The sequence below is a fragment of the Streptomyces sp. NPDC001604 genome (assembly GCF_042893475.1).
Taxonomy (GTDB): Bacteria; Actinomycetota; Actinomycetes; order Streptomycetales; family Streptomycetaceae; genus Streptomyces.
Genome location: NZ_JBIAUY010000004.1, coordinates 482,915 through 595,718, shown reverse-complemented (window position 1 = coordinate 595,718; position 112,804 = coordinate 482,915). Strand labels below are relative to the sequence as shown.

Genomic DNA, 112,804 nt, shown 5'->3' with positions numbered 1-112,804 from the left:
GGGCGTGGCGCCCCGGCCGACGCACTTCCTGATCAAGAAGGAGGCGTTCGTCGGCCCACTGGACCCCTTCCTGCTGGGCATCGGGCAGGTCAAGGTCGACCGGTCGGGTGCCGACCGCACGGCGATCACGCAGGCGCTGGACGTGCTGTCCGCCGGCGGGGTCCTCGGCATCTTCCCGGAGGGCACCCGCGGTGAGGGCGACTTCGCCGCGCTGCGCGCCGGGCTCGCCTACTTCGCCGTACGCAGTGGAGCACCGGTCGTCCCGGTCGCCGTACTGGGAAGTTCCGAGCGGCGGGGACGGTTGATAAAGGGGCTGCCTCCGCTGCGCAGCCGTATCGACGTCGTCTTCGGCGACCCCTTCGAGGCGGGCGACGGCAGCGGACGGCGCACGCGCAAGGCGCTCGACGAGGCGACCGAACGCATCCAGAAGCAGCTCACCGCTCACCTGGAAAACGCCAGGCGCCTGACCGGGCGCTGAGCGACACTTCAGTAGTGGATCAGCCGGAGAAACCGGACGGTCCACCGATCACCACGATGAACGACGAGGTACGGACTTCATGAGCGACCACATCCACTCCGACGGCTCGGGCGAGGAGCACGACCACGGAGCACTTGGCGACGCCGAGTACGCGGACTTCATGGAGCTCGCCGCGGAAGAGGGCTTCGACCTCGAGGACGTCGAGGGCGCCATCGAGGAGGCCGGTCACGGCCCGCTGCCCGTCCTCGCCGTCGTCGGCCGCCCGAATGTCGGCAAGTCGACCCTGGTGAACCGCATCATCGGACGGCGCGAGGCAGTCGTCGAGGACAAGCCCGGCGTCACCCGCGACCGCGTCACCTACGAGGCCGAGTGGTCGGGCCGCCGCTTCAAGGTCGTCGACACCGGCGGCTGGGAGCAGGACGTCCTCGGCATCGACGCCTCCGTGGCCGCGCAGGCCGAGTACGCGATCGAGGCCGCCGACGCCGTGGTGTTCGTCGTCGACGCCAAGGTCGGCGCCACCGACACCGACGAGGCGGTCGTACGGCTGCTGCGCAAGGCCGGCAAGCCGGTGGTGCTGGCGGCCAACAAGGTCGACGGCCAGAGCGGTGAGGCGGACGCGGCCTACCTGTGGTCGCTGGGCCTCGGTGAGCCGCACCCCGTCTCCGCGCTGCACGGCCGCGGCACCGGCGACATGCTGGACGCCGTCCTCGAGGTCCTGCCGGACGCACCCGAGCAGACCTTCGGCACCGCGGTCGGCGGCCCGCGCCGCATCGCCCTGATCGGCCGCCCGAACGTCGGCAAGTCCTCCCTCCTCAACAAGGTGGCGGGCGAGGAGCGCGTCGTCGTCAACGAGCTGGCGGGCACCACCCGCGACCCGGTCGACGAACTCATCGAACTCGGCGGGGTCACCTGGAAGTTCGTCGACACCGCCGGTATCCGCAAGCGCGTCCACCTCCAGCAGGGCGCCGACTACTACGCCTCCCTGCGCACCGCCGCCGCCGTCGAGAAGGCCGAGGTCGCGGTCATCCTGATCGACGGCTCCGAGTCCATCTCGGTACAGGACCAGCGGATCGTCACCATGGCCGTCGAGGCGGGCCGGGCGATCGTCATGGCCTACAACAAGTGGGACACCCTCGACGAGGAGCGCCGCTACTACCTGGAGCGGGAGATCGAGACCGAGCTCGGCCAGGTCGCGTGGGCGCCCCGGGTGAACGTCTCCGCCCGCACCGGCCGTCACATGGAGAAGCTGGTCCCGGCGATCGAGACCGCGCTGGCCGGCTGGGAGACGCGTGTCCCCACCGGCCGTCTCAACGCCTTCCTCGGCGAGCTGGTCGCCGCCCACCCGCACCCGATCCGCGGCGGCAAGCAGCCCCGCATCCTCTTCGGCACCCAGGCCGGCACCAAGCCCCCGCGGTTCGTGCTGTTCGCCTCCGGCTTCATCGAGGCGGGCTACCGGCGCTTCATCGAGCGCCGGCTGCGCGAGGAGTTCGGCTTCGAGGGGACGCCGATCCATATCTCGGTGCGGGTGCGCGAGAAGCGCGGCAGCAAGAAGAAGTAGGCCACACAAGGGGGTGGGCGGTCCCGATCGGGACCGCCCACCCCCTTGTGTCAGCGAACGCCGCGCGGTCCTGGTGGCAGTGCGGCCGGCAAGCGCTGCCACTGCGTCTGCTGCCGGGCGCTGTAGGCCCCGGCGCTGTAGGCGCTGTACGAGCTGCTGAACGATCCCGGCCGATGACCTCCGTGCTGCTCCGAGCTGGTCGGAATGTTGCCGAAGGCGACGAACCCCAGGTTCTCCTCGCCGCTGCGGTCACCCGGCAGCGTGCGGAAGGACTTGACGTACTCGGACCAGAGTGCGTCGTAGATGGGCGTGGCCGAGTGGCTGCCCGAAATGTCCTGGGCCGAGCGGGCGGAGGGAATCGGCTGGAAGGACTGGCGGCGGGGGATGTCGTATGCGTGCACGTATGTCCAAACGACCCCGAACTTCAAGGGATGCGGTTGATATCCGCCTCTTTGGGTGATCTCATGTGCCCGCGAGCGGCATGGCGACGCCGACCAGCTTCCCGTTGGCCGCCGCCTTGTCGAGCGCGTCCCGCAGCAGGTCCTCCCGGGGCTGACGCCCGATGGACCCCACCGGCGCGGCGAACATGAGCACCTGCTGGTGCTTGTTGGCGGCGGCCCGCCAGCCGTCGGTCACCTGCAGCGGCTGATGCGCCTGCCACCATGCCACCGGCTGCCCGCCGTTCGTGCCGGGCTGCAGCACGGCGTGCAGCTGGCCCATGGCGAGCAGCACCGACCAGCCGTGCAGCACCGGTGGCACCTCGGACAGCTCCATGAGCGGCATGAACCCCTGCTCGATCAGCAGCGGCAGGAAGTCGTCACCGAGGCCGGTCGTGCCCGGCCGCACGATGGGTCCGGTCGGCTCGACGACCAGCGCCGGGTGCAACTCACCGGCGATCAGGACCAGTCCGCTGGTCACTCCGAGCACGGCCTGCTCGGGGACGACCTGGGCGGGGTCCAGGTCCACGGTGTCCCCGGAGATGGAGCGCACGGCCCCCTGGAGCTGCTCCTCGGTGACCTGGACGACCTGCGAGGGCAGGCAGGTGGCGTGGGCGAAGGCGAGGACGGCGGTCTCCTCGCCGACGAACAGGACGGTGCTGGTGCGCTCCTGTTCGGAGTCGCCCGGGGTGCGGCAGGAGGTGCAGTCGTAACTGCCGGGGGCGTTCTCTCCGGCGAGCAGCCGGTCGGCTTCTTCGTCGCCGATCTCGGCTCGTACCTCGTCGCTGACGTCGAGCATGCGCGGCACGGGTGGCTCCCCTCGGGAAGTGTGAACCGGGCGGGTCCCGGGCTCATGAAGAAGACAACGGGCGATCTGTGGCGGGAGTCACGCTTCAGGGCGAACGGAGTCGAACCATCCACCGCGCAGGGTCACCGCAGGTGCGGAATCGGACACTCATTGTCAATTCCTTGGAAATCCAAGGAAGTTGGTTGCGTGAAGTGGGTCACAGATCGTCACGACCCATGGTCGACAAATCAGGAAATCCGCGAATTAAGTGGGTGGCCGAAAATTGCCGATACCGGCGGTAACGGCGAACTGGCCTGGAATGACAAGCAGTTGGTTGCTGACGCCTCGACAGGCTCCTTAGATTCCTCCGCCGTGTGCAACGAGCACCGCTCGGGAACGTCCGCCGACCGCACCAGCCAGCAGTACCAGCAGAACGCGATCACCGGCGGACGGGGCGGAGCGCGGCGACCGGCCCATGTGCCGTGAGCGCGCCCCGCCTTGGGGGAGCCCGGGTGTTTCGAGAGGGAATTACATGTCCGAGTGTGCCGATACCAGCCGTGACAACGTCCGCAGGAACCGTACGACGGCGCTCCTCGCCGGGGCGGCACTGCTCGCCCCGCTCGGGCTGCTGGCCGCGACCGGCAACGCCGCGGCGGCGGACGGCGGGGTGTGGGACCGCATCGCCCAGTGCGAGAGCGGCGGCAACTGGCACATCAACACCGGCAACGGCTACTACGGCGGGCTGCAGTTCTCCGCCGGCACCTGGCGCGCGTACGGTGGCGCGGCCTATGCGCCGACGGCCGCCGGGGCCTCCAGGGAACAGCAGATCGCAGTGGCCACCAAGGTCCAGCACGCCCAGGGTTGGGGTGCCTGGCCGGTCTGTTCGGCACGGGCCGGAGCGTACGGCAGCGCACCCGCGGCCTCCTCCGGCTCCGTCACCACCAAGTCCTCATCGGTCACCAAGCCGAAACCGGTCACCAAGTCGAAGCCGTCGAAGACATCGGCACGTTCGACGGGCCACACGGCGCGCAGTGCCTCCCGCGGCGACTACACCGTCCGCGAGGGCGACACCCTGAGCAAGATCGCCGCCCGGCACGGGACCACCTGGCAGCGGCTGTACGCCGCCAACAAGGCCGTCATCGGCTCCGACCCCGATCTGATCGTGCCCGGGCAGCAGCTCGACCTCTGAGCCGCTCCCCTCGCCGAAGGGCTCCGTCCGGTCGTCCGACCGGGTGGGGCCCTTCGGCCCATCGGACGCGCCGGAGCGGTCGCGGGCCGCCCACTGCTTACCGTGGCCCGATGTTCCGCATGCACCGTAAGCAGTTCGCACTCGCGCTGGCCGCCGCCCTGTTCGGCGCCCTCGTCCCCGTCACGGCGCAGGCGGCACCACCGCCACCGCTGCCGGGAACGCTTCCGGTGCGCTTGTCCTACGCCTGCGCCAAGGACCACTGGCCCTGGGGATGCATCGCGGACTGCGAGAGCGGCGGACAGTGGGACATCAACACCGGGAACGGCTTCTACGGCGGGCTGCAGTTCCGGCAGTCCACCTGGAAGTACTTCGGCGGGCTGAAGTACGCCCCGCGCGCGGATCTCGCCAGCCGCGAGGAGCAGATCGCCGTGGCCGAGAAGGTGCTGGCCGCCCAGGGATGGGAGACCTGGCCGGCCTGCTCCCAGCGCTACCGCCTCCAGGGGCGCGTGCACGCCGTCCACGCCGGCGAGACGCTGGTGTCGATCGCGGACAGGTACCGCGTCGACGGCGGCTGGCTGTCGCTGTACCGGGCCAACAGGGACATGGTCGGCGAGCATCCGACCCGGCTGAACGTCGGTACGCAGCTGCTCATCCCGCGGGGCTCGGCCCGCGCCCAGGAGCCGTACCGGGACTTCGAGGCGGCCGGCCCGCCCCTGACCCAGGACGAGACTCCCGTTCGCCCGCCTCTCCGCTGAACACGACGGTGCCGCGGCGCAGTTCGTACACGATGACCCCCGTCCGGTCCTGCAGCCCGGGCGGCAGCCGCTGCTCGGCGATGACGACGCAGGCGTCGAGGGCGCCCAGCAGCTCGTAGGTGCGGGCCGCGACCGCGGGCGACATGCCCTGCGCGGGCTCGTCGACGAGCACCACGCGTGCGCGTGCCAGCAGGGCGCGGGAGAGCGCGAGCATGCGCTGCTCGCCGCCGGAGAGGGTGCCGGCGCGGCGCGCGAGCAGCGGCTCAAGCTGCGGATAGGCCTCCAGGGCGAAGCCATGGTCCCCGGACGCCAGTTCGAGGTTCTCGCGCACGGTGAGGGAGCCGAACACGGCCTGCCGCTCGGGAACCAGACACAGCCCCCGCCGAGCCCGCTCGTACGCCGGTGTCCGGCTCACGTCGACGCCGTCCCACACCACCGCGCCGCCGGACAGCGGTACGACACCGGCCAGCGCGCGCAGGGCGGTCGTACGGCCGGAGCCGTTGCGGCCGAGCAGGACGGTGAGGCCGGGGCCGGGGGCGGCGAGGGTGACGCCGTGCAGGGCCTCCAGGGGGCCGTAACGCACGCGCGCGTGGCGCAGGGAGATGGTCATGGGCCCGCCTCCCCGGTGCCGAGGGTGTCGAGTACGTGTCCGGGTGGGCCGGAGGCGACGATGCGGCCCGCCGTCATGACGTGCACGACGTCCGCGAGGTCGGCGACCAGGTCCAGGTCGTGCTCCACCACGAGGAGGGCGGTGCCGTCGGCTGCCAGGGCCTTCAGCACCCGTGCCAGGGCGGCGACCTCGGTGCTGTCGAGGCCGGCTGCGGGCTCGTCGAGCAGCAGCACGCGGGGGCTGCCTGCGAGGGCTCTGGCCAGTTCTACGCGGCGCAGTGTGCCGGTGGGGAGGTCGGCGGCGGGCAGGGTCCGTACGGGGCCGTCGAGGCCGAGCAGCCGCAATGCCCGGTCGACGGCTGCGGGGTCGGTCACCCGGCCCTGTTCGGCGCCCACGCGGACGTTCTCGGCCACCGTCAACGACGGGAAGACGGAGAGCTGTTGGAAGGTGCGGGCGATTCCCAGGCGGGTCCGGGTGTGGGCGGCGAGTCGCGTGATGTTCCTTGGGCCCAGGCGGACTTGACCTTGGGTGGGGTGCAGGGTTCCTGCCAGGCAGTGGAAGAGGGTGCTCTTGCCTGCCCCGTTGGGGCCGACGACGGCGGTGATCTGTCCCGGGGGGACGGTGAGGTCTACTCCGTCGAGCGCCTGGAAGCCGCCGTAGCGGGCGTGGAGGGTGTGGGCTGTGAGGGTTGGTGCGGGTGCGGGTGTGTGGGTGGGCGCCCGGCCTTCGGCCGGGTTGGAGGTCCCACCCGCACCACCCGTGGCGCTTTCGTTGTCGGGCGCGGGTGGCCCTTGTGGTGGCCGCGCGCCATCGGCGGCTGCGGCTCGATTCCGTGGGGAGCCGGCCGGTCGTTCCGCAGGCCGCAGCCTCGCCCGCACCCGTGCCCCCAAAGGCGTCAGCCTCGCCCCCCGCCGTAGCCGCAGCGCTCCCGCCGCCCTTCGCAGAGCCTCGTACGGGCCGCCCGGGAAGCGGCCCACGAGTACCGCCAGCACGCCGATCAGGGCCGCCGCCATGCCGCCGCGGGCGCCCGCGTCCAGGCCCACCAGGAGGGCGGCTGCGGCCAGGGCGCCCAGGGTGCTGTCGGCGCCCAGTACCACGACGGCGGCGAACCACAGCAGGCTGCGCACGGGGTCGTAGGTGCTCGGGTCGAAGGCCCGCAGGCCCATGCCGAGCATGCCGCCGCCGAGCGCGGCCAGCGCGGCGCCCGAGACGAAGGCCAGGAGCTTGAGCGAGGGGACCTGGACGCCGGCTGCGGAGGCGCCCGACTCGTGGTCGCGCATCGCGGCCAGGGCCCGGCCCGTGCGGCCCCTGCGCAGCGCCCGCGTGGCCAGCAACGCCGCTGCCAGCAGGGCCAGTTCGAGGACGTAGTAGGCGCGGTCGCCGTCGAAGCCCGCCGGGCGGTCCAGGGCGAGGCCGGAGGTGGCGTACGGCTGGGCGAAGACGAAGCGGCTCACGCCGACGCCCACCGCGAACGTCGCCAGTGCGAGGGCGAGCCCCTGGCGGCCGATCGCCGGCCAGCCCGTCAGAAGCCCAAGGGGAGCCACCAGGACGACCGCCACCGCCAGGGCGGCCAGCTCGGGCAGCCGCGGCAGCACCGGGAAACGGCCCGCCGCGAGGAGGGCCGTGAACAGGGCGCCCAGGCCCGCGTAAGCGGCCTGTCCCAGGGAGATCTGGCCGCCCCGGCCGGTGACCACCACCAGGGACAGCAGGACCACGCCCAGCGCCGGCACCTGGACCGAGGTGTGCAGGTCCGAACCCGCGAAACCCAGCGGGAGCAGGAACAGGACGACGGCCACTGTCCAGGCGCCCGGCGGTGTCGGCACGCGTGCGGTGGCCGTCCGGGGAAGTGCGTCGCGGGTGCCGATCCGCGGCAGAGCCAGGGCGGCGACCAGGAGGGCCACCACGAACAGGTTCGCGCCCACCGCCTGCAGCAGAGGTTCGCCCCAGCCGGCGGGATGCAGCCGCGTCAACTGGCTCTGCGCGATCCCGATGCCCAGCGCCACGACGACGGCCACCGGCAGGTTCCGCATCCGCGCCGCCACCGCGACCGCCACCACCTCCATGACGAGCAGCGGCAGGCCGTACGGGTCCAGGCGCACGTGCGGCGCCAGCAGCACCCCCGTCAGGCCCGCCGTGAACGCACCGAAGGCCCAGCCGGCCGCCGCCACCCGGTCCGCGTCGATCCCGCCGAGCACCGCGAGCTGCCGGTCGTCGACCACGGCCCGCAGCTCCCGCCCGAACCGCGTCCACCGGATCACCGCGCCGACACCCACGGCCAGCACGAGCACCACCGCCAGCTGGCCCCAGGGGTCCTCCGAGACCAGTTCCGGGGCGTCGTCCCGCGCCCCCTGCCCCCACACCAGCGCCGCCCCGCCGACCAGCAGCACGAAGACCCCGATGGACGCGACGAGCGTCTGCGCCGGGTCGCTGCCCAGGACGGCGAGGGGCCGGAAGACGAACCGTTCCAGAACCACGCCGATCGCCGGGGCCAGGACGACGAGCGTCACCGTCGCCCCGAGCCACAGCGGCCAGCCCCACTCGACCACGCACTGCCGCAGCACGTACGCGCACACCATCGCGATCGCACCGTGCGCGAAGTTGAGCACGCCGGTCGCGCGGTACGTCACGATCAGGCCGATCCCGGTGAGCGCGGCCGCGCTGCCGACGGAGAGGCCGGCGAGCGTGAGGTCGTACGTGAGGGAGGACATCGGGAGGCTTCAGTCGGTCTCGTCGGCGGGTTCGCAGATCGGACACGGGCCCAGCTCGCCGCTCTGCAGCAGTTTCGAGTCGACCGGTACGGCCTCCGCCTTCCCGGAGACCAGTGGGCAGTCCGCGCGGTGCCACAGCGTGCCGCCCGGCACCATCAGCAGGTCACCGCTGACCGCGAGGGGCAGGGCGGCCGCCTGCCGGGACTCGTCGGCGTCGGCGGACCCGGCGGCGACCAGGAGGCCGTAGAGCTCCTCCACACGTGCGGCGGCGAGCGCGTTGCGCCCATGGGTGAGCAGCACGGACCCGGCGATGATCAGTGCGGCGCCGGGGACCGTGCAGGAGGCGAGATAGGGCAGCTGACGCTCGGCGTAGCGCTCACCGGAGATGCCGTACCAGCCGATGACGCACAGCACCGCACCCGAGGCGAGCGCGGCCCAGCCGGCCCACAGGACGGGGTGCACGGTCCGCAGTCGGGCTGTCCGCATAACTGGCTCCCACACGTCGCGTTTCTGTGCATGTGCCTGTCCATGTCAGCCAATGGCTTGCACTATGCCTCCTGGAAGCTGACCCTGAAAGCACCGGGCGCACCTTGCCCGGACCGACACCCGGTGGTGAGCCAGATGGTTCTCGGGAGCGACCTCAGGCGGGGGAAGGTACGAAGGGGGCGCGGCCCAAGGGCGGCGGGACGGGGCACGGCGTTCGCGGCCGCCCTTGTTCTCATCTTCGCCCCGGTGCTCGCGGCCTGCAGCGACAACAGCGGCGGCGGGAGCGAGAGCACACCCCCCACGCCGTCCGTGGAGAAGACGACGAGCGCACCGGCCACCGCGCCCGCGGATCCGGCCGCCGCCACGAAGGAGATCAAGCAGAACTGGGCGAAGTTCTTCGACCCGAAGACGCCCGTCAAGGACAAGCTGGCCGTCCTGGAGAACGGTGACAGGATGGTGCTGGTCCTGAAGGCCTTCGGCGGTGACCAGCGCGGCGGACAGGTGCAGGCCCAGGTGACGAAGGTCGACTTCACCTCGCCCACCAAGGCGACCGTGACGTACAACCTGACCCTCAAGGGCGCCACCGCCCTGCCGAACGCCTCCGGGACGGCCGTCGAGCAGAACGGCACCTGGAAGGTCTCCGTGAACACCCTCTGTGCACTGGTCGGTATGAGCGGCAATGCCTCGGCGTCGGCTCTCCCCGGCTGCTGAGTGCGCTACCGCGGCGCTGCTGCTCCTGCTGGGCACGGCCTGCGGCAGCCGCCTGCCGGAGAGCGACTTCGAGCACGGCGGCCGCACGAACGCGCCCGCGCCCACCGGCGGGACCCCCGTCCGCGTCGGCATCATCACCAGCGCCACCAGCCCGGTCGGCGGCAACACCTTCACCGGTCCGCGCGACGGCGCCAAGGCCTTCTTCGACCGGCTCGACGCGCTCGGGGGCATCGACGGGCACCCGGTCGAGGTCCGGGAGTGCGACGACGGAGGCAGCGGCGTCGGCAACAACACCTGCGTGCACCGGCTGATCGAGGAGGACCAGGTCGTCGCCCTGGTCGCCACCACCGCCCTGGACTACGCGGGCGCCTCCCGGGTCTCCCACGCGCGCGTGCCCGACATCGGCGGCCAGCCCATCGGCGCCGCCTACGACACCTGGCCGCACCTGTACGGCATCTACGGCAGCCTCGCCCCGAGGAACGGCACCCCCGGCTGGAACGGAAAGCTCTACGGCGGCACGGAGGTCTACCGCTACTTCAAGCGCGAGAAGGGCGCCCGCACGGCCGCCGTCGTGTCCTACAACCAGGCCGCGTCCGCCGCCTACGCCCGTCTCGTCGAACAGGGGCTGAAGGCCGAGGGCTACAAGGTGGTCACCGAACAGGTCGACTTCGCGCTGCCCAACTTCCGTGCCGCCGCCGCCGATCTGAAGGAGCAGGGCGCCGACCTGGTCTTCGACGCGATCGACACCCACGGCAACGCCCAGCTGTGCAAGGCGATGGACGAGGTCGGCGCCGAGGTCCTCGCGAAGGTCACCAACGTGCAGAACTGGACGTCCACCGTCCCCGACGACTACAAGGACTCCCCGCGCTGCCGCAACGCCCTCTGGGCGACCGGCTCCAGCCGGAACTACGAGGACACCGGCAACGCGGCCGTACGGCAGTTCCGGGACGCCACCAAGGCCCTGAAGACGCACTCCCAGTGGCAGTTGGAGGGCTGGGCGGCCGCCATGTGGTTCACGGACGCGGCCAAGTCCTGTGCACGGACGGGCATCACGCGCGCGTGCGTCGACGCCTTCATGAACCGCAGTGAGAACTACACCGCGGGCGGGCTGCTGGTTCCCGTCGTCTTCGAGCGGCTGGCCGAGCCGCCGAAGGACCGCCGGACCTGTCTGTCGGTGGCCCGCTGGCAGGACGGCAGGGGCTGGGTGTCCCAGGGGGACATGAACAGCAACTGCTTCGACGTGCCGCAGCTCTCCTACCAGCCGTAGACCGGTATCGGCCGTAGTCCGAGGTAAAGGGCAACCAAAGTGCCTGTCCGACGGTCTAACCCAGGAACACCGGCCGAGAAGGGATCCGTACCGCATGACAACGTTGGCTCCGCAGTCCACACCGCTGCGCGCCGACTGCATCGCCGACTCCGCGGGCGGCCTGACCTTCGACGTCCGCGCGGTCGGGGAGACGGCCACGGCCCTGCTCGTGCTGCGCCGCCGCGACAGCCACGACGAGGTGTATCTGCCGCTGACCCCCGCCGGGGACGGCCGGCTGCGTGCCGCGCTGCCCAGCATCGTCGCCCTCCCCGAGGGCCGCTGGGACGCCTACGCGCGCGTGGACGCCGGCGAGCCGCGCCGTCTGGCGCCCGGGGTCACCGATCTGCGCTCGCTCGCCGCCCGCACCCCCAGCGGCTCCCACGGCCATGTCGCCGTCCGCATCCCGTACGCGACCCGGCAGGGCAACCTCACCGTCCGCAGCTGGGTGCGCGCCCCGCACGCCGAGGCGGGCGAGCTGCGCATCAGACAGGGTGTGTTGACGGTGCCGGGGCGGGTGTACGGCATCGGGCTCGGCCCGGACGCCCATGCCGAGCTCCGCGGCCGGCACGCGCCCGTTCCGGTGCGGCGTACCGAAGTCCTCGCCGACCGCACCGAGTTCCGCTTCAAGGTGGTCTACGGCGCTCTGGAGCCGGGCCTGTGGGACCTGTGGCTGCGGCCCGCGGGGGAGGCGGGACCGGCGGTGCGGATCGCGCGGCTGCTCGACGACGTGGCCGACAAGAAGCCCGTGTTCACCTATCCACGTGTGCGTGTGGAAGCGCCGTACGGCCCGGTGGAGGCCGGGCCCTACTACACACGGGACAACGACCTGTCCGTGTCCGTCACCGCCGTCAGCCCGTCGCTCCAGGATCCCCTTTAGGACAGCGGCGGTCCGCAACGGCTGGCAGACTCGGCCCCATGTTGGAGACCTCGGCACGACTGCTGCGTCTGCTCTCGCTCCTCCAGGCCCACCGCGAGTGGTCCGGCGCCGATCTCGCCGACCGTCTCGGTGTCACTGCGCGCACCGTGCGCCGGGACGTGGACCGCCTGCGCGAGCTGGGCTATCCCGTCAACGCCAGCCCCGGCACCGGCGGTGGCTACCAGCTGGGCGCGGGCGCCGAGCTGCCGCCGCTGCTCCTGGACGACGACGAGGCGGTCGCCGTCGCCGTCGGGCTGCGCACGGCCGCCGGGCAGGGCATCGAGGGCATCGGCGAGACCTCGGTCCGGGCCCTCGCCAAGCTGGAGCAGGTGCTGCCGAACCGGCTGCGCCGCCGGGTGGGCGCCCTGAACGCCTTTACCGTGCCGATGCTGCGCGGCCCGCAGCCCTCCGCCGTCGACCCGGCCGTCCTGACCGAACTGGCCAACCTCTGCCGGGACTGTGAGCGCCTGCGCTTCGAGTACAGCGACCACGGGGGTGCTTCGAGCCGCCGGACCGTCGAACCCCACCGTCTGGTGTGCTCGGAGCGCCGCTGGTACCTGGTCGCGTGGGACCTCGAGCGCGCGGACTGGCGTACGTTCCGCGTCGACCGCATCACGCCGAAGCCGCCGCACGGCCCGCGCTTCGCGCCGCGCACCCCGCCCGCCGACGACCTCGCCGCGTACGTCTCGAAGGGCGTCTCCACGCGCGCGTACGCCTCCCATGCCGTCGTCCGGCTGCTCGCGCCCCTGGAAGAGGCGGCGGAGCGCATCTCGCCCTCGGCGGGGCAGCTGGAGGCGGACGGCGCCGACGCCTGCATTCTGCGCACCGGGGCGGCGAGCCTCGACGTCATGGTGATCCACGTGATGATGACGGGCTTCGACTTCGAGGTTCTGGAGCCCACCGAGCTCATCGAGGCGATCAGGACGGCCCGGGACCGGCTTTCTCGCGCTCTTCTCCGAGAGGCTCCTCGGGCGTCGCCGCGAACTCGGGATGGTGCAGGTCGAACGCCGGGGACTCGGAGCGGATCTTCGGCAGGATCGTGAAGTTGTGCCGCGGCGGCGGGCACGAGGTCGCCCACTCCAGTGAGCGGCCGTAGCCCCAGGGGTCGTCACTCTCGACCTTCTCGCCGTACTTGGCGGTCTTCCAGACGTTGTACAGGAACGGCAGCGTCGACATGCCGAGCAGGAACGCGCCGATCGTCGAGATGGTGTTGAGGGCCGTGAAGCCGTCCGCCGCGAGATAGTCGGCGTACCGCCGCGGCATGCCCTCCGCGCCCAGCCAGTGCTGCACCAGGAACGTGGTGTGGAAGCCGACGAAGAGCGTCCAGAACTGGATCTTGCCCAGCCGCTCGTCGAGCATCTTGCCGGTGAACTTGGGCCACCAGAAGAAGAAGCCGCCGAAGATCGCGAAGACGACCGTGCCGAACACCACGTAGTGGAAGTGCGCCACGACGAAATAGGTGTCCGAGACATGGAAGTCCAGCGGCGGCGAGGCCAGGATCACCCCGGTCAGACCGCCGAACAGGAACGTCACCAGGAAGCCGCACGCCCACAGCATCGGCGTCTCGAAGGACAGCGAGCCCTTGATCATCGTGCCGATCCAGTTGAAGAACTTCACACCGGTGGGCACGGCGATGAGGAACGTCATGAACGAGAAGAACGGCAGCAGCACCGCGCCGGTGACGAACATGTGGTGCGCCCACACCACCACCGACAGCCCGGTGATCGACATCGTCGCGCCGACCAGCGTCAGATAGCCGAAGATCGGCTTGCGGCTGAAGACCGGGATGATCTCCGTGATGATGCCGAAGAACGGCAGCGCGATGATGTACACCTCGGGGTGGCCGAAGAACCAGAACAGGTGCTGCCACAGCAGCGCCCCGCCGTTGCCCGAGTCGAAGACCTGCGCGCCGAACCGCCGGTCCGCCTCCAGACACAGCAGCGCGGCCGCGAGCACCGGGAACGCCATCAGGATCAGGATCGACGTGAAGAGCGTGTTCCAGGTGAAGATCGGCATCCGGAACATCGTCATGCCGGGGCAGCGCATCCCGATGATGGTGGTGATGAAGTTGACCGCGCCGAGGATCGTGCCGAAGCCCGCCAGCGCCAGCCCCATGATCCACAGGTCGGGCCCGACGCCGGGGGAGCGCACCGCGCTGTTGAGCGGCGCATAGGCGAACCAGCCGAAGGCGGCGGGACCGCCGGGCACGAGCAGCGAGCCGAGCACGATCAGGCCGCCGAACAGGAAGAACCAGTACGACAGCATGTTCAGCCGCGGGAAGGCGACGTCGGGGGAGCCGATCTGCAGCGGCATCAGCTCGTTGGCGAAGCCCGCGAACATCGGGGTCGCGAAGAGCAGCAGCATGATCGTGCCGTGCATGGTGAACAGCTGGTTGAACTGGTTGTTGTCCATGATCTGCAGCCCCGGCCGGGCGAGTTCGGCGCGCATCAGCAGCGCCATCACCCCGCCGGTGAGGAAGAACAGGAACGAGGTGATCAGGTAGAGATGCCCGATCTTCTTGTGGTCGGTGGTCGTCAGCCAGTCGACGATCACCCGGCCCTGACTGGTCGGCACGGGTTGCGCCGCGGCCTGCACGGTCTGGGTCCCCATCGCTCGCTCGCCCCTTCGCTCGTCGCGCCCCGGGCCCGCTGAAGCCCGCGCCCACCCCCGCCCGCGAGCTCACGTCATGATGCGCGCGCCGTCGCGCGCTCCGACAGGGGGTGTGCGGGGGTTCTGTGCTGGAACCGTGTATTTTCTACGCGGTGTCAGCTCTCACGAACCCCGCCGGGAATCGGACCCGAAAGAAGTCCGGGATCAGTTCTCACGGCACTTTCCGACGGGCTATTCGGCGAGCGGCCGCGACACGCGGGAATTACGTTCGATTGCCTGCGGAAGGCCTACGGAACCGGTGCGGAACCGCTCGTACGTGTGACACCCGCAGCGCAGTAGTTGATGTCACATGAGCCGAAACACCTGTCGTGATCCTGTGACAGAAGCGTGACAGGAGGGGGATACGGGCCCCGTGGGACGGCCCCGCCTTCCCCGGCCGCGGGACAGGGCCTAGCGTGGCGGCATGGCACCGATTCCCACTCCGCAGGCGGAGCCCCAGGACAGCCCGGACGCGTATGTCGGCCTCGATGCGGCCGGCGCCGAGCGGCGCGCGCGGGAGCGCGGCTGGTCCACGGTGCGCTCGCTGCCGCCGGGGGCGATCATCACGATGGAGTACCGCACGGGCCGGCTGAACTTCGAGGTGGAGGACGGCCGGGTGGTGCGGGCCTGGAAGGGCTGACGGATGACGAAGGCCCCGGTTCCCGAACGGGAACCGGGGCCTTCGCCGTGCGGGGGTGGTTGTGCGTACCGGCCCCGCCGGTGTGCTCTCAGCCGCCCGCCAGGGGGCGGGCCGTGGAGGTCGTCGCGCCGCGCGGGATGCGGTCCGCGTGCGGTGGGCGGCGGCTGCCGGCCGGGGTGACCGGTGTGCGCTCCGAGCGGGCCGTGTGCGGGCCCGGGGCCAGGTAGACGGGCGCCCGGCCCGAACGGGCCCCGGAGCCGACCGTCTCGCGTGCGGCGGCCTCGTCCTGTGCGGCCGTACGCGGCTTGAGCCGCACCGGAGCGCCCACGGGGGCGGCCGGCGCGGTGGCACCCTTGCGGGCGCGCCAGCGGTCGCGCAGGTCGAAGAGGGCGACCTCGGCCTTGGCGATCCCCGGCTCGCACCACGGCAGGGCCAGCAGGATCAGCAGGCCGGCGGCCCAGCCGAGGAGCACGTCGCTCAGCCAGTGCGTACCGAGGTAGACGGTGGCCAGGCCCACGCCCAGGGCGGTCAGTGCGGAGAGGGCGGACAGCCAGCGGCGGGCTCTCGGCGTGGAGGCGAGGTAGGCCAGGATGCCCCAGGTCACCACGGCGTTGGCGGTGTGGCCGCTGGGGAATATATCGCCGCCCATGCCCATCTCGTTCGAGCCGATGGTGGTCGCGTAGTGCGGTCCGAGGCGGCCCATGCCGATCTTGGCGGCGCCCACGGTGATGTTCAGCAGCAGCAGTGAGGCGCCCAGGGTCAGCAGCGGGCGCAGGGTGTGCTGGCGCCAGGAGCGCCAGCCCAGCCAGGCCGCGACCATCACCGCGGTCGGGCCGCGCTGGCCGAGCACGACGTAGTAGTCGACGAACCAGTGGATGTTGTGCCACTGCTGGTACGGCCGGAAGAACATGACCTGCCAGTCGAAGCGGACCAGCCACGACGTGGTCACCACGAGATACACGATCGCCAGGTAGAAGGCCAGGGTCCCGGTCAGCAACGCGACCCGGTGCCGGCTCATCCTCGGCACATCGATGTGGGCCGGTCGTTCCGGCTCCCTGTCCAGTCTGGCGAACACCCGGTCCAGACGGGTGAGGTTTCGTTCGGTACGCACCCAATCGACGTTACAGCGAGTGAGGTAAGTTCTCCGTCTCTTCAGCTGCTTTGTGATGACGATGTGATGTGGGATTCCTCTCAGCAGCGGGTTTATTTCCAAGGAATCCGCAATGTCCGGCGGCCGCTCCCTTCAATTCCTTTGATCATTCCGCGAATCAGTTTTATGGGACTTCCGAATTCGTTCACCGAATGCTGGGGTTGATTTCCCCGGACGCTCACCGGCCCGGCGAGTCGATCATGGAGGACCGGAGCCGTTCAGCCAGAACGCTCCGTACACGGCCGATGCCACCGCGACACCACCCACCACCAGGGCCGACCTGGACGTACGCAGCCGGGACAGGGCCAGGGCGAGGGGCAGCAGCAGCGGGAAGGCGGGCAGCAGCAGGCGCGGTTTCGAGCCGAAGTAGCTCGACGCGCACAGGGCGAGCGCGGTGACCACGCCCGCGTGGACCAGCAGCGGGAGCGGCTGGCGCTGCCGTACGCAGACGACGTACAGCCACACCACAAGGCCGACCCCGAGGACGATCGCGGCGGCCGCGAGCGCCGACGGGAACGACGTGAACTTTCCGGCGACGAAGCGGGCGAAGGCCAGGCCGCCGTCGAAGCCGTTGCGCCAGCCCGCCTGGACGTCCAGATAGCCCAGCGGGCCCCCGCCGGTGCGGTGGCCGACCCACAGGACGTAGCCGGCGGCGCCCAGCGGGGCCAGGAGCATGGCCAGGGCGCGTCGTACGGCCGCGGGGGCGCGTGGTGCGTCCGGTGCGCCGCCGGATGGCCCGACGCGCCGCGTGGAGCCGTCCCCGGGCGGCGCGGGAGTGCACTCGCCCGCGCGCGCGTCCGCCGCGCTCCTCTCTCGCACGAACGAGACCGTCCCGGCCGCCCACACCGCCGCGACGACGGCGAGTCCGACCGGCCGGGTCAGCCCCGCCAGCGCGGCCAGCGCGCCCGCCGTGAGCCAGCGGCCGGTCAGCACCGCGTACAGCGACCAGGCGGCGAGCGCCGTGAACAGCGACTCGCTGTACGCCATCGACTGCACGATCCCGACGGGCAGCACCGCCCACAGCAGCACCGCGCACACCCCGGCCCTGCGGCCGTACACATGTTCTGCGACCGCGAAGATCCCCCAGGCCGCCGCGAGCGAGGCGAGCAGGCTCACGGCGAAACCGGCGTCGGCGTACGACAGCGGACTCACCGCCGCCAGGCCCCGCTCCAACCAGGGCAGCAGCGGGAAGAAGGCCAGGTTCGAGTGCACGTCGCCATTGGGCAGCCGCACCTCGTAGCCGTAACCGAGCTCGGCGACCCTCGTGTACCAGAGCGCGTCCCAGCGGGCCGTCAGCAGCGTGTACGCGCTCTTGCCGCGCGCGGCGCTCCACAGGGCCAGTACGAGCAGGCCCAGGGCGCGCACGGCCACGTACCCGAGGAGGGCCGGGGCCGCACGGCGCAGGGCCGTCTCGCGTGGCGGCGCAACGCGTGTCACAAGGTCGGTCACGGGCTCGATTATCGACGGCCGACGGAACCGGGAGGCCGGGCGGGGCGTGGCTCAGGAGGAGGGGGAGTGGCGTACGCCACACCGGTCTGTGCGAACTCTGAGAGGTCCACCACGTGACCTTTACACGAACTCGCGTACGCTGACGTGTCACTCGCCTTCGTTGCGCGGGCCGGAGACCACCGCTCCTCTCCGGCCGAGATCACGGGGAGTCCCCACCCCGTGTGCCCGCCGACCGCGAGGGAACATCTGGGAGGTACGTACATGTCCGGGACGACCACGGCCGCCGCTGCGCTGCGCCGTCGGGCGGCCGGGGCCGGTGCAAACCGCTGGGTCGTGCTCGTCGTCCTCTGCGTGAGCCTGCTGCTGGTCGCGGTCGACGCGACCGTGCTGCACGTGGCGGTCCCCGCCGTCACCGAGGACCTCAGGCCCGGCGCGATAGAACTGCTCTGGATCGTCGACGTCTACCCCCTCGTCTGCGCCTCGCTGCTGATCCTCTTCGGCACGCTCGGCGACCGGGTGGGCCGCAGAAGGATCCTGCTGCTCGGTTACGCCCTCTTCGGCCTCGCCTCCGGCCTCGCGGCCCTCGCCCACGACCCTCAGGTACTGATCCTCGCGCGGGCGCTGCTCGGCGTCGGCGGCGCGATGATCATGCCCGCGACGCTCTCGATCCTCCGCCAGGTCTTCCCCGACCGGCGGGAACGGGCCCTCGCGATCGGTGTCTGGAGCGCGGTCGCCGCGGTCGGCGCGGCGGTAGGGCCGCTGCTCGGCGGCTTCCTGCTGGAGCACTTCTGGTGGGGTTCGGTCTTCCTCGTCAACATCCCGCTGATGCTGGTCAGCCTGCCGGTGGGCCGGCTGCTGCTGCCCGAGTCGCGGGGCGCCGGCGACGGTCCCTGGGACGTGGTCGGCGCGCTGATGGCTGCCGCCGGGCTGTTCGGCGTGGTGCTGGGCGTCAAGCGGCTGGGCGGCGGCGAGCTGGACGTGTTCACCGTGGCGCCGCTCGTCGTGGGCGCCCTCCTGCTGCTGCTTTTCGTACGGCGGCAGCGGCGTCGTACGCATCCGCTGGTGGACCTCGGGATGTTCGCGCGGCCCGCCTTCAGTACCGCCGTGGGCTGCATCGTGCTGGCGATGCTCGCGCTGGTCGGTCTCGAGCTGATCGCGGCGCAGTACCTGCAGCTGGTGCTGGGGCTGTCGCCGCTGGAGACGGGGCTCCGGCTGCTGCCGCTGACGTTCGCGGCGATGGCGGCGGGGCTCGCGGGCGCACGGATGCTGCGCCGCTTCGGCCCGCGTCGGATGGTGTCCTTCGGGTTCTGCCTGACCGCCGGGGCCGTGGTGCTGCTGACCGTGATGGGCGGCTCCGACAACGCGGGGCTGATGGTGGCCGCGTTCATGCTGCTGGGCTTCGGCCTGGAGACCACGCTCTTCGGGGCGTACGAGTCGATGCTGAGCGAGGCTCCGCCGGAGCAGGCCGGTGGGGCTGCGGCGATCGGCGAGACCTCGTACCAGCTGGGGGCGGGGATCGGCATTGCGCTCCTCGGAAGCGTGATGAACGCCGCGTACACGCCCGGACTGGCGTCCGTGCCTGGAGTTCCTTCGTCGGCCTCGGCCTCCGCCTCGCATTCGCTGGGCGAGGCGTATCAGGTTGCCGCGCAGCTGGGCGGGCCCGTGGGGGTGGCTCTGCGGCGGGCCGCGCGGGACTCCTTTGTGCATGGGTTGCATGTGACCTTGCTGGTCAGTGCGGGGTTGTTGCTGCTGGGGGCGGTGATGGCGTTGCGGTTGCCGCGGATCATGCACTGTGGGGAGTCCGCGGTGCCTGTGGAGTTGCCGGCGCCTCGGGAAGTTGCCGACTCGCGGGTTTCGGCCTGACCGATTTTGCGGCTCCGCCGCGGGGTCGTTTTGTTGTCTGCGGCGCCGTTGTGGCTGGTCGCGCCCACGCGGCGGAGCCGCATATCGACACAGCCCCGCGTCCCCAGGGGGCGCGCTGCACTGGACGTAGACGAAACTGCACCGTAACGTCGGCTTCAAAGTTGTAACTAGCGGTGCTAGTTTTTCGCGTGCCGGAGGGTCCTCATGTCTGCGTCCTCGAAGTTGCCCCCCTTTGACCCGGCCGACCCGCTCGGCATCGACGACCTGCTCGAACCCGAGGACCTGGCCATCCGGGACACGGTTCGCGGTTGGGCTGCGGATCGCGTGCTGCCGTACGTCGCCGACTGGTACGAGAAGGGGGAGCTGCCGGAGATCCGGGAGCTGGCCCGCGAACTCGGTGGTATCGGGGCCCTCGGTATGTCGCTCAGCGGATACGGGTGTGCCGGGGCCAGTGCTGTGCAGTACGGGCTTGCCTGTCTGGAGCTGGAGGCCGCCGATTCCGGGATCCGGTCGCTGGTCTCCGTGCAGGGGTCCCTCGCGATGTACGCCATCCACCGGTTCGGCAGCGAGGAGCAGAAGCAGCAGTGGCTGCCGCGCATGGCCGCCGGTGAGGCCATCGGGTGCTTCGGGCTGACCGAGCCCGACCACGGGTCCGACCCGGCCTCGATGCGCACACAGGCCAAGCGGGACGGCGGCGACTGGGTCCTCAACGGGCGGAAGATGTGGATCACCAACGGATCCGTGGCGGCCGTCGCCGTGGTCTGGGCCCGGACGGAGGACGGGATCCGCGGCTTCGTCGTGCCCACCGACAGCCCCGGGTTCTCCGCACCGGAGATCAAGCACAAGTGGTCCCTGCGGGCCAGCGTCACCAGCGAACTCGTCCTCGACGACGTACGGCTGCCCGCCGATGCCGTACTGCCGGAGGTCGTCGGCCTCAAGGGACCGCTCAGCTGTCTCTCGCACGCCCGCTACGGGATCGTCTGGGGCGCCATGGGCGCGGCCCGCAGCTGTTTCGAGGCCGCCGTCGACTATGCGAAGTCACGGGAGCAGTTCGGGCGGCCCATCGGGGGATTCCAGCTCACCCAGGCCAAACTCGCCGACATGGCGGTCGAACTGCACAAGGGGATTCTGCTCGCCCACCATCTGGGGCGGCGCATGGACGCCGGCCGCCTGCGTCCCGAGCAGGTCAGCTTCGGCAAGCTCAACAACGTACGAGAGGCCATCGAGATCTGCCGTACGGCACGGACGATCCTCGGCGCCAACGGGATCTCGCTCGAATACCCCGTCATGCGGCACGCCACCAACCTCGAGTCGGTGCTGACCTACGAAGGCACCGTCGAGATGCACCAGCTCGTACTGGGCAAGGCGCTCACCGGACTCGACGCATTCCGGTGAACCCTGCGCGGGGGCAGGGCCGGTGAGCGGCCCTGCCTCAGCTCTGGTTGAAGAAACCGTCCGAACGGTGCGAGGCCGGCTCCCCGCTGATGATTTCCGTGTCGGCGGGGGTGAGCAGGAAAACGCGGTTGGAGACACGGTCGATCGAACCGCGCAGACCGAAGATGAGCCCCGCCGCGAAGTCGACGACGCGCTTGGCGTCGGACGCCTCCATGGCGGTGAGGTTCACGATCACCGGGACACCCTCACGGAACAGCTCGCCGATGGCGCGGGCGTCCCGGAAGCTGTCCGGGGTCACCGTGCCGATACGGCGGCCCTTTTCCTCGGCGGTGTCCGAGGCCACCTTGACCCGCGGGTCGGTGACCCAGGCATCCCCGGGCTGCTCGGTCCCTTCGGAGTAGTCGTCGTCGTAGTAACGCTCGTCATCGTTGTCGTCAACGAGGCCAAGCCAGGCACTCGCCTTGCGTACCGATCCCATGGACGCCTCCTCTCACAGCGGTCCTTCTTGCTTTCCGCATCCCTATGGTCATCCATGATGCGGTTGGCGCGCCAAGTGGATAGACGCCGCACGGGGGGTTTGTGACGGTACTGGTGCAGAGCGAATCCGTCGAGAGCCCGCGTTTCCCAAGGGTCGTGCTGTACGCAGATGCTGACTGTGAGTGAAATATGATTCTTCACGGCGTACGGGTGACGGGCACTGCGTACGGGTGAACGCAGTGGTCGGTACGATGCGGCAGCTCAACGCCGTATCAGAAGCAGCACCAGCACCGAAAGTCACACGAGCCACGGGGGGATCGTCGTGTTCGGAATCGTCAGGCCTTGTCGGCATCGGCTCGGTGAGAACCTCAAGTCCCAATGGGTTGCCCATTTGTGCGGTCTGTGTCTCGCACTGCGCAAGGACCACGGTCAGTTCGCACGGGTCGTGACCAACTACGACGGGCTGCTCATATCCGTTCTGACGGAGGCTCAGGCCGAGCAGGATGCCGGACGGCGTCGTACGGCAGGGCCTTGTCCGCTGCGCGGGATGCGTACCGCATCCGTCGCGCAGGGGGAAGGGGCGCGGCTCGCGGCCGCCGTGTCGCTGGTGCTCGCCTCGGCCAAGGTCCGGGACCACCTCGCCGACGGGGACGGGCTGCTGGCGCGGAAACCGGTGGCGCTCGCCGCTCGCCGGGTCGCCTCGAGCTGGGACACGGCGGGGGCCCGTACCGGATCCGCCGTCGGGTTCGACACCGCGGTGCTCGTGGACGCCGTGGACCGGCAGACCGGTATCGAGGCCCTTGCAGAGCCCGGGACGCCGGTTCTGACGGTCACCGAACCGACCGAGACGGCGACCGCGGCGGCCTTCGCGCACACCGCGGTCCTGGCCGGACGGCCGGGCAACGCCGAGCCGCTCGCCGAGGCCGGGCGGCTGTTCGGGAGGCTCGCGCATCTTCTGGACGCGGTCGAGGACAGGGAAACTGACGCCGCGTCGGGTGCCTGGAACCCGCTCACCGCCACCGGAACCCCGCTCGCCGAGGCCCGGCGGCTCGCCGACGACGCCGTGCACGGGATCAGGCTCGCGCTGCGTGAGGTGGACTTCGTCGACAGCGGACTCGCCCACCGCCTGCTCGTCCACGAACTGCGCACCTCCGTCGACCGCGCCTTCGGTACGGCCCTCTGCGCGCACGGGGCGCCGCCGCCCCCGCGGCGTGAACGGCGTGGGCTGCTCGCGGGCTGTGCGGTGTGGGCAGGGCTGGCCTGCACGTGCCAGCTGTGCTGCGGCGAGTACGAGGACCCGTGGAGCCGTGAGCGCAAGGACGGCCTCTGCAAGGGCACCGACTGCGGCGACTGCTCGATTGCTGTGACTGCGGCTGCGATTGCTGCGATTGCTGTGACGGGTGCGACTGCTGCGACTGCGGTTGTGACTGCTGATCCGGTACCGCAGGTGTCGTATACGGAATGCGCCACGCGGAGCGGCCACCTGGCGCTTCCCGAAGATCGTGTGTCCACAACGTAAAAGAAGAAGATGATCTGGTGACCGGTGCCCCGGTGAGGTCGTTGGGCGGAAGCAGAACCATTTCTGTCCCTGTCCCGACTCGCCACCCACATAAGGCACTTCAGTGGACGTCACAGCAAAAGCGACCACCACCATTCGCACCAGGCTGCTGCGGATCCTGATCCTCGCCCTCGCGGTCCTGCTGACGCTGCTCGGCGTCGCGGCTTCCGAGCAGATCTCCGCCTACCGCAACGCATCGGCCACCGACAAGAACGCACGGCTGGAGATCACCCTCCAGGGCCTGGTGCACGAGCTGCAGAAGGAGCGCGGACTCACCACCGGCTACGTGGGCGGAGTAGGGCAGTTCAAGGCCAAACTGCCTGCCCAGCGGCGGGCCACCGACACCGCCCGCGCAGCGCTCGACAAGGCGCTGAAGGGGCGCGAGGACGCGGCCGCCGACTCCGTGCGCGAGTCCCTCGGACGGCTCGACGGCCTGGCCGGCATCCGCAGGGACGCCGACGACGGGACCGGCGTCGTGAAGGACACCTTCAACTACTTCACCACCACGATCACCGTCCTCGACCGGCTCGACCTCGGCCTCGACGCGGTGCGCGACGGCACCCTGCGCGACGCCTACCAGGCGCTCCAGGTCCTCGGCAACGCCAAGGAGTTCACCGGAGAGGAGCGCGCCATCGTGCTCGGCTCGGTGCGCGCCTCCGGCGGCCGCTTCCGCGGCGACGACTACAGCCGCTTCATGCAGATCCGGGCGGGTCGCCAGGCCGCCCTCGCCGCCTTCCCCCGCTCGGCGACCGCCGACCAACAACGGCGCCTGAACGAGGCCCTGACCACTCCGGACGCGGAGCGCATGCTGGCCTACGAGAGCGTCGCCGTGCACGGCGGCTCCAAGCTGAGCTCCTCCAGCCTCCCGCCCATGGACTGGTGGAACACCACCACCTCGACCATCAACGGGCTGCGGGCGGTGCAGATCTCCCTCGGCGCCGACGTCGAGCACCGCGCCGCCGACCTGGAGAGCACCGCCCAGCGTGACCTGCTGCTGTTCGTGCTGCTCGCGCTCGGCACCGTCGCCGCGCTCGGCGCGCTCGCCCTCGACTGCGTACGATCCGTGTCCGCGCCGCTCGCCGAACTCGCCCAGCAAGCCCGGGAGGTGGCGGGCGAGCGACTGCCGCGCGCCGTCGCCGCCGTACAGGACGCGGACTCCGGGGAGAGCCCGGAGCCACCCGCCCCGCTCACGGTGGGCCGCAGGGCGGGCGCCGAGGTCCGGGAGGTCGCCGAAGCCTTCGACCGCGTCCAGCGCGCCGCCTTCGACCTCGCCACCGAACAGGCCGTGCTGCGCCGCAACGCCACCGACTCGCTGGTCAGCCTCGGCCGCCGCAACCAGAACCTGGTACGCCGCCAGATCAGCTTCATCAACAAGCTGGAGCACGAGGACGCCGACCCGGCCACCCTCGCCAACCTCTTCGAACTGGACCACCTGGCCACGCGTATGCGCCGCAACGCCGAAAGCCTCCTCGTGCTCGCCGGGGAGTCCAGCCCCCGCCCCTGGGCCACCCCGCTGGCCGTCACCGACGTGCTGCGCGCCTCGCTCGCCGAGGTCGAGGAGTACCGCCGGGTCACCCTGCGCCGGATCGAACCCGCGCACATCAGCGGCGCCGTCGTCGCCGAAGTCGCCCATCTGCTCGCCGAGTTGATCGAGAACGCGCTGAGCTACTCGCCGCCGGACTCCGCCGTGGAGATCGAGGGGCGGCGCACCAGCGCCGGTTATCTCGTCGCGATCGTCGACAACGGGCTCGGCATGGACACCCAGGCGCTCGCCGAGGCGAACGTACGGCTGTCCGGCACGGCCAGCTTCATGGCGGAACCCACCCGGTTCCTCGGCCACTTCGTGGTCGGCGCCCTCGCCCGCAAGTGCGGGATCGAGGTACGGCTCGGCGAGGCGCCGGCGGCCGGAGTGGTCGCCCGGGTGCTGATTCCGTTGCAGCTGCTCACGGACGCTCCGCAGAGCAAGGCCGCCGACAAGCCGGTGCTCCCCGCTCCCCGGAAGGAGAAGGACGTGGACGTTCCCCCCAGGGAGCTGGTGACGGCTCAGGCAGAGGCGAAACCCGCCGAGAACGCCGGCAACAAGGCCGCGGGCGGCAAGGGCACCTCCGCCGCGCGGACCCGCAACGGGCTCGTCAAGCGACCGCAGCGCAGCGCCATCTCCGACGCCGTCAGCGAGACCGACCGCCCCGAGCGCCCGGCGCCCGCCGGGCCCACGCCCGAGCGCAGCCCCGAGGAGATCTCCGGGATGCTCTCCACCCTGCGCAGCGCCCATATGCGGGGCGGGATCAGCGCGGAGAAGGAGAAGGCGAAGGAGGGCGACAAGGACGACCACAAGGGCGCCGCGCAGAAAGAGGGTGACGCCAAGTGACCGCCGTCGACGCCCACAAGGACTCGCAGACCTTCAACTGGCTGCTCGCCAATTTCGTCAAGAGCACCGACGGGGTGCGGGACGCGGTCGCCGTCTCCTCCGACGGGCTGCTGATCGCCGTGTCCGACGGGCTCGGGCGGACCGAGGCCGACCATCTCGCCGCGATCGTCTCGGGGCTCAGCAGTCTGGCGCGCAGCGCCTCCAAGCGGTACGGCTTCGACGGGGTCAAACTCATCATGATCGAGATGGGCCGGGGTTTCCTGCTCGTCTCCGCGATCCGCGACGGCAGCTGTCTGGGTGTGCTTGCCGACAGCAGCGGTGAACTGGGGCTCGTCGGCTACGAGATGGCGGTCCTCGCGGAACGTGCGGGCGATCTGCTCACGCCGGCCCTCATCGCCGATCTGCGGCAGGCGTTGCCGCGGTGAACGGTGAAGAGCCCATGGACGTAGAGCCTGTTGAGGACGCGACGTTCGTCCGGCCGTTCATCATCACCGGCGGCCGGGCCGAGCCGCTCCAGGCCGACCTGCGGCTGGAGACGCTGGTCGTCGCCGTGGGCGAGCCCGACGAGTCGCTGACGTTCGAAAGGCGGCACATCGTCGCGGTGTGCGAGCAGCCGATGACGGTGGCCGAGGTGGCGTCGCGGGTCGGCATCCCGCTGGGCGTCGCCAAGGTGCTCGTGTCCGACCTGGTCGTCGCCGGCCGGCTCGACTGCCGGGAACCCGAGGAGCTGCCGCTCCAGATGCTCGAAAGGATCAGGGACCATGTCCGGGCGCTCTGACAGGATCGTGCCGCTCGCCGTGAAGATCGTGGTGAGCGGTGGACTCGGCGTCGGCAAGACCACGTTCATCGGGGCGATTTCGGAGATCGAACCGCTGGACACGGAGGCCGCGATGACGCAGGTGTCCGTGGGGGTCGACTCGCTCGACGGGGTCGAGTCGAAGACGACCACGACCGTGGCGCTGGATTTCGGGCGGATCACCCTTGATCCGACGATCGCGCTCTATCTGTTCGGGACGCCCGGGCAGGACCGGTTCTCGTTCCTGTGGGACGACCTGGTGGAGGGGGCCCTGGGGACGGTCGTCCTGGCGGACACTCGGCGCATCGAGGAGTGTTTCCCGGCCGTCGACTACTTCGAGTCGCAGGGGGAGCCGTTCGTCCTTGCGGTGAATCGCTTCGACGGGGCGGAGCAGTTCGAACTGGAGGAGGTGCGGGAGGCGCTTGGCCTGGCGGCCGACGTTCCGGTGCTGGAGTGTGATGCGCGGGATCGTTCCTCGGTGCGGGATGTTCTGGGGGCGTTGATGGACCGGGTGATCGGGGTTCGGGCTGCGCCCAAGAGGCGGGTTGCGATGGTGCGTTAGCGGGTGCGGGTGGCTTGTGGTTGCTCGGGCCCACGCGGCGGAGCCGCAGATCGACACAGCCCCGCGCCCCTGTGGGCGCGGGGAACTCGCCGTCAGTTTTTCAGTTCCGGTGGGGAGATCCGGGACTTGGTGATCGCCGAGCCCGTTGTGCCCCACTTCTTGAGGATCTTCTCGTACGTGCCGTCTGCCATCAGCTTGTTCACCGCTGACTGGAAAGCGGGGGCCAGCTTGGTGCCCTTCTTGAAGGCGAAGCCGACGTCGAGGCGGTGGTACTCGTTGAGGAACTTCACGCCCTGCTGGTGGGCCACCGCGTAGCGGAGGCCGTTGATGGTGGACATCACCACGTCGCTGCGGCCCTGCTGGAGGGAGGACCAGATGGCGCCCGTGTCGTTGTAGGTCTGCACCTTGTAGGGCTTCTTGCCGGCGGTCGTGCAGAGCTTCTCGTTCTCCTCCAGTGTCGCCTCGAAGGTGGTGCCGGCGCCGGTCGCGACATTCAGGCCGCACAGCTGCTTCAGGTCCGTGACCTTGGAGAGCTTGCTGTCCTTGCGGGTGGCGAAGCCCTGGCCGTCGTTGATGTAGGTGACGAAGTCGATGGTCTTGCGGCGTTCGTCCGTGACGCCGAAGTTGCTCGCGCCGAAGTCGTACTTGCCGCTGTCGAGGGCCGGCAGGATCGCCTCGAAGCCGGCCTGTTCCGACTTGAGCCTGATGCCGAGCACCTTGGCGACCGCGTCGGCGAAGTCGACGTCCTGGCCGGTCAGGGTTTTGCCGTCGTCCAGGTAGGTGGTGCCGGGCGGGGTGCCGCCGACGCTGAACGCGACGGTGAGGCTTGTCGTGCCCGACGGCAGGAGCTTTGCCGACGCCTCGTCCTTGTGGACGGCGGAGACCACGTCCGTCGTGGGGACCTTGTCCGCCTTCGCCGAGGTGCCCGCGGCGTCGGTCGAGCCGTCCGAACCGGAGCCACAGGCGGTGAGCAGCACCGTGGCCGATGCAATCAGGGCGAAAGGAGCAAAGAGGGTTCTACGGGTACGCGTGAACGTGCGCATCGTGTGCGGTCTCCTGGAAGCAGGAAGGAGTGAAAGAGCGCGAGGGGAGGGGTGCGTGCGCGTGTGAAGGCGAAGCGGGAGAACGCTGAGAACGCCCGGTCAGGGCGCGCAGTGGGGTCGGCTCAACAGGAACAGGACCACACTCGACCGAAGTCGATGTGGGAGCGCGTGACCAGCCACTGCTGTGGATGCATGGGCCAAGTGGAACAGGCATCCGGTTCTGCGTCAACTGACTTGAGACGTGCTGCTCACATGCCGGACAGCCTTGACAGTGAGGGGAAACGGCCCCGTACAGTCGATGGACGGCCCTGCTGAGGGGCTCGGCCGTATCGCGCTGTCGCTGTGCCCAGCCCGGCGCGTCCGTGTGAAGGCATCCACCGTGTTCGACCTACGCGTCACGGAGCCTTCGTATGTCTTCCGACACTCTCGCCAAAGTCCCGGCGGCACCGGACATACCCGAGCGGGCCGATGCCCTGCGTATCGTTCCGCAGCGGCGGTTCGGGCAGTGGACCGCGGCCGTCCTCGTGCTTGCCCTGCTCGGTCTCGCCGTCGACTCCGTACTGCGCAACAGGGCGTTCCAGTGGGACGTCGTCGCCGAGTACTTCACCTCGGACTCGGTGCTGCGCGGGCTGTGGCTCACCCTGTGGCTGACCGCGGTCGTGATGGTGCTCGGCTTTGCGCTGGGCACGCTGCTCGCCGCCTTCCGGCTGTCCGCCAATCCCGTGCTGCGAACGGTGAGTTGGGGATATGTCTGGCTCTTCCGGTCGATTCCGATCCTGGTGCAGCTGTTGCTGTGGTTCAACATCGGGGCCTTGTATCCCGAGTTGTTCGGGGTCAAGACCGTCAATCTGCTCGGGCCCGTCGAGGTCGCCGTCGTCGGACTCACGCTGCACGAGGCCGCGTACGCCGCCGAGGTCGTACGCGGCGGCATCCTGTCCGTCGACCGGGGGCAGATCGAGGCCGCCCAGGCGCTCGGGCTGAGCCGGTGGCGGCGTTGGCGGCGGATCGTGCTGCCGCAGGCGATGCGCTCCATCGTGCCGCCCGCCGGGAACATGCTGATCGGCACCCTCAAGGGCACCTCCATCGTCAGCGTCATCGCGGTGAACGACCTGCTCTTCTCGGCGCAGCTGATCTACCACCGCACCTACCAGGTCATTCCGCTGCTGATGGTGGCCACCCTCTGGTACACCGTGGTCACCTCGGTGCTCGGTGTCGGGCAGTACTACGTGGAGAAGCACTACGCCCGCGGTTCGGAGCGCGCGCGATGAGGCCCTCCCTGGTGATCGTCGGGGCCGGGCCGCGGGGGACCGGTCTCATCGAGCGGATCGCCGCCAACGCGCCCGAGCTGTACGCCGGTTCGGGCCTCGACATCCATCTCGTCGACCCCCATCCGCCCGGCGCCGGACGCATCTGGCGCGCCGCGCAGTCGCCGCTGCTGTGGATGAACTCCCACGCCGAGGACGTCACCATGTTCACCGACGAGACGGTGGCCATGGAGGGCCCGGTACGGGAGGGGCCCACGCTGCACGAGTGGGCCGGCATCGACGGCCGTACCTTCGCGGACCGACAGCTCCAAGGGGCCTATCTGCGCTGGGTGCATGAACAGGCCGTGGCCGATCTGCCCCCGGGTGTCGTCGTCCACCACCACCCCCGGCGGGCCCTACGGGTCAGCGGCCCGCGCGAGGGCCGTCAGCAGGTGTGGCTGGAGGGCCGCCCGCGCCCGCTCCTGGCCGACCTCGTCGTGCTCACGCTCGGCCATCTCGACGCCGAACTCGACGACCAGCAGATCGAGTTGGCCGAGTATGCGCGTGCGCACGGGCTGGTCCACCTTCCGCCCGACTTCACCGCCGACAGCGACCTGTCCGCGCTGAAGGCCGGTGAGCCCGTTCTCGTGCGCGGGTTCGGGCTCGCCTTCGTCGACCTGATGGTCCTGCTGACCGAGGGGCGGGGCGGGCGGTACGACGGCGACACCTATGTGCCGTCGGGGCAGGAGCCGGTGCTGTACGTCGGTTCGCGGCGCGGAGTGCCGTACCACTCGAAGATCGGCTACGACTGGAGCGGTGAACGGCCGCCGCTGCCGAGGTTCTTCGGGCCGCCCGAGGTCGAGGCGCTGCTCGCGCGCCCGGGTGGGTTCGACTTCCGGCGGGATGTGTGGCCGCTGGTGGAGAAGGAGCTGGGGTTCGCCCACTACCACCGGCTGTTCACCGTGCATCCGGAGCGGACGGCCGTCGAATGGAGTGCCTTCGAGGAGAAGTACGCTGCCGCGTCCGACGTGGCCGAGCGGGAGGCGCTCGTGGCGTCCGCCGTGCCCGACCCCGCCGACCGGCTCGACCTGGACGCGCTCGACCACCCGCTGGACGGGGTGCGGTACGGCTCCTTCGACGATTTCCAGGACGGAATGCGCACGTATATCGAGCAGGACCTGAGCAGACGTCACGATCCGCGCCACAGCCCGGATCTGGCCGTGTTCCTCGGGCTGCTCTCCGTCTACGGTCAACTGGTCCGGCTCGGTGGCATCGGCCCCTGGTGGCACGGCTTCTTCAGCTATCTGGCCTCCGGGCCGCCCGGTCCGCGGCTGCGGCAGATGCTGGCCCTGTCCCGTGCCGGTGTCCTGAAGTTCCTCGGTGCCGACATGACCGTCAGCGCCGAGGGCGGGGTGTTCCGGGCGTCCAGTGCCACCGTTCCGGGTGCCTTCGTCGAGGCACGGGCGCTGGTCGAGGCACGGCTGCCCGAGCCCACCGTCGGACGGGCCCGCGACACCCTGCTGCGCGAACTGCACGCCGACGGCGCCGTCGAGACCCCCGACGGGCTGCTGCGGGTCGACCCCGCCGACGGGCGGCTCCTCGACGGCGCCGGGCGGCCGCATCCCCGGCGGTTCGCACTCGGGCCGTACACCGACGGACGCACGCCCGGTGCCTTCACCCGGCCGCGCACCGGCGGTCCGGCCTTCCGGCAGAACGACGCCACCGCACGGGCCGCGCTGCGGTTCCTGCGCGAGCTGGACGGCAGCGCGACCGCATGACCCGCCTCCCTCCCATTCCCAAGGAAGTGCCCCGATGAGCGTCATGGTCGACATCAGATCCGTCCACAAGAGCTTCGGCTCGCTCGAGGTCCTCAAGGGCATCGATCTGGAGGTGCGCACCGGCGAGGTCACCGTGGTCCTCGGCCCGTCCGGCTCCGGCAAGTCGACGCTGCTGCGCACCATCAACCACCTGGAGAAGGTGGACCACGGAGCGATCAGCGTGGACGGCACGCTGGTCGGCTACCGGCGCTCCGGCGACAAGCTGCACGAACTGCCCGAGCGTGAGGTGCTCAAGCAGCGCACCCGGATCGGGTTCGTCTTCCAGAACTTCCATCTGTTCCCGCACCTCACCGTGGTGGACAACATCATCGAGGCGCCCGTGTCCGCACTGAAACGGCCGCGCAAGGAGGCCCTCGAGAGTGCGCGCCGGCTGCTGGAGCGGGTGGGTCTCGCGGACAAGGCCGACGCCTACCCGCGACAGCTCTCCGGCGGACAGCAGCAGCGGGTCGCCATCGCACGGGCGCTGGCACTGGAGCCCAGGCTGCTGCTCTTCGACGAACCGACGTCCGCGCTCGACCCCGAGCTGGTCGGCGAAGTCCTCGACGTCATCAGGGACTTGGCCGATCAGGGCACCACGATGATCGTCGTCACGCACGAGATCGGCTTCGCCCGCGAGGTCGCCGACACGGTCGTGTTCATGGCCGACGGGAAGATCGTCGAGCAGGGCCCGCCCGCTGACGTGCTGGACGCCCCCCGCCACGAGCGGACCCGGGCGTTTCTCTCCAAGGTTCTCTGAAAGGTTCCCCCCACATGACCTCATCGCACGGCCGGGGGCTGTTGCACCTGGCCGCCGCCCTGGACCAGCCGGCGGTGTTCGACGCCGGCTCCCACATCGAACTGGCGCGGCTCGCCGAGCGCGGCGGCCTGGACTTCGTCACGCTGGACGACAGCTTCGCCCGTCCCGGGCCCGACGCGCTCGCCGTCCTGTCCCGGGTCGCCCCCGCCACCGCCCGCATCGGCCTGGTCCCCACCGTCACCACCACCCACACCGAGCCCTTCCATGTCCAGGCCGCCGTCGCCACCCTCGACTGGGTCAGCCGCGGGCGGGCCGGCTGGCGGATCGACGTGTCCACCACCGAGGGCGAGGCCCGCCTCTTCGGCCGCCGCCATGCCGTGACCGCCGACGAGCTGTGGCGCGAGGCCGGCGAAGTCGCCGAGGTGGCCGCCAGGCTGTGGGACAGCTGGGAGGACGACGCCGAGATACGGGACCTGGCGACCGGCCGCTTCATCGACCGGGACAAGCTGCACCACGTCGACTTCACCGGCACCGGCTTCTCGGTGAAGGGACCCTCGATCGTGCCGCGGCCCCCGCAGGGCCACCCCGTCCGCGTGGTCGACGCCACCGAGGGGCACGCCCGGCGCACCGCCGCCCAGTACGCCGACGTGGCCCTGGTGCGGGCCGCGAGCCCCGCGCAGGCCGCCGCCGTACGGGACCAACTCCGCCAGTCCGCCGCCGAGTTCGGACGCGACCCCGACACCCTGCGTGTCCTCGTGAGCCTCCTCGTCGACCTCGGCGACGGTGAGCACGCGGCCGAGCCGGGCCATGGCGGGGGCGGCCCCCGGCAGACCGTGCAGGGCCCGCTGTACCGGGGCGGCCCCGTGGACCTCGCCGAGCTGATCGCCGGCTGGCACGCGGACGGCATCGTCGACGGCTTCCACCTCACGCCCACCGAGCCGCGCCGTGACCTGGAGCGGCTCGTCAACGGCACGGTGGCCCTGCTCCAGCACCGCGGCCTGTTCCGCACCTTCTACCCGGGCAGCACCCTGAGGGAGCACCTGGGCCTCGCCAGGCCCGTCAACCGGTACGCCGTGACAGGGGGAGCGTCATGACCGTACGAGCCCGCAGAAAAGTCCACCTGGCGGCCCACTTTCCCGGCGTCAACAACACCACCGTATGGGCCGATCCGCGCTCGAGGTCACAGATCGACTTCTCGTCCTTCGCGCACCTCGCCCGCACCGCCGAACGCGGCCTGTTCGACTTCTTCTTCCTCGCCGAGGGGCTGCGGCTGCGCGAGCACAAGGGGCGTATCCACGACCTGGACGTGGTGGGCCGGCCCGAGTCGCTCACCGTGCTGAACGCGCTGGCCGGCGTCACCGAACACCTCGGCCTCGCCGCCACCGTCAACGCCACCTTCAACGAGCCCTACGAACTCGCCCGCAGGCTGGCCACGCTGGACCACCTCAGCGGCGGCCGCGCGGCCTGGAACGTGGTGACCTCCTCCGACGCCTTCACCGGCGAGAACTTCCGGCGCGGCGGCTTCCTCGACCCGGCGGACCGGTACATGCGCGCCGCCGAATTCGTGGGCGTGGCAAGGAAGTTGTGGGACTCCTGGACCCCCGAGGGCATCTCCCGGCCCTTCGCGCACCGCGGGCAGCACTTCGACATCGCGGGCGAGTTCACCGTGCCGCGGTCGCCGCAGGGGCACCCCGTCGTCATCCAGGCCGGGGACTCGGCCGAGGGACGGGAGTTCGCCGCGTCCACGGCCGACGTCGTCTTCACCCGGCACGGCACGCTCGAGGCGGGGCGTTCCTTCTACGCCGATGTGAAGCGCCGCCTGGAGAAGTACGGCCGCTCCCCGGACGACCTGAAGATCATGCCCGGTGTCACCGTCGTCCTCGGCGACACCGCCGCCGAGGCCCAGGAGAGGGCCGCCGAGATCCGGCGGCAGCAGGTGTCCCCGCAGAACGCGATCGTCGCCCTGGAGCAGATCTGGGGTGTCGACCTGTCGGCGTACGACCCCGACGGCCCGCTCCCCGAGATCGACCCGGTGGCGGACTCCGCGATCACCCAGGGACGGACCCGGCGCGGCGACACCGTGGCGATCGCCGAGAAGTGGCGCGCGCTGTCCAAGGAGAAGGGGCTGTCCATCCGGCAGACCGTGATCGAGGCGGGCGGCCGGCAGTCCTTCGTCGGCACGCCCGAGGCCGTCGCCGCCGAACTCGAGGAGTATGTGCGGAAGGACGCCGCCGACGGCTTCATCCTGCAGCCGCTGATCACCCCGGTCGGACTCGACGAGTTCGTGGACCGGGTGGTGCCGCTGTTGCAGGAGCGAGGCGCCTTCCGCACGGAATACCAGGGCGCGACGCTGCGCTCCCATCTCGGCCTGCCCGACCCGGTACCGTCCGTCAGCGCCTGAACGGTCGGGGCCTCAGGGGTGAGGGCCATCCGGAAGGGCGACTTCCGGACATCCCCGTGTGCTGGGCTTCTGCCGTTCCCGCCGCCGGGGAACATCCGGGTGAGGCGGGCGTCCGCACACCTGGTCCGAACCAGGGCAGAGATGGCCAAAACTCATGGTTCGTGGAGGGGTTGGCGGCCGAAAGGCGCCCTTGCGCCTACCGGCCGTTCGGCCGAATACTCCCCGCAAGCGCTTGTCAGGGGCACGGCGTGTCCGGAATCCGGACGAACGCGGCCCTGGCTGCGCCTCACGGGCCCCGACCCCACGCGGGCCCCCGACTTCCCCTTGGGAGGAACGAACGTGAGGATCAAGCGCACCACCCCCCGCAGCGGCATTGCGAGACGGACCCGGCTGATCGCCGTCACCACCGGTCTCGTGGCCGCCGCAGCGATCGCGGTCCCCAGCGCGAACGCGTCCACCGCCACCCCCTTCAGCACGGCCCAGCTGAAGAGCGCCGACGCCTCGGTGCTCAAGGCGAACGTCCCGGGCACCGCCTGGGCCGTCGACAGCAAGACCAACCGCGTCGTGGTCACCGTCGACAGCACGGTCTCCAAGGCCGAGATCGCGAAGATCAAGCGGCAGGCCGGCAGCAACGCCGGCGCGCTCACCATCAAGCACACCTCCGGGCAGTTCAAGCCGCTGATCAGCGGCGGCGACGCCATCTACGGCGGCCAGTACCGCTGCTCCCTCGGCTTCAACGTGCACAGCGGGAGCACCTACTACTTCCTGACCGCGGGCCACTGCGGTGAGGTCGCCTCCACCTGGTACTCCAACTCGGGCCACACCACGACGCTGGGTACGAACGTCGGTTACACCTTCCCGGGCAGCGACTACGCGCTGGTGCGTTACACCAACTCGTCGATCTCGCACCCGAGCACGGTCGGCAGCCAGACCATCACCAGCGCGGCCACCCCGAGCGTCGGTACGACGGTGTACCGCCGAGGCTCCACCACCGGTACGCACAGCGGCCGGGTCACCGCGCTGAACGCCACCGTCAACTACGGCAGCGGCGACGTCGTCTACGGCCTCATCCAGACCACCGTCTGTGCCGAGGGCGGCGACAGCGGCGGCCCGCTGTACGGCGGCACCGTGGCGTACGGTCTCACCTCCGGCGGCAGCGGCGACTGCTCCTCGGGCGGCACGACCTTCTTCCAGCCCGTCACCGCGGCGCTGAGCCACTACGGCGTGAGCATCGGCTGACGCCCGCTGTTCCCGGCCCCCGTGCGCAACCGGCGCGCGGGGGCTCCCTCTTGTCCGGGTGACGGAGTTACCTTCGAAGTACACGTGGTGCTCGGTCCCCTGGGGGCGGCATGGTCGAGGAGCTGGTGGCGGCGGGAGCGACCCTTGCGTCCGCCGGTGTGGTGTACGTGATGGCGGCCGCGCGGGTCGTCAAGCAGTACGAACGCGGTGTGGTGTTCCGGCTCGGCAGGCTCCGAGACGAGGTGCGCGGGCCGGGGTTCACGATGATCGTGCCGTTCGTGGACCGGCTCCAGAAGGTCAACATGCAGGTCGTGACGATGCCGGTGCCCGCGCAGGAGGGCATCACCCGGGACAACGTCACGGTGCGGGTGGACGCCGTCGTCTACTTCAAGGTGACCGGGCCCGCCGAGGCGGTCGTCAAGGTCGAGGACTACCGGTTCGCCGTCGCGCAGATGGCGCAGACCTCGCTCAGGTCCATCATCGGCAAGAGCGAACTGGACGATTTGCTGTCCAACCGGGAAAAACTCAACCAGGGGCTGGAGTTGATGATCGACAGCCCGGCCGTGGAGTGGGGCGTCACCATCGACCGCGTCGAGATCAAGGACGTGTCCCTGCCGGAGACCATGAAGCGCTCGATGGCCCGGCAGGCCGAGGCCGACCGGGAGCGCCGGGCCAGGGTCATCAACGCCGACGCCGAACTCCAGGCGTCGAAGAAGCTCGCCGAGGCCGCGCAGCAGATGGCGGACACCCCGGCCGCGCTGCAACTGCGGCTGCTGCAGACGGTGACGGCCGTCGCCGCCGAGAAGAACTCCACGCTCGTACTGCCGTTCCCAGTGGAGTTGCTGCGGTTCCTGGAGAAGGCGCAGCAGACGGCCGGGGTGCCCCAGCAGGTGCCGCAGCAGCCGGTCCAGGCGCAGCAGCAACCGGTGCAGGAGCAACTGCCGCCCCCTGTGCCGCGCTTGGAGCCCGGCCCCGAAGGGGCGAAATCCGGACAGGACTAGACCTCACGCACCGCACATGGGCTACTCGCTCGTAGTGTTTGCAGAGCGAAGACATGGAGTGACCGTGGACTGTCAAAACCGACGGGGGCGCACATCCCGCGTTCTACGCGCGTCCTGAAGACGCCCTTGTGTGCTCCCTGCCGCCCTCGGGATAGTAGGCGCTGTTCAACGCCTTCCGGTTCGCGAGGTCCCCACAACCTCCCGGACCGACCCCCCACAGGAGGACGTGAGTTGAAGCACCGACGCATACCCAAGCGGCGTGCAGCCCTGGCCGGTGCGGGCATAGCCGCACTGGTGGCCGCGGGAGTCACCTTCCAGACTGCGAACGCCAGCGAGCCCGCGAAGACCTCGGCGCCCGAGACCCTGTCGGCCGTGGCGGCCGGAAAGCTCGCCTCGACCCTCGGCAAGAACCTCGGTACCGACGCGGCGGGAACGTATTACGACGCGAAGGCCAAGAGCCTCGTGGTGAACGTCCTCGACCAGGCCGCAGCCAGGACCGTCGAGGCGGCCGGCGCCAAGGCGAGACTCGTCGAGAACTCCCTCGCCGAACTCGACGCCGCCCGTACGACGCTGACCAAGGACGCCACCATCCCCGGCACCTCGTGGTCGACGGACCCGGTGAGCAACAAGGTCGTCGTCACCGCCGACAAGACCGTCTCCAAGGCCGAGTGGGCCAAGCTCTCCAAGGTCGTCGACGGGCTCGGCGCCAAGGCCGAACTCAAGCGCTCGAAGGGGGAGTTCAAGCCCTTCATCGCGGGTGGCGACGCCATCTCCGGCTCGGGCGGGCGCTGCTCGCTCGGCTTCAACGTGACCAAGGACGGCGCGCCGTACTTCCTCACCGCGGGCCACTGCACCGACGCCATCAAGACCTGGTCGGACTCCAGCGGCAACCAGATCGGCCAGAACGCCGACTCCCAGTTCCCGGGCAATGACTTCGGCCTGGTCAAGTACACCGCCGACGTGGACCACCCGAGCGCGGTCGACCTCTACAACGGCTCCTCGCAGTCCATCACCCACGCCGCCGAGGCCACGGTCGGCGAGAAGGTGACCCGCAGCGGCTCCACCACCCAGGTGCACACCGGCACGGTCACCGGCCTGAACGCCACCGTGAACTACTCGGAGGGCACGGTCAGCGGTCTCATCCAGACCGACGTCTGCGCCGAGCCCGGCGACAGCGGCGGCTCGCTCTTCGACGGCGACGCGGCGATCGGCCTCACCTCCGGCGGCAGCGGCGACTGCACCTCCGGCGGCGAGACCTTCTTCCAGCCGGTCACCGAGGCGTTGTCGGCCGAGGGTGCCCAGATCGGCTGATCTTCGGCTCCGCCGGTTGCACGCGAAAGTCCCGCCCCTGCGCGCGAGGTGCGGGACTTTCGCGTGCGGCGTGCCAAGCGCTCCACGGGATGTGCGGTGAACTGGCTGCGGGTGCGTCGTGGCTGGTCGCGCCCACGCGGCGGAGCCGCAAATCGATACAGCCCCGCGCCCCTTTGGGGCGCGGCGGACCGCAGCGGGCTTTGCCCGAACCGCTCACTGCGCCTGGGTAGCTAGAGGTTCGTCCGCGCGTCTCTCGCGCAGCACCGCCGCCCCCAGCGTGATCGCGATGCCGGCCGCCGCCCAGGCCGACAGCACCAGCAGCGAGGCGGTCGTGTCGTTGCCCTCGAAGTACGCGATCGACCGCGCCGCCCAGGTCCCGGCGCCCGGCGGCAGCGCCGGCCCGATCGCCTTCCAGAACGGCGGCAGCATCGGCAGCGGGAAGGCGCCGCCCGCGCTCGGATTGCCCGCGATCACCACGAGCAGGATCGCCAGGCCGATGCCGACGATCCCGAAGATCCCCTGGAGCGCGAGCGTCGCTGCCCCGACCGCAAAGGTGATCAGCGCCCCCAGACCCCACAGGGCGAGCACGCTCCCCGGCAGGGCACCCAGGATCGGGCCCACGATCACCGCTCCGCCGAGTCCGCCGACGATCGAGACCAGCGCCATCACGACCAGCCGGATCACCGCACGGCGCAGACTGGCCGGCCGGGCGCCTGCGCTGATCGCCAGGATCGAGGCGCACAGATAGCCGCCGACACACCAGCCCACGACCACATAGAAGGAGGACAGCCCGTCGAAGTCCTGGGCGGAGGCCGGGGCCACGTCCACCGTCCGGACGGTCCGCTGCTGAGAGGCCTCCAGGAGGGTGAGGTACTGCTGGAGGGTGTTCGCGAGAACGGTGCCGCCGCCGCTGGCCACCAGCAGCGTGTCGGCCGTGCGGGCCGGGTTGATCAGCAGTGCGCCGTCGATGTCCCGGTTCAGGATCTGCTCGCGCGCCGTCGCCTCGTCCGCCACCGCCCGCGGGTCGAACGGCGAGCCGTGCAGGCTGTCCAGCCGGGCCACCACCTGCTCGGCCGCGGCCTTGGGGGCGACGACTCCGAAGGGCACGTCCTTGGGTTTCGGATCGTGTAGCGCGCCCACATAGGAGGCGATGAACAGCAGCTGGAGGGCGATCACACCGACGACCAGCAGTGTGGCACGCGGCGTGACCGCGTCCTTCACCTCGGCGAGAAAGCTCCTCTGTGCCATGTCCTCACGGTCCGGGGCGGCGGACGTTTCCGCAGGTGGGGGAGGGCCGAACGGTTGTCGCACACTCGTTCGGTTTTTGGTCTATGGTGGAGGTGAGGCAGTCGGGAACTGATGTTCGATAATGGAGACGGCTCAGACAGCGGGAGGTGCGGATGCCTGGCTTCACCCATCTGCACACCGTCTCCGGATTCTCCCTGCGCTACGGCGCCTCGCATCCGGAGCGGCTGGCGGAGCGCGCCTCCGAGCAGGGCATGGACGCCCTCGCCCTCACCGACCGCGACACCCTCGCCGGCGCGGTCCGCTTCGCCAAGGCCTGCGCCGGGGCGGGCGTCCGACCGCTGTTCGGCGCGGAACTGGCGGTGCAGCAGCCCGCCCGGCTGCGCGAGGACGATCCCGTACGACGGGAACGGCGCCGCACCCCCGTACGCGGCGGTGCCTTCATCGACGAGTCGACCCCCCGCGTCACCTTTCTCGCCCGGGACGGCGCCCGCGGCTGGGCCGACCTGTGCCGCCTGGTCACCGCGGCGCACTCCGCCGACGGGCCGCCCCTGCTGCCCTGGACGGACAACCGGGCCGAGGGTCTGACCGTCCTGCTCGGCCCCGCCTCCGACGTGGGCCGCGCCCTCGCCGCCGGCCGCCCCGACCGCGCGGCCAGGCTGCTCGGCCCCTGGCGCGAGGTCTACGGCGACGCCCTGCGCCTCGAGACGGTCTGGCACGGCCGCAAGGGCACCGGCCCCGGCTCCCTGCGCCTGGCCGCCCGCACCCTCGGCTTCGCCGCCGAGCAGCGCATCCGCCCGGTGCTCAGCAACGCCGTCCGCTACGCCGACCCCGGCCTCGGCCCGGTCGCCGACGTCCTGGACGCGGCCCGCCGACTGGTCCCCGTCGACCCGACGAAGGAGCTGGACTCGGGCGAGGCCTGGCTCAAGGGTGCGGGCGACATGCTGCACACCGCCGAGCGGGTCGTCGAGGCCGCGGGCTACCGGCGCGACACCGCCCACCGGCTGCTGGAGCAGACGCAGGCGACGGCCGCCGAGTGCCTGGTCGACCCCGAGGACGACCTCGGCATGGGCGCCGTCCACTTCCCCGAGCCGCACCTCGTCGGCGCCGGCCGCCGCACCGCCCAGCGGGCACTGGCCTCGCGGGCGGCGGCCGGGATGGTGCTGCACGGCTACTCCGACAGGCGCGCCTACTGGGAGCGGATGCACCGGGAGCTGGACATCATCGCCCACCACGGCTTCGCCTCCTACTTCCTGACGGTCGCTCAAGTGGTGGACGACGTACGGAAGATGGGCATCCGGGTGGCGGCCCGCGGCTCCGGAGCGGGCTCCCTGGTCAACCATCTCCTCGGCATCGCGAACGCCGATCCGGTCGAGCACGGACTGCTGATGGAGCGCTTCCTGTCCAAGGAGCGGGTCGTGCTCCCCGACATCGACATCGACGTGGAGTCGGCACGCCGCCTCGAGGTCTATCGCGCGATCATCGACCGGTTCGGCGAGGAGCGGGTCGCCACGGTCTCGATGCCGGAGACGTACCGCGTCCGCCACGCGATCCGTGACGTCGGCGCGGCCCTGTCCATGGACCCGGCCGACATCGACCGCATTGCCAAGTCCTTCCCGCACATCCGGGCGCGCGACGCCCGCGCGGCACTGGAGGAACTGCCTGAACTGCGAGCGCTGGCAGGGGAGAAGGAGCGCTACGGCCGGCTCTGGGAACTGGTCGAGGCCCTCGACGCCCTGCCGCGCGGAGTCGCCATGCACCCCTGCGGGGTCCTGCTCTCCGACGCGTCCCTGTTGAGCCGTACGCCGGTCATGCCGACCAGCGGCGAGGGCTTCCCCATGTCGCAGTTCGACAAGGACGACGTAGAGGACCTCGGACTGCTCAAACTCGATGTGCTCGGGGTGCGGATGCAGTCGGCGATGGCGCACGCGGTCGCCGAGGTGCAGCGGGCCACGGGGGAGCGGATCGACCTGGATGCGCTCGAGGGCGGTGACCCGGCGACGTACCGGCTCATCCGTTCCACCGAGACCCTGGGCTGCTTCCAGATCGAGTCGCCGGGCCAGCGGGACCTGGTGGGGCGGCTGCAGCCCGCCACCTTCCACGACCTCGTCGTCGACATCTCCCTCTTCCGCCCCGGCCCGGTCGCCGCCGACATGGTGCGGCCGTTCATCGAGGCGCGGCACGGGCGGGCGCCCGTCCGTTATCCGCACCCGGACCTGGAGGAACCGCTGAAGGGGACGTACGGGGTCGTCGTCTTCCACGAACAGATCATCGACATCGTGGCCATCATGACCAGCTGCGGACGCGGCGAGGCGGACCGGGTGCGGCGCGGGCTGTCGGACCCGGAGTCGCAGGGCCGGATCAAGGTGTGGTTCGCCCAGCACGCGGCGGCGGCCGGGTACGACGCAGAAACGATTCGGCGGACCTGGGAGATCATCGAGGCCTTCGGCAGTTACGGCTTCTGCAAGGCGCACGCGGTCGCCTTCGCCGTGCCGACGTACCAGTCGGCGTGGCTGAAGGCGCACCATCCGGCCGCCTTCTACGCCGGACTGCTCACGCACGACCCCGGGATGTATCCGAAGCGGCTGTTGCTGGCGGACGCGCGGCGGCGCGGGGTGCCGGTGCTGCCGTTGGATGTGAACAAGTCGGCGGTCGCACACCGTATCGAACTGGTGTCTGAATCCAGGGAGTCGAAGGGGCCCGAGGTTTGGGGGCTGCGGCTGGCCCTCTCCGACGTGTACGGCATCAGCGAGGCCGAGGCGGCGCGGATCGCGGAGGGGCAGCCGTACGCCTCGCTGCTGGACTTCTGGGAGCGGGCGCGGCCGAGCAGGCCGCTGGCCCAAAGGCTGGCCCAGGTCGGCGCGTTGGACTCCTTCGGCGCCAACCGCCGTGATCTGCAACTGCACTTGACCGAACTGCACCGGGGCGCCCGGGGTGCGGGTGGCGGCCAACTCCCCCTGGCGGGCGGGCGGAAGACGGCCCCGGCCGGGCTGCCGGACCTGTCGGAGGCGGAGAAGCTCAGTGCCGAGCTGGGAGTGCTCTCGATGGACGCCTCACGCAACCTGATGGACGATCACCGGGCCTTCCTCGACGAGCTGGGCGTGGTCTCCGCGCGCCGGCTGCGCGAGACCGGGCACGGTGAGACGGTGCTCGTGGCGGGCGCCAAGGTGGCGACGCAGACCCCGCCGATCCGCTCCGGCAAGCGCGTCATCTTCTCCACTCTGGACGACGGCACGGGCCTGGTCGATCTCGCCTTCTTCGACGACTCCCACGACGCCTGCGCCCACACCGTCTTCCACTCCTGGCTGCTGCTGGTGCGCGGGGTGGTGCAGCGGCGCGGACCGCGCAGCCTCAGCGTGGTGGGCGCCGCCGCCTGGAACCTCGCCGAACTGGTCGAACTGCGCGCCGAGGGCGGCCTCGACGAGGTGGCGAAGCGGCTGGCGCAGCCGCTGCCGGAGGGCGGCGGGGATTCGGCCCACGGCAGGCGGATCCAGCTGCCCACCGGATACGAGATGAACCCGTGGGCCGATCTGCGGCCGGCGGGCCAAGAGCCCTCACAGGTACGGAAGTTGTGGCACCAGAGCCCGGGGAGTGCGGGATGACCATCGTGTGCGTACGTTTCCAGCTGCCTTCGGAGTCCGAGGCCGCGCTGCCGGGGCTGCTCGGACTGCTGGAGGAGTTCACCCCGGTCGTCCAGGCGCTGCCGCCGGACGCGGCGCTGGCCGATCTGCGGGGCGCCGAGCGGTACTTCGGGCGCAGCGCCATCGAGCTGGCTGCGGTGATCCGGGTGCGCGCCCTCGCCCTGTACGGCGTGGACTGCGCGATCGGCGCCGGGCCGGGCCCGATGCTGGCCCGGGTGGCGCTGGGAGCGGCCGGGCCCGGGCTGACCTGCGAGGCCCCCGGCGATCCGGAGGGCATCGCGGAGTTCCTCGCGGACCGCCCGGTCACCGCGCTCCCCGGTGTCGGCACGGCCACCGCCCGCACCCTGGACGAGTACGGCCTGGACACGCTCGGCCGGGTCGCCGCCGCACCGCTCTCCACACTCCAGCGTCTGATCGGTGCGAGGGCGGCCCGCGAACTGCGCGAGAAGGCGAACGGCGTCGACCGCGGCCGGGTCGTCCCGAACGCCGTCTCCCGCTCCCTGGCCGCCGAACGCCCCTTCACCCGCGACGAGTTGTCCCCGGACCGGCACCGCCGCGCGCTGCTCTCCGCCGCCGAGGAACTGGGCGCCCGGCTGCGCGCCCTGGACAAGGTCTGCGGCACCCTCACCCTCACCGCGCGCTACGCCGACCGCACCGCGACGACCCGCACCCGCACCCTGAAGGAACCCACCGCCCACTCGGCCGCCCTGACCAGGACGGCGTACGACATGTACGAGTCGCTGGGCCTCCAGCGCGCCCGGGTGCGCGCCCTCGCCCTCCGCGCCGAGTCCCTGGGCCCCGCAGAACAGGCCTCCTACCAGCTCACCTTCGACCCGGTGGACGAGAAGGCCCGCCGCATCGAGGAGGTCGCGGACCGGGTACGGGCGAAGTTCGGACCGGGGGCGCTGCGGCCGGGGGCGCTGGCGGCATAGGCCTCAGTTGGCCCACGGGGGAGTGAGCCGGGTGCCGTCGGCGAGGACCGCCTCCAGGCCGATGGACGTGGTGACCCAGGAGATCGCCGTCTGATCGGTGGGATTCTCGACGCCGAGGGTCGAGCCGGGGTTGACGATGACCGTGTCGCCCGCGGTGATGCGGTCGGTGCGGCCGTCGAGAGTGATCAGCAGCTCCCCGATGAGGAGATGAAAGATCTCCTCACGATTGACCGTGTGCACCGGCGCCTTGGTCCCGGCGGGGATCTCGCCACGCCAGGCGCAGAGCTCCTTGCTGCCGGCGAGCGGGGTGGCGTACGAGACGAAGCGGGCGCCGTGGATCTCGTGGGTGACAGCTTCGGACGTGCGGATGACGGGCATGGCTGACTCCGATCACATATGGTCAAGCAGCTTGACTATCTGGCAGAACCATAGTCAAGCTGCTTGACCATTCCGTCAAGGGTGTTTCAATGCCTCCGTGCACAACTCCGAGGCCATGGCCCTGTCCGCCGCCCTGCTTGCCGTCGCCGGTGAGCTCACGCAACGCATCAATGAGGGCGTGGTCGCCCGCGGCTTCGAGGGGGTGCGGCCCGCCCACGGCTTTGCCTTCGCGCGGCTCGCGCCGGACGGCGCGACGGTCACCGACCTCGCCGTCCATCTGGGGGTCACCAAGCAGGCGGCCAGCCAGCTCGTCGAAGAGATCGTGCGGAAAGGCTATGCCGAGCGGCGGCCGCATCCCGTGGACGCCCGCGCCAAGTTGATCGTGCTGACGGAGCGAGGGTGGGCCTGTACGCGGGCCGCGGAAGAGGCTGCCGCGGAGGTGGTGCGGGAGTGGAGTGCCGTGCTCGGCGAGCGTGAAGTGCGAGCGCTGGGCGGGCAGTTGGGGCGTATTGCTCCCTATGGGCCGATCCGGCCCGCCTGGTGAGGGTTCCGGTGTCGGCTACTGGCGAGTCAGTTATCACTGGAAGTTTTTACTGACGCGTAACTTCACACTTGCACTACTCGCCCGTAACTTGACGAGTGAACAGCATCCTTCGTGATCCGGATCACAGGGCGTAAGGCCATCGCAACTCCCTTGAGCCGCAAGGAGATCACACGATGCTGCCCTGGAAACGAGTGCTCAGACCCCTGACCGCGCTGCTCCTGACCGCCGCGGTCGTCACCGTCCCCGCCGCCACCGCCGCCCACGCCGCCGACACGGCCGCGACCTCGTCGAGCGGCTGGAACGACTACTCCTGCAAGCCGTCCGCCGCCCATCCCCGGCCCGTCGTCCTGGTGCACGGCACCCTCGCCAACTCCGTCGACAACTGGCTGGCCCTCGCCCCGTATCTGGAGGACCGCGGCTACTGCGTCTTCTCCTTCGACTACGGTCAGCTGTCGGGCGTCCCCGTTTTCTACGGCCTCGCCCCCATCGACAAGTCGGCGGAGCAGCTGTCCGCCTACGTCGACAAGGTGCTCGCCGCGACCGGTGCCGCCAAGGTCGACCTCGTCGGCCACTCGCAGGGCGGCATGATGCCCCGCTACTACCTCAAGTTCCTCGGCGGAGCCGCCAAGGTGAACGCCCTCGTCGGCATCGCGCCCGACAACCACGGCACCGACCTCGACGGGTTCACCAAGCTGCTGCCGTACTTCCCCGGCGCCGCGGACCTCATCTCCGCCTCGACACCCGGGCTGGCCGACCAGATCGTCGGATCCGCCTTCCTCACCAAGCTCAACGCCGGCGGAGACACCGTTCCCGGCGTCCACTACACCGTCCTCGCCACCAAGTACGACGAGGTGGTCACCCCGTACAGCAGTCAGTTCCTGAGCGGTCCCGACGTGCACAACGTGCTGCTGCAGAACCTGTGCGCCCTCGACCTCTCCGAGCACGCCCTGATCGGGCTGACCGACCGGATCGCCTTCCACGAGGTGGCGGGCGCCCTCGACCCGGCGCACGCCACCGCCACCACCTGTGCGTCGGCGCTGAGCTGACGCACTTCTCGGGGCCTGTCCGACCTGAGCCGCCGGACAGGCCCCGCGCTCTTCGGGCCGGTCAGCGGCCGTGCCGTCCGCCGTCGCCGGTCGTGCGGCGGCGGACCGAGGAGACCGAGAGGAACAGCGCCGCCGCACCGAGCGCCAGGGCGGCCGCGCCACCGATGGCGAGGTACGAGGTGCTGTCGTCGGCGCCCGTCTCGGCGAGGTTCTCCGACGTCCCGGCCGCCTTGGGCCCGTTGGCCGCGGCGGTCGACGGATTCCCGGCGGTGCTCGCGTCGGCGGCACCGTGACCGCGGTGCTCGACCGTCGACTTGTCGGCACCCGCCTCGATCTGCTGGTCGGAGGGGGCGGAGGCGGTCGGCGCCGCGGACGAGCTGCTCTTCGTACCACTGCCGCCGGTGTGACCGCCGCCGAAGCTCACGTCGGAGCAGGAGTAGAACGCCTCCGGGCTGTCCGAGCGCTGCCAGATCGCATACAGGAGCTGCTTGCCGGAGCGCTCGGGGAGCGTGCCGGAGAAGGTGTAGAAGCCGCCCGAGGGGACCGGGTCGGTGGCCGTCGCCACCGGGTGGTCGAGGTCCAGGTCGGACCAGGCCAGTGGGTGTGCCGGGTCGTAGCCGGCCTTGGTGAGGTACACCTTGAAGGTGCCCTTGTGCGGGGCGGTCACGCGGTACTTGAAGGTGTACGGACCCGGGCTCACCCTCGTCGCAGGCCAGTCGGCGCGGGCCAGGTCGAGCCCCTTGAACTCCTCGTTGTTCGCGCTGCACAGCCTGCCGTCCGGGATCAGCGTCCGGTGCCGCCCGTCCGCGTCGCCGATCCGGATGCCGTTCCAGTCGTAGAGCGCCTGGGTGCCGCCTGCCGCGACCGCCGCCCTGCACGCGTCCGACTTCGGGCTCTCCGGGCCCTCCGCGTAGCACTGCGCGACCCGGCTGACCGGGTCACCCATGGTGCCGTGCGCGGACGCCGGGGCCGCGGCGAGGACGGTCAGGGCGAGCGGGGCGACGCCGAGGGCGGTGAGAGCGGCGACCTCGCGGCGGCGTGCGGGCATGCGGAATCTCCTCGGAACGGTCCTGGTGCGTGGGGCGGATCGCGGGGGTGAATCCCGTGGGGCGCGATCAGAAGCTAGTCCCAAGGAACCGTGAAATCGCCTGCTGGAGGCGGGTGGTGGAGATCCTTATGGTGCCGTTAAGGGAGTGCTCAGCCTGGGATCAGGTAATAGCGTGCGCGGCATGACCGACGAGGAGATCCGGGCGGCCGTCGCCGCCGACGTACCGGCCGTGAAGGCCGTGACCGACGCCGCCTATCACCACTACATCGAGCGCATCGGGGTGGTGCCGCAGCCCATGGAGGCGGACCACGCGGCGAACGTGGCCGCGGGGAAGGTGTTCGTGACGGGAGACCCGGTGATCGGCCTGGTCGTGCTCGAGGAGCACGACGACCATCTGTACCTCGACAACATCGCCGTCCACCCCGAGACGCACGGCAGGGGCGTGGGGCGACGGCTGCTGCAGTTCGTGGACGCACGCGCGCGTGCGCTCGGACTGCCCGAGGTCAGGCTCTACACCAACGCGATGATGTGGGAGAACCAGAAGATCTATCCGAAGTTCGGCTATGAGGTCGTCGAGCGGCGGGTGGACGGCCCCTACGACCGCATCCACTACCGCAAGCGGCTGGATTGACTTGACTGACGGGCTGGACCGGCTGTTTCAGCCGTCCGGCCACCACGTTCGTGCGATGTCCTTGCGGACCTCCGGGCGCCCGGAGGTCCGCTCGTCGGCCTCCTCGCGGACCTTGCGGGAGTCCGTCTTCCTCAGGGGCTTCTGCACGGTGGTGCGGCGCATGGCTGCCTCCTTCAGGTTCCACCGGGTTCCGCGTTTTCACGGAGGTAGACCCTTTCGGGGAGAGTGACTCATCGGTCGGGGTCTGTCTGTGGTGGCTGTCACGAATCGACTGTCAGTGGCGGGTGTCACTCTTGGACGCATGACCAACGACAATGACGCGCTGAGCTGGGCGGCTGTGGACTGGGACGCGGAGGCCGCCTCCTTCGACGAAGAACCGGATCACGGTCTGCGCGACCCGCGGGTGCGTGACGCCTGGGCCGAGCGGCTCGGCTCCTGGCTGCCGGAGCGCCCGAGCGACGTCCTCGACCTCGGCTGTGGAACCGGCAGCCTGTCGCTCCTCGCATCCGAGCAGGGACACCATGTGACCGGGGTGGACAGCTCCCCCGCGATGGTCGGCCTCGCGAGAGCCAAGCTGGCCGGTCGTGACGCGGCGTTCCTGGTCGGTGACGCGGCGGCGCCTCCGGTGGGGGAGCAGCGCTTCGACGTCGTACTCGTACGGCATCTGCTGTGGGCGTTGCCCGAGCCCGGCCGGGTCCTGCGGCACTGGCGGGAGCTGGTGCGCCCCGGAGGCCGGCTGGTGCTGGTCGAGGGCGTGTGGGGGACGGTCACGCCGGTCGGCATACCGGCCGATGTGCTCACCGGCCTCCTGGCGCCGCTCGCCGCCGAGGTGCGGCTGGAGCGGCTGTCCCAGGATGCGCAGCTGGGGGGGAAGGAGGTGACGGACGAGCGGTACGCGGTGGTGGCGCTGGTGTGAGCCCTCAGGCCAGGAGCGCGTCGAAGCCGCCCTCGCGGGCCAGCGACTCCAGCTCGTCCAGGGCGGCGACGGCGGCGGCCGCGGCCTCCGGGTCCGTCGCCGCCAGGCCGCTCTCGGCGAACTCGTCCTCGTCCAGGCGGAGTACGTCCCTGCCGTCGGCGGAGTGCCACAGGTCCAGGTCGAGGTCCTCGACGACCAGTTCGGTGCCGGAGAGCGTGGCCGGGCGGGTGACGTCGCAGTACCAGCCCTTCAGCGTGCCCTCGAGGTCGCGGACCTCCTTCACGGCGTACCAGCGGTCGCGCCAGTAGTACTCCGTGAAGACGTCGCCCTTCTCGAAGCGGACGAAGCCGAAGTCACGGACGCCGTCGCCCGCCCAGGGCGCACGGACGACCACGCGCGTACCGTCGTCGTCGAGCAGCTCCGCCGCGTAACGGATCTTCGTCCGGCCCGCCTTGACCAGGACGACGTCCAACTGCCGTGTCATGTCAGGCGAGTTCGCGGACATACCGCACCTCCGATGCGCAGATCTCGTAACCGAACCATTTGTTGATCGCGAGCATGGGCTCGTTCCCGGTGTCGTTGCCCGTGAGCGCCACCGAGTATCCGGCGGCGCGGGCGCGGTGCAGGGAGTCGTTCTTGGCGAGCTTGGCCAGGCCGCGGCCGCGGTAAGGGCGGGCGGTGCCCGTCATGGCGGTGGCGTAGCGGCCGGTGGCAGCGTCCGTCCAGGCCGAGCTGAAGGCGGCCGGGTGGCCCTCGACGAGCGCGATCGTGGTCAGCTCCTGGTCGAGCAGCGGGTGCTTCCAGATCTCCTCGACCCAGGTCTCGTAGTCGGTGAGCTCGGCGTCGACATCGCTCGGTTCGTCCGAGGTGGTCAACGCGTCCAGCTCGAACAGCGGGCGCGGATCGTCGGCGAAGTCGGCCGCGGAGCGCAGCTCGACGCCTGGCGGCGGCGACTGGAGCGGCGGGAGCGTCCCGCCGGTCAGGTCGAGGCGGAGGAAGTGGGCGGAGCGGCTGGCGCGGTAGCCGTGCCGTTCGGCGAACGCCCGGTTGGCGGGCTCGTCCAGGACCCAGGCGAACAGCTTGGTCGCGCCGTGCTCGGCCAGGTGCTGCTCGGCCGCGCGGACCAGAAGGCTGCCGGCGCCGCGGCGGGTGCGGTCCGGGTGCACATAGATGTTGAGCATGCCCTGGCCCGGCTCCGGGCTGTCGTACGCCAGTTGCACCTGGGCGGTGCCGACGACCTCGCCGTCCTCCTCCGCGACCAGGGAGCGGAAGCGGGCGTCGGGGTGGGTGTGGGCGAGACGGTGGACGATGGCGTCCGGGGTCCACAGGATGTGCGGGAGGGCCAGATGGCGGACATGGGCGAAACCCTCGACGTCGGCCCGGTCGTCGGAGCGTAGATCGCGCACGGTCACTGTCATTGGGCGCACGCTACGGGGAAGGCGCATCCGGGTGCCTCTCATTTTCGGGCCGGTGCGGGACAATCGGCAGCGTGACCTTGAAGATCCACATTGACGACAGTGCCGCGCCGTACGAGCAGGTGCGGGCGCAGATCTCCGAGCAGGCGCGGTCGGGGGTGCTGCCGGTGGGGTACCGGCTGCCGACCGTGCGGGGCCTGGCCGAGTCGCTCGGGCTCGCGGCGAACACCGTCGCCAAGGCGTACCGGGCGCTGGAGAGCGACGGGGTGATCGAGACGCGGGGGCGCAACGGTACGTTCGTCGCTGCCGCGGGCTCGGCGGCGGAGCGGGAGTTGGCCCTGGCGGCCCAGGCTTATGTGGAGCGGGCTCGGCGGCTGGCGGTGGGGGAGGAGGCGGCGCTGGCTGCCGTGCGGGATGCCCTGCGGGCGGCTTACGAGGGGTGAGCTGTGCCCTGCGGGCGGCTGAGCGGTTCGCGGGGTGCCGCAATGGGCCGTCGATCGGCTGCGGGTCCGTCGTGGCTTGTCGCGCAGTTCCCCGCGCCCCTTTGGGGCGCTGCCGGCGCCGTTCGCTGCATCCGCTCCGTTCCGCCGGACAGGCTCTGGTCAGCGCCGGGTCGCCAGTTCCGGGGTGCGTGTCACCGTGAGCCCGGCCCTGGTCGCTGCCCGGCTGAAAGTCACCGCGTCCTTCACCGCCGCCCCTCCGGGGTCGTTGTTGAAGTAGGCGTACACGTCCCGGCGGTCGGACCAGGTGGTGGCGATGCGGTCCACCCAGGTTTCCAGGGAGCGGCGGCCGTAGTGCGGCCATGGGTGGGCGCGGCCCTGGTGGAAGCGGACGTAGCCCCAGTCGGTCGTACGCCACAGCGGGGTGGCGGGGCGGGCCTGGACGTCGGCCCAGCACAGGGCCGCGCCACGGGACTCCAGGACCTTCCGGGCCTCCTTCGTCCACCAGGAGTCGTGACGCGGTTCGACCGCGACGCGGGTCGACGAGGGGAAGCAGGCCAGGCATGCGTCCAGCAGACCCGCGTCGGCCTTCAGCGTCGGTGGGAGTTGCAGGAGCACCGGGCCCAGACGGTCGCCCAGGCCCGTCGCGTGGCTCATCAGGCGGTGGACCGGTTCCTCGGGGTCCTTGAGGCGCTTGATGTGGGTGAGGTAGCGGCTCGCCTTCACCGCCACCACGAAGTCACGCGGCACACGCTCTCGCCACGCCTCGAAGTTCTCCCGCGTCGGGAGCCGGTAGAAGGCGTTGTTGATCTCCACCGTGGCGAAGTGCTCCGTGTACTCCTCCAGCCACAGCCGCATGGGCACGTCGGCGGGGTAGAAGACCTCCCGCCAGTCCTTGTACTGCCACCCCGACGTTCCGACGAACAGGGTCATACGTCCATCAAAACACCGGTGGCCTAGAGATACAGCCCGGCGTCCGCCCCGTCCCGCGGTTCCGGCAGGGCGGTCGGCGAGGTGCCCCGGCGCAGTGCGTACAGCTCGGCCAGGGTCGCGCCCTCGCGGCCCACGCCCTCCTCCGTACCCAGCCAGTTCACCGCCTCCGCACGCGTCAGCTGCCCCACCTCGATGCGGGCCAGACAGCGGCCGGGGCGGACCACGGCGGGGTGCAGGCGCTCCAGGTCCTCGTTGGTCGTCACGCCCACCAGCACGTTGCGGCCCTGCCCGAGCAGGCCGTCGGTCAGGTTCAGCAGCCGCGACAGGGCCTGGCCCGCCGTGTGCTTGGCCTCGCCGCGGATCAGCTCGTCGCAGTCCTCCAGGAGCAGCAGCCGCCAGCGGCCCTTGCCCGTCCCGTCCTCCTCGCCGATCGCGATGTCCATCAGATAGCCGACGTCGGAGAACAGACGCTCCGGGTCGAGCACGCAGTCCACCTGGCACCAGTCCCGCCAGGAACGGGCCAGCGTGCGCAGGGCCGAGGTCTTGCCGGTGCCCGGCGGGCCGTGCAGCAGGAGCAGCCGGCCCGCGATGTCCTCCGGGGTCGTCCTCATCAGTCGGTCCATCGCGTCCGCCACCGGCGCCGTGTAGTTCTCCCGCACCTCGTCCCAGGTGCCCGCGGAGATCTGCCGGGTGGTGCGGTGCGGGCCGCGCCTCGGGGAGACGTACCAGAAGCCCATCGTCACGTTCTCCGGCTGGGGTTCGGGCTCGTCCGCCGCGCCCTCCGTCGCCTGGTCGAGGACCTTCTGCGCCAGCTCGGCGCTGGTCGCCGTCACGGTGACGTCGGCGCCGCGGTTCCAGCGGGAGATCAGCAGCGTCCAGCCCTCGCCCTCCGCCAGCGTGGCGCTGCGGTCGTCGTCACGGGCCATGCGCAGCACCCGGGCACCCGGCGGCAGGAGCGTCGCCCCGGAGCGGACGCGGTCGATGTTCGCCGCATGCGAGTACGGCTGCTCGCCCGTCGCGAAGCGGCCGAGGAACAGCGCGTCGACGACGTCGGACGGCGAGTCGCTGTCGTCGACGTTGAGCCGGATCGGCAGAGCGTCGTATGGGTTCGCAGACATGCCGCCCATGATCCGGCACGGGGGCGCTCCGTGCACTGGATTTCCCCCGCTCTGTCCCGGGTGTCTGTTTGCTACAACCTCTGCCATACCTGGCATTCCGCCGGTTACTGTTGCCCTCGATGGGACGTCATGAGTGGAACTCGGGGGCACGACGGTGGCGGCTCACCGCGCTGCTCGGCGTGGGTGTGGCCGCACTGGCTCTGATCGTGACCCTGATCAACACGCTGCCGGGGAACGGCGCCGGCACCGCGGGCACCTCGCGCAACGGCGACACGGTGCACGGCACCCCGGTCACCCGGCCCGACCAGGACAGACCCGAGGTCGGCTGGGGCTTCACGCACACCCAGTACAGCGCCGACGAGGGCAGCTCCGCCGCCACCGAGCGGGTCGAGGGACTGATCTCGGACGCCGGGGGCATGCCGCAGGACCAGGCGATCATGGGCTGGGGCGCGGACAACCCCGAGCCGGTGAAGGGCCGTTACGACTTCGATGCGATGGACCGCCGTATCGACTTCATCCGCAAGTCCGGCGGCACCCCGGTGGTCACCCTGTGCTGCTCCCCGGACTGGATGAAGGGCGGCAAGGCCGGCGTCGACAACACGAACTGGAGCCAGTCCGCGCTGGAGACCGCCCCGCGGCCCGAGCACTACGCGGACTTCGCCGCGCTCGCCGCGACCGTCGCCAAGCGCTATCCGGACGTACGCCACTTCATCGTCTGGAACGAGTTCAAGGGCTTCTGGAACGATGCCAAGGGCCGCTGGGACTACGAGGGTTACACCAGGCTCTACAACCTGGTCTACAAGGCCCTGAAGAAGGTCGACAAGGACATCATGGTCGGCGGGCCGTACCTGGTCATGGACAGTGTCGACCCGCGCGCGGACGAGGCCTCGAAGACCTTCAAGGGTCCGTGGGGCGCCATGGACCAGCGCGTCCTCGACGCCTTCGACCACTGGAACAAGAACAAGGCCGGCGCGGACTTCGTCGTCGTCGACGGCTCCAGCTACACCAACGACGACGAGATGCTGCCGAACGAGTTCGCGGCGACCGACAAGTTCACCGCCGTCGGCAGGTGGGTGCGGCAGCGGACCGGCAACCTCCCGCTGTGGTGGTCCGAGTACTACGTCGAGCCCGCCGACGGCAACGAAGACCGCAGGGGCTGGTCCGAGACCCGCCGCGTCGCCGTCCAGGCCGCCGGAATGATCGCCATGGTCAGGGGCGGCGCCTCCTCCGGCTTCTACTGGAACCCGGAGGACGAGAAGGGCGGCGACTGCGCGGGCTGCATGTGGACGCCGACCGACAGCGCGGACGGCGGCAGGAAGCTGCCCATGTTCGACCTCGTCTCCCGCTTCCACCGGGCCTTCCCGCCCGGCACGAAGTACACGACCGTCTCCGTCGCCGCGGACGACGTGCCCAACGTCCGCGTCCTCGCCACCGACAAGACCGTCCTGGTCGTCAACACCCTCGACCGGTCGATCAGCGCGCAGGTCGACGGGAAGCGGTTCGAGATGCAGGCGTACGAGGTGCGGTGGCTCACGCGCTGAGCCACCGCACGGTCACTTCATCGTCAGGAACCGCTGCACCAGCGAGGCCAGCAGCACCGCCAGCAGCGGCAGCGAGAACCAGAAGCTGCTCTGCAGCCACCGCAGCTGCCTTACGCCCGGCCGCACCGCGACCCGCACCACCTCGCGCGCCGTCAGCAGCACGATCAGCGCAAGGGCGGCCAGGGCGCCGACGACCGACCACGGCGTCCAGGTGATCATCGGTCCGATAGGACCCGGATTCGGCTTCGCCACCTTGCCCTCGGGCTGCTTCCTGAGGGCGTAGACGGTGGCGTCGTCGTTGACGTACACCTTCTTCAGCTCGGGCCGCTGGTCCAGGTTCTGGATCAGCCGGGGCTCCCAGGTGTCCGAGTAGCCCACGTCCATCTCGAGATACGTCGTCTGGCTCTCGTTGACCATCAGATACGAGTTCGGGCCCGCGTCCTTGAGCGCCTTGACCAGGCCCGACACCAGCACCGGGTCGGCGGGTGCCAGGGTGGGCACGTAGTTGACCCGCTCCATGTCCTTCGCGCCCCACGGCATCGCCGGCGTCACGTCGTTGACCGTGTCGTTGCTCAGCCACAGCAGACGCACGGTCGGCTTGTCGTGGGCGTACACGTAGTCCATGGCGGCGACCTCGCCGGGCCGGACCCGTTCGAACGGCTCGTTGCCCCAGCGGGCCACCAGGAAGCCGCCCATGAGGACCAGGCCGGCCATCAGCGCGGCCAGCGGGGCGAGGCTCACGCGGTCCTTGTCGCGTTCCTCGGCGGTGACGCCGGTGCGCGGGAACAGGGCGAGGCCGCCGAGGAGGGCCGCGCCCGGCACCGCGAACATGAAGACGCGCAGGGCCATCTCGCCGCCGTAGGACTGCATGCCGAAGCCCAGGAACGGCACGAAGGTCAGCACCAGCAGCGAGCGCTCGCGGTACTTGTGGTCGCGCCGCCGCCACCAGCCCCAGCAGGCGAACGCCATCACGGCGCCGGCCAGCAGCACCCGCGCGTACAGGACGAGCTTGTGGGTCGAGTCGCCGCCCTGGATACGGCCGGAGACCGAGGTGGAGACATTGCTGCCGACGCCGCCGACCCCGCCGAACAGCTCGTCGAAGTGGCCGGACCAGTACGGCTCGGCCATGAAGCCGATCCACACCGCCACCACCACGGCGAACAGGATGGGCAGGCCGCGCAGTTCGGACCTGCCGATCAGGACCAGCACCGCGAGCACACCCAGCATCACGAACGGGGTGAGCTGGTGGGCCGGGACGCTCGCCATGAACAGGCCGATCAGCACACCGAGCAGGACGGCCTTCTGGCGCCGGTTCACCGGCTCGACCTCTGCCTCGCCCGGCCGCTTCTTCGTCCAGATCACCCGCGGCTCACGGAACCAGACCAGCAGGATGGCGACGAACGCGAGGTAGAGGAGGTAGGTGAAGCCCTGCGGGGAGAAGTAGTCCTGGCCCACCCAGCTGCTGAGCACGAAGATCCAGATGCCGGTCCACTTGGCGCGCCAGCTCGCCCGCAGCGAGCGCACGAGCAGGAACATCGGGGCCAGATACAGGAGCTGGATGGTCAGCGGCCACCAGCGGATGAGCTCGGTGAGGTCGGTGACCCCGCAGGCCTTCGTGACGAACGCGGCCACCGCGAAGAAGCCCGGCCAGCTCCAGCGCGCGTCCAGGTCCGGTACGGCGGACCCGGTGCGGTCGATGTAGTCGAGGAACCCGAGGTGCTGCCAGGCCGTCGGGAAGCGCGGCTCGGTCTCGATCACCGCGGGCAGCGCATGCAGCGACACCACAGTCGCCACCAGGGTGACCAGCAGCAGCGCCTTGTGCTCACGGCCCAGCCACAGCAGCGAGGCGAACACCGCGACCAGCAGCGCCGCCCCGATCAACGTCGGCAGTGGCAGCACCGAGACCAGGGCGAGCCCGCCCATGCGGTCCAGGTCGGCCTCGCCCAGGCGCAGCGCGGGCACCCAGTACAGCAGCAGCGCGGCCACCAGCAGACAGCCGAAGACGACTCCGAGGCGGGTGGGCCGCAACCGCTCCCGCCAGGAGAGCGGCGGCGGTTCGGCCCCTCCTACGGGCGCCTCTTCCGGTACGAGCGATGCCTCCGCCTCTCGTACGGCCTTCTCGCCCGCGTCGAAGCCCCTGTCGAGGTCTCGGCCGAGGCCCCGGTCGAATCCCGCGGCGAAGCCGGGCTCGAACTCGGTCTCGAAAGGCGCGTCCACCTCCGTCTCGGCCGGTCCCAGGGAGGCTTCGGAACCCGGTTCGCGCTCTTCGACGGGCAGACCGACCTCCGGGTTCTTCGCCCAGGTCGGCCGGGGGTCGACGCGTGCGACGGGTGTGCCGGTGGGCGGGGTGCCCGGGCCCGGGCGGACGTCGGGACGGCGTTCGAGGTGGTCGAAGTCGACGTGGATGCCGAGGGCGAGGGTGTCCGTGTCGAGCGCCCAGGCGGGACCCCGTCTGCGGGGCCTCTCGGCGGCCGGGGCCTCGCTCGCCCCCAGGTCGGCGAGGTCGCCGTCGGGTGCCGTGTCCTCGGGGACGGCGTCGGCCGGCGCGGCCCGGACGGTCCGGTACAGCTTGGGCGCGGCGATGGCGACGATCACCGCGAGCGAGGAGATCTCGGCGACGCCCGCGCCGGTCAGCCCCATGCGGGGGAGCAGCAGCAGCGTCAGACCGAGCACCAGGACGCACAACAGGCCCTGCAGCCAGGCCAGTCCGGCGGTGCGGCTCTGCGCGCGCAGCACCGCGAAGTACGTCTCCATGACGACCCTGAGCAGCGCGCCGACCGCGAACCAGCGCAGCAGCGGCGTCGCCGCGTCCGCGTAGCCCTGGCCGAAGACACCGAGGATCCACGGTGCGCCGAGGAACAGCAGCCCGCAGATCGGCAGCATGATCCGCGCCATCCGCCTGAGCGCCGCCCGGGTGTTCGCGGACAGCCGGCCCGGGTCGTGCGAGCCCTCGACGGTCAGTGAGGCGCCCATGTTGATGGCGAGCAGATTGACCGTGCCGCCGATCGTCGTGGTGATGTAGAAGTACGCGTTGTCCTCGGAGCTGACCTGCGAGGCGATGATCACCGGGATCAGATAGACCACGGCGAGCGAGAACAGCGAGCCGGTGTAGTCGCCCGCCAGGAACCTGCCGATCTCCTTCAGCGTCGGCGGTTTCGCATGGTCGGCCGTGGTCTCGATGTGCCGGGGGACCAGCCGCCGGAACACCAGCAGGCCGAGCGGCACCACGGAGGTGGCGATCGCCAGCACCCAGGAGACGAACACACCGGTCGTGGGCATGCTGGCGGCGAGTCCGACCAGCAGCGCCAGCTTCACCGCCGAGAACACCGTGTTGCCGACCGGCACCCACGGCGCACTCCGCAGCCCGGTCAGCACCCCGTCCTGCAGCGTCAGCAGGTTCCAGGAGGCCACGGCCATGATGAACCCGAGGCCCTTGATCGGCCCGTGCAGGAAGTGGTACGACGGCCCCCAGGTGCTGAGGGTCAGCAGGAAGATCCCCGCCGCGAACGACACGACCACACAACTCGCCGCGTACGTACGGAAGATGAGGCGTCCGGTGGCGCGCCCGGCGACCGGGATGAAGCGGGCCAGAGCGCCCGTCAGCGTCACCGCAGTCAGCCCGGCCAGCAGCTTCATCGCGGCGATCGCGGCCGAACCCTGGCCCACCGCGGACTCGGAGTAGTAGCGGGCGGCGATCAGCCAGTAGCCCAGCCCCAGCACCGCGGAGATGCCGGTGTTCAGCATCAGGGCGTAGGCGTTGCGGAAGAGTGGGCTGCCGCCCTTGGACCTGCCCAGCCCGGGCAGTCGAAGACGGCGCCCCGACTGCTCGGGCGCCTCGGTCGCGGGCTGCTTCGCCTTGGTCGTCGTGGTCGTGTCAGACACGGGAACGGATGGCCTTCCGGCGGACCTGTCGTGCTCTGCGGACCAGGGCGTACCCCTTGGTGAGGGCACGGTCCCCGGCGAAGGTGCGGGCGATCGAACGGCCCTCGACCAGCCGCTCGAACTCCTCGATGCCCGTGCTGCGGCGCACGGTCACACGCTGCAGGGCGTACGGCCCCTGCCGGCGGCGCGCGAGGCCGTTGCCGACGGCGAGCGCCTGGGCGTACCCCGTCTCGCGGACCGCCTCGCGCACCCGGCGGCTGGAGTAGCCGTAGGGGTAGGCGAAGGAGACCGGGGCGGTGCCCAGTTCGTCGGCGACGATCTCCTTGCAGTGGATCAGCTCGTGCCGCAGCGCGTCGTCGTCGAGCTGGTCCAGTTGCGGGTGGGTGTGGCTGTGCCCGCCGATCTCGACGTCCTCGGCGGCCAGTTCGCGCACCTGCTCCCAGTCCAGCATCGTGTCGAGGCCGCCCCCGGTGTCGTGCGCGCCCTTGATCCAGCCGGTGGAGACGAACAGCGTGGCCGCGAAGCCGTGCTTGGCGAGCACCGGCAGCGCGTACCGGTGCACGCCCTCGTAGCCGTCGTCGAAGGTGATCAGCACCGGACGCGGCGGCAGCGAGCGACCGGAGCGCCAACTCGCCGCCAGTCCAGCTGTGTTGACCGGGGTCAGCCCCAGGTCGCCGATCATCGCCATCTGTTCGGCGAACGCCTCGGGCGCCACCGACAGCGTGCGTGTGGCGTCGTTCGGCGCGGACGCGACCGAGTGGTACATGAGAACCGGTACGGGCGCTTCGCTCATTGAGATCCCCCCTCGATCCCGACCACGGAGAACGTGGCACCGCCCTTGCGGGCCCGGACGCTCCCCACCACGTACCCACCCGCCGCCGTCAGCACCCCGGCGACGATCGCACCCGCCCGTCCCGCACCGCCCGGCCGGGCCAGCACGGCGTCGCGCAGACCCCGCACCACACCGGCCGGAAGCACCCGCGTGGTGTACCGGCGCTCGGACTCAAGTCCCTTGTCGGCCCCCACACTTCGCGCCACCAGCGCCTTGGACAGGCCCTCGGCGTACGCGCGCGTGCGGAAGTACCCGAAGTGCTCGCGCGCCTCGGGCACCCGGTGATGGATCACCGCACGGTCGTCGATCAGCAGGATCGCGTCCGGTCGGGCGCGGGTCAGGCGGATGCACAGCTCCGTCTCCTCGCAGCCCAGCGGGCGCTTGTCGCCGTCCCGCCCGATACCGGTGGCGAAGCCGCCCGCCGCGTCGAAGGCCGTGCGACGGAACGAGGCGTTGCCGCCCAGGACGTTGCGCACCTGCACCAGGCCTGGCGGCAGCCCCTTGTACGTACAGCCCACCACCCAGTCGAACTCCTCCGGGAACCAGGCAGGGCGGCGGCCCGAGGCCCAGATCGGCATCGTACGGCCGCCGACGGCCATCACCCGCGGATCCGCGTACCCCTCGGCGAAACGCCGCAGCCACTCCCGCTCGGCCACGGCGTCGTCGTCGAGGAACGCGATCACCTCGCCCCGCGCGGCTGCGATACCGGTGTTGCGGCCGGCGGACAGGCCGCGGGGGCCCGCGTTGGCGAGCACGCGGACCTCACCGGTCTCCTCGTGGTCCTTGTACTCCTTGGCGAGCCGGTCCAGCAGGGCCGGATTGTGGTCGACGACCAGCAGGGTCTCCAGCGCGGGCCGGGACTGCGCGCGCACCGAGGAGACCGCCGCGAGGATGTCCTCCCAGCGGTCCTCGGTGTAGACGCAGATCACGACGGAGATGTCGAGACCGCTCAAGACACCTCTCCCCGCACCGAGTCGAGCCGATCCGAGTCGAGCATCGGCGAGTGGCGTTCCTGACTGCGCAGCTCACGCCGGTTCGACCGCTCCTTGAGGATCACCTTGAGCACCCGGAACCCGTCCCGCACGGCCCGCAGATTGCTCGCGCCATGGATGCGCAGGTACTCGTAGCTCGGGATCTCCTGCACCTTGAGCCCCGCCTTGACCACCCGGATGTTGATCAGGGTCTCGATCTCGAAGCCCGTGCAGTCCAGGGAGATCTTGTCCAGGCAGTGCCGCCAGAACGCGTTGTAGCCGTAGCACAGGTCGGTGTAGCGGGCGCCGAACTTGCGGTTGACGATGGTGCACAGCGCCCAGTTGCCGAGCTTGCGGATGAACGTCATGTCGTCGGTGCCACCGCCGTTGGCGAAGCGGGACCCCTTGGCGAAGTCCGCGCCGGAGACCAGGGCGGACACGTACGACACGATCTCGTTGCCGTCGGCCGAGCCGTCCGCGTCGACCATCACGATGATGTCGCCGGTGCATGCTTCGAAGCCCGTGATCAGGGCATCCCCCTTGCCCTTGCCCTGCTGCTCGACGACCTTGACGTCCGGCCACAGGCCGCGGGCCACTTCGACGGTGTCGTCCGTGGAATTGCCGTCCACCAGAACGACTTCGTGTATCCAGTCCGGAAGTGTCTTGAACACGTACGGGAGATTCTCCGCCTCGTTCATGGCGGGAATCACCACACTCACCGGCGGCGCGATGGCCAGGTGAGAGGAGATCGGCCGGTATCGGCCGGCGAGTGACGGACCTTGGTCCGTGGCAGCCGACCGCAGAACAGAACTCATGAGTCTGGTCCCTCTCGTCCGGTGGACCGCCCGCCCCTGGGCGGCCCGGTTATGTGTCCGGTTCGAAAGGGGGGTTTCACGCCTGTGGCAATGACGAAATGGATCTCCGTGCACGCCGACGGCGAGCTGGCAAAGCTGCCCGTCTGCCGTGGAACGGCAGACGGTCGCGCGGCACGACCCGGTCACAAGTGCGGTCACCGAGCACGGCACCCCCCTACCGCGCCCCACGCCGGGAACCATCGCGGTCCTGAGCCCTCCCCTGGGCCGCTTGATGATGGACCGATGCGGGTGAGATGTACGACGGTATTGACGATTGAACCCGTATGGCAAGACCTGGAACGAGGCCTCACCTTTTTGTTGGTTTGACCGTTACACAACTCAGAAGAATGAGGAAACTGATCACGGTCATTGCGATGATTCCGCCGCGCACCGACCACCGGTGAACGGCCAACATGCCTTGTGCCACCAGCATGTTGAGAACGATTGCGCCCGCGACGGCGGCAAGTGTGCGGCCGAAGGGCTCCAGTCCGCGCAGCGCGGCCCCGATGGCCGTGGCGGGCGCGGCAAGCAGAAAGAACAGGGTGAGCGGCCCGCGCAGCGGCGAGCCCGAGTCGGCCAGCGCCAGCAGCGCGCCGAATCCCCCGACGGCCGTCGCGGCGCCCGCGAGCAGTGGCGACAGGTCCCTCCCCGGTCCTGGTCGCCTCCGCTCGGCGCCGTCCGTCGACGATCTGCCGTCTGCCGAAGACCTGTTGGTGAGTCTCTTGATACGGATGGTCTGCATTGGCGACTTTGCCCCCCAGCGCGCCGGATGCCGGGCTTCAATGTCGCGCAGCGTCAGAGGGGGCGTCAAGAGACGGAACCCTCCCGCGCCTGTTCTCGTCCAGCTCTGAACATGTGTTCCCCGGAGGTGCCGACTGCCTCCGGGGAACCGTTGGTTCAGGCCGGGCGTGTCCCTCTCGCCGGCGCTACGGCACGACCTTCAGGAGCTTGTTCGGCGAGCCGGAGCCCGCGCTGGTGACCACGCCGGAGGTGGCACCGTTCACCAGGGCCGTGGCGACCTGGGCCGGGGTGGCCGAGGTGTGGCCCGCGAGGTAGACCGCCGCGGCGCCCGCGACGTGCGGGGTGGCCATCGACGTACCGGAGATGGTGTTGGTCGCGGTGTCGCTGGTGTTCCAGCCCGCCGTGATGGAGGAGCCGGGCGCGAAGATGTCCAGGACCGAGCCGTAGTTGGAGTAGCTGGCCCTGGCGTCCGAACTGGTGGTCGCGCCGACCGTGATCGCGGTGGAGACCCGGGCCGGGGAGTACGAGGAGGCGTTGGCGGAGCTGTTGCCCGCCGCGACGGCATAAGTCACGCCGCTGGATATGGAGTTGGCGACCGCCGTGTCCAGCGAGGAGGAGGCGGAACCGCCCAGCGACATGTTGGCGACGGCCGGCGTGGTGTGGTTCTCGGTGACCCACTCGATGCCGTCGATGACGCCCGCGGTGGTGCCGGAACCGCTGTTGTCGAGCACCCGCACGGCCACGATCTTCGCCTTCTTGGCGACGCCGTAGGTCGACCCGGCGATGGTCGTGGCCACATGGGTTCCGTGGCCGTTGCCGTCGGAGGCGGTGGTGTCTCCGTCGACCGCGTCGTAGCCGTAGGAGGCCCGGCCGCTGATCTGGCTGTGGGTGATGCGGACGCCAGTGTCGATGACGTACACGGTGACGCCGCTGCCCGCGCTGTCCGGGTAGGTGTAGGTGCCGGAGAGCGGGAGCGCGGTCTGGTCGATGCGGTCCAGGCCCCAAGGGGCGCTGGACTGCGTGGTGTCGGTCAGCCGGACGCGTTGGTTCTGCTCGACGGAGGCCACCGACGGGTCGGCCGCGAGTCTCTTCGCCTCGGTCGCCGAGAGGGTGGCCGTGTAGCCGTTGAGCACGGTGTCGAAGGTCTTCCTGACCGTGCCTCCGTACTCCTTGATCAGGCCCTTGCCCGCGCTGGAGGCCGCCTTGAGGCCGGCGCTCTTCTTCAGCGTGACGATGTAGCTGTCCTTGACCGCGGTGGGGGAGCCGGCGGCCAGGACCCTGCCCTCGGCGGGGGCGGCCTGGGCGGGGAGGGTGGTGAGTCCGCCGACCAGGGCGGCGGTCGCCAGGCCGGTGACGGCGGCGAACCGGAGCTTGTTGCTACGCAGTTGTGCCATTACGAGGGAGTCCTCCTCCAGGCGGCGCGCGCCCGGGTCGGGCGCACGACTGTGGGGGGTGCGCGCGAGGTCGCGCGCACAGCCCGGAACGTCGCGTTCCCGTCCCAAGCCGAAGTAAAGAATGGGTCATCCGCCGGTGTGGAACAAGGGTTTGAGGAGTCGTCAACAAAGCTGTCATGGGCACGTAATCAAACATGCCGTGAAGCGACGGTGACGACCCGTCGGGGGCGGAAAAGTCTTGACATGAACACTTCCCATCGACACGTGTCATTGGTACGACGGTTACGGCAGAGATCCTGCTAAAGGGAGGTTCCATGAGACGTTCCCGAATTGCCGTTTTCGTGAGCTCGATCCTCCTCGCCGTCGGCACGGCCCTCACCGGGGCCACGGCGGCGCAGGCGTCCGGGCAGGCCGCAGCCACCGGCTATGTGGCCCTCGGCGACTCCTACTCCTCCGGCGTCGGCACCGGCAGCTACATCAGCGCCGCCGGCGACTGCAAGCGCAGCACCAAGGCCTACCCCTACCTCTGGGCCGCCGCCCACTCACCCTCGACGTTCGACTTCACCGCTTGCTCCGGCGCCCGTACGGGTGATGTTCTGTCAGGTCAGCTGGGCCCGCTCAGCGCCGCCACCGGCCTGGTCTCCATCACCATCGGCGGCAACGACGCAGGCTTCTCCGACGTCATGACGACGTGTGTGCTCCAGTCCGACAGCGCCTGTCTCTCCCGGATCAACACCGCGAAGGCGTACGTCGACTCGACGCTCCCCGGACAGCTGGACAACGTCTACTCGGCGATCACCGCCAAGGCCCCGAACGCCCACGTCGTCGTCCTCGGCTACCCCCGCTTCTACAAGCTCGGCACCACCTGCCTCGGCCTCTCCGAGACCAAGCGGAAAGCCATCAACGACGCGGCCGACTACCTGGACACCGCCACCGCCAAGGTCGCCGCCGACCACGGCTTCACCTTCGGCGACGTCCGCACCACCTTCACCGGCCACGAGATCTGCTCCGGCAGCTCCTGGCTGCACAGCGTCGAGTGGTTCAACATCGGCGAGTCCTACCACCCCACCGCGGCCGGCCAGTCCGGCGGCTATCTGCCGGTCCTGACCAGCGCGGCCTGATCACCCGGAGGGTGACGGCGAAGTACTGGAGGAGGCCCCGCCCGTCGGGGTCTCCGACACACAGGTCACCGAGAACGGAACCGACTCGGACGTCGCCTGCTTCGGCGAGCGCACCTCGACACTGATGGAGTTCCGGAAGGTCCCGGTGTTGTTGTACGTCGTCACGAACGCCCTGTCCTGCTTGGTCTTTCCGCCGCCCTGAGGGAAGGACAGGGTCTTCCATCCCGGATCCATGATCTGGCCGTCCTTCGACAGCCAGCGGTAACTGACCTCCGCCGGCAGCTTCCCGACCGTGAAGGTCGCGGTGAATTCGGGCGCGTCGCTCCGGGCGGGCGGACAAGTGCCGGAGTAGTCGGTGTGGGAGCCGGACAGGGTGACGCTCACCGTCTGCGGGGCCGCCGTGGAGGCGCTGCTGCTCGGGCTCGGCGTCGGACTCGCGCCTCCACCCGGGTTGCTGTGCGTGGCGGTCGACGGAGTCGCGGTGTCCGAACGGGGGGTGTCGGCATTGTTGTCCCCGCCGCCGTGGTCGCGGTTCAGCAGCGCGTACGTCAGCCCCGCGATGGCCAGTGCGAGGACGAGCACCCCGGCGAGCAGGACCACGCCGGCCCGGCGGTTGCGCTCAGGCGGCGGTGTGGCCGTCGCCGTCGTCGAGGGGCTCGGCGGCGGTTGCGTGTATCCGGCCGGATACGGCATCGGAGGCGTCGGCGACGGCCGCTGCGGGAACGCCGCGACCGTCGGGGCGAACGGAGACACCGGCGCGCCGTACGCATGGGGCGTGCCGCCCGCAGCGATGATCCGCAGCTCCTGCTCGGCCCGGTCGGCGGGCAGCCGCTCGGCCGGGTCCTTGCGCAACAGCCCCTCGATCACGGGGGTCAGCGGACCGGCCCGGTGCGGCGGCGGCAGTTCCTCGTCGACGATCGCGCGCAGGGTGCTGAGCGGGGTGTCCTGGCGGAACGGGGAGTTGCCCTCGACCGCCGCGTAGAGCAGCACGCCGAGCGACCACAGGTCGGACTCCGGGCCGGGTGTGCGGCCCAGCGCCCGCTCCGGCGCCAGGAACTCCGGCGAGCCGATCACCTCCCCGGTCATCGTCAGCGCCGAACTGCCCTCGACCTGTGCGATACCGAAGTCGGTGAGCACCACCCGGTCGTCGTTCGACAGCAGCACATTGGCGGGCTTCACGTCCCGGTGCAGCACCCCGGCCTCGTGCGCAGCCCGCAGCGCGGCGAGCACCTCGGCACCGATGTGCGCGGCACGCTGCGGATCCAACGGGCCCTCGGCGTCCAGGAGTTCGGCAAGGGAGATACCGCGGACCAGCTCCATGACGATCCACGGGCGGCCGTCCTGCGTCGCCACGTCGTACACCGTGACGACGTTGCGGTTGGCGACCCGCGCGGCCGCCCACGCCTCGCGCTCCAGCCGGGCGTACATCCGCTCCACGTCCGACGCCGGCAGCCCGGCGGGCGCACGTACCTCCTTGACGGCGACCTCGCGGTGCAGCACCTCGTCCCGGGCGCGCCACACGGTTCCCATGCCGCCCTCGCCGAGGGGGGACAGGAGACGGTAGCGGCTCGCGATCAGACGTTCACTGCCCGATTCTTCGGACACGGGCGTCCCCCATTCGCATCCGCGTGTTTTCTCCACTCCGTGCGTTTTCTCCACAAACGTAGCTCAGCCGAGTGCGGATGCGGCCCCCTTGAGCACCAGTCCCACCCCAAGAGCCACGACGAGGAACGCCGAGCCCAGGGGCGCGGTCCTGCGGACGAGGGACGCCATCGGGTGGGTGGTCCAGCGGGGGCGCCTGTCCAGCACACGGTTCATGCCGGTACCCAGCTTGACGACGGCGAACCCCGCCGCGGTCAGGGTGAGGGCGAGCCCGACGCCGTACGCGACGACCAGCAGCAGCCCGAACCAGGCCTGACCGAGCGCCGCCGCGCCGACGAGCACGACGACCGCGGAGGGACTGGGCACGAGGCCACCGGCGAAGCCCAGCAGGATCGTGCCGCGCAGGGTGGGGGCGACGGAGTGGGTGTGGGTGAAGCCGCCGTGGGTGTGCTCGACGGTGTGTGAGTGGGGGTGGGGGTGTGTGTGGTCGGAGTGGTGGCTGTGGTCGTGACCGTGGCTGTGAGGGTGGTCATGGTCGTGGTCGTGGTCGTGGTCGTGGTCATGGCCATGGTCGTGATCGTGATCGTGTGTGTGGCCCGGGGAGTGCGTGGGGGTGTGGGCTTCGGCTGTGGTCGAGGCAGCTTCGGTGTGGGCGGCGACCAGGACCAGGGCGCGTTCCTCGGGCTCGGCGGTCTCGTGCGAGTGCGTATGGCCGCCGGGGTCGTGCGGGTGCGGGTGCGGGTGCGGGTGGTCGTGGTCATGCGTGTGCCCGTGGTCGTGGGTGTGTCCGGGGCCGCGGTTGCGCCAGGCTCGGCGTACGAGGGTTGCGCCCGCGCAGGTCACCATGACGCCGCTCGCGATGCCCAGCCAGGTGATCACCGAGGGGGCCGCCGCCGAGCCGGCCGTGACCAGGAGGCCGAGGGCGACCACGCCCAGGGTGTGGGTGACCGTGACCGAGGCGGCCAGGGGCATGACGTCCTTGAGGCGGGCGCGGCCGCCGCGGGCGGCTGCCGTCGCGGCCATCAGGGTCTTGCCGTGACCCGGGGCGAGCGCGTGCATCGCGCCGAGGACCACCGCGATGAGCAGTGAGAGCGCGGCGAAGCCGAAGGTGAGGTGGTGGCGGGCGACCAGGTTGTTGAGGGCCTGTGTCCAGCGGTCGGCGCCGCGCGGCAGCACGGAGGCGGCGGGGGCGTTCTGCCGCTCCTCGACCAGGGCCGGTCCGCCGGGGCGCACGCGCAGGGAGGCGGTCGAGGTGTCGGCGGGGGAGGAGAGCAACTCCTTCGGGTAGCTGGTGAGTTCATGGGAGACCGACGTCCTGGGTACGTCCGTCGCGGTGAGCGTCATCCGGTCCCCGCGCGCGGTGATCTCCCGCCAGCCGGGTCCGGAAGTGGCGCCCTCGCTGTGGAAGCCGAGGGTCACGGTGTGGCCCTCGGGGAGCGGCGCGGTCAGCCGGCACTCCACCCGGATGGTGTTCAGCCCCGCCTGTCCGGGCCGCAGCTGCGCCTTGCTGCTGCCGACGGCCAGGGTGGCGGCCTGTCCGTCGACGGTGACCTTGCTGCCCTCGGCCGCCTTCGCGCACCGCTCCTTCGCCCACTCGCTCATGCCGAGCCGCTTGATGTCGGGCTTGGCCTGGGTGGCCGGGATCTCGGCGAGGTCTTCCACGTGGTCGACGCGGAGCTTGCCGGGCGCGGCGACCAGGCCGTCGTAGCGGTTGACGGTGAAGTTGCCGAGGGGGTGCGCGCTCGCGCCGGTGGAAGGTACCAGCGCGAGCGCGCAGGCCGCCGTGAGGACGGCCCCGGTGGAGGCGAGCAATCGACGCGGGTTCACTTCGCCGCCTCCAGGTCTGCGAGTGCCTTGCGTGCTTCACGGGCGCCCAGCGGTGAGAAGCCGGGGTTGAGGTCCAACGCGGCCTTCAGGGAGTCACGGGCGTCCTTGGTGTGGCCGGTGGCGCGTTCGATCATGCCCCGGTGGTAGAGGAACGAGGCGTTGCGGTAGCCGGTGGCCGTCGCCTGCCGGGCGTACGGGAGGGCCTCGGTGTCCTTGCCGTTGACGTGCAGGGCCCAGGCCAGGGCGTCCGCGGTGTGCACGGTGTGGCGGCGGGCCCACTCGGCACGGGCGGCGCGCAGGGCCGCGGCCTTGTCGCCGTGGTCGGCCGCCGCGAGGGCGGTGTCGAGGTCGGCGTTGACGCCGTTGGCGCGGGCGAGCGCGATCCAGGCGTCGACGAGGGCGTACTGGTCGCGGGCCTTCGCCTCGTCGCCGGCGGCGCCGCGGTCCTCGTACATCTCGCCGAGTTCCACGAGGGGTTGGGGCAGCGGGTAGCGGGCGACGAGCTGTTCCATGTCCCTGAGCCCGATCGCCTTGTCGCCGCTCGCGTACTCGGCACGGGCGCGGCCCTCCAGCGCCGGTAGGTAGTTGTCGTCGGCGGCGAGGGCGCGGGCGTAGTAGCTCACGGCGGTCTTGTAGTCGCCCTGGTTCCAGGCGAGTTGGCCGAGCTGGAAGGCGACGTAGGAGATGTCGCCCTTGGTGCTCGCGGTGCCGAGGACCTGCTCCAGGACCCGGCGGGCCGTCTTCACGTCCCCGCGCAGCTCGTGCACATACGCGTAGCGGGTGAAGACGGGGATGCCCGGGCGCCGCGAGTCCGCGGTGTCGGCCGCCTTCGACGCGTCGGCGTAGCGGCCGAGTTCGACGAGGGCGTCGATACGGGAGGAGAGGGCGCTTTGGCTGTAGGGGTTCTCCTTCAGCACCTGGTCGGCGTACTTCAGGGCGTCCTTGAAGTCGTGCCGGGCCGCGGCGAGGGCCGCCTGACCGGTGATGGCCTGCTCGTTGCCGGGCTTCACGGCGAGGGAGCGCTTCAGCGCCTTGTCGGCCTGCGGGTATCGAGAGGGGTCACCCTTGGTACGGGCCTGCTCGACATACGCCAGCCCAAGACCCGCCCAGCTCCCGAAGTCCCTTGGCTGGGCCTTGAGATGGGCCTGCAGGGAGAGGATGCTCGCGTCGATGTCCCCGCTGTTCAGCAACGCCGGGGACAGCGCACTGGGCGCGGCAGAGACGGCCGTGGTGTTCCCGTCCCGGATGGCGCCGTAGGCAATGGACCCACCGGTCAGCGCAACGGCCAACAGGGCGGCGATTCCGGTCAGTTGACCGATGTGCCAACGCCGTCCGGCGGCAGCGACGCGACGCACGGCGGCGACTCGCTCGTCGGTGGAGGCCGTGGGCGCGCCCAGTCCGGACGAGCCCGCAGACGAGTCACGGTCCTCCGTGGCGCTCTCCGCGAAGCCTTCGTTGTCGTCAGTGTCCGGGGCCATGCCCTCTCCTCGTCGGTGTATGGGCCGAAGCCCGCGGACCGGGCGGTGCCGCTCCGAAGAAGCCGCCCGGTCCGCCGGTAATGGTGCGGACTAGTACGCGCGGCTCCGCATCCGGCGCCACCACATCAGGCCCGCGCCGATCAGCGCGACACCGGCGGCTCCGCCACCGGCCGAAGCCGCGATCATTGTGGTGTTGTTCATGCCACCGGCCGACGCGGGCTGCAGCGCGTCACCGAGCTGGCTCTTGACGTCGCTGCCGCTGGAGACGCCCTTGGCGGTCGCACCGCGCGAACCGGAGGTCGGGTTGGCCAGGTACGGGAAGTACTTGCCGAAGCCCTTGTCGTTCTTGTCGACCGCGTCGCCCAGGTCGTTCTTGGAGCCGACCAGTTCGCCCTCCACCACCTGGAGCGCCTCGTCGATCACGTCGTCGGTGAGCCGGCGCCCGTTCGGGAAGCCCGCGTTGTCGCCGTCGAGGACGCCCAGCCGCTTCGGATAGGCGGTCGGCTTGATGGAGGTGTTCAGGCGCAGCTCCTCCGCCGGACGCACGTACGGCGGCTGGTTGAGGCCCTTGACGCCCTTCAGGAACACGTCGACGAGGTCGTTGCGCGGCTCCGACGGCGCCTTGATCTTGTAGATCGACTCGATGAGCTTCGGCAGCTCCGGGTTGGTCACGTTCTTCAGGAACTGGGCGTCGTACGCGGGCGAGGACGCGTTGAACTTGTCCTTGTCCTTGATCGGGTTGACGACCTCATTGACGAGCGGGTTGCCCAGACGTGAGACCTGCTCGTAGTAGCCGTGCGCGTTCCTGCGCTGCACGGTCGACCAGATGCCGACGACCGGCTGCTTCTTCGACTCGGTGATCATGTCCGTCGGAACCTGCAGGGCGATCGAGTTGACGTTGTAGCCCTTGAGGGTGTCCCGCCCGACCTCGGAGAGGTTCCCGCCGTACAGCAGGTCGAAGACGCGCAGATCGGCGAAGAACGGGTCGTCCGCCTGCCCGGCGAAGGTCTGCGCGCCGTTGGGCAGTTTGTAGATCGCCTGCTCCCGCAGCTTGTTGTAGTCCGGCATCGACGCCTTGCCCACGTCCGACGGCGCCACCGGAACGTCGTCGGCGAGCTTCGAGCGGTACACGGCCTTGCCGTGCCTCAGCTTGACGACCTCGATGTCGTACGTCTGCGTGATGTTCAGGTCCGGGTCGGCCAGGTTGCTGACCACGCCCGTGTTGTACAGGAACGACTTCTTGTTCTTCGTCTGCGTCCTGAACGTGTAGCGCAGCAGCAGATCGTCCTGCGCGTCCCCGTTGTTGTCGATGTGGAGGTCGTACTGGGCGTCGTCGGCGAACTGGTAGAAGTTCGGGCCGCCCGCGGGCTCCTCGAAGGGGATGAAGTTGGCGATGAGCGTCGTTGTGTCCGGCTTGTCCGGGCTGACGAACGCGTACAGGTCCGTGTTGTCGTACTGGGGCTGCCCCGAGATCAGGGGAGCCTCCCGGTGGCTGGAGGCGGAGGCCGCCCCCGGTTCCAGCGTGGCCACACCGGCGGCCGCGAGCCCGCCGGCGGCCAGCGCACTGGCTATCAGGGTCGCGATGCTCCTGCGTCCCGAGCCGCTCCTGGAGATAGGTGTCATGCCGTCCGTCCTCAGTCCCAACTTGCCTGACGAACGCTGATTCGGAGCGGTCGCCGGAGTGGATTGGTGGAATCTCAAACGTCTTTACGGCAAACCCCTGATCTTGTTTCAGTCGAACCGCGAAACTTCTTTGGTGCGGCGCCGACCCGCGTTTCGGGCGCGCTGATCCGTACCCCATCCGGAGGTGCGTTCGTTGCGAATGCCTGGTGTGACGGGACGGGGCCCTTGCGGCCGGGGAGAGGGGGACCGAGTGGAGGCGGACGAGCTTCTGGTACTCGTGGCAGGCGGCGACCAGAAGGCATTCGAGAAGCTGTACGGCCTGGTGTCCGGTCCGGTGTTCGGACTCGTCCGCCGGGTGGTGCGCGACCCCGCGCAGTCGGAGGAGGTGGCGCAGGAGGTGCTGCTCGAACTCTGGCGGTCCGCCGCGCGGTTCGACCCCGGCCGCGGCAGCGCCCTGTCCTGGATCCTCACCCTCGCCCACCGCCGCGCCGTCGACCGGGTGCGCAGCGCCCGCGCGGCCGTCGACCGCGAGCAGCGCGAGGCGCGCCGGGCCCACCACCCCGCCTTCGACCAGGTCACCGAGGAGGTCGAGGCAGGCCTCGAACGCGAGTGGGTACGCCGCTGCCTGGACCGCCTCACCACCCTGCAGCGACAGTCCGTCACCCTCGCCTACTACGACGGCTACACGTACCGTGAAGTGGCCGAGCGGCTCTCACTGCCGCTGGGCACGGTCAAGACCCGCATGCGCGACGGACTCACCCAGCTGCGCAAGTGCCTGGGAGGTGTCGCATGAGTGTCCTCGCCCGACTGCTCGGCCGTGGGGATCTGCACTCGCTCGCGGCCCCCTATGCGCTCGACGCGCTGGAGCCCGCGGAGCGGGTCCGCTTCGAGCGGCACCTGAAGAACTGCGAGCGCTGCCGAGCCGAGGTGCGTGCCCTGTCCGAGGACGCCGTCCGCCTCGCGTGGTCCACGGCAGCCCCACCGCCGGCCGCGCTGCGCGACCGGGTGCTCGCCGCCGTACGCACCACCCCGCAGGAGGCGGGGCCGGTCGCGAGGGAGCACACGCCCCAGTTGCCGCCGCACGTCTGGGGCACGCAACCGCCACCGGGACGCTCCCGTGCGCCGCGTGAGCGCCGCCCCTTCTTCGTGCCGTTCGCCACGGCGACGGCGGCCGCGGCCCTCGTCGTCGCCTCGCTCTTCGCCGTCCAGGCGAACCGGACCCAGGACAAGCTGGACGCCGAGCGCGCCCAGGCACGTGAGATCGCCCACGTTCTCGCAGCTCCCGACGCGCGTGCGACGACCCGCAAGGACTCCCGGGGCCGAAGTATCGGAGCGGTCGCCTCCGCATCGGAGGGACAGGCGATCGTCACGCTCAGCGGATACGGCGCCCTGCCCAGCGGACGCGTGCACCAGCTCTGGCTCATGCGCCCCGGTGCGCAACCACGCTCCCTGGGGCTCTTCGGGGGCGGCGACACGCCCTTGGTCGCGACCGACCTCAGCAGTTCGGCCACGTCACTCGCAGTGACCGTCGAACCCGACGGAGGCTCACCTCAGCCCACCAGCCAGCCCATTGTCCAACTCGCCCTGAAATCGGTTGGATTCGGAGAGTGACCATGGAGGAGTTGTCAACACCCTTATGGGGAAGGTGAATCCTGTGACCGCGATACACGAGTGCCCCGAGGGAGCGATAGGGTTACCCTGCCCGGGCCGGGTGGACTCGTACGGGTGGGGAGTGACATGGAACAGATAACAGTGCGCAGCAGGGCCAGGGTCCCTGCGATCACCTGCGGGAGCAGCGCGACCAGTTCGCGTCTCGACCGCCATCTCTCGGTGCTGGGCGGCCCGGCCGTGCCGCAGCGTGAGACGGCCGAGGCGACCTCGCTGATGCGTGAGCTGACCGCGCGTGACACCCCACGTGAGCGCAGCGCCAGCGGCAACCGGATCAGCCGTGTGCTGCTCTTCGCACCGCTGCGCCGACTGCGTCGTTCGCTGTTCGGCGGGCGCTGAGCCAGACCGGCGCCCGTTCCGCAAGAGGCCGCGCCCGGGGCACCGAGTCGTCCGGCGCAGCGCTGCGATCCCGTCGTCCGTCATCCCCACGGCACGCAGCGACACCCGGGCATACGCCCGGGCGTGGCCACGATCCATCACCTCCGGTACATCCCACCCGCTCCGTACCCCGAGGCGAAACCGCTCACATCACCGTTCCCCGCGCGCGTACCTCCGCACCGCGAGCGGCAGGAACCCCGCGATCAGCACGGCGCACCACAGCAGTGACCCGGCGATCGGGTGCGCCACCGGCCAGGCTGCGCCCTCCGGCACCGGCGCATTGCCGAAGAGGTCCCGCAGGGCCGTCGTCACCGCACTGATCGGATTCCACTCGGCGACCGTGCGCAGCCAGCCCGGCAGACCGTCGGTCGGGATATAGGCGTTGGACAGCAGCGGCAGTACGAACGTCGAGGCGCCGAGCTGTCCGGCCGCATCCTCGCTCCGGGTGAGCAGTCCGAGGAAGATCCCGATCGAGGTGCAGGCGAACCGGAACAGGAGCAGCAGCCCCACCGCGCCCACGGCCCGGGGCGCGGACCCCTCGATCCGCCAGCCCACCGCGAGGCCGACCAGGAGCAGGGGCACCGTCCCGGTCGCCGTGACCACGAGGTCGGCCACCGCCTGTCCGAGCGGCACGGCGGCCCGGCTCACCGGCATCGTGCGGAAGCGGTCCATCACACCGCGGTGCGCGTCGGCGGCGGCCTGGAACATGCCGGTCATCAGTCCGCCCGCGGCCGTCGCGACCAGCAGCCCCGGCACCAGGAAGGACCGGTACTCGCGGCCGGGCATCGCGAGGGCGCTGCCGAACACGTAGCCGAAGAACAGCAGCATGTTGATCGGCATGACCTGGGTGAGGATCACCAGCCCGGGACTGTTGCGGACCCGCCGCAGCTGCCGGCCGACCATCGCGAGGCCGTCGTACGCCAACGCGCTCATGCTGCAGGCTCCTTGATGTCGGTCGTCAGTCGGATGAAGGCCTCGTCCAGCGTCGGCTGCCGCAGGCTCGCGTCGAGCAACGGCACGCCCGCCGCGTCGAGTTCGCGCACCAGGCGGGGCAGGGTGAGCGTCCGGTCCCTGGTGACCGCGGCGACGGCGTTGCGCTCACGGTCGAACGACGGCTCGGAGCCGGTGAGTTGATCGAGGACCCCGGCCGCCTTCACCAGCACGTCCGCGTCCGCGACGACGACCTCGACGCAGGCCCCGATGAGCGCCTTGAACTCGTCCGGTGAGCCCGTGTGCGCCACCCGTCCCCGGTCCACCAGGGCGATGTCGTCGGCGAGTCGGTCGGCCTCCTCCAGGTACTGCGTGGTCAGCAGCACCGTCGTACCGTCGGCGGTCAGTTCGCGCACGGCCGTCCAGATCAGATTGCGGCTGGCCGGGTCGAGCCCCGTCGTGGGCTCGTCCAGGAACAGCACCTCGGGCCGGCGGATCAGACTTGCCGCCAGGTCCAGCCGGCGGCGCATCCCGCCGGAGTACGTCGACGCCGTCCGGCCGGCGGCCTCGGCCAGCCCGAACCGCTCGAGGAGCTCGTCGGCGCGCTGCCCCGGCGCCCGCACCCGGTGCAGCCGCGCGAACAGCTGAAGGTTCTGGCGGCCGGTGAGATCGCCGTCGACCGACGCGTACTGCCCGGTGACGCCGATCCTGCGCCGGACGGCCGCGGGCTCCCTGACGAGGTCGTGCCCCGCGATCCTTGCCGAGCCCGCGTCCGGCCGCAGCAGCGTCGTCAGCAGCCGTACGGCCGTCGTCTTGCCCGCCCCGTTCGGCCCGAGGACACCGCAGACCGTGCCCCGGGCCACCGCGAGATCCAGCCCGCGCACCGCGTGCACCTCGCCGAACCTCTTCTCCAGACCTTCACTAAGTACAGCGTACGTAGAAGTCATGGCTCGACCATAGCGCACTACGTACGGTGTACGTAACTAGGATGGTGGGCGAGGTGATGACCGATGGCGGGCCGAGCGGCGGTACCCGAAGTGATCTGGGCTCGTCCCGAGCGGACGGGCCGGGGGCCGAGACCGGCCTACACGCGTGCCGACATCGCGGTGGCCGCGGTGAAGATCGCCGACGAGGGCGGCCTGGACGCGGTGTCGATGCGGCACGTCGCGGCCGAACTGGGCTGCGGGACCATGTCCCTGTACAACTACGTCCCCCGCAAGGAGGACCTGTACGAGCTGATGGTGGACGCGGTCAGCGGCGAGCACGAGATGTGGGAGCCGTCGGGCGACTGGCGGGCCGATATGCGCCGGGTCGCCCGGCAGACGCGGGCGCTGATGCACCGGCATCCGTGGCTGACGCGGCTGATGTCACCGGTGTACGGATTCAGCCCGAATGCGCTGCGGTACCTGGAGCACTGTCTGGCCTGCCTGGATCCGCTCGATGCGCGCTACGGCATGAAGATGCAGCTCGTCGGGATGCTGAACGGGTGTGTGACCTCGTATGTCGCCACGGAGTTGGCTGCCGCCGAGCGGACGCGGTCGTTGCCGTGGTCGGCGGAGGAGGAGAGCGCGGTGCGGATCGCGTATCTGGGGAGTGCGCTGGCCGGCGGTGAGTATCCGCGGATGGCTGCGGCGTTCACCGAGGACTCGGGGCCGATTGATCTTGAGGGGGCCTTTGAGCTGATGGTCGAGCGGATGCTGGATGCGTTTGCGCCGCGGGCGTGAGCTTCGGCCGTCACAGCAGCGCGAACTGGCCTTCCGGGCCTTCCTCGTGGTGGTCGAAGACCGAGGCCGGTCTCCGCGCCGCCTCCGGGGCCGGGAGCACCCCCGCCTTGTGCAGGTCGGAAGCCGTGACGGATGCCGTCACCGTCAACTCATCCTGTTGTGGCCGCAGTTCGGCCAACAAGGCCAATACCGTGATCAGCTCCAGCAGCTCCGACGTCCAGGTCTGCGGCCATGTCGGCGGCCGGATCGCAGCCAGCGTGCCCGTCTCGGCCTCTGTCGTCCGGGTCGTGAACCAGTGCTCCAGGACCCGGACGCCGGACGCCTCGAAGTTCCAGGCCTCCGGTGGCACCGGGGAGATGCGGCCCTCGTCGAGGAGCAGGGTCTCCTCGTCGCGGTCGTAGGCGATCGTGAGCGGGCGGGAGGGCAGCGGCGCGCGGACGTAGGGGCGGCGGCCGCCCGGGAGTTTGGGGCGGTCGCCGTTGCGGCGCATCAGCCAGAGGAGGCGGCGGCCCAGCTCCACGCCGTGCGACCAGAGTTCGGCGTCCTCGGTGAGCGGGACCGTCAGGTCCGGGCGGACCGTCGCCAGGATCCAGGCGAGGAAGTCCGGCGGGGCGGGGGAGTGGCCGAGGCGGGTGCTCAGGTGGTCCAGCAGACCCGGGGTCAGATTGGGCTCCGTGCCGCCGGGGCGGCGGTAGAGGGGGCGGATGCGGCCGGGGCGCAGGAGGGGGAGGTGGGAGGTGGCCAGGAGGTGGGGGCCGGTGCTGTCCGTGGCCGTCTCGGCGACGAAGACCTGGTGTTCGTCCGCCACCCGCCACAGTTCGGGGCGGGCCGTGTCGATCAGCCGGTGGTCGGGGATCAGCCACTGTTCGTCGAAGGGGGCGTGCAGGACGCGTACCGGCTCGGGGCACGTGCCCGACGCGTGGATCAGTCTCTCCGTGCCGCTCGACTGGCCCGGCAGTTGACCGACCGCCGAGCGCAGGGTGCGTGAGCGGGTCGGCTCGAACAGGGCCTCACGGTCCGGGCCCTCGGCCTTCATCAGGGCGTCCCAGCGGGCTTTGAGGGATGCGGCGTCGGGGCCCGTCGGCCACCCCCGGCCGAGCCGCGGCGGTGCGACGGACCACGGCATGAGGTCCGCGAGCAGCGGAGCGTCGTCGTGCGTCACGCTGGGCATCGTACGACCTTCCGCCGACAGGCACCGGGGGGCCGGTGACGCCATGCGGCTCCCAGCGTCACCGTGAAGGAGAAGCGGTCGCCGTGGTGGTGGGTGGCCGCCATGTCCGGGGTGTGTCCGGCGCCGTCGTGCGTCGGGTCTGTGTGGGGTGGATCGGGCCGGGCGGGCCGGTCTCGATGGTGGTGCGGCCTGGTTCCGGTGGGGGCGTCATGTGGCGTCCAAGGTCACCGTGAAGGAGAAGCGGTCGCCTCGGTAGTGGATGACGGCCACGTCCAGGACGCGTCCGTCGCCGTCGTACGTGACGCCCGTGTAGTGCAGGATCGGGCTGAGGAGCGGGACTTGGAGCAGTCGGGCCGTCTCCGGGTCGGCCAGGCGGGCCTCCACGGTGTCCGTGATGCGGCTGATGTCCGCCCGGACGATGTCGCGCAGCACCTTGGTCATCGGCCGGCGCACCAGGTCGGTGGGTTCGAAGCGGGCGGCCAGTTCGGGACGGACGTAGTTGCGGGCGTGGTTGGTCGGCTCGCCCGTCTTCTCGTCGCTGCGCAGCCGGTGGTACGTGGCCACCTCGCCGGTCCCCGGGAAGTGCTCGGCGAGTTCGGGCGGCACGGGCGCGCTGCCGTGGTCCAGCAGCTCCGTCACCATCCCGGACTGCTGGGCCACGATCGCGTCCACCGAGCCGAGAAGCCGGACCGGGGCACCCCTCAGAGCGTCGGGCTCGATGAACGTGCCCCGGCGGCGGTGGCGCGTGATCAGGCCCTCGTCCTCCAGCTCCTTCAGCGCCTGCCGCATGGTCAGCACGCTCACCCCGTAGTGGCCCGCCAACTGCTCCTCGGTGGGCAGCCGCAGCGGGTCCTGGGGCGAGCGGCCGAGTATCGAGGCGCGCAGGGACTGCGACACCTGGTACCAGAGCGGCAGCTTGCGGTTCAGGACGATCGAGTCCGGGGCGAAGGAGGTCACGGGCCTATCCGTACCGGTCGTACGCGATCAGTGCAATGGGCGGAAATGCCGCTCGAGGCCCTGCCACACGTCGTCGTAGCGCTGCTGCAGGTGCTCCGCGTCCGCCGCGTGCGGGGTGAGCGTCACCGGCCAGCGGGTCTCGAACATGAACGCCAGCCCGTCGTCCACCTTCTGCGGCTTCAGCTCGGCCGCGCTCGCCCGGTCGAAGGTCTCCTGGTCCGGACCGTGCGCCGACATCATGTTGTGCAGCGAGCCACCGCCCGGCACGAAGCCCTCCGCCTTGGCGTCGTAGGCGCCCTCGATCAGGCCCATGTACTCGCTCATCACGTTGCGGTGGAAGTACGGCGGCCGGAAGGTGTTTTCGCCCACCAGCCACCGCGGTGCGAAGACGACGAAGTCGACACCGGCCAGGCCCGGGGTGTCCGACGGGGACGTCAGCACCGTGAAGATCGACGGGTCGGGGTGGTCGTACGAGATGCTGCCGATGACGTTGAAACGGCGCAGGTCGTAGACGTAGGGGACGTGGTTGCCGTGCCAGGCGACCACGTCGAGCGGTGAGTGGTCGTAGACGGCGGTCCAGAGGTTGCCGCAGAACTTGTTCACCACCTCCACCGCGCCCTCCACGTCCTCATAGGCGGCGACGGGGGCCCGGAAGTCGCGGGCGTTGGCGAGGCCGTTGGCGCCGATCGGGCCCAGGTCGGGGAGGTGGAAGGGTGCGCCGTAGTTCTCGCACACATAACCGCGGGCGGAGGCATCCAGAAGCTCCACACGGAAGCGCACCCCACGAGGAACCAGCGCCACATGTCCCGGCTCCACATGCAAGTGCCCGAACTCGGTGCGCAGCAGCAGCCCGCCGCGCTCCGGGACGATCAGCAGCTCGCCGTCCGCGTCGCTGAAGACGCGCTCCATCGAGGAGTTGGCGTGGTACAGGTGCACGGCCATGCCGGTGCGCTGGGTGGCGTCGCCGTTGCCGCCCAGGGTCCACAGGCCGGCCAGGAAGTCCGTCCCGGCCGGGGGCTCGGGCAGCGGGTTCCAGCGCAGCCGGTTCGGGTCGGGGACCGACTCGGTGAACGGGGCCGTGCGGATCGCGCCGTTGTCCGTGCGCGTGAACGCCGGGTGCGCGGCCGACGGGCGGATGCGGTAGAGCCAGGAGCGGCGGTTGTGGGCCCGCGGCTCCGTGAACGCCGTACCGCTGAGCTGTTCCGCGTACAGCCCGAGCGGCGCGCGCTGCGGCGCGTTGCGGCCCTCGGGCAGGGCCCCGGGCACCGCCTCGGAGCTGTGCTCGTTGCCGAAACCGGAGAGATAGGTCAACCCCTCGGCCGTCTTGCGCGCGTCCCCGCTCATCATCGCTCCCTTGCGACTGCCTTCTCATTCCTATGCATCACCGTAGGATTGCGGTTTCACGGGCGCAAGGGGGTACCCGGGCTCCTCATCAGGGAGGAACGAGAACCAGACTCCAGGGGGATCCGAGTGTCGGACCGGTGTCCTAGTCTCCCGGGCATGTCGTGGACGCGGGGTCTTCCAGCCGCGCTCGCGGTCTGTGTCCTGCTGTTGACCGGATCCGTGAGCTGCGGCTCCAGTGATGCGCACGAGGGGAAGAACGGCGACTCGATCTCGCCGGTCGGCAAGCTCCTGGACAACACGGACAAGCAGGGGCGGCACTACCGTGAAGTGAAGAAGAAGGGCGCGCCCGAGGTCGGGATCGAGGTGCAGCCGGACTCCGGCAACTCCTGGGACGTGTATCTGACCGTCCACAACTTCCGCTTCTCACCCCCCGGTGCGAAGGCGCGCCCGACGGCCGGCCGCGGTCTCGCGTACGTCTTCGTCGACGACCGGCTGGTCACCCGGCTCCATGGCCTCACCTGCCGCCTCCCGGCCAGGTTCGTGCCGCGCGGCACGCATCACGTCACCGCCCGGCTGTACGCCGACGACGGCACCGTATGGGCCGTGCAGGGCCGCCCCGTGGAGAGCACGGCCGACATCACGGCCTCGGAGGCGGCGGGCGCACCCAGTGCCACTCCGGGGGCGACCGCACTCGGTGTATCCGGCACCCATGTGCATGCCGGGGGGCGAGGTTCACCGCAGCGCTCCGGAACGGCATCATGAAGCCTGTGCCCCACGCGACATCGCTACGCCGAGCGCCTGTGCAGCGGCGCAGTGCCGAACGCCTCACCAGGATCCTCGACGCCTGCGCCGACCTCCTCGACGAGGTCGGCTACGACGACCTGAGCACCCGGGCCGTGGCCCTGCGCGCCGGGGTTCCCATCGGCTCGGTCTACCGCTTCTTCGGCAACAAGCGGCAGATGGCCGACGCCCTCGCCCAACGCAATCTCGAGCGCTTCACCGAGCAGGTCACCGAGCGGCTGAAGTCGGCCGGCGACGGCGGCTGGCGCTCGGCGATGGACGCCGTGCTCGACGAGTACCTGGCCATGAAGCGCACCGCACCCGGCTTCTCCCTCGTCGACTTCGGCAACCAGATCCCGGTCGGCGCCCGCAGCGCCGAACCCAACACCCGTGTCGCCGACCGCCTGACCGATCTGCTCTCCGGCTACCTCGACCGGGAGCCGGACGACGATCTGCGCCGTACCTTCCTGATCGCCGTGGAGACCGCCGACACCCTGGTCCACCTGGCCTTCCGGGTGGCCCCGGAGGGCGACGAGAAGATCATCGAGGAGGCGCGGGAGCTGCTGCGGGCGTATCTGGCGCGCGTGCTGGACTGAGATCCCGCCCGGTCGCGGCCGCGGATTTCCGACCTCACCCCCGGAGAGGCCTCCCCCTTGTGCATACCGGTCGGTATGCTCGGCGCACAGTACGAGCGTCACCGTCGCCGCCACCGGGAGGACCCGTGTCCCGCACCGCCCTGCGAATCTGCCCCCTGTGCGAGGCCACCTGCGGGCTGACCCTCACCATCGAGGGCACCCGTGTCACCGGCGCCCGCGGTGACCGCGAGGACGTGTTCAGCAAGGGGTTCATCTGTCCCAAGGGCGCCTCCTTCGGCGCCGTCGACGGCGACCCCGACCGGCTGCGCACCCCCCTCGTGCGCAAGGACGGCGAGCTGCGCGAGGCCACCTGGGAGGAGGCCTTCGACGCGGTCGCCGCCGGGGTCCGCACGGTCGTCGAGCGCTACGGCCCCCACTCCGTCGGCGTCGTCCTCGGCAACCCGAACGTGCACACCATGGCGGGCGCCCTCTACCCGCCGGTTCTGCTCGCCGGGCTCGGCACCCGCAGTGTCTTCACCGCGTCCACGGTCGACCAGATGCCCAAGCACGTCTCCAGCGGACTGCTCTACGGCGACGCCAACGCAATCCCGGTGCCGGACCTGGACCACACCCACCATCTGCTCCTGATCGGCGCCAACCCCCTGGAGTCCAACGGGAGTCTGTGCACGGCCGCCGACTTCCCCGGCAAGCTCAAGGCGCTCAAGGCCCGCGGCGGCACCCTCACCGTCATCGACCCGCGCCGCACCCGCACGGCCAAGCTCGCCGACCGCCACATCGCGATCCGCCCCGGCACCGACGCGCTCCTGCTCGCGGCGATGGCGTACACCCTGTTCGAGGAAGACCTCGTCGACACCGGGGAGTTGACCCCGCACCTCCAGGGCCTGGACGAACTGCGCGCGGCGATACAGGACTTCAGCCCCGAAGCCGTCGCCGGAACGTGCGACGTGGACGCCCCCACCATCCGCACCCTCGCCCGCGAACTCGCCGCCGCACCCACCGCCGCCGTGTACGGCCGCATCGGCAGCTGCACCGTCCCGCACGGCACCCTGGCCAGCTGGCTCGTCGACGTCCTCGACATCCTGACCGGCAACCTCGACCGTCCCGGTGGCGCCCTCTTCCCGCAGGCGGCCACCGACCGCACACCCCGCCCCGCCGGACCGAGCCACGGCTTCACGCTCGCCCGCTGGCACTCCCGGGTGAGCGGGCACCCCGAGGCGAAGGGCGAGTTGCCGCTCTCCGCGCTCGCCGAGGAGATCGACACCGCGACCGAGGAAGGCGTGCCGATCCGCGCCCTCATCACCTCCGCCGCCAACCCCGTGCTCTCGGCGCCCGACGGCGACCGCCTCGACAAGGCCCTGGACTCACTGGACTTCATGGTCAGCATCGACCCGTACCTGAACGAGACCACGCGCCACGCGACCGTCGTCCTGCCGCCGCCCCCGCCCTCGCAGAGCCCGCACCACGACTTCGCGTTCAACACCCTCGCCGTACGCAACCAGGTCCGCTACACCCGCCCCGCCGTCCCCCTGGAGCCCGGCCGCCTGCCCGAGACCGAGATCTTCGCCCGGCTCATCCTGGCCGCCACCGGCATGCACGGCGCCGACCCGTCCGCCGTCGACGAACTGGTCATCGGGCAGACCCTGGGCAAGGCGGTCAAGGAGCCCTGGTCGCCCGTGCACGGCCGCGACCCGAAGGAACTCGCCGCCCAGCTCACCGGGGTGACCGGTCCCGAGCGCCGGCTCGACATGATGCTGCGCCTCGGCCCCTACGGCGACGGCTTCGGCGTACGACCGGACGGGCTGAGCCTGGAGCGGCTGCTCGCGCATCCGCACGGCATCGACCTCGGTCCGCTGCGGTCGCGTCTGCCGCAGCCGCTGAAGACCAGGAGCGGCAAGGTCGAGCTGCTGCCACAGCCGATCGCGGACGATCTGCCGCGGCTGCGGGCGGCCCTGGACCGGCTCCCGGACGAACTCGTCCTCGTCGGCCGCAGGCATCTGCGCTCCAACAACAGCTGGATGCACAACGTCCCCGCCCTCACCGGCGGCACGAACCGCTGCACGCTGCACATCCACCCCGAGGACGCCGAGCGCCTCGGTGTGCGGGACGGGGCGGCCGTACGCGTGAAGGGCGCCGGGGGAGAGGTGATTGCCCCCGCCGAGGTCACGGACGCCGTACGGCCCGGCGTGGTGAGCCTGCCGCACGGCTGGGGCCACGACCGGCCCGGCACCCGGATGAGCCATGCCGCCACCGACCCCGGGGTCAACGTCAACCAGCTCCTCGACGGCAGCCTGCTCGACCCGCTGTCGGGCAACGCGGTCCTCAACGGAGTGCCCATCGAGGTCGCCGCAGTGGCCGCCGTGTCCGAAAAGCTCAGCCCTGTGACCTGAGCAAAGCCGTGACCTGGGATTTTGCGCTTATTGCTCGCAGGTCAACGTCTTGTTAACGCCGTTTGAACGGACCTAACGTCGTCGCACCGCCTGCCCCGGTGGGATGTTCAAGGGCGAACGTTAGGTATCCATTCATGCTGACCATCCTCGGCTTCGCCATGATCGCGACCTTCCTGGTCCTGATCATGCTGAAGAAGATGTCGCCGATCGCGGCGCTCGTGCTGATCCCGGCCCTGTTCTGTGTCTTCGTCGGGAAGGGGGCCAAGCTCGGCGACTACGTCATCGACGGCGTCACCAGCCTCGCGCCCACCGCGGCGATGCTCATGTTCGCGATCGTCTACTTCGGTGTGATGATCGACGTCGGCCTCTTCGACCCGATCGTTCGGGGGATCCTGAAGTTCTGCAAGGCCGACCCGCTCAGGATCGTCGTCGGTACGGCCGTCCTCGCCGCGATCGTGTCGCTCGACGGCGACGGCTCGACCACCTTCATGATCACCGTCTCGGCGATGTACCCGCTGTACAAGCGACTGAAGATGAGCCTGGTCGTGATGACCGGTGTCGCCGCCATGGCCAACGGCGTGATGAACACCCTGCCGTGGGGCGGACCGACCGCCCGCGCCGCCACAGCGCTGAAGCTCGACGCGAGCGACATCTTCGTCCCGATGATCCCGGCGCTCGCCATGGGCCTGCTGTTCGTCTTCGGCCTCGCGTACGTCCTCGGCCGCCGCGAGCGGGGGCGGCTCGGCGTGCTGACGCTGGACGAGGTGCTGGTCGAGGAGAAGGAGACCGAGACGGTTCTGGTGGGCGCGGGCTCCGGCTCCGGGTCCGGCAAGGACGCCCGGCGCGCCACCGGCGGCTCCGGCTCCGGGACCGACGCGGACCTCCCCGCGGACGAGGACGACGGCCTCCAGGGCCTCGACCCCGACCGGCCCACCCTGCGCCCCAAGCTGTACTGGTTCAACGCACTGCTCACGGTGGCCCTGCTCACCGCCATGATCATGGAGTGGCTGCCGATCCCGGTGCTGTTCCTGCTCGGTGCGGCCCTGGCGCTCACCGTCAACTTCCCCCACATGCCCGACCAGAAGGCCCGTCTCGGCGCCCACGCCGAGAACGTCCTCAACGTCTCCGGCATGGTCTTCGCCGCCGCCGTCTTCACCGGCGTCCTCCAGGGCACGGGAATGGTCAACAGCATGGCCAAGTGGCTGGTGGACAACATCCCGGACGGGATGGGCCCGCACATGGCCTTCGTCACCGGCATCCTGAGCATCCCGCTGACGTACTTCATGTCGAACGACGGCTTCTACTTCGGCATCCTCCCGGTGCTCGCCGAGGCCGGCCAGACGCACGGCGTCTCGTCCCTGGAGATCGCCCGCGCCTCGCTCATCGGGCAGCCGCTGCACATGTCGAGCCCGCTCGTCCCGGCCGTGTACGTCCTGGTCGGCATGGCCAAGGTGGAGTTCGGCGACCACACCAGGTTCGTGGTCAAGTGGGCCGCGCTCACATCACTCGTGGTCCTCGGGGCAGGGATCCTCTTCGGCATCATCTGACCGTCCGGACCGGCGAATCCGGCTTCGGTACCAGGGAATTCAGGAGGATCCGTACATGGGGCCCGGTAGGAACCGCGGCTGGCTGCTCCGCCTCGTCATCGCCTTCGGCTTCACGCAGGGGGCGGTGTCGATGGCCCGGCCTGCCGTCTCCTACCGGGCCCTCGCGCTGGGTGCCGACGAGCGGGCGGTCGGCGTCATCGCGGGCGTGTACGCCCTGTTGCCGCTCTTCGCCGCGGTACCGCTGGGCCGCCGCACCGACCACGGCCGCTGCGCACCCCTGCTGCCGCTCGGCGTGGTCCTGATAGCGGGCGGCTGCGCGCTGAGCGGACTCGCCGGCTCCCTCTGGGCGATGGCGGTCTGGAGCGGGGTGATGGGCCTGGGCCACCTCTGCTTCGTGATCGGCGCCCAGTCGCTCGTCGCCCGCCAGTCCGCGCCGCACGAACAGGACCGCAACTTCGGTCACTTCACCATCGGTGTCTCGCTCGGCCAGCTGGTCGGCCCGGTCGCGGCGGGCGCACTGATCGGCGGCCCGGACAGGGCGGGCACCAGCGCGCTGGCCCTCGTGGTGGCGGGTGCGGGTGCCGCGGTCGCGTTCACCTCGCTGTGGCGCATCGAGGACCGTACGGCCGTCAAGTCCCGTACCGCACAAGGCGATCACGTCCCGGTCGGCAGCATCCTGCGCGCCCCGGGTGTGCCGGCGGGCATGCTCATCAGCCTCTCCGTGCTCTCCGCCACCGACATCCTCACCGCCTATCTGCCGGTGGTCGGTGAACACCGGGGCATCGCGCCGTCCGTGATCGGTGTGCTGCTCAGCCTGCGCGCGGGCGCCACCATCGCCTGCCGGCTCGTCCTCACCCCGCTGCTGCGGCTGCTCGGCCGGCCGCTGCTGCTCACGGTGACCTGTCTGCTGGCTGCCGTGCTGTGCGCCGGGATCGCGCTGCCGATGCCGGTGTGGGCGCTCGCCCCGGTGCTGGCCGCGCTCGGGTTCTGCCTCGGCGTCGGGCAGCCGCTGTCCATGACGACCGTCGTCCAGGCGGCCCCGGACGGCGCCCGCTCCACGGCCCTCGCCCTGCGGCTGACCGGCAACCGCCTCGGCCAGGTCGCCGCGCCCGCCGCCGCGGGTCTGGTCGCGGGGGTCGCGGGCGTGGCGGCGCCCTTCGTGATGCTCGGGGCGCTGCTGCTGTTCTCGGCGGGCAGCGCCCTGCGGGCACCGGCCGCTCCGGGCGGCGCTCAGGTGGCCGGGGGAGCTCCGGACGGGCGCCCGGCCCGCGCTCCCTTGCGCCGGTCGAGGGATATCTGACGGCGAGTCGGGTGGTGCTGCCGCAACACGCCGGGCGGATGTGAAAGAGAGTCAGATGAAAGAGCGATTTGTATGAAAATCGTCTGACTCGGAGGAACGTCCATGCCCACCTTGCTGCCCCCGTCCGCAGGCGCCCGTCTGGGAGCCGCGGCCCTCACCGTACTCACCGCGGCCGGGGCCTCCTGGTCCGCGACCTCCGCCGCTCTTGCCGCCCCGGGTGACGGTGCCGACATCAGGATCCACAGTGAGCGAGTGCCCTACGGCGTCTCCAAGGACGACCCCGTTGTCTGCCGGTTCTACCTCGACGCCGTGAATTTCGGCGACCTGACGTCCGTGTCCTACACCATCACGGCTCAGCCCCCGCTGCCCACCGCGGCCACCGTGAGCGGCACGATCTCCCTGGCCGGCGGCGCCGGGCACACCGACATCCTGGGGCTGGCCGACGGCAGATACACCCTCCAGTGGACCATTCCGCCGACCACGCCGCCCACGCCGCCCGTCGCGCCGAAGGAGAAGGTCTTCTCCGTCGACTGCCACGGCAGGCACGACCGGGGGCAGGCGGGCCCCAGCCACACGATCGAGGACCACGGGCCGAAGGGCGGCGTCCACGCCGGCGGCGGCGGCCTCGTCGACACCATGCAGGCATACACCCCGCTGAGCGCGGCCGGAGGCGTCGGACTGGCCGCCGTCGGCGGAGCCGTCTACGTCCGGACGCTGCTGCGCCGCCGCTCCCACGGTGCCGAGTAGGACCTGTCCGGCGCCCCCCACCGGGGGAGTGCGTGCCAGACCCCACGGTGCCGGCACGCCCCGCCGGGCAGGTCCCCGGCGCAGGCGCCGCAGGCCCTGGCACCGGACCCGCGCCTACCGCCTCACCAGGACGGCCATGATCGTGGCCGCCCTGGTGACGGTCTTCCGGTGCGGGGGCCATCACCACCACCCGACCGAGTCCGTCCGGGCCGAGGCCCCGCCGCGCGCCTCGGCGCCCGCCGAACCGGCCCCCGGCCCCGCCGACGGGCGCCCCCGGGCCTCCGAGCCGGCCGCGCCCGCCCAACCCGCCACACCGCCCCCGCCACTGCCCCGGTCACCGGCGGCCGCCCTGCGCGTACCGTCCCTGGGCATCGACGCGCCGGTCATCGGGGTGCGGGTCGGCGCCGACCGGCAGCTGGAGACCCCGCCGCTCGACAGGCCCAGGCTCGTCGGCTGGTACCAGGACGGGCCCTCACCGGGCGAGTCCGGCACCGCCATCGCCGTCGGCCACCGCGACACCAGGACCGGCGCCGCGGTCTTCGCCGCCCTCGCGCAGGTGCACCCCGGGGCCCGGATCGAGGTCCGGCGCACCGACGGCCGTACCGCCGTCTACACCGTGGACCGCGTACGGATCTTCGACAAGGACCGCTTCCCCGACAAGGAGGTGTACGGCCCGAGTTCACGCCCCGAGCTGCGGGTGCTGACCTGCGGCGGCCTGTTCACCCGCAGGACCGGCTACAGCAGCAACGTCGTCGTGTTCGCGCATCTGGCGGCGATCCGCTGACCCGGGAGGCGTGGTCCGCACCTGCGCGTCCGCTTTCTCACTGGGCGGAACGCAGCACCGGATTCCGTCAGGTGTCTTCCCTGGAGCGCGTACGGTCCGTTAACTTCCGTGACTCACAGCCCGTGCGACCCGTACGGGCCGTCCGACCGCGGAGCCTCAGGACTCGCTCAGTACGCCCCCGGGGGCAGTGCCATGACACGCGCCATCTCTCTGCAGGACGTGAGCAAGACCTATACGCGAGGCGTTCGCGTGGTGGACCGGCTGTCGCTGGACATCCGCCCCGGCGAATTCCTCGTGCTGCTCGGGCCGTCCGGCTGCGGCAAGTCCACCGTGCTCCGCATGATCGCCGGGCTGGAGGAGATCACGGAGGGCCGGCTGCTGCTGGACGGCGAGCACTCCAACGAACTCCTCCCGTCCGAGCGGAACATGGCGATGGTGTTCCAGAACTTCGCCCTGTACCCGAACATGACCAGCCGCGGCAACATCGGCTTCCCGCTGCGCGTCGAGAACCCCGGCGAGGACCCGCGCCCGCGTGTGGACGCCACCGCCCGGATGCTCGGCATCGAGGACCTCCTCGACCGCTTCCCCAGCCAGCTCTCCGGCGGCGAACGCCAGCGCGTCGCCATGGGCCGCGCCATCGCCCGTCACCCCTCGGCCTTCCTGATGGACGAGCCGCTGTCCAACCTCGACGCCAAGCTCCGCAACCACCTGCGGGCCGAAATATCCAAGCTCACCCGCGAGTTGGGCGTCACCACGGTCTACGTCACCCACGACCAGGCCGAGGCCATGTCGCTCGGCGACCGGGTCGCCGTACTGCGCGGCGGAGTGCTGCAGCAGCTGGACACCCCGCGCATGGTGTACGCCCTGCCCCGCAACATCTTCGTCGCCGCCTTCATCGGCACCCCGCGCATCAACCTGCTGCGCGGCCTGGTCCGTGCCCCGCTCGACGGCGCGATGACCATCAGCCTCGGCAAGCAGTATCTGCGGCTGCCCGAACCGCTCTCCCAGGACCACCAGTTGCTGCGGGTGCAGCAGGGCCGGGAGGTGATCGTCGGGCTGCGCTCGGAGGCCGTACGCATCGCCAAGCACTCCTCCGCCCGGCCGGGCGAAGCGCCGCTCACCGGCCTGGTGGAGCACGTGGAGTTCCAGGGGCACGAGATCCTCGTGCACTTCAACACCGGCTCCCAGCCCGCCGTCGTGCCGGACCTGGAGGCGCCGCGGCCCGGCTCGCGCGCGTCCCGGCGCCGTCGGCGGGAGGGCGGGCCGACCGTGCTGGAGCGTCTGCGGGACCGGGCGGGGGCGCTCCGCGCGGGACCGGTGGTGGTCATGGATGACCCGGGGGAGGCCGACCCGGCCGGCGTCGCGTCGACCGGGGCCCGCCTGCCGGGTGATCTGGTGGTGCGGACCACGCCCGACATCGAGCTCCGGCATGGCATGCAGGTGCCGCTGCTCGTTGACATCGCCCATCTGTTTGTCTTCGATCAGCACGGGGAGCGGATCTGTCCGGCGCCTGCGCGGTTGCCGGATTTGGACGCGTAACGGGTTGCCGGGGTGGGTTGCCGGGCGTCTGCGGGTGCGTTGGGGCTTGTCGCGCCCACGCGGCAGCGCCGCATATGGATACAGCCCCGCGCCCCTTTGGGGCGGTGTCGATCTGGCGGTTGAAAACTACCGGCGCTAGTTTGTGTGGCTGTCGGTAGGTTGTCACGCGGACGACGCACCCCGCCCCGGAGGAGCACCATGAAGGCACACGACGGCCTGTACATCGACGGCGCCTGGCGGCCCGCCGCAGGCCAGGACGTGATCGATGTCGTGAATCCCGCCGACGAGCAGGTGATCGGGCGGGTCCCCGCGGGGACGGCAGTGGACGTGGACGCCGCCGTACGCGCCGCCCGTGCCGCCTTCCCCGCCTGGGCCGCGACCCCGCCCGCCGAGCGGGCCGCCCGGCTGGGTGCGCTGAGGGACGTCCTCGTGGCCCACAAGGACGAGATCGCCGAGACCGTCACCGCCGAGCTCGGCTCACCGCTGCCGTTCTCGCAGAACGTGCACGCGGCCGTGCCGATCGCGGTCGCGGGCTCGTACGCCGAACTGGCAGCGACGTACGCCTTCGAGGAGAAGGCCGGGAACTCGACCGTCTACCTTGAGCCGGTCGGCGTGGTCGGCGCGATCACGCCCTGGAACTACCCCCTGCACCAGATCGTCGCCAAGGTCGCCCCGGCCCTCGCGGCGGGCTGCACGGTGGTCCTGAAGCCCGCCGAGGACACCCCGCTCACCGCCCAGCTCTTCGCCGAGGCGGTCCACGAGGCGGGCGTACCAGCGGGCGTCTTCAACCTGGTCACCGGACGCGGACCGGTCGCGGGCCAGGCCCTCGCCGAGCACCCGGGCGTCGACCTGGTCTCCTTCACCGGCTCCACCGCCGTCGGCCGGCAGATCGGTGCGACCGCGGGCGCCGCGGTCAAGAAGGTCGCCCTGGAGCTGGGCGGCAAGTCCGCCAACGTGATCCTGCCGAGCGCAGACCTCGCCAAGGCGGTCAACGTCGGCGTCGCCAACGTCATGTCCAACTCCGGCCAGACCTGCAGCGCCTGGACGCGCATGCTCGTCCACCGGGACCGGTACGAGGAGGCGGTCGGGCTCGCGGCCACCGCCGCCGCCAAGTACGGCGACCGCATCGGCCCGGTGGTCAGCGCCAAGCAGCAGGCTCGGGTGCGCGGTTACATCGAGAAGGGCGTGGCGGAGGGCGCGCGGCTGGTCGCCGGAGGCGCCGAACCCCCGCGCGAGCAGGGCTACTTCGTCTCCCCGACGGTCTTCGCCGACGTCACCCCCGAGATGACCATCGCCCAGGAGGAGATCTTCGGCCCGGTCCTCGCCATCCTCCGCTACGAGGACGAGGAGGACGCCCTGCGCATCGCCAACGGCACGGTCTACGGCCTCGCGGGCGCCGTCTGGGCGGGCGACGAGAGCGAGGCGGTCGCCTTCGCCCGCCGCCTCGAGACCGGGCAGGTCGACATCAACGGCGGCCGCTTCAACCCCCTCGCCCCCTTCGGCGGTTACAAGCAGTCGGGCGTCGGCCGCGAACTCGGCACGCACGGCCTGGCCGAGTACCTCCAGACCAAGTCCCTGCAGTTCTGAGGAGCGCATCCATGGTTCGCGCAGCAGTCCTTCCCGCCGTGGGCGCCCCGCTGGAGATCACCGGCATCGACCTCCCGGCCCCCGGCCCCGGCCAGGTCCGCGTCCGTCTCGCGGCCGCCGGGGTGTGCCACTCCGACCTGTCCCTGTCCAACGGCACCATGCGGGTGCCGGTCCCCGCCGTCCTCGGCCACGAGGGCGCCGGCACGGTCGTCGCCGTGGGCGAAGGTGTCACGCACGTCTCGCCCGGCGCCGAGGTCGTCCTCAACTGGGCGCCTTCGTGCGGTGCTTGCCACGCCTGCACGCTCGGCGAGGTGTGGCTGTGCGCCAACGCCCTGAACGGCGCCGCGGACGTCTACGCCCACCGCTCCTCCGACGGCTCCGACCTCCACCCCGGCCTGAACGTCGCCGCGTTCGCCGAGGAGACGGTCGTCTCGGCGGGCTGTGTCCTGCCCCTCCCGGAGGGCATCCCCCTCGCGGACGCGGCCCTCCTGGGCTGCGCGGTCCTCACCGGCTACGGCGCCGTACACCACTCGGCGCAGGTCCGGGAGGGCGAGACGGTGGCGGTGTACGGCGTCGGGGGAGTGGGCCTGGCCGCGCTCCAGGCGGCCCGGATCGCGGGCGCCGCACGCATCGTCGCCGTCGATGTCTCCCCGGAGAAGGAGGAGCTGGCGCGTGGCGCCGGTGCCACCGACTACGTCGTCGCCTCCGAGACGACGGCCCGCGAGATCCGCGGACTGACGGACAAGCAAGGCGTGGACGTGGCGATCGAATGCGTGGGCCGCGCCTCGACGATCCGCACCGCCTGGGACTCCACCCGCCGCGGCGGCCGCACGACGGTCGTGGGCATCGGCGGCAAGGACCAGCAGGTCACCTTCAACGCCCTGGAGATCTTCCACTGGGGCAGGACGCTGGCGGGCTGTGTGTACGGCAACTCGGACCCGGCGAAGGACCTCCCCGTACTGGCCGAACACGTGCGGGCGGGCCGCCTGGACCTGGGCGCACTGGTGACGGAACGGATCGGCCTGGACGGCATCCCGGCCGCCTTCGAGAACATGCTGGCCGGCAAGGGCGGACGCGCGCTCGTGGTCTTCTAGCCCTGCTCAGCCACGCATCAAGGCCCTTGCGGGCAGGGCGCGTCATGCGGATTCCGAGGCGCCCTCGGGCTGCGGCTCCGGAGTGCTCTCCGGCGCCGCAGCCGGCACGACCGCAGCCCGCGGCCGCGACCGCGAGACCGCCACACCCGCCAGGCACAGCACCCCGCCGCCCAGTGTGAGCAGCCCCGGCACCTCGCCGAGCGCCAGCCGCGACATCAGCACGACCAGCGCCGGCACCGCGTACGTGGTCGCCCCCATCCGGCTGGCGGTCGTACGAGCCAGGGCGTACGCCCAGGTGGTGAAGGCCAGCGCGGTCGGAAACACACCCAGGTACACCATGTTGAGCGTCGCCGACACCGGCGCGTGGGCCGCCTCGCTCACCAACTGCCCGGCGAACGGCAGACACCCCACCGCCCCGACGAGACACCCGAACGTCGTCACCTGCAGCGCACTCGCCCTCGCCAGAGCAGGCTTCTGCGCGACGACTCCACCCGCATAGCCGACCGCCGCAAGCAGACACAGCACCACCCCGAGCACCGACGACCCGCCGCCCCCCGACAACGACAGCCCGACCGTCACCGCCCCCGCGAACGACACCGCCATCCCCACCAGCAGCCGCGGCGGCATCGGATCCCCGAGCAGCCGCGCCCCGAGCAGGGCGATGAGGATGGGCCCGATGTTCACCACCAGCGCGGCCGTACCGGCGTCGACCTGCTGCTCCCCCCAGTTCAGGATCACCATGTAGAAGCCGAACCACAGGGCTCCGGATATCGCGATCCCCCGCCATGCGCCCCGTGGCGGCAACCCTTCCCCGCGTACGACCAGCATCACCCCGAGCACCAGCGCCCCGGACAGCAACCGACCGAGCGCCAATGCCCCGGGCGAGTACGCGGCACCCGCACTGCGGATCGCCACGAAGGCGGAGGCCCACAACACGACGCTGACCGCAGCGGCAGCGGGGGCGAGCAGGTCGGTACGACGGGAGGTCATCATGCTCCAGAGGCTAGGAGAGGAATGAGCTTGGGTCTCGCGGATTTCAGACGGCGCGCTGCTGCGCCCCTTCAGGGGCGCGGGGCTGTATCGATATGCGGCTCCGCACCCGCACAGGCGCCACTCAGCGCAGCGAATCGGCATCGATACCCAACAGCTCCTGCAAAGCCCGCTCCCCCGACGGAGTCACCTTCACGGCCCGCTCGGACCCGATCCGCACACACCACCCCGAGTCCAGCGCATGCCGACAGAGCGCCGCCCCCGCAACCCCCGCCAGGTGGGGCCGCCGCTCAGTCCAGTCAAGACACGCACGGGCCAACGGCCGCCGCCCGCGGCGGTCGAGGGAGAGACCGATGGTGTCGAACCACCGAACCCCCGCCTCCGTCAGGGCAAACCCGACGTCCTGCCGCAACAGCCCGCGCAGCGACAACGCATCCGTCACCGCAGTCCCCAGCCGCCCCGCCAGATGGTCGTAACAGGTCCGCCCCCGCGCCATCGCCGCCCCGGCACTCGACTCCCGCAGCCCCCGGGGCCGTACGGCATCCCCCGGCTCCACCTGCGCGGCCAGATCCTCCACCAGCTGCGCAACCGCCGCATCGGCGAGCCGCACGTACCGATGGCGGCCCTGCCGTTCCTCCGCGAGCAGGCCGCCCGCGACGAGCTTGCCCAGATGTTCGCTCAGCGTCGACGCGGCGACCCCCGCATGCCGCGCCAGCTCACTCGCGGTCCACGCCCGCCCGTCGAGCAGCGCCAGCAGACAGGTGGCCCGCGTCTCGTCGGCGATCAGCCCGGCGAGCCGGGCCAGCCGCGGTGCCCGGGGCTCCCTGGTGGTCATGCACCCCAGCATGGGACAGGGACACTTCGGCGGCCGCCGAACTGTCGCTAACCGGCCCGCTGCACCTGCTCGAACTGCTGCACAAGACCGTCCAGCAGCGCCGTGAGCCCCGTCTCGAAGGCCCGCTCGTCGATCTTCTCCTGCTGCTCGGCGAGCAGGTGCGCCTGGCCCAGGTGCGGATAGTCGGCGGGGTCGTACGCGCTCTGGTCGTCCACGAAACCCCCGGCGAAGGAGCCGAGGGCGGAGCCCATGATGAAGTACCGCATCAGCGCGCCGATGGAGGTGGCCTGCGCGGGCGGCCAGCCCGCGTCGACCATCGCGCCGTAGACGGCGTCCGCGAGGCGGAGGCCGGCCGGACGGCGGCCCGGGCCCGTGGCGAGCACCGGGACGATGTTGGGGTGGTCACGCAGCGCGGCCCGGTAGGAGACGGCCCAGTCGTGCAGCGCGGTGCGCCACTCGCGGCCGTCCTCGAACATCGACAGGTCGACCTGCGCGCTCACCGAGTCGGCGACCGCCTCCAGGATCTCGTCCTTGGTGCGGAAGTGGTTGTAGAGCGAGGGCCCGCTCACCCCCAGTTCCGCGGCGAGCCGACGCGTGGAGACGGCCGCGAGGCCCTCCGCGTCCACCAGCGCACGGGCCGTCTCGACGATGCGGTCGGTGCTGAGCAGGGGCTTGCGCGGTCGGGCCATGGCGCACATAGTAGGGCTGCACGCCCGAAACTAGCAGTGCTAATTTAAATGTGTAGGATTGTGCAGGATCTCGAGTGGGGTGACCGGTCATGAATCTGGAGCTCAGTGACGAGCAGGAAGCCGTCCGGCGGCTCGCCAGGGACTTCGTGGACCGAGAGATCGCCCCGAACGTCATCGCCTGGGACCGGGCCGAGGAGGTTGACCGGTCCATCGTGAAGAAGCTCGGCGAGGTCGGCTTCCTCGGACTGACCGTCGCCGAGGAGTACGGCGGCTCCGGCGGCGACCACCTCGCGTACTGCCTGGTCACGGAGGAGCTCGGGCGTGGCGACTCCTCCGTGCGCGGCATCGTGTCCGTGTCGCTCGGGCTGGTCGCCAAGACGATCGCCGCCTGGGGGAGCGTGGACCAGAAGCGGCAGTGGCTGCCCGGGCTCACCTCGGGCGAGTACGTCGGCTGCTTCGGCCTCACCGAGCCCGGCACCGGCTCCGACGCCGGCAACCTCTCCACACGCGCGGTGCGCGACGGCGACGACTACGTCATCAACGGCACCAAGATGTTCATCACGAACGGCACCTGGGCCGATGTGGTGCTGCTGTTCGTCCGCTCCACCGACGCCCCCGGCCACAAGGGCGTCTCCGCCTTCCTCGTGCCGGCCGACACTCCCGGCCTCACCCGCCGCACCATCCACGGCAAGCTGGGCCTGCGTGGTCAGGCGACCGCCGAGCTGGTCCTGGAGGACGTCCGCGTGCCCGCCTCCGCGATGCTGGGGGAGGAGGGCAAGGGCTTCTCGGTGGCCATGTCGGCCCTGGCCAAGGGGCGGATGTCGGTCGCGGCGGGCTGTGTGGGCATAGCCCAGGCCGCGCTGGACACGGCGGTGAAGTACGCGGGCGAGCGCGAGCAGTTCGGCAGGTCCATCGCGCACCACCAGCTCGTACAGGAGCTGATCAGCGACATCGCCGTCGACGTGGACGCGGCCCGCCTGCTGACCTGGCGGGTCGCGGACCTGATCGACCGCGGGCAGCCCTTCGCCGTCGAGTCCTCCAAGGCCAAGCTCTTCGCCTCGGAGGCCGCCGTCCGCGCCGCCAACAACGCGCTCCAGGTCTTCGGCGGCTACGGCTACATCGACGAGTACCCGGCCGGCAAGCTGCTGCGCGACGCCCGCGTGATGACCCTGTACGAGGGCACCAGCCAGATCCAGAAACTGCTCATCGGGCGGGCCCTGACCGGGGTTTCGGCGTTCTGAGTACCTGAGCTGAGTATCCCGGCGGATGTGGCACCGGCCACATCCGCCGACGCTTGTCCCCATGAGTGACACATCCGGCAAGCAGCAGAACACCGCCGCCTTCTACGGCCAGGCCGTCGCCTCCTTCGCGATCGCCATGGCCGCGACGGCCATCGGCATCTTCCGGCTGGACGCCGACGCCTGGGTGCGGGCGTTCCTCGGGATCGCGGTGCTGTACCTCGTCACCTCCGCCTTCACCCTCGCCAAGGTGATCCGCGACCGGCAGGAGGCGGCGGAGCGCGCGTACCACCCCTTCGAGAAGCTCTGAGTCCTCTGGAAGCTCCGGGCCTCCTGGAAGCCCTGAGCGGGGACTCTAAGCGCTCGCTCACCTTCGGCGGTATGGTGGGGTGTCTGTCTGCGAGAGGGGCGAGCGAGCGATGAGTACGGCGAAGGAGACGGCCGGTGGCGAGACGTCCGCGTGGGGCGAGGTCACGCCCGACGCGGCACGGCGGCTGCTGATCGCCGCGGTGGAGGCCTTCGCCGAGCGCGGGTACCACGCCACGACGACCCGTGACATCGCGGGCCGCGCCGGCATGAGCCCCGCCGCGCTCTACATCCACTACAAGACCAAGGAAGAGCTGCTCCACCGGATCAGCCGGATCGGTCACGAGAAGGCCCTGGAGATCCTGCGGACGGCGGCCCGGCGCGAGGGCACCGCGACCGAGCGCCTCGCCGACGCGGTGAGCTCCTTCGTCCGCTGGCACGCAGGCGGCCGCACCACCGCCCGGGTCGTGCAGTACGAGCTGGACTCGCTCGGTCCGGACGCCCGCGAGGAGATCCTCGCGCTGCGCCGGCAGTGCGACGCCGAGGTGCGCGGGATCATCGAGGACGGGATCGCCTCCGGCGAGTTCGACGTGCTGGACGTCAAGGGCACCACCCTCGCCGTCATGTCGCTCTGCATCGACGTCGCCCGCTGGTTCAACGTCGACGGACCCTGGACGCCCGACGAGGTCGGCGCCCTCGACGCCGACCTCGTGCTGCGCATGGTGGGGGTCAAGTAGTCCGCCGGGCCACTGCTCAGACGTAGAAGCGGGCCACCGACTCCGCCACGCAGACCGGCTTGTCCCCGCCCTCGCGCTCCACGGTGTAGGCGACGGCCAGCTGGACCCCGCCCGGGACGTCCTCGACGCTGCTGATCGTCCCGGTGGCGCGCAGGCGCGAGCCGACCGGCACGGGGGCGGGGAAACGGACCTTGTTGGTGCCGTAGTTGACGCCCATCTTCACGCCCTCGACGCTGATCAGCTGAGGGCCGAAGAGCGGCAGCAGCGACAGGGTGAGATAGCCGTGCGCGATCGTCGTCCCGAAGGGACCCGCCGCGGCCTTCTCGGGGTCGACGTGGATCCACTGGTGGTCGCCGGTGGCCTCCGCGAAGAGATCGATCCGCTTCTGGTCGATCTCCAGCCAGTCGGTGTACCCCAGCTGCTCGCCCACCGCCGCCTTCAGCTCGTCGGCGGAGGTGAAGATCCTCGGCTCTGCCATGTCCCGGCCTCCCATGCCTCGCTCATGTCCTGAACATCGTGAACACTATGTCTAAGCAACTGCTTAGCATGGTCGGCCGGGAAAACAATGTCAACGGACAGCGGCCGGGTACGGATGGGTAGGGTTCGAGGGGTGCCCCAGATTCCAGAGAAGATCCACGAGCTCACGGTCGGCCAGCTCGCCGCGCGCAGCGGCGCCGCCGTCTCCGCCCTGCACTTCTACGAGTCCAAGGGCCTGATCAGCAGCCGGCGGACCGCGGGCAACCAGCGCCGCTACCACCGCGACACGCTGCGCCGGGTTGCCTTCGTACGGGCCGCACAACGCGTCGGCATCCCGCTGGCCACCATCCGCGAGGCGCTCGCCGAGCTCCCCGAGGAACGCACCCCGACTCGGGAGGACTGGGCCCGGCTCTCCGAGGCCTGGCGTTCCGAACTCGACGAACGCATCAGCCAGCTCAACCGCCTCCGCGACCACCTGACCGACTGCATCGGCTGTGGGTGCCTCTCGCTGGAGGGGTGCGTGCTGTCCAACCCGGACGACGTGTTCGGCGAACGGCTGACGGGGTCGCGGCTGATGGTCGACCGCGGCGGAAGCCGAAAGGCGCGGGAGCGGAACTGAGCGCTCGGCGGGAAGTGCGGCGATCGGCCGTCCATCGACTCCAGGCTCGTCGTGGCTGGTCGCGCCCACGCGGCGGAGCCGCAAATGGACACAGCCCCGCGCCCCTTCAAGACGCCCCCCGGTTCACTCGTACTCGGTGCCGCCCTTCCGCGTCAGATAAGCCGTGCTCACCGCCTTCGCGATCGCCCGCCCTCCGGTCACCGGGCTGTACCGCTCCGTCGCCGGACGGATCACGACCCCCTCCCGCAGATGCAGCCCCCGCCCCGACACGGTCTCCCGCCCGCCGGCCAGCTCCAGCACCCGCTCGATGTCGTACGCCCCCTCGTACAGCCGCGGCACCAACGGCAGCTCCCCGTCCAGCAGTTCGGCCGCGTCCAGCCACCGCACCGTCCCGTCGATCTCCGCGGAGACGTCGAACACGGCGTACCCCAGGCTCTCGCGCCGTCCGTCCGCGCCGTACGTCAGATCCTGGACCCCCGCTCCGTACACCTCACCGAAGATCCCGACCCGACGCGCCCCCAGCCGCCCGGCGAGCCGCGCGGCGACCTCGGCGACGCCGTGGCCGTGCACGGCCCGCCAGTACAGATTGCGCGGATCCTCCTTCAGGGCGAGGGACTTGGCGCCGAAGCCCTTGGAGGAGACGTGCGCGCGGTCCTCGTCGGCGAGGTAGGTCAGCAGACAGGCCGAGCCGTGCAGCTTCTCGGTCAGGACCACAGCCTCGCCCGGTGTGAAGATGTCCGGAAACCGCTGGATGTTCTCGATGTCGACCCAGGGCAGCAGTTCCGGCGCGGACTCCACCTCGCCGTCCATCGTGGGCGGGATCGGCGGCACCCACTTGGTGATGCCGAGCCGCTGGGCGAAGTCCGTCCCGTCCAGCGCCGCCCGCGCCAGGTCGACGCCGGCCAGCGCCTTCGGCCGGCACACGATTCCCTGCGACAGCTCACCGCGCAGCCGCACCGCCTTGACCCGGTCCGAGTTGCTCCCCGCCAGCCGCCCGGTCAGCCCCAGCTCCTCGATCAGCCCGGTGGGCAGGACGGACTGCTCGGGGATGTACACGGCGACGTCGCCGGTGCGGTAGGCGCCCTTGGCGACGACGGCCCGGTACAGGCCCACCTGGGCCAGTTCGAGCGCATCGGCGTTCGGATGCTCGTGGACGGTCAGCACTTCGGCGGTGACGCGCAGCGTCGACATGGGAACTCCTAGGATTCCGGATTCGCTCGGTTCGGTTTCATCGCCTCCCAACTGTCCGGACGGGAAAGGGGTGGAGCGAGCGGATTAGCGGCTGGTAACGTCGCGATCTTCGGCCGGCCGAGACGCCGCGCACGGAGTCCTGACGGGATCAAATCCCATGCCCACAGCAGCACTTGACGCCGCCCTCGCGGACATCGACCCCGTCTTCAACGGCTTCGCCGGCTTCGACGAGACCGGCTGCGGCCACTGCCACGTGCCCGAGGAGACCGCGTTCCTGCGCACGCCACATGTGTGGACACCGCTGGACGTGGTGCAGTACTACCTCTTCGAGGTGCCCGATCTCCCCCAGAGGGGGGACCCCCATCGCCGACCACCCGGCCGCCATGCGGCGCCTGCTTCCGCAGGCCGCGCGCGCGATGGCCGACGGCTCCCTCGACACGATCGGCTACGGCGCCCACGGGTTGAGCCGGCTGGACTGGCGCTCCTGGCCGGCCGAGCAGGCCGCCGCGATCGAGGCGTTCCTGCACGCCTGGTGGCAGGACGCCCTCAGCAGGCCCGACCCGCCCTATGGCATCGACGAGATCTTCGACACCTGCGCCACGATCGCCAGAACCGTCACCCCGTTCCTGGACGGCTGGGGCCGTGGCCCCGTCGCCGACGCACACCTCGTCCACTGCACCGACGGCTGGCTCTACGACCTGCTGTCCGACGTCTCCCCGTTCTTCCGGTGGTACGACGACAGTGAGGCCGCCGGTCTCGCGGACCTGCGCAGCCGGCTGGCCGGTCCCGGCGCCGCCCGCCTCCGCGCTCAGGGCGAGTCCGATCCGGCGATCCGTGCAGAGCTCCTCGTCCTGCCCTACGACGAGCGCTGGGCACACCCGTACTGGGCCAGCGCCTCGGACACCAACTGAGCGTTGGACACGGCCCGTTCCCCGTCCGGCAGGAACAGCGTGTCCTCCAGGCCCACCCGGGTCGCGAGCCCGAGCCGGCCCGCCAGCCGCAGCACCGGCCAGGCGCCGCCGTCCTCGCCGTGCAGCAGCACGGGGCGGCGGGGCGCCCGGCTCAGGTCGGTGAGCAGCGCACGCGCGGACTCCTCCGCCGTGTCCGGCGAGGTGTCCGTCACCTCGGCGAGTACGCGGAGCACTCTCGGGGCCAGGGGTGAGGCCGCGAACCGTATCGCCGCGTCCGTCCCGGACCGGATACCGGCCTCGACCTCCACGCCCAGGTCGAGCAGGGCGGCGGCGATCTCCTCGGCGCCCTCCTCATGCCAGTTGACCGAGGCGTGGTCGGGGAGTTCGGAGAGCGTGGCCCAGCTCCGGACCCTCCCCCACGCTCGAACACGCTCGCGCGGGGGCACCCCCATCAGCCGTGCCGCGGGATCCGGTTCCGCCCAGGCGCCCGTGGTGACACCGACCGGGACCGACACGCGCGCCCGTATCGCCTCGAGCACCGGGCCGATCACGCGGGGCGACAACGAGTCGTGCCCGCAGGGTGTCTTGGGGTGGACGTGGATGTCCGTGGCCCCGGCCGCGACCGCTTGCGCCGCGGACTCGGCCGTCGCTTCCGGAGTCAGCGGCACCATCGCACCGTCGGCGGACCCGCGGGGCCCGTTGAGACACACCTGCACCATGTCTCGATGGTGCCAGCCGCCACTGACAACGAGGAGCCAACACTGACAACGAGGACAAGCCGACAAAGGGGGCAAAGAGGGACATGTAGGGGGTGCGGCATCCCCGGCGCACCCCCGCCGTACTAGGCCGACACCAGCAGCCTTCCGCGCCTTGCGTCCGCCAGGGCCTCGGGACTGAGCACGGGCCGTGGCACGAGAATTCCACAGTGGGTGCAGACCGGACCCGCAGAGGGTTCGTGGTCCAGGTCGTACTTCCAGATCAGGCGCTCCGCGCCGCACACCGGGCAACCGGAGCCCGGCTCGCGCTGCAGGCCGGAGATCAGCCGGCGCAGCACCTCCGCAAGCGGCTCCCGGGGGTGCACCCGCGGGTCGTCGCACCAGGCGACACCGAAACCGCCCCAGGTCAGCCGGTGCCAGTCGTCCACCGTGCCCGGCCGGCGCAGCCCGTCGTGCTTCTCCTTCTTGCGCCGCTCGGCGAACTCGACCTCATAGGCCAGCCACACCGAACGCGCCTCCTCCAGCTCCTCCAGTGCGGCCACGAGCCGCGCCGGGTCGGGGGAGCGGTCCTCGGGACCGAAACCTGCCCGGGAGCACAAATGGTCCCAGGTCGCCCTGTGCCCGTAAGGAGCAAACCTCTCAAGGCACTTGCGCAGTGAGTACCGCCGCAGTGCCAGATCGCACCGCGGGTCGCGGACCTGTCTCGCCAGACTCCGGAAACCGGCCATCGCCCTGCACCTCCGTCACACCTGCACCTGTACTTCGGTCACTTCGGCGTCGTCGTACGGACGTCGCCGAATAGACGTATCGACAAGCGATTCGGCTCCATTCGATTTCCGATGCCCTCCATAAGCCGTCCCGCCCACTCCAAAACTTGACGCATGTTCATCTTCACTCCCGGGGATACCGGCGGTAACGTCCCGGCTCACCCCCGTCGGTAGGAGCTGCCATGCCCTGGCGTACCTCTCGTAGCGCCCCAGTCAGACTGAGAACTCCCGGCAGACTCGCCGGGTTCCTGAAGACCGCATCCATATGCGTCCTGATTGCTGGACTTTTGTCCCCGCTCACCCAGGCGACGGCCGCGGCCGCCACCTCGAACGACTACTGCGGCGGCCAGTGTTCCGACATCCTGCCGCCCGGTGAGAACGGCAACGCGACCCTCGCCCAGGTCCTGCTCAACCAGGCGTTCGGCACCCAGCCCGACCACGCGGAGGACCAGCTCGGCCCGTACGCCAACCTGGCCAAGGGGTACTCCTCGCTCACCGACTCGACGATCAACACCTTCTTCAACGACGCGTCGTTCGGGGTCGCCTCCGATCAAGTCGCCTCCACCGAGAAGCCTGCGGGCCGCACCGACGTGACGATCGTCCGCGACAAGAAGGCAGGCATCCCGCACATCACGGGCACCACCAGATACGGCACGGAGTTCGGCGCCGGATATGCCGCCGCTGAGGACCGGCTGTGGCTCATGGACGTCTTCCGGCACGTGGGCCGCGGTCAGCTGACGACGTTCGCGGGCGGTGCGGCCTCCAACCAGGGCCTGGAGCAGCAGTTCTACCGCAACGCCCCCTACAGCGAGGCCGACCTGCAGGCCCAGATCGACAACGCCGTCGCCCGCAACGGCGCCCGCGGCCAGCAGGCCCTCGCGGACGCCAACGCCTACCTGGCCGGCATCAACGCCTACATCGACGCCTCCGACAGCGGCCGTTACTTCCCCGGTGAGTACGTCCTGACCGGCCACAAGGACTCGATCACCAACGTCGGCACCATCGACCACTTCAAGATCACAGACCTGGTGGCGCTGGGTTCCGTCATCGGTGCCCTGTTCGGCGCCGGCGGCGGCGGCGAGGTCAACAACGCGATCTCACTCCTGGCCGCCCAGTCCAAGTACGGCGTGACCGAGGGCACCAAGGTCTGGGAGTCCTTCCGTGAGCGCAACGACCCCGAGGCCGTGCTCACCGTCCACAACGGCGAGAGCTTCCCGTACGCCACCAAGCCCGACACCGCCCAGGGCGAGGCGCTGCCCGACGCCGGCTCGGTGACGACCGAGCCGCTGGTCTACGACGCCACCGGCACCGGGGCGAGCCAGAGCGCCACCGCCGCCTCCAAGGCGGCGACCACGACCGCGCTCAGCTCGGCCAGACGCGGTATGTCCAACGCCCTGGTGGTGAGCGGCAAGTACACAGCCAGCGGTCACCCGATCGCCGTCTTCGGCCCGCAGACCGGCTACTTCGCGCCCCAGCTGCTCATGCTCCAGGAGCTCCAGGGCCCGGGCCTCAGCGCCCGAGGCGCCTCCTTCGCGGGCCTGAGCATGTACGTCGAACTGGGCCGCGGCCAGGACTACTCGTGGTCCGCGACCACCTCCGGCCAGGACATCATCGACACCTACGCCGTCGAGCTGTGCCAGGACGACTACCACTACCTGTTCCACGGCACCTGCACGGCCATGGACAAGGTCGAGCAGACCAACTCCTGGAAGCCGACCACGGCCGACGGCACCGCGGCGGGCTCGTACACCATGCGGGTCTGGCGCACGAAATACGGGCCGGTGGAGTACCGGGCGACCGTCGGCGGCAAGAAGGTCGCGTACACCACCCTGCGCTCGTCCTACATGCACGAGGCCGACTCGATCATCGGCTTCCAGATGCTCAACGACCCCGACTTCGTCAAGGGACCGCAGGACTTCCAGAGCGCGGCGCAGCACATCAACTACACCTTCAACTGGTTCTACGCCGACTCCCAGCACACCGCGTACTACAACAGCGGCAACAACCCGGTGCGGGCGAGCGGCGTCGACGCCGAGTTCCCGGTGTGGGGGCAGGCGGCCTACGAGTGGAAGAACTGGGACCCGACGACCAACACCGCCGACTACACACCGGCCTCCGCTCACCCCAACTCCATCGACCAGGACTACTACATCTCCTGGAACAACAAGCAGGCCGAGGACTACACGACCGCGCCCTGGGGCGACGGGTCCGTGCACCGCGGCAACCTGCTGGAGGACCGGGTGAAGAAGCTGGTCGCGGCCGGCGGGGTGACCCGTACCAAGCTGGTGCAGGCCATGGCGGACGCGGCACTGGAGGACCTGCGGGCCGAGGACGTGCTGCCGAAGCTGCTCAAGGTCGTCAACAGCAGCACGGTGACCGACTCCACCGCCGCGGACGCCGTGAGCAAGCTGCAGGCGTGGGTGACCGCGGGCGCCAAGCGGACCGAGACGTCGGCCGGTTCGAAGAAGTACGCCAACGCCGACGCGATCCGCATCCTGGACGCCTGGTGGCCGCTGCTGGTGAAGGCCGAGTTCCAACCGGGCCTCGGCAGCGATCTGTACACCGCCTTCACCAACAACCTGCCCGTCGACGAGGCACCGTCGGCCGCACACGGGCCGACCGGCTCGCACGCCGGCAGCTCCTTCCAGTACGGCTGGTGGAGCTACGTCGACAAGGACATCCGGGCGGTGCTCGGTGAGCCGGTGCAGGGGCCACTGGCGCAGAAGTACTGCGGCGGCGGCAGCCTCAGCTCCTGCCGGGACATCCTGATCAGCACCCTGAAGACGGCGGTCGGCACGTCCGCGTCGACCGTCTACCCCGGCGACTCCCTGTGCTCGGCGGGCGACCAGTGGTGCGCCGACTCGATCGTCCAGCGGACGCTCGGCGGCATCAAGCACTACAACATCAGCTGGCAGAACCGGCCCACCTTCCAGCAGGTGGTGGAGTACACCTCGCACCGGTAACGGACCAGCGGCGGCGGGTCAGCGGATGCGGCCCGCCGCCAGCACCACCTGGGCCAGCTCCCGGTGCACGATGTCGCTGTGTGCACCGGCGGGCGGCCCGCCGCTCTTCACCACGGCCGCGGCGTCGATGTTGACGCACCCCGAGGTCGGCAGCGTGCTCTTGAGGGCGTCCGCGAGCTTGTACGCGCGCGTGCCCGGCACCCCCTGCACACCGTCGTGCCCCATCGCACCCCACTTGGCGCCCAGCAGCTCCCCGATGCCGAAGCCCTCGGTGGCCCCCTCGACGACGCCCTGCGCGTCGTCCGCCATGCGCGAGGCCAGCGGGTAGATCGTGCCGAGCGCCGTGTCGAAGTGCGAGTAGCAGCACACCAGAGGGCCGTCGACACGGTTCTGCTGGCCCTGCAGCACACCCCCCGCATGCGCGTCGTACGGCAGCCGCGCCGCGAACGCGTAGTGCGAGAACGCCCCTTGCAGCAGCGTCACCGACTTCACCGTGTGCACGCCCTCGGGCAGACCGCGCAGCGCGAACGACACCAGCCGGCCGCCGAAGCTGTGCCCCACGAGGTGCACGCGCACGGCGGGAGCGGCGGCGGCGAGCTGCCCGACCAGACGGCCGAGCCCGCGCTCGCCGACCGTGCCCGCTCGCCGCTTCATCGCGTAGTACGTCGCCTGCCGCAGCAGTTCCTTCGCCCCGTCCCAGGGGTTCGGCAACGAGAAGCCCTCCGGGTCGCCACCGGACCGGACGTCGGCCAGTGCCTGCGCGAACTCGTCGCAGAGCGTCGCCGTGTCCCCGGTGAACAGCACCGGCTCGCTCTGCGGGACACCCTCCGCGAGGGTGTCCGCCGCGAACAACGGTTGCGGCCCGCCCGGCACGAGCTCCACCAGCAGCCGGACCAGCCGTCCGAACTCCTCCAGTTCGTTGTCGGGCCGCTGGTCCAGCATCCGTGCGATCTGGTCGATCACGGTGGCCCGGCCGGGGAACGTCTCCAGCAGTGCGTGCCGGGTGTCCTTGTCGAGCGCGGGCGCCGGGGACGCCTCCGCCTCCATGGCCACCACGGATTTCGGGAAGTCGGGGATCGGCTCGTCGCAGAACCGCATCGACGGCCAGATCACGCCCACGTACCCGATCCTCGCCTGGGCCGCCAGGCCCGGGATCGGCGCGAAGAACTGGCTGTAGAGGGCAGTCGCCCCCGAGCGGTCGTTGTTCCAGCCGTGTGCGAAGACGATCAGGTCACGGATTCCGCCCTTCGGGACCTCGGCGAGCAGCCGGTCCCGCTCCCGCCCGTCGACGTCCCCGTCCGCGTCGAAGGTCAGCTCCCAGTAAGGAGTCACACTCATTGCCGGCTGTGCCATGACAGGCCCCCTCGTCCCCCGTAGCAGAGCGATGTGGGCGCATCGTCCTGCTACCGGCCGAGGATGGCCATACGTCCCGACTCACTTGTAGAGGAGGTATTCCTTTCGAATCCGCCGGAACGCGGCGAGTTCCTCCTGCCAGCCCGCCACCACCTCGTCGGTGCTCGCGCCCGCGTCGACCGCCGTACGCACGCTCGTGGAGCCGGTGAGCTTGTCGATCCAGTTGTCGGACCGCCAGCCGAAACCGCTCCACACCTTCTTGGCGGTCACCAGCAGTGCGATCCCGGTGCGGACCGGGTCGTAGGCGGCCCGGTCGTGCACGTGGATCTGCACGCCGCCTATGGTCTTCCCCTGGAACTTGGAGAACGTCGGCGCGAAGTACGCCTCTCTGAAGTGGACGCCCGGCAGGCCGAGTTCGTTCGCCGCGGCCGCCCACCTCCCGTCGATGCCCTCCGCGCCGAGCAGCTCGAAGGGGCGGGTGGTGCCGCGGCCCTCCGACAGGTTGGTGCCCTCGAACAGGCACGTCCCCGAGTACACGAGCGCCGTGTCGGGCGTCGGCATGTTCGGGCTCGGCGGCACCCACGGCAGTGACCAGGCGTCGTAGAACTCCGAGCGTCTCCATCCCGTCATCAGGACGGTCTGCAGGGCCACGGGGGTGGTCAGGAACTCACCGTTGAACAGCAGGGCCAGCTCGGCGACCGTCATGCCGTGCGCCTGGGAGATCGGCTGCCGTCCGACGAAGGTCGCGAACTCCTTGTGCAGCACCGGGCCCTGGGCCGCGCGGCCCGTCACCGGGTTCGGCCGGTCGAGGACGACGAAGCGTTTGCCGGCGAGCTGGGCGGCCTCCATGCAGTCGTACAGCGTCCAGATGTACGTGTAGAAGCGGGCGCCGACGTCCTGGATGTCGAAGACGACGGTGTCGACGCTGGACGCGGTGAAGACGTCGGCGAGGGGCCGGCCGCTCTTGAGGTAGGTGTCGTAGACGGGGAGGCCGGTGGCGGGGTCGTCGTAGCGGCCTTCGGAGCCGCCTGCCTGGGCGGTGCCGCGGAAGCCGTGTTCGGGGCCGAAGACGGCCCCCAGGTTTATGCGGTTGTCCGCGTGCATCACATCGACGATGTGGTGGACGTCTCGGGTCACGCCGGTGGGGTTGGTGACAATTCCGACGCGTTGCCCTTGCAGGGCGGCGTAGCCGGTTGCGGCGAGGTTTTCGAAGCCGGTCCGGAGTTGTCCGTGCCGTTCGGTCGCGGAGGCCGTGGATGCTGTGGGGAGCGCTGCTGCCGTTGTCGCTGCGAGTAAGGCTCGTCTGGATAGGCGCATGGGGTGCACGGTATTGCTGCCGCAGGTTGTGGGGGAAGGTGCGGGTTCGTGGGGGCTTGTCGCGCCCACGCGGCGGAGCCGCAAATTGACACAGCCCCGCGCCCCTGTCGGGGCTTGCAGTGACCCCTTTCCTGTTACATACCGACCGGTTAGTCTGACGGGCAGCAGAGCCGCAGTCGAAGGAGACCGATGGTGGAAGCCGTTCAGGGTGCTGGTGTGGTTGTCACGGGGGCCGGGGGTGGCATCGGGGCCGCCCTTGCGCGGCGGTTCGCCGCCGAAGGGGCCCGGGTCGTTGTGAACGATCTTGATGCGGACCGGGCCAAGGCCGTTGCCGAGGAGATCGGCGGTATCGCCGTGCCCGGGGACGCCTCCGGGATCGCCGGTGATGCCCGGGACGCGCTCGGCGGATCCATCGACGTCTACTGCGCCAACGCCGGTGTCGCCTTCGAGGACGCGGGGCCGGGGCAGCCGCTCGACGAGAAGTCCTGGGCCGTGTCCTGGGACGTCAACCTGATGGCCCATGTCCGGGCCGCCCATGAGCTGCTTCCCGAGTGGCTGGAGCGGGGCAGCGGCCGTTTCGTGTCCACCGTGTCCGCCGCCGGGCTGCTGACCATGATCGGGGCGCCCTCCTACAGCGTCACCAAGCACGGTGCGTACGCCTTCGCCGAGTGGCTGTCGCTCACGTACCGGCACCGGGGGCTCAAGGTGCATGCCATCTGCCCGCAGGGGGTGCGCACCGACATGCTGGCCGCCACCGGCACCGCGGGCGACCTGGTGCTGCAGCCGACCGCCATCGAGCCGGCGGACGTCGCGGACGCCCTGTTCAAGGGGATCGAGGAGGACCGGTTCCTGATCCTTCCGCACCCCGAGGTCGCCGAGTACTACCAGGCCAGGGCCACCCACCCGGACCGCTGGCTCACGAACATGAACCACCTCCAGCAGAAGTGGGAGGCGGCACGGTGACCGGCTCCTCTTACGCCGCCCGGCCCTGGGTGGCGCTGCTGAACGAGGCCCAGCGCGGCCCCATAGAGCCCGCCGACTCCCTGGTCCACGCGCTGCGCCGGTCCGTCGCCGCGGCCCCGGACCGCACTTTCCTCGCCTACTTCGACGGGCGGCTGAGCTACCGCGAGGTCGACGAGCTGAGCGACTCGGTCGCCGGGCATCTGGCCGCCCGTGGCCTGGAGCGCGGCGACCGGGTGGCGATCCTGCTGCAGAACTCCCCGCTCTTCGTGCTGGCGCTGCTGGGCGCCTGGAAGGCGGGAGCGATCGTCGTGCCCGTCAACCCCATGTACAAGTCGGGGGAGGTCGGGCACGTCCTGCGGGACGGCGAGGTCATGGCGCTGATCTGCTCCGACCGGGCCTGGGAGTCGTATCTGCGGGACACGGCCGAAGGCTCGCCCGTGCAGATCGTGCTGACCGCCTGCGAGCTGGACTTCCAGACGCGTGGCGACGCGCGGGTGCTGGGCTTCGAGCGGCTGGCGCAGTCCGCGGACGCCGCCGACCTGACGACCGTGGCCCGCGCCGGGTACGAGGCGCCTGAGGGACGTCGGCTCAGGCCGTCCGACATCGCGCTGATCAGCTACACCTCGGGCACCAGCGGCACCCCGAAGGGCGCCACCAACACGCACGGCAACATCATGTACAACGCCGAGCGGCAGCGGACGGGGCTCGCCCTGCCCGACGCCCCCGTGTACTACGCGCTGGCGCCGCTGTTCCACATCACCGGGATGGTGTGCCAACTCGGCGCCTGTCTCAACAGCGCGGGCACCCTCGTGCTGACGTACCGCTTCGAGGCGGGTGTCGTGCTGGAGGCGTTCGCCGAGCACCGGCCGCACTACACGGTCGGCCCGTCGACCGCCTTCATGGCGCTGGGCGCACACCCGGACGCCACCCGGGAGCACTTCTCGTCGTTCGTGAACATCTCCAGCGGCGGTGCGCCCGTGCCGCCCGCCCTGGTGGAGAAGTTCCGGGCGGGCTTCGGGCCGTACATCCGCAACGGCTACGGGCTGACCGAGTGCACCGCACCCTGCGCCTCCGTCCCGCCCGGCCTCGAGGCGCCCGTCGACCCGGCCTCCGGCACGCTGGCCGTGGGTCTGCCGGGTCCCGACACCGTCGTACGCATCGTCGACGACCAGGGCAAGGAGGTGCCCTTCGGCGAGCAGGGCGAGATCGTCGTCCGCGGGCCGCAGGTGGTGCCCGGCTACTGGCGGCGGCCGGAGGCGACCGCCGAGACCTTCCCGGACGGTGAGCTGCGCACCGGCGACATCGGCTTCATGGACGAGCAGGGCTGGCTGTACGTCGTCGACCGCAAGAAGGACATGATCAACGCGTCCGGTTTCAAGGTGTGGCCGCGCGAGGTCGAGGACGTCCTCTACACGCATCCCGCGGTCCGTGAGGCGGCCGTCGTCGGGGTGCCCGACGGGTATCGCGGGGAGACCGTCAAGGCGTACATCAGTCTTCGTCCGGGCGCCGACACGGACCCGGGTGAACTCGCGACGTACTGCAAGGAGAGACTGGCCGCCTACAAATACCCGCGGCAGGTGGAGATCCTGCCGGACTTGCCGAAGACGGCGAGTGGGAAGATCCTCCGTCGGGAGCTTCGTTCCCGGCCGCAGGACAGCGAATAGCAGCGAACAGATACAGGCAGAGACCTTGGAAGGCAGGTGGCGGCACAGTGCCCAGAACGACGGACGGTGACGGTACTCCCGTCCCGCAGCGGCTGCTGGCCGCCGCCACCCGGCTCTTCGCCGAGCAGGGCTACGACCGCACCTCCGTACAGGAGATCGTCGAGGCGGCCGGCGTCACCAAGGGGGCGCTGTACCACTACTTCGGCTCCAAGGACGACCTTCTGCACGAGGTGTACTCGCGGGTGCTGCGCCTCCAGCAGGAGCGCCTCGACGCGTTCGCGGACGCCGACGAGCCGATCGAGAAGCGCCTGCGGGGCGCGGCGGCCGATGTCGTCGTCACGACGATCGAGAACCTCGACGACGCGATGATCTTCTTCCGCTCGATGCACCACCTGAGCCCGGAGAAGAACAAGCAGGTGCGTGCCGAGCGCCGGCGCTACCACGAGCGCTTCCGTGCGCTGGTGGAGGAGGGGCAGCAGGCGGGTGTCTTCTCCAAGGCGACGCCCGCCGACCTGGTGGTGGACTACCACTTCGGCTCGGTGCACCACCTGTCGACGTGGTACCGGCCGGACGGGCCGATGAGCCCGCAGGAGGTCGCCGACCACCTGGCGGACCTGCTGCTGCGGGCGCTGCGGCCGTAGGGCGTACACGGGTGAGGGGCGGTCGCCATGGCGACCGCCCCTCACCCGTGCCCTACAGGTACTTCTTCAGCTCCCGGCGCGCCAGCGACCGCTGGTGCACCTCGTCCGGGCCGTCCGCGATCATCAGTGTCCGGGCTCCGGCGTACAGCTCGGCCAGCGGGAAGTCCTGGCTGACTCCGCCTGCGCCATGCAGCTGGATAGCCCGGTCGATGATGTCGACGACCGCGCGAGGCGTGGCGATCTTGATGGCCTGGATCTCCGCGTGGGCCCCCCTGTTGCCGACCGTGTCCATCAGCCAGGCCGTCTTCAGCACAAGCAGCCGCAGCTGCTCCACCGTCACGCGCGCGTCGGCGATCCAGTTGTGCACCACGCCCTGCTGGGCCAGCGCCTTGCCGAAGGCCGTACGGGACACCGCCCGGCGGCACATCAGCTCGATCGCCCGCTCCGCCATGCCGATCAGCCGCATGCAGTGGTGGATACGGCCGGGGCCCAGGCGGGCCTGGGCGATGGCGAAGCCGCCGCCCTCCTCGCCGATCAGATTGGTCACCGGCACGCGCGCGTGGTCGAAGATCACCTCGGCGTGGCCGCCGTGGTAGTGGTCCTCGTAGCCGAAGACCTGCATCGCCCGCTTGACGGTGACGCCCGGGGTGTCACGGGGCACCAGGACCATGGACTGCTGGCGGCGGATGTCCGCGCCGTCCGGGTCCGTCTTGCCCATCACGATGAAGATCTTGCAGTCCGGGTTCATCGCCCCGGAGATGTACCACTTGCGGCCCGTGATGACGTACTCGTCTGTGCCGTCGGAGGCTCGCTCGATGTGCGTGGTGATGTTGGTGGCGTCGGACGAGGCCACCTCCGGCTCGGTCATCGCGAACGCCGAGCGGATCTCGCCGGCCAGCAGCGGCTCCAGCCACTGCTTCTTCTGCTGCTCGTCGCCGAACTGCGCGAGCACCTCCATGTTGCCGGTGTCGGGGGCCGCGCAGTTCGTGGCCGTCGGCGCCAACTGCGGGCTGCGGCCGGTGATCTCGGCCAGCGGCGCGTACTGGAGGTTGGTCAGTCCGGCGCCGTGCTCGGCGTCCGGCAGGAAGAGGTTCCACAGGCCCTGCCGGCGCGCCTCCGCCTTCAGCTCCTCCACCACGGCAGGCGTGTCCCAGGGGGACGCGAGCGCGGCCCGCTGCTCCTCGGCGACCGCCTCGGCCGGGTAGACGTACTCGTCCATGAAGGCGAGCAGCTTGGCACGCAGTTCCTCGGTGCGCGCGTCGAACGCGAAGTCCATGGTCCGTCAGCCTTCCTGGAGAGTGGTCAGGCCGTGCTCGATGAACACCGGCACCAGATCGCCGATGCGGTCGAAGCCGCGGCCGACCGTCTGGCCCAGCGTGTAGCGGTAGTGGATGCCCTCGAGGATCACGGCGAGCTTGAACCAGGCGAACGCCGTGTACCAGGAGACGGCGGAGACGTCTCGGCCCGAGCGGGCCGCGTATCGCTCGATCAGCTCGGCGGGGGAGGGATGTCCGGGGGCCTCGGCGGTCGTGGAGACCGGGGAGTCGGGCATGCCCAGCGGCATGCTGTACATCACCAGCAGGCCCAGGTCGGTGAGCGGGTCGCCGAGCGTGGACATCTCCCAGTCGAGGATCGCCCTGATCCTGTCGTCCTCGCCGATCAGGACGTTGTCCAGCCGGTAGTCGCCGTGCACGACGGCCGGTGCGGGGGAGGTGGGCAGCCGGCGGCCCAGCGAGGCGTGCAGCTCGTCGATGCCGGCCAGGTCGCGGTTGCGGGAGGCGTCCAGCTGCTTGCCCCAGCGGCGCAGCTGCCGGTCCAGGAAGCCCTCGGGGCGGCCGAAGTCCGCGAGGCCCACCTCGGCGGGATCCACCGCGTGCAGCTCGACCAGCGTGTCCACCAGGGACAGCACTGCGCCCCGCGTGCGCTCCGGGCCGAGCGGGGCGAGCTGGTCGGCCGTGCGGTACGGCGTGCCCTCCATGAACTCCATGACGTAGAACGGCGACCCGAGCACCGCCTCGTCCTCGCACAGCAGCACGGGGCGCGGCACGGGCACGTTCGTCGGGTGCAGTGCGCTGATCACCCGGTGCTCGCGCTTCATGTCGTGCGCGGTGGCCAGCACATGGCCGAGCGGGGGCCGGCGCACGACCCACTTCGAGGTGCCGTCCGAGACCGCATACGTGAGGTTCGACCGTCCGCCCTCGATCAGCCGGCCGGTCAGGGGGCCGTGCACCAGGCCGGGCCGCTCCTGGTCGAGCAGGCCGCGCAGCCGGTCGAGATCGAGACCTGGCGGGTGGTCGGGGCTCATCGGTGCTCCTTCAGAGGCGTCAGAACGGTTCCCCACCATGATGCCGACCGGTCGGTATGTCGTCCAGTATGTGCGCCGAACGTGATCTGAGCCACGATAGGCCGACAGCTCCCGGCGCGATGGCGCGGGGAGCTGTCGGCCGACCGGTTCCGGCCGGTTTCAGTGGTCGTCCCAGTGGCCTTCGTGCGGGGCGTGCCGATGGCCGTCGTGCAGATAGTCGACGTGGTCGCCGTGCAGGACGCTCTCGTGTCCGCAGCCCTCTCCGTGCCGGTGCTCGTGGTCCTCGTGCGGTGCGTGCCCGTCCGGCTCGCACTCGTCCCAGTGGCCGCCGTGCTCGCGGTGCAGATGCCCGTCGTGTGCGTAGTCGACGTGATCTCCGTGCGGCACCTGTGTGTGTCCGCAGTCGGGGCCGTGGGCATGAGTGTGGGACGCGTGTTCGAGGTGAAGGGTGGTCATGGGGGTTCGCCTTCGGGGGGAGTGCTGGTGATGACGTCGGACAGGGTGCCACGCGAACGGCGCATATCAGACCATTCGGCTTGCGTGGCGTCCGCGTACACCGGAGGGTCGAGCCCATGAAGGCCATCAGCTACGCGCGGTACGGCGGACCCGATGTGCTCGAGTACGGCGAGCTGCCCGACCCGAAGATCGGCCCCGACGCGGTCCTCGTCAAGGTCCGCGCGGCCGCCGTCAATCCCGTCGACTGGAAGTGCCGCGAGGGCCACCTCGACGGAATGCTCGACGCCGTCTTCCCGGTGGTGCCCGGCTGGGACGTCTCCGGCGTCGTGGTCCAACCGGGCGTGTCCGTCACGGAGTTCACCGCCGGGGACGAGGTCATCGGATACGTGCGGGAGGACTTCCTCTCGCGCGGCACCTTCGCCGAGTACGTCGCCGCTCCCGTGCGCACCCTCGCCCGCAAACCGCGCAACCTCTCCTTCGAGGAGGCGGCCGGGCTGCCTCTCGCGGGGCTCACCGCCTACCAGGTGCTCGTCAAGGCGCTCCAGGTCAAACACGGCGAGACCGTCCTGGTGCACGCGGCGGCGGGTGGCGTCGGGTCCATCGCCGTGCAGCTCGCCCGGCACCTCGGTGCTCGCGTGATCGGTACGGCGAGCGAGCGCAACCACGACTTCGTCCGGGCGCTCGGCGGTGAGCCCGTGGAGTACGGCGACGGGCTGGGCGAGCGGGTGCGCGGGCTGGTCCCCGAGGGCGTGGACGCCGTGTTCGACACCGTCGGCGGTGAGACCCTCAAGGTTTCGGCCAATCTGCTGGCCCCCGAGGGGCGCCTCGCGTCGATCGCCGACGGCGATGTCGTCGACTACGGCGGCCGCTACTGCTGGGTGCGCCCGGACGCCGAGGACCTGCTGCGGCTGACCGGGCTGGCGGAGGAAGGGGCGGTGTCCGTGCACGTGTCGGAGACGTTCCCGCTGGAGCGCGCGGCGGATGCGCACCGGCTCAACCAGGAGGGGCGGACGCGGGGGAAGATCGTGGTGACGGTGGAGTGGGAGGTGGAACCGGCCGGCTAGCGGACTTCGGTGCGAAATCCCTGGTCAGAGGACCAGTGCCGCCCCGCACGCCGCAAGGGCCACCGTGCACAGCACTGCCGCGGTGGCGTGCCGGGGGGCAAGGGCCAGGGGGCTGTCGGAGGACGCCAGGGCGCTGATGCGGCGGTGCGCGACGAAGAGGAAGCCCAGCCAGAGGACGCAGCACAGCGCGCAGGCGATGATCCCGGCCGCGGAGCGGCCGCCGTGCAGCGCGGTCTTCGTGGCGAGGACGGCGGC

General features: G+C 70.7%; 102 protein-coding genes and 2 pseudogenes (2 of these 104 cut by a window edge). 58 read left to right on the top strand and 46 right to left on the bottom strand.

What is annotated here, in order from left to right; all coding sequences use genetic code 11:
• Both ACFY1E_RS15720 and der read left to right on the top strand, forming a co-directional pair.
• Positions 1-478: the 3' portion of a lysophospholipid acyltransferase family protein gene (locus ACFY1E_RS15720; protein WP_389075931.1), read on the top strand. The gene continues 215 nt to the left of window position 1, outside the view; the window shows 478 of its 693 coding nt (coding positions 216-693); the start codon falls outside the window, past its left edge; its stop codon occupies positions 476-478.
• A 79-nt stretch (positions 479-557) separates the two neighbouring features.
• Positions 558-2,036, top strand: a complete 1,479-nt coding sequence (gene der / locus ACFY1E_RS15715; RefSeq protein WP_389075929.1) for a ribosome biogenesis GTPase Der — start codon at positions 558-560, stop codon at positions 2,034-2,036.
• Positions 2,037-2,086: 50 nt separating this feature from the next.
• Here the strand turns inward: der and ACFY1E_RS15710 are convergent, their stop codons facing one another.
• Positions 2,087-2,437, bottom strand: coding sequence for a hypothetical protein (locus tag ACFY1E_RS15710; RefSeq protein WP_389075927.1), 351 nt, complete (start codon positions 2,435-2,437; stop codon positions 2,087-2,089).
• A 61-nt stretch (positions 2,438-2,498) separates the two neighbouring features.
• Entirely contained in the window at positions 2,499-3,281 is a 783-nt protein-coding gene (locus tag ACFY1E_RS15705; RefSeq protein ID WP_389075925.1) for a hypothetical protein, read from the bottom strand.
• 186 nt (positions 3,282-3,467) lie between these two features.
• Between ACFY1E_RS15705 and ACFY1E_RS15700 the strand changes: the two genes are divergently transcribed.
• From ACFY1E_RS15700 to ACFY1E_RS15690, 3 genes are all read left to right on the top strand, one after another.
• Positions 3,468-3,746, top strand: coding sequence for a hypothetical protein (locus tag ACFY1E_RS15700; RefSeq protein ID WP_389075922.1), 279 nt, complete (start codon positions 3,468-3,470; stop codon positions 3,744-3,746).
• A 46-nt stretch (positions 3,747-3,792) separates the two neighbouring features.
• Positions 3,793-4,449 carry a transglycosylase family protein gene (locus ACFY1E_RS15695; protein ID WP_389075920.1) on the top strand — a complete coding sequence of 219 codons (657 nt, stop codon included), beginning with the start codon at positions 3,793-3,795 and terminating at the stop codon, positions 4,447-4,449.
• 110 nt (positions 4,450-4,559) lie between these two features.
• A complete protein-coding gene (locus tag ACFY1E_RS15690) occupies positions 4,560-5,204 on the top strand; it encodes a transglycosylase family protein (RefSeq protein WP_389075917.1) in 645 nt (214 codons plus the stop codon).
• On the opposite strand, the gene ACFY1E_RS15685 is transcribed toward ACFY1E_RS15690, so the two are convergent.
• The 3 genes from ACFY1E_RS15685 to ACFY1E_RS15675 are packed head-to-tail and all read right to left on the bottom strand — an operon-like array spanning position 5,098 to position 9,008.
• Positions 5,098-5,814 carry an ATP-binding cassette domain-containing protein gene (locus ACFY1E_RS15685; protein ID WP_389075915.1) on the bottom strand — a complete coding sequence of 239 codons (717 nt, stop codon included), beginning with the start codon at positions 5,812-5,814 and terminating at the stop codon, positions 5,098-5,100. The two genes, ACFY1E_RS15690 and ACFY1E_RS15685, sit on opposite strands and share 107 nt — an antisense overlap.
• Entirely contained in the window at positions 5,811-8,522 is a 2,712-nt protein-coding gene (locus tag ACFY1E_RS15680) for an ATP-binding cassette domain-containing protein (protein ID WP_389075912.1), read from the bottom strand. The genes ACFY1E_RS15685 and ACFY1E_RS15680 overlap by 4 nt, the downstream gene beginning before the upstream one ends.
• A gap of 9 nt (positions 8,523-8,531) precedes the next feature.
• Positions 8,532-9,008 (bottom strand): hypothetical protein, encoded by a 477-nt coding sequence (locus ACFY1E_RS15675; RefSeq protein WP_389075910.1) that lies wholly within the window; start codon positions 9,006-9,008, stop codon positions 8,532-8,534.
• A gap of 135 nt (positions 9,009-9,143) precedes the next feature.
• On the opposite strand from ACFY1E_RS15675, the gene ACFY1E_RS15670 reads away from it, so the two are divergent.
• From ACFY1E_RS15670 to ACFY1E_RS15655, 4 genes are all read left to right on the top strand, one after another.
• A complete protein-coding gene (locus ACFY1E_RS15670) occupies positions 9,144-9,719 on the top strand; it encodes a hypothetical protein (protein ID WP_389075907.1) in 576 nt (191 codons plus the stop codon).
• Positions 9,688-10,986 carry an ABC transporter substrate-binding protein gene (locus tag ACFY1E_RS15665; protein WP_389075905.1) on the top strand — a complete coding sequence of 433 codons (1,299 nt, stop codon included), beginning with the start codon at positions 9,688-9,690 and terminating at the stop codon, positions 10,984-10,986. The genes ACFY1E_RS15670 and ACFY1E_RS15665 overlap by 32 nt, the downstream gene beginning before the upstream one ends.
• Before the next feature lie 94 nt (positions 10,987-11,080).
• Positions 11,081-11,902 carry a hypothetical protein gene (locus tag ACFY1E_RS15660; protein ID WP_389075903.1) on the top strand — a complete coding sequence of 274 codons (822 nt, stop codon included), beginning with the start codon at positions 11,081-11,083 and terminating at the stop codon, positions 11,900-11,902.
• A gap of 38 nt (positions 11,903-11,940) precedes the next feature.
• Positions 11,941-12,984, top strand: a complete 1,044-nt coding sequence (locus tag ACFY1E_RS15655; RefSeq protein WP_389075901.1) for a helix-turn-helix transcriptional regulator — start codon at positions 11,941-11,943, stop codon at positions 12,982-12,984.
• A gap of 43 nt (positions 12,985-13,027) precedes the next feature.
• Here the strand turns inward: ACFY1E_RS15655 and ctaD are convergent.
• Positions 13,028-14,551: pseudogene (gene ctaD / locus ACFY1E_RS15650) on the bottom strand (cytochrome c oxidase subunit I); the annotation flags it as partial.
• 463 nt (positions 14,552-15,014) lie between these two features.
• On the opposite strand from ctaD, the gene ACFY1E_RS15645 reads away from it, so the two are divergent.
• On the top strand, positions 15,015-15,230 hold the full coding sequence (locus ACFY1E_RS15645) for an I78 family peptidase inhibitor (protein WP_266953865.1): 216 nt from the start codon (positions 15,015-15,017) through the stop codon (positions 15,228-15,230).
• An 88-nt stretch (positions 15,231-15,318) separates the two neighbouring features.
• Here ACFY1E_RS15645 and ACFY1E_RS15640 read toward each other — a convergent pair whose 3' ends face one another.
• Both ACFY1E_RS15640 and ACFY1E_RS15635 read right to left on the bottom strand, forming a co-directional pair.
• Positions 15,319-16,341: a phosphatase PAP2 family protein gene (locus tag ACFY1E_RS15640; protein ID WP_389075898.1), complete on the bottom strand. Its 1,023-nt coding sequence runs from the start codon at positions 16,339-16,341 to the stop codon at positions 15,319-15,321.
• A gap of 237 nt (positions 16,342-16,578) precedes the next feature.
• Positions 16,579-17,829 carry a mannosyltransferase family protein gene (locus ACFY1E_RS15635; RefSeq protein ID WP_389075895.1) on the bottom strand — a complete coding sequence of 417 codons (1,251 nt, stop codon included), beginning with the start codon at positions 17,827-17,829 and terminating at the stop codon, positions 16,579-16,581.
• Between the two features lie 261 nt (positions 17,830-18,090).
• Here ACFY1E_RS15635 and ACFY1E_RS15630 point away from each other — a divergent pair, with 261 nt between their 5' ends.
• Positions 18,091-19,692: an MFS transporter gene (locus tag ACFY1E_RS15630; RefSeq protein WP_389075893.1), complete on the top strand. Its 1,602-nt coding sequence runs from the start codon at positions 18,091-18,093 to the stop codon at positions 19,690-19,692.
• Between the two features lie 204 nt (positions 19,693-19,896).
• Positions 19,897-21,087 (top strand): acyl-CoA dehydrogenase family protein, encoded by a 1,191-nt coding sequence (locus ACFY1E_RS15625; protein WP_389075890.1) that lies wholly within the window; start codon positions 19,897-19,899, stop codon positions 21,085-21,087.
• 37 nt (positions 21,088-21,124) lie between these two features.
• Here the strand turns inward: ACFY1E_RS15625 and ACFY1E_RS15620 are convergent, their stop codons facing one another.
• Positions 21,125-21,565 carry a cell division protein SepF gene (locus ACFY1E_RS15620; RefSeq protein ID WP_115909036.1) on the bottom strand — a complete coding sequence of 147 codons (441 nt, stop codon included), beginning with the start codon at positions 21,563-21,565 and terminating at the stop codon, positions 21,125-21,127.
• Positions 21,566-21,886: 321 nt separating this feature from the next.
• Here ACFY1E_RS15620 and ACFY1E_RS15615 point away from each other — a divergent pair.
• The 5 genes and pseudogenes from ACFY1E_RS15615 (at position 21,887) to ACFY1E_RS15595 (ending at position 26,848) form a co-directional block, all read left to right on the top strand.
• Positions 21,887-22,998, top strand: a pseudogene (locus ACFY1E_RS15615) (DUF5685 family protein).
• A gap of 188 nt (positions 22,999-23,186) precedes the next feature.
• A complete protein-coding gene (locus ACFY1E_RS15610; protein ID WP_389075888.1) occupies positions 23,187-25,490 on the top strand; it encodes a nitrate- and nitrite sensing domain-containing protein in 2,304 nt (767 codons plus the stop codon).
• Positions 25,487-25,915 carry a roadblock/LC7 domain-containing protein gene (locus tag ACFY1E_RS15605; protein WP_389075885.1) on the top strand — a complete coding sequence of 143 codons (429 nt, stop codon included), beginning with the start codon at positions 25,487-25,489 and terminating at the stop codon, positions 25,913-25,915. The genes ACFY1E_RS15610 and ACFY1E_RS15605 overlap by 4 nt, the downstream gene beginning before the upstream one ends.
• Positions 25,916-25,929: 14 nt before the next feature.
• Positions 25,930-26,268 (top strand): DUF742 domain-containing protein, encoded by a 339-nt coding sequence (locus ACFY1E_RS15600; RefSeq protein WP_389075884.1) that lies wholly within the window; start codon positions 25,930-25,932, stop codon positions 26,266-26,268.
• Positions 26,252-26,848: an ATP/GTP-binding protein gene (locus ACFY1E_RS15595; protein ID WP_389075881.1), complete on the top strand. Its 597-nt coding sequence runs from the start codon at positions 26,252-26,254 to the stop codon at positions 26,846-26,848. Before ACFY1E_RS15600 ends, ACFY1E_RS15595 begins: the two co-directional genes overlap by 17 nt.
• Positions 26,849-26,940: 92 nt before the next feature.
• Here the strand turns inward: ACFY1E_RS15595 and ACFY1E_RS15590 are convergent, their stop codons facing one another.
• The gene (locus ACFY1E_RS15590; RefSeq protein ID WP_389075879.1) at positions 26,941-27,891 is read right to left on the bottom strand and encodes an ABC transporter substrate-binding protein; all 951 of its coding nucleotides are present in this window, start codon (positions 27,889-27,891) and stop codon (positions 26,941-26,943) included.
• A gap of 410 nt (positions 27,892-28,301) precedes the next feature.
• On the opposite strand from ACFY1E_RS15590, the gene ACFY1E_RS15585 reads away from it, so the two are divergent.
• From ACFY1E_RS15585 to ACFY1E_RS15550, 8 genes are all read left to right on the top strand, one after another.
• The gene (locus tag ACFY1E_RS15585) at positions 28,302-29,159 is read left to right on the top strand and encodes an amino acid ABC transporter permease (protein ID WP_389075877.1); all 858 of its coding nucleotides are present in this window, start codon (positions 28,302-28,304) and stop codon (positions 29,157-29,159) included.
• The gene (locus tag ACFY1E_RS15580; protein ID WP_389075875.1) at positions 29,156-30,913 is read left to right on the top strand and encodes an FAD/NAD(P)-binding protein; all 1,758 of its coding nucleotides are present in this window, start codon (positions 29,156-29,158) and stop codon (positions 30,911-30,913) included. The genes ACFY1E_RS15585 and ACFY1E_RS15580 overlap by 4 nt, the downstream gene beginning before the upstream one ends.
• A 34-nt stretch (positions 30,914-30,947) precedes the next feature.
• Complete coding sequence (locus ACFY1E_RS15575) at positions 30,948-31,709, top strand: amino acid ABC transporter ATP-binding protein (protein WP_389075873.1); 762 nt, start codon at positions 30,948-30,950, stop codon at positions 31,707-31,709.
• 14 nt (positions 31,710-31,723) lie between these two features.
• Complete coding sequence (locus ACFY1E_RS15570; protein ID WP_389075870.1) at positions 31,724-32,803, top strand: LLM class flavin-dependent oxidoreductase; 1,080 nt, start codon at positions 31,724-31,726, stop codon at positions 32,801-32,803.
• Positions 32,800-34,110 carry an NtaA/DmoA family FMN-dependent monooxygenase gene (locus ACFY1E_RS15565; protein WP_389075868.1) on the top strand — a complete coding sequence of 437 codons (1,311 nt, stop codon included), beginning with the start codon at positions 32,800-32,802 and terminating at the stop codon, positions 34,108-34,110. The genes ACFY1E_RS15570 and ACFY1E_RS15565 overlap by 4 nt, the downstream gene beginning before the upstream one ends.
• A gap of 339 nt (positions 34,111-34,449) precedes the next feature.
• Positions 34,450-35,349 carry a S1 family peptidase gene (locus ACFY1E_RS15560; protein WP_389075866.1) on the top strand — a complete coding sequence of 300 codons (900 nt, stop codon included), beginning with the start codon at positions 34,450-34,452 and terminating at the stop codon, positions 35,347-35,349.
• 110 nt (positions 35,350-35,459) lie between these two features.
• A complete protein-coding gene (locus tag ACFY1E_RS15555; RefSeq protein ID WP_389075864.1) occupies positions 35,460-36,350 on the top strand; it encodes a slipin family protein in 891 nt (296 codons plus the stop codon).
• 231 nt (positions 36,351-36,581) lie between these two features.
• A complete protein-coding gene (locus ACFY1E_RS15550; RefSeq protein WP_389075862.1) occupies positions 36,582-37,661 on the top strand; it encodes a S1 family peptidase in 1,080 nt (359 codons plus the stop codon).
• Positions 37,662-37,874: 213 nt separating this feature from the next.
• Here ACFY1E_RS15550 and ACFY1E_RS15545 read toward each other — a convergent pair whose 3' ends face one another.
• Entirely contained in the window at positions 37,875-38,909 is a 1,035-nt protein-coding gene (locus ACFY1E_RS15545) for a DUF3533 domain-containing protein (RefSeq protein ID WP_389075859.1), read from the bottom strand.
• Between the two features lie 152 nt (positions 38,910-39,061).
• On the opposite strand from ACFY1E_RS15545, the gene ACFY1E_RS15540 reads away from it, so the two are divergent.
• A complete protein-coding gene (locus tag ACFY1E_RS15540; protein ID WP_389075858.1) occupies positions 39,062-42,508 on the top strand; it encodes a DNA polymerase III subunit alpha in 3,447 nt (1,148 codons plus the stop codon).
• On the top strand, positions 42,505-43,479 hold the full coding sequence (locus tag ACFY1E_RS15535; RefSeq protein ID WP_389075855.1) for a hypothetical protein: 975 nt from the start codon (positions 42,505-42,507) through the stop codon (positions 43,477-43,479). Before ACFY1E_RS15540 ends, ACFY1E_RS15535 begins: the two co-directional genes overlap by 4 nt.
• 3 nt (positions 43,480-43,482) lie before the next feature.
• Here ACFY1E_RS15535 and ACFY1E_RS15530 read toward each other — a convergent pair whose 3' ends face one another.
• Complete coding sequence (locus tag ACFY1E_RS15530) at positions 43,483-43,857, bottom strand: cupin domain-containing protein (protein ID WP_389075853.1); 375 nt, start codon at positions 43,855-43,857, stop codon at positions 43,483-43,485.
• A gap of 97 nt (positions 43,858-43,954) precedes the next feature.
• Between ACFY1E_RS15530 and ACFY1E_RS15525 the strand changes: the two genes are divergently transcribed.
• Together ACFY1E_RS15525 and ACFY1E_RS15520 are read left to right on the top strand one after the other, a co-directional pair.
• Positions 43,955-44,401, top strand: a complete 447-nt coding sequence (locus tag ACFY1E_RS15525) for a MarR family winged helix-turn-helix transcriptional regulator (protein ID WP_389075851.1) — start codon at positions 43,955-43,957, stop codon at positions 44,399-44,401.
• Positions 44,402-44,574: 173 nt separating this feature from the next.
• Entirely contained in the window at positions 44,575-45,447 is an 873-nt protein-coding gene (locus ACFY1E_RS15520) for an esterase/lipase family protein (protein WP_389075848.1), read from the top strand.
• Positions 45,448-45,508: 61 nt separating this feature from the next.
• Here ACFY1E_RS15520 and ACFY1E_RS15515 read toward each other — a convergent pair whose 3' ends face one another.
• Positions 45,509-46,495, bottom strand: a complete 987-nt coding sequence (locus ACFY1E_RS15515) for a lytic polysaccharide monooxygenase (protein WP_389075846.1) — start codon at positions 46,493-46,495, stop codon at positions 45,509-45,511.
• A gap of 181 nt (positions 46,496-46,676) precedes the next feature.
• Here ACFY1E_RS15515 and ACFY1E_RS15510 point away from each other — a divergent pair, with 181 nt between their 5' ends.
• Positions 46,677-47,126: a GNAT family N-acetyltransferase gene (locus ACFY1E_RS15510; RefSeq protein ID WP_389075844.1), complete on the top strand. Its 450-nt coding sequence runs from the start codon at positions 46,677-46,679 to the stop codon at positions 47,124-47,126.
• A 27-nt stretch (positions 47,127-47,153) separates the two neighbouring features.
• Here the strand turns inward: ACFY1E_RS15510 and ACFY1E_RS15505 are convergent, their stop codons facing one another.
• Positions 47,154-47,288 (bottom strand): hypothetical protein, encoded by a 135-nt coding sequence (locus ACFY1E_RS15505; RefSeq protein ID WP_389075842.1) that lies wholly within the window; start codon positions 47,286-47,288, stop codon positions 47,154-47,156.
• A 139-nt stretch (positions 47,289-47,427) separates the two neighbouring features.
• Here ACFY1E_RS15505 and ACFY1E_RS15500 point away from each other — a divergent pair, with 139 nt between their 5' ends.
• Positions 47,428-48,042, top strand: a complete 615-nt coding sequence (locus ACFY1E_RS15500; protein WP_389075840.1) for a class I SAM-dependent methyltransferase — start codon at positions 47,428-47,430, stop codon at positions 48,040-48,042.
• A 4-nt stretch (positions 48,043-48,046) separates the two neighbouring features.
• Here the strand turns inward: ACFY1E_RS15500 and ACFY1E_RS15495 are convergent, their stop codons facing one another.
• Both ACFY1E_RS15495 and ACFY1E_RS15490 read right to left on the bottom strand, forming a co-directional pair.
• Positions 48,047-48,547: a DUF402 domain-containing protein gene (locus ACFY1E_RS15495; protein WP_389075838.1), complete on the bottom strand. Its 501-nt coding sequence runs from the start codon at positions 48,545-48,547 to the stop codon at positions 48,047-48,049.
• The gene (locus tag ACFY1E_RS15490; protein WP_389075835.1) at positions 48,528-49,460 is read right to left on the bottom strand and encodes a GNAT family N-acetyltransferase; all 933 of its coding nucleotides are present in this window, start codon (positions 49,458-49,460) and stop codon (positions 48,528-48,530) included. Before ACFY1E_RS15490 ends, ACFY1E_RS15495 begins: the two co-directional genes overlap by 20 nt.
• A 71-nt stretch (positions 49,461-49,531) precedes the next feature.
• On the opposite strand from ACFY1E_RS15490, the gene ACFY1E_RS15485 reads away from it, so the two are divergent.
• The gene (locus ACFY1E_RS15485; protein ID WP_389075833.1) at positions 49,532-49,900 is read left to right on the top strand and encodes a GntR family transcriptional regulator; all 369 of its coding nucleotides are present in this window, start codon (positions 49,532-49,534) and stop codon (positions 49,898-49,900) included.
• Positions 49,901-50,059: 159 nt separating this feature from the next.
• Here ACFY1E_RS15485 and ACFY1E_RS15480 read toward each other — a convergent pair whose 3' ends face one another.
• The gene (locus ACFY1E_RS15480; RefSeq protein WP_389075830.1) at positions 50,060-50,830 is read right to left on the bottom strand and encodes a DUF72 domain-containing protein; all 771 of its coding nucleotides are present in this window, start codon (positions 50,828-50,830) and stop codon (positions 50,060-50,062) included.
• Between the two features lie 23 nt (positions 50,831-50,853).
• On the bottom strand, positions 50,854-51,948 hold the full coding sequence (locus ACFY1E_RS15475) for a DUF5925 domain-containing protein (RefSeq protein WP_351465743.1): 1,095 nt from the start codon (positions 51,946-51,948) through the stop codon (positions 50,854-50,856).
• Between the two features lie 119 nt (positions 51,949-52,067).
• On the opposite strand from ACFY1E_RS15475, the gene ACFY1E_RS15470 reads away from it, so the two are divergent.
• Positions 52,068-53,489, top strand: coding sequence for a xylan 1,4-beta-xylosidase (locus tag ACFY1E_RS15470; protein ID WP_389075829.1), 1,422 nt, complete (start codon positions 52,068-52,070; stop codon positions 53,487-53,489).
• A gap of 12 nt (positions 53,490-53,501) precedes the next feature.
• Here ACFY1E_RS15470 and ACFY1E_RS15465 read toward each other — a convergent pair whose 3' ends face one another.
• The 6 genes from ACFY1E_RS15465 to ACFY1E_RS15440 form a co-directional block, all read right to left on the bottom strand.
• The gene (locus ACFY1E_RS15465) at positions 53,502-57,371 is read right to left on the bottom strand and encodes a lipopolysaccharide biosynthesis protein (RefSeq protein ID WP_389075827.1); all 3,870 of its coding nucleotides are present in this window, start codon (positions 57,369-57,371) and stop codon (positions 53,502-53,504) included.
• Entirely contained in the window at positions 57,364-58,164 is an 801-nt protein-coding gene (locus tag ACFY1E_RS15460) for a polysaccharide deacetylase family protein (RefSeq protein ID WP_389075824.1), read from the bottom strand. Before ACFY1E_RS15460 ends, ACFY1E_RS15465 begins: the two co-directional genes overlap by 8 nt.
• Positions 58,161-59,156, bottom strand: coding sequence for a glycosyltransferase family 2 protein (locus tag ACFY1E_RS15455; RefSeq protein ID WP_389075821.1), 996 nt, complete (start codon positions 59,154-59,156; stop codon positions 58,161-58,163). Before ACFY1E_RS15455 ends, ACFY1E_RS15460 begins: the two co-directional genes overlap by 4 nt.
• The gene (locus ACFY1E_RS15450; protein ID WP_389075819.1) at positions 59,153-59,989 is read right to left on the bottom strand and encodes a glycosyltransferase family 2 protein; all 837 of its coding nucleotides are present in this window, start codon (positions 59,987-59,989) and stop codon (positions 59,153-59,155) included. Before ACFY1E_RS15450 ends, ACFY1E_RS15455 begins: the two co-directional genes overlap by 4 nt.
• 346 nt (positions 59,990-60,335) lie before the next feature.
• Positions 60,336-60,839 (bottom strand): hypothetical protein, encoded by a 504-nt coding sequence (locus ACFY1E_RS15445; protein ID WP_389075816.1) that lies wholly within the window; start codon positions 60,837-60,839, stop codon positions 60,336-60,338.
• A gap of 115 nt (positions 60,840-60,954) precedes the next feature.
• Positions 60,955-62,163, bottom strand: a complete 1,209-nt coding sequence (locus ACFY1E_RS15440) for a S8 family peptidase (protein ID WP_389075814.1) — start codon at positions 62,161-62,163, stop codon at positions 60,955-60,957.
• 314 nt (positions 62,164-62,477) lie between these two features.
• On the opposite strand from ACFY1E_RS15440, the gene ACFY1E_RS15435 reads away from it, so the two are divergent.
• Positions 62,478-63,284, top strand: a complete 807-nt coding sequence (locus tag ACFY1E_RS15435) for an SGNH/GDSL hydrolase family protein (protein ID WP_389075811.1) — start codon at positions 62,478-62,480, stop codon at positions 63,282-63,284.
• Here the strand turns inward: ACFY1E_RS15435 and ACFY1E_RS15430 are convergent, their stop codons facing one another.
• From ACFY1E_RS15430 to ACFY1E_RS15415, 4 genes are all read right to left on the bottom strand, one after another.
• Positions 63,285-64,889, bottom strand: coding sequence for a protein kinase (locus ACFY1E_RS15430; RefSeq protein ID WP_389075808.1), 1,605 nt, complete (start codon positions 64,887-64,889; stop codon positions 63,285-63,287).
• Positions 64,890-64,952: 63 nt separating this feature from the next.
• On the bottom strand, positions 64,953-66,713 hold the full coding sequence (locus tag ACFY1E_RS15425) for a sulfite exporter TauE/SafE family protein (protein ID WP_389075806.1): 1,761 nt from the start codon (positions 66,711-66,713) through the stop codon (positions 64,953-64,955).
• Entirely contained in the window at positions 66,710-68,191 is a 1,482-nt protein-coding gene (locus ACFY1E_RS15420) for a tetratricopeptide repeat protein (RefSeq protein ID WP_389075803.1), read from the bottom strand. The genes ACFY1E_RS15425 and ACFY1E_RS15420 overlap by 4 nt, the downstream gene beginning before the upstream one ends.
• A 90-nt stretch (positions 68,192-68,281) precedes the next feature.
• On the bottom strand, positions 68,282-69,814 hold the full coding sequence (locus ACFY1E_RS15415) for a DUF4331 domain-containing protein (protein ID WP_389075801.1): 1,533 nt from the start codon (positions 69,812-69,814) through the stop codon (positions 68,282-68,284).
• Between the two features lie 250 nt (positions 69,815-70,064).
• On the opposite strand from ACFY1E_RS15415, the gene ACFY1E_RS15410 reads away from it, so the two are divergent.
• The 3 genes from ACFY1E_RS15410 to ACFY1E_RS15400 all read left to right on the top strand — a co-directional run bounded on the left by ACFY1E_RS15410 (position 70,065) and on the right by ACFY1E_RS15400 (position 71,821).
• Complete coding sequence (locus ACFY1E_RS15410; RefSeq protein WP_389075799.1) at positions 70,065-70,607, top strand: sigma-70 family RNA polymerase sigma factor; 543 nt, start codon at positions 70,065-70,067, stop codon at positions 70,605-70,607.
• The gene (locus ACFY1E_RS15405) at positions 70,604-71,425 is read left to right on the top strand and encodes an anti-sigma factor domain-containing protein (RefSeq protein WP_389075796.1); all 822 of its coding nucleotides are present in this window, start codon (positions 70,604-70,606) and stop codon (positions 71,423-71,425) included. Before ACFY1E_RS15410 ends, ACFY1E_RS15405 begins: the two co-directional genes overlap by 4 nt.
• A gap of 126 nt (positions 71,426-71,551) precedes the next feature.
• Complete coding sequence (locus ACFY1E_RS15400; RefSeq protein WP_115909075.1) at positions 71,552-71,821, top strand: hypothetical protein; 270 nt, start codon at positions 71,552-71,554, stop codon at positions 71,819-71,821.
• Positions 71,822-72,010: 189 nt separating this feature from the next.
• Here ACFY1E_RS15400 and ACFY1E_RS15395 read toward each other — a convergent pair whose 3' ends face one another.
• Positions 72,011-72,793, bottom strand: a complete 783-nt coding sequence (locus ACFY1E_RS15395; RefSeq protein WP_389075794.1) for an ABC transporter permease — start codon at positions 72,791-72,793, stop codon at positions 72,011-72,013.
• A complete protein-coding gene (locus ACFY1E_RS15390) occupies positions 72,790-73,737 on the bottom strand; it encodes an ATP-binding cassette domain-containing protein (RefSeq protein WP_389075791.1) in 948 nt (315 codons plus the stop codon). Before ACFY1E_RS15390 ends, ACFY1E_RS15395 begins: the two co-directional genes overlap by 4 nt.
• 63 nt (positions 73,738-73,800) lie before the next feature.
• On the opposite strand from ACFY1E_RS15390, the gene ACFY1E_RS15385 reads away from it, so the two are divergent.
• Positions 73,801-74,514, top strand: coding sequence for a TetR/AcrR family transcriptional regulator (locus tag ACFY1E_RS15385; RefSeq protein WP_389075789.1), 714 nt, complete (start codon positions 73,801-73,803; stop codon positions 74,512-74,514).
• Between the two features lie 10 nt (positions 74,515-74,524).
• On the opposite strand, the gene ACFY1E_RS15380 is transcribed toward ACFY1E_RS15385, so the two are convergent.
• The 3 genes from ACFY1E_RS15380 to hmgA all read right to left on the bottom strand — a co-directional run bounded on the left by ACFY1E_RS15380 (position 74,525) and on the right by hmgA (position 77,986).
• Positions 74,525-75,685 (bottom strand): type ISP restriction/modification enzyme, encoded by a 1,161-nt coding sequence (locus ACFY1E_RS15380; protein ID WP_389075786.1) that lies wholly within the window; start codon positions 75,683-75,685, stop codon positions 74,525-74,527.
• A gap of 207 nt (positions 75,686-75,892) precedes the next feature.
• Positions 75,893-76,642: a GntR family transcriptional regulator gene (locus ACFY1E_RS15375; RefSeq protein ID WP_389075784.1), complete on the bottom strand. Its 750-nt coding sequence runs from the start codon at positions 76,640-76,642 to the stop codon at positions 75,893-75,895.
• 27 nt (positions 76,643-76,669) lie between these two features.
• Positions 76,670-77,986 carry a homogentisate 1,2-dioxygenase gene (gene hmgA / locus ACFY1E_RS15370; protein WP_389075781.1) on the bottom strand — a complete coding sequence of 439 codons (1,317 nt, stop codon included), beginning with the start codon at positions 77,984-77,986 and terminating at the stop codon, positions 76,670-76,672.
• Positions 77,987-78,142: 156 nt separating this feature from the next.
• Here hmgA and ACFY1E_RS15365 point away from each other — a divergent pair, with 156 nt between their 5' ends.
• From ACFY1E_RS15365 to ACFY1E_RS15320, 10 genes are all read left to right on the top strand, one after another.
• Positions 78,143-78,748, top strand: coding sequence for a hypothetical protein (locus ACFY1E_RS15365; RefSeq protein WP_389075778.1), 606 nt, complete (start codon positions 78,143-78,145; stop codon positions 78,746-78,748).
• Complete coding sequence (locus ACFY1E_RS15360) at positions 78,745-79,362, top strand: TetR family transcriptional regulator (protein WP_389075775.1); 618 nt, start codon at positions 78,745-78,747, stop codon at positions 79,360-79,362. The genes ACFY1E_RS15365 and ACFY1E_RS15360 overlap by 4 nt, the downstream gene beginning before the upstream one ends.
• A gap of 125 nt (positions 79,363-79,487) precedes the next feature.
• Positions 79,488-81,749, top strand: coding sequence for a molybdopterin oxidoreductase family protein (locus ACFY1E_RS15355; protein ID WP_389075773.1), 2,262 nt, complete (start codon positions 79,488-79,490; stop codon positions 81,747-81,749).
• Between the two features lie 134 nt (positions 81,750-81,883).
• Positions 81,884-83,296, top strand: a complete 1,413-nt coding sequence (locus ACFY1E_RS15350) for a CitMHS family transporter (RefSeq protein ID WP_389075770.1) — start codon at positions 81,884-81,886, stop codon at positions 83,294-83,296.
• A 55-nt stretch (positions 83,297-83,351) separates the two neighbouring features.
• Positions 83,352-84,596 carry an MFS transporter gene (locus tag ACFY1E_RS15345; RefSeq protein ID WP_389075768.1) on the top strand — a complete coding sequence of 415 codons (1,245 nt, stop codon included), beginning with the start codon at positions 83,352-83,354 and terminating at the stop codon, positions 84,594-84,596.
• Positions 84,597-84,698: 102 nt separating this feature from the next.
• Positions 84,699-85,343 (top strand): hypothetical protein, encoded by a 645-nt coding sequence (locus ACFY1E_RS15340; protein ID WP_389075765.1) that lies wholly within the window; start codon positions 84,699-84,701, stop codon positions 85,341-85,343.
• A gap of 136 nt (positions 85,344-85,479) precedes the next feature.
• Complete coding sequence (locus tag ACFY1E_RS15335) at positions 85,480-86,127, top strand: class F sortase (protein ID WP_389075763.1); 648 nt, start codon at positions 85,480-85,482, stop codon at positions 86,125-86,127.
• Positions 86,128-86,319: 192 nt separating this feature from the next.
• A complete protein-coding gene (locus tag ACFY1E_RS15330) occupies positions 86,320-87,666 on the top strand; it encodes an ABC transporter ATP-binding protein (RefSeq protein ID WP_389075760.1) in 1,347 nt (448 codons plus the stop codon).
• A gap of 198 nt (positions 87,667-87,864) precedes the next feature.
• On the top strand, positions 87,865-89,253 hold the full coding sequence (locus ACFY1E_RS15325; RefSeq protein ID WP_389075757.1) for an aldehyde dehydrogenase family protein: 1,389 nt from the start codon (positions 87,865-87,867) through the stop codon (positions 89,251-89,253).
• Between the two features lie 11 nt (positions 89,254-89,264).
• Entirely contained in the window at positions 89,265-90,347 is a 1,083-nt protein-coding gene (locus tag ACFY1E_RS15320; protein ID WP_389075755.1) for a zinc-binding dehydrogenase, read from the top strand.
• A gap of 42 nt (positions 90,348-90,389) precedes the next feature.
• On the opposite strand, the gene ACFY1E_RS15315 is transcribed toward ACFY1E_RS15320, so the two are convergent.
• From ACFY1E_RS15315 to ACFY1E_RS15305, 3 genes are all read right to left on the bottom strand, one after another.
• Positions 90,390-91,337 (bottom strand): DMT family transporter, encoded by a 948-nt coding sequence (locus ACFY1E_RS15315; RefSeq protein ID WP_389076038.1) that lies wholly within the window; start codon positions 91,335-91,337, stop codon positions 90,390-90,392.
• A gap of 124 nt (positions 91,338-91,461) precedes the next feature.
• Positions 91,462-92,184 (bottom strand): ArsR/SmtB family transcription factor, encoded by a 723-nt coding sequence (locus tag ACFY1E_RS15310; RefSeq protein ID WP_389075753.1) that lies wholly within the window; start codon positions 92,182-92,184, stop codon positions 91,462-91,464.
• Between the two features lie 35 nt (positions 92,185-92,219).
• Positions 92,220-92,861: a TetR/AcrR family transcriptional regulator gene (locus ACFY1E_RS15305; RefSeq protein WP_389075750.1), complete on the bottom strand. Its 642-nt coding sequence runs from the start codon at positions 92,859-92,861 to the stop codon at positions 92,220-92,222.
• An 89-nt stretch (positions 92,862-92,950) separates the two neighbouring features.
• On the opposite strand from ACFY1E_RS15305, the gene ACFY1E_RS15300 reads away from it, so the two are divergent.
• The 3 genes from ACFY1E_RS15300 (at position 92,951) to ACFY1E_RS15290 (ending at position 95,142) form a co-directional block, all read left to right on the top strand.
• Positions 92,951-94,102, top strand: coding sequence for an acyl-CoA dehydrogenase family protein (locus ACFY1E_RS15300; RefSeq protein WP_389075749.1), 1,152 nt, complete (start codon positions 92,951-92,953; stop codon positions 94,100-94,102).
• A gap of 61 nt (positions 94,103-94,163) precedes the next feature.
• Positions 94,164-94,409: a YiaA/YiaB family inner membrane protein gene (locus ACFY1E_RS15295; RefSeq protein WP_389075746.1), complete on the top strand. Its 246-nt coding sequence runs from the start codon at positions 94,164-94,166 to the stop codon at positions 94,407-94,409.
• A gap of 109 nt (positions 94,410-94,518) precedes the next feature.
• On the top strand, positions 94,519-95,142 hold the full coding sequence (locus tag ACFY1E_RS15290) for a TetR family transcriptional regulator (RefSeq protein WP_389075744.1): 624 nt from the start codon (positions 94,519-94,521) through the stop codon (positions 95,140-95,142).
• A gap of 16 nt (positions 95,143-95,158) precedes the next feature.
• On the opposite strand, the gene ACFY1E_RS15285 is transcribed toward ACFY1E_RS15290, so the two are convergent.
• On the bottom strand, positions 95,159-95,620 hold the full coding sequence (locus tag ACFY1E_RS15285) for a MaoC family dehydratase (RefSeq protein WP_389075742.1): 462 nt from the start codon (positions 95,618-95,620) through the stop codon (positions 95,159-95,161).
• A gap of 132 nt (positions 95,621-95,752) precedes the next feature.
• Here ACFY1E_RS15285 and soxR point away from each other — a divergent pair, with 132 nt between their 5' ends.
• Positions 95,753-96,238 (top strand): redox-sensitive transcriptional activator SoxR, encoded by a 486-nt coding sequence (gene soxR / locus ACFY1E_RS15280; protein ID WP_389075741.1) that lies wholly within the window; start codon positions 95,753-95,755, stop codon positions 96,236-96,238.
• 123 nt (positions 96,239-96,361) lie between these two features.
• Here soxR and ACFY1E_RS15275 read toward each other — a convergent pair whose 3' ends face one another.
• Entirely contained in the window at positions 96,362-97,429 is a 1,068-nt protein-coding gene (locus tag ACFY1E_RS15275) for an RNA ligase (ATP) (protein WP_389075739.1), read from the bottom strand.
• 383 nt (positions 97,430-97,812) lie between these two features.
• Here ACFY1E_RS15275 and ACFY1E_RS15270 point away from each other — a divergent pair, with 383 nt between their 5' ends.
• Complete coding sequence (locus ACFY1E_RS15270; protein ID WP_389075737.1) at positions 97,813-98,340, top strand: hypothetical protein; 528 nt, start codon at positions 97,813-97,815, stop codon at positions 98,338-98,340.
• On the opposite strand, the gene ACFY1E_RS15265 is transcribed toward ACFY1E_RS15270, so the two are convergent.
• On the bottom strand, positions 98,286-99,059 hold the full coding sequence (locus tag ACFY1E_RS15265; RefSeq protein ID WP_389075734.1) for a 3-keto-5-aminohexanoate cleavage protein: 774 nt from the start codon (positions 99,057-99,059) through the stop codon (positions 98,286-98,288). The genes ACFY1E_RS15270 and ACFY1E_RS15265 overlap by 55 nt on opposite strands.
• Positions 99,060-99,181: 122 nt before the next feature.
• A complete protein-coding gene (locus ACFY1E_RS15260; RefSeq protein ID WP_389075732.1) occupies positions 99,182-99,784 on the bottom strand; it encodes a hypothetical protein in 603 nt (200 codons plus the stop codon).
• Positions 99,785-100,005: 221 nt separating this feature from the next.
• Here ACFY1E_RS15260 and ACFY1E_RS15255 point away from each other — a divergent pair, with 221 nt between their 5' ends.
• Positions 100,006-102,786, top strand: coding sequence for a penicillin acylase family protein (locus ACFY1E_RS15255; protein WP_389075730.1), 2,781 nt, complete (start codon positions 100,006-100,008; stop codon positions 102,784-102,786).
• Between the two features lie 18 nt (positions 102,787-102,804).
• Here the strand turns inward: ACFY1E_RS15255 and ACFY1E_RS15250 are convergent, their stop codons facing one another.
• Positions 102,805-104,139 (bottom strand): serine-threonine protein kinase, encoded by a 1,335-nt coding sequence (locus ACFY1E_RS15250; RefSeq protein WP_389075727.1) that lies wholly within the window; start codon positions 104,137-104,139, stop codon positions 102,805-102,807.
• A gap of 81 nt (positions 104,140-104,220) precedes the next feature.
• The gene (locus ACFY1E_RS15245) at positions 104,221-105,456 is read right to left on the bottom strand and encodes an exo-beta-N-acetylmuramidase NamZ domain-containing protein (protein ID WP_389075725.1); all 1,236 of its coding nucleotides are present in this window, start codon (positions 105,454-105,456) and stop codon (positions 104,221-104,223) included.
• A gap of 189 nt (positions 105,457-105,645) precedes the next feature.
• Here ACFY1E_RS15245 and ACFY1E_RS15240 point away from each other — a divergent pair, with 189 nt between their 5' ends.
• The 3 genes from ACFY1E_RS15240 to ACFY1E_RS15230 are packed head-to-tail and all read left to right on the top strand — an operon-like array spanning position 105,646 to position 108,724.
• The gene (locus ACFY1E_RS15240) at positions 105,646-106,419 is read left to right on the top strand and encodes an SDR family oxidoreductase (protein WP_389075722.1); all 774 of its coding nucleotides are present in this window, start codon (positions 105,646-105,648) and stop codon (positions 106,417-106,419) included.
• Complete coding sequence (locus ACFY1E_RS15235; protein ID WP_389075720.1) at positions 106,416-108,083, top strand: class I adenylate-forming enzyme family protein; 1,668 nt, start codon at positions 106,416-106,418, stop codon at positions 108,081-108,083. Before ACFY1E_RS15240 ends, ACFY1E_RS15235 begins: the two co-directional genes overlap by 4 nt.
• 47 nt (positions 108,084-108,130) lie before the next feature.
• Entirely contained in the window at positions 108,131-108,724 is a 594-nt protein-coding gene (locus ACFY1E_RS15230; protein ID WP_351465873.1) for a TetR/AcrR family transcriptional regulator, read from the top strand.
• A 52-nt stretch (positions 108,725-108,776) separates the two neighbouring features.
• Here the strand turns inward: ACFY1E_RS15230 and ACFY1E_RS15225 are convergent, their stop codons facing one another.
• The 3 genes from ACFY1E_RS15225 to ACFY1E_RS15215 form a co-directional block, all read right to left on the bottom strand.
• Entirely contained in the window at positions 108,777-110,000 is a 1,224-nt protein-coding gene (locus ACFY1E_RS15225; RefSeq protein ID WP_389075717.1) for an acyl-CoA dehydrogenase family protein, read from the bottom strand.
• Between the two features lie 6 nt (positions 110,001-110,006).
• On the bottom strand, positions 110,007-111,029 hold the full coding sequence (locus ACFY1E_RS15220; RefSeq protein WP_389075715.1) for a phosphotransferase family protein: 1,023 nt from the start codon (positions 111,027-111,029) through the stop codon (positions 110,007-110,009).
• A gap of 159 nt (positions 111,030-111,188) precedes the next feature.
• Positions 111,189-111,485 carry a hypothetical protein gene (locus ACFY1E_RS15215; RefSeq protein WP_344404233.1) on the bottom strand — a complete coding sequence of 99 codons (297 nt, stop codon included), beginning with the start codon at positions 111,483-111,485 and terminating at the stop codon, positions 111,189-111,191.
• A 116-nt stretch (positions 111,486-111,601) separates the two neighbouring features.
• Here ACFY1E_RS15215 and ACFY1E_RS15210 point away from each other — a divergent pair, with 116 nt between their 5' ends.
• Positions 111,602-112,549, top strand: a complete 948-nt coding sequence (locus ACFY1E_RS15210; RefSeq protein ID WP_389075713.1) for an NADP-dependent oxidoreductase — start codon at positions 111,602-111,604, stop codon at positions 112,547-112,549.
• Positions 112,550-112,573: 24 nt separating this feature from the next.
• Here ACFY1E_RS15210 and ACFY1E_RS15205 read toward each other — a convergent pair whose 3' ends face one another.
• On the bottom strand, positions 112,574-112,804 hold the 3' portion of the coding sequence (locus ACFY1E_RS15205; RefSeq protein WP_389075711.1) for a DUF202 domain-containing protein. 93 nt of this gene lie beyond the right edge of the window; the window shows 231 of its 324 coding nt (coding positions 94-324); its start codon lies off the right edge, out of view; its stop codon occupies positions 112,574-112,576.

Coding starts and splice junctions, on each gene's coding strand:
- der (WP_389075929.1), top strand. CDS start 558: ATGAGCGACCACATCCACTCCGACGGCTCGGGCGAGGAGCACGACCAC.
- ACFY1E_RS15695 (WP_389075920.1), top strand. CDS start 3,793: ATGTCCGAGTGTGCCGATACCAGCCGTGACAACGTCCGCAGGAACCGT.
- ACFY1E_RS15690 (WP_389075917.1), top strand. CDS start 4,560: ATGTTCCGCATGCACCGTAAGCAGTTCGCACTCGCGCTGGCCGCCGCC.
- ACFY1E_RS15685 (WP_389075915.1), bottom strand. CDS start 5,814: ATGACCATCTCCCTGCGCCACGCGCGCGTGCGTTACGGCCCCCTGGAG.
- ACFY1E_RS15680 (WP_389075912.1), bottom strand. CDS start 8,522: ATGTCCTCCCTCACGTACGACCTCACGCTCGCCGGCCTCTCCGTCGGC.
- ACFY1E_RS15675 (WP_389075910.1), bottom strand. CDS start 9,008: ATGCGGACAGCCCGACTGCGGACCGTGCACCCCGTCCTGTGGGCCGGC.
- ACFY1E_RS15670 (WP_389075907.1), top strand. CDS start 9,144: ATGGTTCTCGGGAGCGACCTCAGGCGGGGGAAGGTACGAAGGGGGCGC.
- ACFY1E_RS15665 (WP_389075905.1), top strand. CDS start 9,688: ATGCCTCGGCGTCGGCTCTCCCCGGCTGCTGAGTGCGCTACCGCGGCG.
- ACFY1E_RS15660 (WP_389075903.1), top strand. CDS start 11,081: ATGACAACGTTGGCTCCGCAGTCCACACCGCTGCGCGCCGACTGCATC.
- ACFY1E_RS15655 (WP_389075901.1), top strand. CDS start 11,941: ATGTTGGAGACCTCGGCACGACTGCTGCGTCTGCTCTCGCTCCTCCAG.
- ACFY1E_RS15645 (WP_266953865.1), top strand. CDS start 15,015: ATGGCACCGATTCCCACTCCGCAGGCGGAGCCCCAGGACAGCCCGGAC.
- ACFY1E_RS15630 (WP_389075893.1), top strand. CDS start 18,091: ATGTCCGGGACGACCACGGCCGCCGCTGCGCTGCGCCGTCGGGCGGCC.
- ACFY1E_RS15625 (WP_389075890.1), top strand. CDS start 19,897: ATGTCTGCGTCCTCGAAGTTGCCCCCCTTTGACCCGGCCGACCCGCTC.
- ACFY1E_RS15620 (WP_115909036.1), bottom strand. CDS start 21,565: ATGGGATCGGTACGCAAGGCGAGTGCCTGGCTTGGCCTCGTTGACGAC.
- ACFY1E_RS15600 (WP_389075884.1), top strand. CDS start 25,930: ATGGACGTAGAGCCTGTTGAGGACGCGACGTTCGTCCGGCCGTTCATC.
- ACFY1E_RS15595 (WP_389075881.1), top strand. CDS start 26,252: ATGTCCGGGCGCTCTGACAGGATCGTGCCGCTCGCCGTGAAGATCGTG.
- ACFY1E_RS15590 (WP_389075879.1), bottom strand. CDS start 27,891: ATGCGCACGTTCACGCGTACCCGTAGAACCCTCTTTGCTCCTTTCGCC.
- ACFY1E_RS15585 (WP_389075877.1), top strand. CDS start 28,302: ATGTCTTCCGACACTCTCGCCAAAGTCCCGGCGGCACCGGACATACCC.
- ACFY1E_RS15580 (WP_389075875.1), top strand. CDS start 29,156: ATGAGGCCCTCCCTGGTGATCGTCGGGGCCGGGCCGCGGGGGACCGGT.
- ACFY1E_RS15575 (WP_389075873.1), top strand. CDS start 30,948: ATGAGCGTCATGGTCGACATCAGATCCGTCCACAAGAGCTTCGGCTCG.
- ACFY1E_RS15570 (WP_389075870.1), top strand. CDS start 31,724: ATGACCTCATCGCACGGCCGGGGGCTGTTGCACCTGGCCGCCGCCCTG.
- ACFY1E_RS15565 (WP_389075868.1), top strand. CDS start 32,800: ATGACCGTACGAGCCCGCAGAAAAGTCCACCTGGCGGCCCACTTTCCC.
- ACFY1E_RS15555 (WP_389075864.1), top strand. CDS start 35,460: ATGGTCGAGGAGCTGGTGGCGGCGGGAGCGACCCTTGCGTCCGCCGGT.
- ACFY1E_RS15545 (WP_389075859.1), bottom strand. CDS start 38,909: ATGGCACAGAGGAGCTTTCTCGCCGAGGTGAAGGACGCGGTCACGCCG.
- ACFY1E_RS15540 (WP_389075858.1), top strand. CDS start 39,062: ATGCCTGGCTTCACCCATCTGCACACCGTCTCCGGATTCTCCCTGCGC.
- ACFY1E_RS15535 (WP_389075855.1), top strand. CDS start 42,505: ATGACCATCGTGTGCGTACGTTTCCAGCTGCCTTCGGAGTCCGAGGCC.
- ACFY1E_RS15530 (WP_389075853.1), bottom strand. CDS start 43,857: ATGCCCGTCATCCGCACGTCCGAAGCTGTCACCCACGAGATCCACGGC.
- ACFY1E_RS15520 (WP_389075848.1), top strand. CDS start 44,575: ATGCTGCCCTGGAAACGAGTGCTCAGACCCCTGACCGCGCTGCTCCTG.
- ACFY1E_RS15515 (WP_389075846.1), bottom strand. CDS start 46,495: ATGCCCGCACGCCGCCGCGAGGTCGCCGCTCTCACCGCCCTCGGCGTC.
- ACFY1E_RS15510 (WP_389075844.1), top strand. CDS start 46,677: ATGACCGACGAGGAGATCCGGGCGGCCGTCGCCGCCGACGTACCGGCC.
- ACFY1E_RS15505 (WP_389075842.1), bottom strand. CDS start 47,288: ATGCGCCGCACCACCGTGCAGAAGCCCCTGAGGAAGACGGACTCCCGC.
- ACFY1E_RS15500 (WP_389075840.1), top strand. CDS start 47,428: ATGACCAACGACAATGACGCGCTGAGCTGGGCGGCTGTGGACTGGGAC.
- ACFY1E_RS15495 (WP_389075838.1), bottom strand. CDS start 48,547: ATGTCCGCGAACTCGCCTGACATGACACGGCAGTTGGACGTCGTCCTG.
- ACFY1E_RS15490 (WP_389075835.1), bottom strand. CDS start 49,460: ATGACAGTGACCGTGCGCGATCTACGCTCCGACGACCGGGCCGACGTC.
- ACFY1E_RS15480 (WP_389075830.1), bottom strand. CDS start 50,830: ATGACCCTGTTCGTCGGAACGTCGGGGTGGCAGTACAAGGACTGGCGG.
- ACFY1E_RS15475 (WP_351465743.1), bottom strand. CDS start 51,948: ATGTCTGCGAACCCATACGACGCTCTGCCGATCCGGCTCAACGTCGAC.
- ACFY1E_RS15470 (WP_389075829.1), top strand. CDS start 52,068: ATGGGACGTCATGAGTGGAACTCGGGGGCACGACGGTGGCGGCTCACC.
- ACFY1E_RS15460 (WP_389075824.1), bottom strand. CDS start 58,164: ATGAGCGAAGCGCCCGTACCGGTTCTCATGTACCACTCGGTCGCGTCC.
- ACFY1E_RS15450 (WP_389075819.1), bottom strand. CDS start 59,989: ATGAGTTCTGTTCTGCGGTCGGCTGCCACGGACCAAGGTCCGTCACTC.
- ACFY1E_RS15440 (WP_389075814.1), bottom strand. CDS start 62,163: ATGGCACAACTGCGTAGCAACAAGCTCCGGTTCGCCGCCGTCACCGGC.
- ACFY1E_RS15435 (WP_389075811.1), top strand. CDS start 62,478: ATGAGACGTTCCCGAATTGCCGTTTTCGTGAGCTCGATCCTCCTCGCC.
- ACFY1E_RS15420 (WP_389075803.1), bottom strand. CDS start 68,191: ATGGCCCCGGACACTGACGACAACGAAGGCTTCGCGGAGAGCGCCACG.
- ACFY1E_RS15415 (WP_389075801.1), bottom strand. CDS start 69,814: ATGACACCTATCTCCAGGAGCGGCTCGGGACGCAGGAGCATCGCGACC.
- ACFY1E_RS15405 (WP_389075796.1), top strand. CDS start 70,604: ATGAGTGTCCTCGCCCGACTGCTCGGCCGTGGGGATCTGCACTCGCTC.
- ACFY1E_RS15400 (WP_115909075.1), top strand. CDS start 71,552: ATGGAACAGATAACAGTGCGCAGCAGGGCCAGGGTCCCTGCGATCACC.
- ACFY1E_RS15395 (WP_389075794.1), bottom strand. CDS start 72,793: ATGAGCGCGTTGGCGTACGACGGCCTCGCGATGGTCGGCCGGCAGCTG.
- ACFY1E_RS15390 (WP_389075791.1), bottom strand. CDS start 73,737: ATGACTTCTACGTACGCTGTACTTAGTGAAGGTCTGGAGAAGAGGTTC.
- ACFY1E_RS15385 (WP_389075789.1), top strand. CDS start 73,801: ATGGCGGGCCGAGCGGCGGTACCCGAAGTGATCTGGGCTCGTCCCGAG.
- ACFY1E_RS15380 (WP_389075786.1), bottom strand. CDS start 75,685: ATGCCCAGCGTGACGCACGACGACGCTCCGCTGCTCGCGGACCTCATG.
- hmgA (WP_389075781.1), bottom strand. CDS start 77,986: ATGAGCGGGGACGCGCGCAAGACGGCCGAGGGGTTGACCTATCTCTCC.
- ACFY1E_RS15365 (WP_389075778.1), top strand. CDS start 78,143: ATGTCGTGGACGCGGGGTCTTCCAGCCGCGCTCGCGGTCTGTGTCCTG.
- ACFY1E_RS15360 (WP_389075775.1), top strand. CDS start 78,745: ATGAAGCCTGTGCCCCACGCGACATCGCTACGCCGAGCGCCTGTGCAG.
- ACFY1E_RS15350 (WP_389075770.1), top strand. CDS start 81,884: ATGCTGACCATCCTCGGCTTCGCCATGATCGCGACCTTCCTGGTCCTG.
- ACFY1E_RS15345 (WP_389075768.1), top strand. CDS start 83,352: ATGGGGCCCGGTAGGAACCGCGGCTGGCTGCTCCGCCTCGTCATCGCC.
- ACFY1E_RS15340 (WP_389075765.1), top strand. CDS start 84,699: ATGCCCACCTTGCTGCCCCCGTCCGCAGGCGCCCGTCTGGGAGCCGCG.
- ACFY1E_RS15335 (WP_389075763.1), top strand. CDS start 85,480: ATGATCGTGGCCGCCCTGGTGACGGTCTTCCGGTGCGGGGGCCATCAC.
- ACFY1E_RS15330 (WP_389075760.1), top strand. CDS start 86,320: ATGACACGCGCCATCTCTCTGCAGGACGTGAGCAAGACCTATACGCGA.
- ACFY1E_RS15325 (WP_389075757.1), top strand. CDS start 87,865: ATGAAGGCACACGACGGCCTGTACATCGACGGCGCCTGGCGGCCCGCC.
- ACFY1E_RS15320 (WP_389075755.1), top strand. CDS start 89,265: ATGGTTCGCGCAGCAGTCCTTCCCGCCGTGGGCGCCCCGCTGGAGATC.
- ACFY1E_RS15315 (WP_389076038.1), bottom strand. CDS start 91,337: ATGACCTCCCGTCGTACCGACCTGCTCGCCCCCGCTGCCGCTGCGGTC.
- ACFY1E_RS15310 (WP_389075753.1), bottom strand. CDS start 92,184: ATGCTGGGGTGCATGACCACCAGGGAGCCCCGGGCACCGCGGCTGGCC.
- ACFY1E_RS15305 (WP_389075750.1), bottom strand. CDS start 92,861: ATGGCCCGACCGCGCAAGCCCCTGCTCAGCACCGACCGCATCGTCGAG.
- ACFY1E_RS15300 (WP_389075749.1), top strand. CDS start 92,951: ATGAATCTGGAGCTCAGTGACGAGCAGGAAGCCGTCCGGCGGCTCGCC.
- ACFY1E_RS15295 (WP_389075746.1), top strand. CDS start 94,164: ATGAGTGACACATCCGGCAAGCAGCAGAACACCGCCGCCTTCTACGGC.
- ACFY1E_RS15290 (WP_389075744.1), top strand. CDS start 94,519: ATGAGTACGGCGAAGGAGACGGCCGGTGGCGAGACGTCCGCGTGGGGC.
- ACFY1E_RS15285 (WP_389075742.1), bottom strand. CDS start 95,620: ATGGCAGAGCCGAGGATCTTCACCTCCGCCGACGAGCTGAAGGCGGCG.
- ACFY1E_RS15275 (WP_389075739.1), bottom strand. CDS start 97,429: ATGTCGACGCTGCGCGTCACCGCCGAAGTGCTGACCGTCCACGAGCAT.
- ACFY1E_RS15270 (WP_389075737.1), top strand. CDS start 97,813: ATGCGGCGCCTGCTTCCGCAGGCCGCGCGCGCGATGGCCGACGGCTCC.
- ACFY1E_RS15265 (WP_389075734.1), bottom strand. CDS start 99,059: ATGGTGCAGGTGTGTCTCAACGGGCCCCGCGGGTCCGCCGACGGTGCG.
- ACFY1E_RS15260 (WP_389075732.1), bottom strand. CDS start 99,784: ATGGCCGGTTTCCGGAGTCTGGCGAGACAGGTCCGCGACCCGCGGTGC.
- ACFY1E_RS15255 (WP_389075730.1), top strand. CDS start 100,006: ATGCCCTGGCGTACCTCTCGTAGCGCCCCAGTCAGACTGAGAACTCCC.
- ACFY1E_RS15250 (WP_389075727.1), bottom strand. CDS start 104,139: ATGGCACAGCCGGCAATGAGTGTGACTCCTTACTGGGAGCTGACCTTC.
- ACFY1E_RS15245 (WP_389075725.1), bottom strand. CDS start 105,456: ATGCGCCTATCCAGACGAGCCTTACTCGCAGCGACAACGGCAGCAGCG.
- ACFY1E_RS15240 (WP_389075722.1), top strand. CDS start 105,646: ATGGTGGAAGCCGTTCAGGGTGCTGGTGTGGTTGTCACGGGGGCCGGG.
- ACFY1E_RS15225 (WP_389075717.1), bottom strand. CDS start 110,000: ATGGACTTCGCGTTCGACGCGCGCACCGAGGAACTGCGTGCCAAGCTG.
- ACFY1E_RS15220 (WP_389075715.1), bottom strand. CDS start 111,029: ATGAGCCCCGACCACCCGCCAGGTCTCGATCTCGACCGGCTGCGCGGC.
- ACFY1E_RS15215 (WP_344404233.1), bottom strand. CDS start 111,485: ATGACCACCCTTCACCTCGAACACGCGTCCCACACTCATGCCCACGGC.
- ACFY1E_RS15210 (WP_389075713.1), top strand. CDS start 111,602: ATGAAGGCCATCAGCTACGCGCGGTACGGCGGACCCGATGTGCTCGAG.